This window comes from Streptomyces sp. NPDC088733 (assembly GCF_044751185.1).
Lineage (GTDB): Bacteria > Actinomycetota > Actinomycetes > Streptomycetales > Streptomycetaceae > Actinacidiphila.
Map to the genome: position 1 here is coordinate 105,928 of NZ_JBIVLH010000010.1, position 109,614 is coordinate 215,541.

The 109,614-nt window shown below is 73.0% G+C and carries 107 protein-coding genes and 3 pseudogenes (1 of these 110 only partly in view); 62 read left to right on the plus strand and 48 right to left on the minus strand.

Annotation, left to right across the window (positions count from 1 at the left end):
• Nucleotides 1-67: 67 nt before the first annotated feature.
• Nucleotides 68-709, minus strand: a complete 642-nt coding sequence (locus ACIP64_RS20090) for a TetR/AcrR family transcriptional regulator (protein WP_401588363.1) — start codon at nucleotides 707-709, stop codon at nucleotides 68-70.
• 117 nt (nucleotides 710-826) lie between these two features.
• On the opposite strand from ACIP64_RS20090, the gene ACIP64_RS20095 reads away from it, so the two are divergent.
• Together ACIP64_RS20095 and ACIP64_RS20100 are read left to right on the plus strand one after the other, a co-directional pair.
• Nucleotides 827-1,678: an alpha/beta fold hydrolase gene (locus ACIP64_RS20095; RefSeq protein WP_401588366.1), complete on the plus strand. Its 852-nt coding sequence runs from the start codon at nucleotides 827-829 to the stop codon at nucleotides 1,676-1,678.
• Nucleotides 1,671-2,132: a DUF4260 domain-containing protein gene (locus ACIP64_RS20100; RefSeq protein ID WP_401588369.1), complete on the plus strand. Its 462-nt coding sequence runs from the start codon at nucleotides 1,671-1,673 to the stop codon at nucleotides 2,130-2,132. Before ACIP64_RS20095 ends, ACIP64_RS20100 begins: the two co-directional genes overlap by 8 nt.
• Nucleotides 2,133-2,362: 230 nt before the next feature.
• Here ACIP64_RS20100 and ACIP64_RS20105 read toward each other — a convergent pair whose 3' ends face one another.
• Nucleotides 2,363-4,117, minus strand: a complete 1,755-nt coding sequence (locus ACIP64_RS20105) for a hypothetical protein (RefSeq protein WP_401588371.1) — start codon at nucleotides 4,115-4,117, stop codon at nucleotides 2,363-2,365.
• Nucleotides 4,118-4,661: 544 nt separating this feature from the next.
• Between ACIP64_RS20105 and ACIP64_RS20110 the strand changes: the two genes are divergently transcribed.
• The 4 genes from ACIP64_RS20110 to ACIP64_RS20125 are packed head-to-tail and all read left to right on the plus strand — an operon-like array spanning nucleotide 4,662 to nucleotide 8,443.
• On the plus strand, nucleotides 4,662-5,330 hold the full coding sequence (locus tag ACIP64_RS20110) for a hypothetical protein (protein WP_401588374.1): 669 nt from the start codon (nucleotides 4,662-4,664) through the stop codon (nucleotides 5,328-5,330).
• Nucleotides 5,317-6,456 (plus strand): hypothetical protein, encoded by a 1,140-nt coding sequence (locus ACIP64_RS20115; RefSeq protein WP_401588377.1) that lies wholly within the window; start codon nucleotides 5,317-5,319, stop codon nucleotides 6,454-6,456. The genes ACIP64_RS20110 and ACIP64_RS20115 overlap by 14 nt, the downstream gene beginning before the upstream one ends.
• Complete coding sequence (locus ACIP64_RS20120) at nucleotides 6,453-7,226, plus strand: ABC transporter ATP-binding protein (protein ID WP_401588379.1); 774 nt, start codon at nucleotides 6,453-6,455, stop codon at nucleotides 7,224-7,226. Before ACIP64_RS20115 ends, ACIP64_RS20120 begins: the two co-directional genes overlap by 4 nt.
• On the plus strand, nucleotides 7,223-8,443 hold the full coding sequence (locus ACIP64_RS20125) for an ABC transporter permease (RefSeq protein WP_401588382.1): 1,221 nt from the start codon (nucleotides 7,223-7,225) through the stop codon (nucleotides 8,441-8,443). Before ACIP64_RS20120 ends, ACIP64_RS20125 begins: the two co-directional genes overlap by 4 nt.
• Before the next feature lie 68 nt (nucleotides 8,444-8,511).
• Here ACIP64_RS20125 and ACIP64_RS20130 read toward each other — a convergent pair whose 3' ends face one another.
• A complete protein-coding gene (locus tag ACIP64_RS20130) occupies nucleotides 8,512-9,357 on the minus strand; it encodes an alpha/beta fold hydrolase (RefSeq protein ID WP_401588385.1) in 846 nt (281 codons plus the stop codon).
• A 187-nt stretch (nucleotides 9,358-9,544) separates the two neighbouring features.
• Here ACIP64_RS20130 and ACIP64_RS20135 point away from each other — a divergent pair, with 187 nt between their 5' ends.
• Nucleotides 9,545-10,036: a MarR family winged helix-turn-helix transcriptional regulator gene (locus ACIP64_RS20135; protein ID WP_401588388.1), complete on the plus strand. Its 492-nt coding sequence runs from the start codon at nucleotides 9,545-9,547 to the stop codon at nucleotides 10,034-10,036.
• Nucleotides 10,037-10,110: 74 nt separating this feature from the next.
• Here the strand turns inward: ACIP64_RS20135 and ACIP64_RS20140 are convergent, their stop codons facing one another.
• Entirely contained in the window at nucleotides 10,111-11,376 is a 1,266-nt protein-coding gene (locus ACIP64_RS20140; RefSeq protein ID WP_401588390.1) for an ABC transporter substrate-binding protein, read from the minus strand.
• Between the two features lie 371 nt (nucleotides 11,377-11,747).
• Here ACIP64_RS20140 and ACIP64_RS20145 point away from each other — a divergent pair, with 371 nt between their 5' ends.
• The 4 genes and pseudogenes from ACIP64_RS20145 (at nucleotide 11,748) to ACIP64_RS20160 (ending at nucleotide 15,401) form a co-directional block, all read left to right on the plus strand.
• Nucleotides 11,748-12,977 (plus strand): PucR family transcriptional regulator, encoded by a 1,230-nt coding sequence (locus ACIP64_RS20145; protein ID WP_401588393.1) that lies wholly within the window; start codon nucleotides 11,748-11,750, stop codon nucleotides 12,975-12,977.
• Entirely contained in the window at nucleotides 12,974-14,197 is a 1,224-nt protein-coding gene (locus ACIP64_RS20150; protein ID WP_401588396.1) for a PucR family transcriptional regulator, read from the plus strand. The genes ACIP64_RS20145 and ACIP64_RS20150 overlap by 4 nt, the downstream gene beginning before the upstream one ends.
• 47 nt (nucleotides 14,198-14,244) lie before the next feature.
• A pseudogene (locus tag ACIP64_RS20155) lies at nucleotides 14,245-14,694 on the plus strand (TetR-like C-terminal domain-containing protein); the annotation flags it as partial.
• 131 nt (nucleotides 14,695-14,825) lie between these two features.
• Nucleotides 14,826-15,401, plus strand: coding sequence for a TerD family protein (locus ACIP64_RS20160; protein ID WP_401588398.1), 576 nt, complete (start codon nucleotides 14,826-14,828; stop codon nucleotides 15,399-15,401).
• A gap of 166 nt (nucleotides 15,402-15,567) precedes the next feature.
• Here ACIP64_RS20160 and ACIP64_RS20165 read toward each other — a convergent pair whose 3' ends face one another.
• The gene (locus tag ACIP64_RS20165; RefSeq protein WP_401588401.1) at nucleotides 15,568-16,185 is read right to left on the minus strand and encodes an FMN-dependent NADH-azoreductase; all 618 of its coding nucleotides are present in this window, start codon (nucleotides 16,183-16,185) and stop codon (nucleotides 15,568-15,570) included.
• A gap of 129 nt (nucleotides 16,186-16,314) precedes the next feature.
• Here ACIP64_RS20165 and ACIP64_RS20170 point away from each other — a divergent pair, with 129 nt between their 5' ends.
• The gene (locus tag ACIP64_RS20170; protein WP_401588404.1) at nucleotides 16,315-16,701 is read left to right on the plus strand and encodes a winged helix-turn-helix transcriptional regulator; all 387 of its coding nucleotides are present in this window, start codon (nucleotides 16,315-16,317) and stop codon (nucleotides 16,699-16,701) included.
• A gap of 80 nt (nucleotides 16,702-16,781) precedes the next feature.
• A pseudogene (locus ACIP64_RS20175) lies at nucleotides 16,782-16,873 on the plus strand (transcriptional regulator); the annotation flags it as partial.
• Between the two features lie 353 nt (nucleotides 16,874-17,226).
• On the opposite strand, the gene ACIP64_RS20180 reads toward ACIP64_RS20175, so the two are convergent.
• Nucleotides 17,227-19,752, minus strand: coding sequence for a SpoIIE family protein phosphatase (locus tag ACIP64_RS20180; RefSeq protein ID WP_401588407.1), 2,526 nt, complete (start codon nucleotides 19,750-19,752; stop codon nucleotides 17,227-17,229).
• Between the two features lie 179 nt (nucleotides 19,753-19,931).
• Here ACIP64_RS20180 and ACIP64_RS20185 point away from each other — a divergent pair, with 179 nt between their 5' ends.
• The 3 genes from ACIP64_RS20185 (at nucleotide 19,932) to ACIP64_RS20195 (ending at nucleotide 22,793) form a co-directional block, all read left to right on the plus strand.
• Complete coding sequence (locus ACIP64_RS20185; protein ID WP_401588410.1) at nucleotides 19,932-21,344, plus strand: DUF2252 domain-containing protein; 1,413 nt, start codon at nucleotides 19,932-19,934, stop codon at nucleotides 21,342-21,344.
• A 258-nt stretch (nucleotides 21,345-21,602) separates the two neighbouring features.
• Nucleotides 21,603-22,412, plus strand: a complete 810-nt coding sequence (locus ACIP64_RS20190) for a hypothetical protein (protein WP_401588413.1) — start codon at nucleotides 21,603-21,605, stop codon at nucleotides 22,410-22,412.
• A gap of 48 nt (nucleotides 22,413-22,460) precedes the next feature.
• Nucleotides 22,461-22,793 (plus strand): rhodanese-like domain-containing protein, encoded by a 333-nt coding sequence (locus ACIP64_RS20195; protein ID WP_401588416.1) that lies wholly within the window; start codon nucleotides 22,461-22,463, stop codon nucleotides 22,791-22,793.
• Between the two features lie 53 nt (nucleotides 22,794-22,846).
• On the opposite strand, the gene ACIP64_RS20200 is transcribed toward ACIP64_RS20195, so the two are convergent.
• From ACIP64_RS20200 to paaA, 5 genes are read right to left on the minus strand one after another with little or no spacing between them, the layout of a single operon-like run.
• Nucleotides 22,847-23,926, minus strand: a complete 1,080-nt coding sequence (locus ACIP64_RS20200) for a 2Fe-2S iron-sulfur cluster-binding protein (RefSeq protein ID WP_401588418.1) — start codon at nucleotides 23,924-23,926, stop codon at nucleotides 22,847-22,849.
• A complete protein-coding gene (paaD, locus tag ACIP64_RS20205) occupies nucleotides 23,927-24,430 on the minus strand; it encodes a 1,2-phenylacetyl-CoA epoxidase subunit PaaD (RefSeq protein WP_401588421.1) in 504 nt (167 codons plus the stop codon).
• The gene (gene paaC / locus ACIP64_RS20210; RefSeq protein ID WP_401588423.1) at nucleotides 24,424-25,140 is read right to left on the minus strand and encodes a 1,2-phenylacetyl-CoA epoxidase subunit PaaC; all 717 of its coding nucleotides are present in this window, start codon (nucleotides 25,138-25,140) and stop codon (nucleotides 24,424-24,426) included. Before paaC ends, paaD begins: the two co-directional genes overlap by 7 nt.
• A complete protein-coding gene (gene paaB / locus ACIP64_RS20215; RefSeq protein WP_360904658.1) occupies nucleotides 25,137-25,430 on the minus strand; it encodes a 1,2-phenylacetyl-CoA epoxidase subunit PaaB in 294 nt (97 codons plus the stop codon). The genes paaC and paaB overlap by 4 nt, the downstream gene beginning before the upstream one ends.
• A complete protein-coding gene (gene paaA / locus ACIP64_RS20220) occupies nucleotides 25,427-26,431 on the minus strand; it encodes a 1,2-phenylacetyl-CoA epoxidase subunit PaaA (RefSeq protein ID WP_401588426.1) in 1,005 nt (334 codons plus the stop codon). Before paaA ends, paaB begins: the two co-directional genes overlap by 4 nt.
• 298 nt (nucleotides 26,432-26,729) lie before the next feature.
• Between paaA and ACIP64_RS20225 the strand changes: the two genes are divergently transcribed.
• Nucleotides 26,730-27,410, plus strand: a complete 681-nt coding sequence (locus ACIP64_RS20225) for a DUF5819 family protein (RefSeq protein WP_401588429.1) — start codon at nucleotides 26,730-26,732, stop codon at nucleotides 27,408-27,410.
• Nucleotides 27,407-28,753: an HTTM domain-containing protein gene (locus ACIP64_RS20230; RefSeq protein WP_401588431.1), complete on the plus strand. Its 1,347-nt coding sequence runs from the start codon at nucleotides 27,407-27,409 to the stop codon at nucleotides 28,751-28,753. Before ACIP64_RS20225 ends, ACIP64_RS20230 begins: the two co-directional genes overlap by 4 nt.
• Here ACIP64_RS20230 and ACIP64_RS20235 read toward each other — a convergent pair.
• Genes ACIP64_RS20235 through ACIP64_RS20245 form a run of 3 tightly spaced genes read right to left on the minus strand, consistent with a single transcriptional unit; the run spans nucleotide 28,734 to nucleotide 30,976 of the window.
• Complete coding sequence (locus tag ACIP64_RS20235; protein ID WP_401588434.1) at nucleotides 28,734-29,519, minus strand: TrmH family RNA methyltransferase; 786 nt, start codon at nucleotides 29,517-29,519, stop codon at nucleotides 28,734-28,736. The two genes, ACIP64_RS20230 and ACIP64_RS20235, sit on opposite strands and share 20 nt — an antisense overlap.
• Before the next feature lie 22 nt (nucleotides 29,520-29,541).
• Entirely contained in the window at nucleotides 29,542-30,459 is a 918-nt protein-coding gene (locus ACIP64_RS20240) for a pyridoxamine 5'-phosphate oxidase family protein (protein WP_401588437.1), read from the minus strand.
• A gap of 55 nt (nucleotides 30,460-30,514) precedes the next feature.
• Nucleotides 30,515-30,976: a VOC family protein gene (locus tag ACIP64_RS20245; RefSeq protein WP_401588439.1), complete on the minus strand. Its 462-nt coding sequence runs from the start codon at nucleotides 30,974-30,976 to the stop codon at nucleotides 30,515-30,517.
• Nucleotides 30,977-31,101: 125 nt separating this feature from the next.
• On the opposite strand from ACIP64_RS20245, the gene ACIP64_RS20250 reads away from it, so the two are divergent.
• Nucleotides 31,102-31,668: a CGNR zinc finger domain-containing protein gene (locus ACIP64_RS20250; RefSeq protein ID WP_401588442.1), complete on the plus strand. Its 567-nt coding sequence runs from the start codon at nucleotides 31,102-31,104 to the stop codon at nucleotides 31,666-31,668.
• 42 nt (nucleotides 31,669-31,710) lie between these two features.
• Here ACIP64_RS20250 and paaN read toward each other — a convergent pair whose 3' ends face one another.
• Nucleotides 31,711-33,387: a phenylacetic acid degradation protein PaaN gene (gene paaN / locus ACIP64_RS20255; protein ID WP_401588444.1), complete on the minus strand. Its 1,677-nt coding sequence runs from the start codon at nucleotides 33,385-33,387 to the stop codon at nucleotides 31,711-31,713.
• A 134-nt stretch (nucleotides 33,388-33,521) separates the two neighbouring features.
• On the opposite strand from paaN, the gene ACIP64_RS20260 reads away from it, so the two are divergent.
• From ACIP64_RS20260 to ACIP64_RS20270, 3 genes are read left to right on the plus strand one after another with little or no spacing between them, the layout of a single operon-like run.
• Nucleotides 33,522-35,057 carry a 3-hydroxyacyl-CoA dehydrogenase gene (locus ACIP64_RS20260; RefSeq protein ID WP_401588446.1) on the plus strand — a complete coding sequence of 512 codons (1,536 nt, stop codon included), beginning with the start codon at nucleotides 33,522-33,524 and terminating at the stop codon, nucleotides 35,055-35,057.
• Nucleotides 35,058-35,059: 2 nt separating this feature from the next.
• The gene (locus ACIP64_RS20265; RefSeq protein ID WP_401588449.1) at nucleotides 35,060-35,704 is read left to right on the plus strand and encodes a TetR/AcrR family transcriptional regulator; all 645 of its coding nucleotides are present in this window, start codon (nucleotides 35,060-35,062) and stop codon (nucleotides 35,702-35,704) included.
• A 32-nt stretch (nucleotides 35,705-35,736) separates the two neighbouring features.
• The gene (locus tag ACIP64_RS20270) at nucleotides 35,737-36,498 is read left to right on the plus strand and encodes an alpha/beta hydrolase family protein (RefSeq protein ID WP_401588452.1); all 762 of its coding nucleotides are present in this window, start codon (nucleotides 35,737-35,739) and stop codon (nucleotides 36,496-36,498) included.
• Here ACIP64_RS20270 and ACIP64_RS20275 read toward each other — a convergent pair.
• A complete protein-coding gene (locus ACIP64_RS20275) occupies nucleotides 36,495-37,037 on the minus strand; it encodes an Lrp/AsnC family transcriptional regulator (RefSeq protein ID WP_360904689.1) in 543 nt (180 codons plus the stop codon). The genes ACIP64_RS20270 and ACIP64_RS20275 overlap by 4 nt on opposite strands.
• Nucleotides 37,038-37,188: 151 nt before the next feature.
• Between ACIP64_RS20275 and pdhA (ACIP64_RS20280) the strand changes: the two genes are divergently transcribed.
• The 9 genes from pdhA (ACIP64_RS20280) (at nucleotide 37,189) to ACIP64_RS20320 (ending at nucleotide 46,278) form a co-directional block, all read left to right on the plus strand.
• On the plus strand, nucleotides 37,189-38,289 hold the full coding sequence (gene pdhA, locus ACIP64_RS20280) for a pyruvate dehydrogenase (acetyl-transferring) E1 component subunit alpha (RefSeq protein WP_401588455.1): 1,101 nt from the start codon (nucleotides 37,189-37,191) through the stop codon (nucleotides 38,287-38,289).
• Complete coding sequence (locus ACIP64_RS20285; protein WP_401588457.1) at nucleotides 38,286-39,308, plus strand: alpha-ketoacid dehydrogenase subunit beta; 1,023 nt, start codon at nucleotides 38,286-38,288, stop codon at nucleotides 39,306-39,308. The genes pdhA (ACIP64_RS20280) and ACIP64_RS20285 overlap by 4 nt, the downstream gene beginning before the upstream one ends.
• Nucleotides 39,308-40,645 (plus strand): dihydrolipoamide acetyltransferase family protein, encoded by a 1,338-nt coding sequence (locus tag ACIP64_RS20290; protein ID WP_401588460.1) that lies wholly within the window; start codon nucleotides 39,308-39,310, stop codon nucleotides 40,643-40,645. The genes ACIP64_RS20285 and ACIP64_RS20290 overlap by 1 nt, the downstream gene beginning before the upstream one ends.
• Nucleotides 40,646-40,673: 28 nt before the next feature.
• Complete coding sequence (locus ACIP64_RS20295; RefSeq protein ID WP_401588463.1) at nucleotides 40,674-41,603, plus strand: NTP transferase domain-containing protein; 930 nt, start codon at nucleotides 40,674-40,676, stop codon at nucleotides 41,601-41,603.
• A complete protein-coding gene (locus ACIP64_RS20300; protein ID WP_401588465.1) occupies nucleotides 41,600-43,072 on the plus strand; it encodes a molybdopterin-binding protein in 1,473 nt (490 codons plus the stop codon). Before ACIP64_RS20295 ends, ACIP64_RS20300 begins: the two co-directional genes overlap by 4 nt.
• Before the next feature lie 116 nt (nucleotides 43,073-43,188).
• Nucleotides 43,189-44,202, plus strand: coding sequence for a potassium channel family protein (locus ACIP64_RS20305; protein ID WP_401588861.1), 1,014 nt, complete (start codon nucleotides 43,189-43,191; stop codon nucleotides 44,200-44,202).
• A gap of 10 nt (nucleotides 44,203-44,212) precedes the next feature.
• A complete protein-coding gene (locus ACIP64_RS20310) occupies nucleotides 44,213-45,184 on the plus strand; it encodes an NAD(P)H-quinone oxidoreductase (RefSeq protein ID WP_401588467.1) in 972 nt (323 codons plus the stop codon).
• Between the two features lie 51 nt (nucleotides 45,185-45,235).
• A complete protein-coding gene (locus ACIP64_RS20315; protein ID WP_401588470.1) occupies nucleotides 45,236-45,592 on the plus strand; it encodes a hypothetical protein in 357 nt (118 codons plus the stop codon).
• A gap of 125 nt (nucleotides 45,593-45,717) precedes the next feature.
• Nucleotides 45,718-46,278, plus strand: coding sequence for a bacterial proteasome activator family protein (locus ACIP64_RS20320; RefSeq protein WP_401588473.1), 561 nt, complete (start codon nucleotides 45,718-45,720; stop codon nucleotides 46,276-46,278).
• 95 nt (nucleotides 46,279-46,373) lie between these two features.
• Here ACIP64_RS20320 and ACIP64_RS20325 read toward each other — a convergent pair whose 3' ends face one another.
• Nucleotides 46,374-48,149, minus strand: a complete 1,776-nt coding sequence (locus ACIP64_RS20325; protein ID WP_401588475.1) for a protein kinase — start codon at nucleotides 48,147-48,149, stop codon at nucleotides 46,374-46,376.
• Between the two features lie 233 nt (nucleotides 48,150-48,382).
• Here ACIP64_RS20325 and ACIP64_RS20330 point away from each other — a divergent pair, with 233 nt between their 5' ends.
• On the plus strand, nucleotides 48,383-50,008 hold the full coding sequence (locus ACIP64_RS20330) for a protein kinase (RefSeq protein WP_401588477.1): 1,626 nt from the start codon (nucleotides 48,383-48,385) through the stop codon (nucleotides 50,006-50,008).
• Here the strand turns inward: ACIP64_RS20330 and ACIP64_RS20335 are convergent.
• From ACIP64_RS20335 to ACIP64_RS20345, 3 genes are all read right to left on the minus strand, one after another.
• Nucleotides 49,998-51,053 (minus strand): phosphotransferase, encoded by a 1,056-nt coding sequence (locus ACIP64_RS20335; protein WP_401588863.1) that lies wholly within the window; start codon nucleotides 51,051-51,053, stop codon nucleotides 49,998-50,000. The two genes, ACIP64_RS20330 and ACIP64_RS20335, sit on opposite strands and share 11 nt — an antisense overlap.
• Entirely contained in the window at nucleotides 51,047-51,415 is a 369-nt protein-coding gene (locus tag ACIP64_RS20340) for a pyridoxamine 5'-phosphate oxidase family protein (protein ID WP_401588479.1), read from the minus strand. Before ACIP64_RS20340 ends, ACIP64_RS20335 begins: the two co-directional genes overlap by 7 nt.
• A 73-nt stretch (nucleotides 51,416-51,488) precedes the next feature.
• Nucleotides 51,489-52,316 carry a carbon-nitrogen family hydrolase gene (locus ACIP64_RS20345; RefSeq protein ID WP_401588866.1) on the minus strand — a complete coding sequence of 276 codons (828 nt, stop codon included), beginning with the start codon at nucleotides 52,314-52,316 and terminating at the stop codon, nucleotides 51,489-51,491.
• 131 nt (nucleotides 52,317-52,447) lie between these two features.
• Between ACIP64_RS20345 and ACIP64_RS20350 the strand changes: the two genes are divergently transcribed.
• Complete coding sequence (locus ACIP64_RS20350; protein ID WP_401588482.1) at nucleotides 52,448-53,278, plus strand: maleylpyruvate isomerase family mycothiol-dependent enzyme; 831 nt, start codon at nucleotides 52,448-52,450, stop codon at nucleotides 53,276-53,278.
• A 15-nt stretch (nucleotides 53,279-53,293) separates the two neighbouring features.
• Here ACIP64_RS20350 and ACIP64_RS20355 read toward each other — a convergent pair whose 3' ends face one another.
• The 3 genes from ACIP64_RS20355 to ACIP64_RS20365 form a co-directional block, all read right to left on the minus strand.
• Complete coding sequence (locus tag ACIP64_RS20355; protein ID WP_401588484.1) at nucleotides 53,294-54,598, minus strand: nitrate/nitrite transporter; 1,305 nt, start codon at nucleotides 54,596-54,598, stop codon at nucleotides 53,294-53,296.
• Nucleotides 54,598-55,275, minus strand: coding sequence for a GntR family transcriptional regulator (locus ACIP64_RS20360; protein WP_360904729.1), 678 nt, complete (start codon nucleotides 55,273-55,275; stop codon nucleotides 54,598-54,600). The genes ACIP64_RS20355 and ACIP64_RS20360 overlap by 1 nt, the downstream gene beginning before the upstream one ends.
• Nucleotides 55,276-55,353: 78 nt before the next feature.
• The gene (locus ACIP64_RS20365) at nucleotides 55,354-56,100 is read right to left on the minus strand and encodes a response regulator (RefSeq protein ID WP_401588487.1); all 747 of its coding nucleotides are present in this window, start codon (nucleotides 56,098-56,100) and stop codon (nucleotides 55,354-55,356) included.
• A gap of 310 nt (nucleotides 56,101-56,410) precedes the next feature.
• Here ACIP64_RS20365 and pdhA (ACIP64_RS20370) point away from each other — a divergent pair, with 310 nt between their 5' ends.
• The 6 genes from pdhA (ACIP64_RS20370) (at nucleotide 56,411) to ACIP64_RS20395 (ending at nucleotide 62,705) form a co-directional block, all read left to right on the plus strand.
• Entirely contained in the window at nucleotides 56,411-57,553 is a 1,143-nt protein-coding gene (gene pdhA / locus ACIP64_RS20370) for a pyruvate dehydrogenase (acetyl-transferring) E1 component subunit alpha (RefSeq protein ID WP_401588490.1), read from the plus strand.
• 1 nt (nucleotide 57,554) lies between these two features.
• A complete protein-coding gene (locus tag ACIP64_RS20375) occupies nucleotides 57,555-58,529 on the plus strand; it encodes an alpha-ketoacid dehydrogenase subunit beta (protein WP_401588493.1) in 975 nt (324 codons plus the stop codon).
• Nucleotides 58,530-58,581: 52 nt separating this feature from the next.
• A complete protein-coding gene (locus tag ACIP64_RS20380; protein ID WP_401588868.1) occupies nucleotides 58,582-59,991 on the plus strand; it encodes a dihydrolipoamide acetyltransferase family protein in 1,410 nt (469 codons plus the stop codon).
• Nucleotides 59,992-60,095: 104 nt separating this feature from the next.
• Nucleotides 60,096-60,290 carry a hypothetical protein gene (locus tag ACIP64_RS20385; RefSeq protein ID WP_360904741.1) on the plus strand — a complete coding sequence of 65 codons (195 nt, stop codon included), beginning with the start codon at nucleotides 60,096-60,098 and terminating at the stop codon, nucleotides 60,288-60,290.
• A 40-nt stretch (nucleotides 60,291-60,330) separates the two neighbouring features.
• Nucleotides 60,331-60,858 (plus strand): DUF4240 domain-containing protein, encoded by a 528-nt coding sequence (locus tag ACIP64_RS20390; protein WP_401588496.1) that lies wholly within the window; start codon nucleotides 60,331-60,333, stop codon nucleotides 60,856-60,858.
• Nucleotides 60,859-60,887: 29 nt separating this feature from the next.
• Nucleotides 60,888-62,705: an NHL domain-containing thioredoxin family protein gene (locus tag ACIP64_RS20395; protein ID WP_401588498.1), complete on the plus strand. Its 1,818-nt coding sequence runs from the start codon at nucleotides 60,888-60,890 to the stop codon at nucleotides 62,703-62,705.
• Between the two features lie 16 nt (nucleotides 62,706-62,721).
• Here the strand turns inward: ACIP64_RS20395 and ACIP64_RS20400 are convergent, their stop codons facing one another.
• The 4 genes from ACIP64_RS20400 to ACIP64_RS20415 all read right to left on the minus strand — a co-directional run bounded on the left by ACIP64_RS20400 (nucleotide 62,722) and on the right by ACIP64_RS20415 (nucleotide 67,431).
• On the minus strand, nucleotides 62,722-62,943 hold the full coding sequence (locus ACIP64_RS20400; RefSeq protein WP_401588501.1) for a hypothetical protein: 222 nt from the start codon (nucleotides 62,941-62,943) through the stop codon (nucleotides 62,722-62,724).
• Nucleotides 62,944-63,029: 86 nt separating this feature from the next.
• On the minus strand, nucleotides 63,030-64,319 hold the full coding sequence (locus ACIP64_RS20405) for a M18 family aminopeptidase (RefSeq protein WP_401588504.1): 1,290 nt from the start codon (nucleotides 64,317-64,319) through the stop codon (nucleotides 63,030-63,032).
• A gap of 96 nt (nucleotides 64,320-64,415) precedes the next feature.
• Nucleotides 64,416-66,245: an acyl-CoA dehydrogenase gene (locus ACIP64_RS20410; RefSeq protein ID WP_401588507.1), complete on the minus strand. Its 1,830-nt coding sequence runs from the start codon at nucleotides 66,243-66,245 to the stop codon at nucleotides 64,416-64,418.
• Nucleotides 66,246-66,354: 109 nt separating this feature from the next.
• Nucleotides 66,355-67,431, minus strand: a complete 1,077-nt coding sequence (locus ACIP64_RS20415) for an AI-2E family transporter (RefSeq protein ID WP_401588509.1) — start codon at nucleotides 67,429-67,431, stop codon at nucleotides 66,355-66,357.
• 135 nt (nucleotides 67,432-67,566) lie between these two features.
• On the opposite strand from ACIP64_RS20415, the gene metG reads away from it, so the two are divergent.
• From metG to ACIP64_RS20435, 4 genes are all read left to right on the plus strand, one after another.
• Entirely contained in the window at nucleotides 67,567-69,294 is a 1,728-nt protein-coding gene (gene metG, locus ACIP64_RS20420; protein WP_401588512.1) for a methionine--tRNA ligase, read from the plus strand.
• A complete protein-coding gene (locus ACIP64_RS20425; protein ID WP_401588514.1) occupies nucleotides 69,294-69,854 on the plus strand; it encodes a hypothetical protein in 561 nt (186 codons plus the stop codon). Before metG ends, ACIP64_RS20425 begins: the two co-directional genes overlap by 1 nt.
• A gap of 67 nt (nucleotides 69,855-69,921) precedes the next feature.
• On the plus strand, nucleotides 69,922-70,188 hold the full coding sequence (locus tag ACIP64_RS20430) for a hypothetical protein (RefSeq protein ID WP_401588517.1): 267 nt from the start codon (nucleotides 69,922-69,924) through the stop codon (nucleotides 70,186-70,188).
• Entirely contained in the window at nucleotides 70,185-70,580 is a 396-nt protein-coding gene (locus ACIP64_RS20435; RefSeq protein WP_401588520.1) for a type II toxin-antitoxin system VapC family toxin, read from the plus strand. Before ACIP64_RS20430 ends, ACIP64_RS20435 begins: the two co-directional genes overlap by 4 nt.
• A gap of 94 nt (nucleotides 70,581-70,674) precedes the next feature.
• Here ACIP64_RS20435 and aspS read toward each other — a convergent pair whose 3' ends face one another.
• On the minus strand, nucleotides 70,675-72,453 hold the full coding sequence (aspS, locus tag ACIP64_RS20440; RefSeq protein WP_401588522.1) for an aspartate--tRNA ligase: 1,779 nt from the start codon (nucleotides 72,451-72,453) through the stop codon (nucleotides 70,675-70,677).
• 117 nt (nucleotides 72,454-72,570) lie between these two features.
• Between aspS and ACIP64_RS20445 the strand changes: the two genes are divergently transcribed.
• The 4 genes from ACIP64_RS20445 (at nucleotide 72,571) to ACIP64_RS20460 (ending at nucleotide 76,717) form a co-directional block, all read left to right on the plus strand.
• Nucleotides 72,571-74,673 (plus strand): SpoIIE family protein phosphatase, encoded by a 2,103-nt coding sequence (locus ACIP64_RS20445; RefSeq protein WP_401588871.1) that lies wholly within the window; start codon nucleotides 72,571-72,573, stop codon nucleotides 74,671-74,673.
• 21 nt (nucleotides 74,674-74,694) lie between these two features.
• Complete coding sequence (locus tag ACIP64_RS20450) at nucleotides 74,695-75,153, plus strand: SseB family protein (protein ID WP_401588525.1); 459 nt, start codon at nucleotides 74,695-74,697, stop codon at nucleotides 75,151-75,153.
• A 134-nt stretch (nucleotides 75,154-75,287) separates the two neighbouring features.
• Nucleotides 75,288-76,241: a pirin family protein gene (locus ACIP64_RS20455; protein ID WP_401588528.1), complete on the plus strand. Its 954-nt coding sequence runs from the start codon at nucleotides 75,288-75,290 to the stop codon at nucleotides 76,239-76,241.
• Nucleotides 76,242-76,477: 236 nt separating this feature from the next.
• Complete coding sequence (locus ACIP64_RS20460) at nucleotides 76,478-76,717, plus strand: DUF397 domain-containing protein (RefSeq protein ID WP_360904782.1); 240 nt, start codon at nucleotides 76,478-76,480, stop codon at nucleotides 76,715-76,717.
• 13 nt (nucleotides 76,718-76,730) lie between these two features.
• Here the strand turns inward: ACIP64_RS20460 and ACIP64_RS20465 are convergent, their stop codons facing one another.
• Nucleotides 76,731-77,222 carry an ATP-binding protein gene (locus tag ACIP64_RS20465; protein ID WP_401588531.1) on the minus strand — a complete coding sequence of 164 codons (492 nt, stop codon included), beginning with the start codon at nucleotides 77,220-77,222 and terminating at the stop codon, nucleotides 76,731-76,733.
• Between the two features lie 193 nt (nucleotides 77,223-77,415).
• Between ACIP64_RS20465 and ACIP64_RS20470 the strand changes: the two genes are divergently transcribed.
• Both ACIP64_RS20470 and ACIP64_RS20475 read left to right on the plus strand, forming a co-directional pair.
• A complete protein-coding gene (locus tag ACIP64_RS20470) occupies nucleotides 77,416-78,285 on the plus strand; it encodes a helix-turn-helix domain-containing protein (RefSeq protein ID WP_401588534.1) in 870 nt (289 codons plus the stop codon).
• Between the two features lie 120 nt (nucleotides 78,286-78,405).
• A complete protein-coding gene (locus ACIP64_RS20475; protein WP_401588537.1) occupies nucleotides 78,406-78,792 on the plus strand; it encodes an STAS domain-containing protein in 387 nt (128 codons plus the stop codon).
• Here the strand turns inward: ACIP64_RS20475 and ACIP64_RS20480 are convergent.
• Nucleotides 78,789-79,211, minus strand: a complete 423-nt coding sequence (locus tag ACIP64_RS20480) for a CBS domain-containing protein (RefSeq protein WP_401588539.1) — start codon at nucleotides 79,209-79,211, stop codon at nucleotides 78,789-78,791. The two genes, ACIP64_RS20475 and ACIP64_RS20480, sit on opposite strands and share 4 nt — an antisense overlap.
• 121 nt (nucleotides 79,212-79,332) lie before the next feature.
• Here ACIP64_RS20480 and ACIP64_RS20485 point away from each other — a divergent pair, with 121 nt between their 5' ends.
• Complete coding sequence (locus ACIP64_RS20485) at nucleotides 79,333-79,602, plus strand: DUF1876 domain-containing protein (protein ID WP_360904798.1); 270 nt, start codon at nucleotides 79,333-79,335, stop codon at nucleotides 79,600-79,602.
• Nucleotides 79,603-79,639: 37 nt separating this feature from the next.
• Here the strand turns inward: ACIP64_RS20485 and ACIP64_RS20490 are convergent, their stop codons facing one another.
• Nucleotides 79,640-80,830: a magnesium and cobalt transport protein CorA gene (locus tag ACIP64_RS20490; RefSeq protein WP_401588543.1), complete on the minus strand. Its 1,191-nt coding sequence runs from the start codon at nucleotides 80,828-80,830 to the stop codon at nucleotides 79,640-79,642.
• Between the two features lie 35 nt (nucleotides 80,831-80,865).
• Nucleotides 80,866-81,603, minus strand: a complete 738-nt coding sequence (locus ACIP64_RS20495) for a maleylpyruvate isomerase N-terminal domain-containing protein (protein ID WP_401588546.1) — start codon at nucleotides 81,601-81,603, stop codon at nucleotides 80,866-80,868.
• Between the two features lie 200 nt (nucleotides 81,604-81,803).
• On the opposite strand from ACIP64_RS20495, the gene ACIP64_RS20500 reads away from it, so the two are divergent.
• The 3 genes from ACIP64_RS20500 (at nucleotide 81,804) to ACIP64_RS20510 (ending at nucleotide 86,741) form a co-directional block, all read left to right on the plus strand.
• Nucleotides 81,804-82,067, plus strand: coding sequence for a chaplin (locus tag ACIP64_RS20500; protein ID WP_360904804.1), 264 nt, complete (start codon nucleotides 81,804-81,806; stop codon nucleotides 82,065-82,067).
• 357 nt (nucleotides 82,068-82,424) lie between these two features.
• Nucleotides 82,425-84,947, plus strand: a complete 2,523-nt coding sequence (locus ACIP64_RS20505; RefSeq protein WP_401588550.1) for a SpoIIE family protein phosphatase — start codon at nucleotides 82,425-82,427, stop codon at nucleotides 84,945-84,947.
• Nucleotides 84,948-85,097: 150 nt separating this feature from the next.
• Nucleotides 85,098-86,741 (plus strand): glycosyl hydrolase family 18 protein, encoded by a 1,644-nt coding sequence (locus tag ACIP64_RS20510; RefSeq protein ID WP_401588552.1) that lies wholly within the window; start codon nucleotides 85,098-85,100, stop codon nucleotides 86,739-86,741.
• A 57-nt stretch (nucleotides 86,742-86,798) separates the two neighbouring features.
• Here ACIP64_RS20510 and ACIP64_RS20515 read toward each other — a convergent pair whose 3' ends face one another.
• Nucleotides 86,799-88,301, minus strand: coding sequence for a cellulose binding domain-containing protein (locus ACIP64_RS20515; RefSeq protein ID WP_401588555.1), 1,503 nt, complete (start codon nucleotides 88,299-88,301; stop codon nucleotides 86,799-86,801).
• 562 nt (nucleotides 88,302-88,863) lie between these two features.
• Entirely contained in the window at nucleotides 88,864-90,105 is a 1,242-nt protein-coding gene (locus ACIP64_RS20520) for an MFS transporter (RefSeq protein WP_401588557.1), read from the minus strand.
• A gap of 132 nt (nucleotides 90,106-90,237) precedes the next feature.
• Here ACIP64_RS20520 and ACIP64_RS20525 point away from each other — a divergent pair, with 132 nt between their 5' ends.
• Nucleotides 90,238-91,002 (plus strand): hypothetical protein, encoded by a 765-nt coding sequence (locus ACIP64_RS20525; RefSeq protein ID WP_401588559.1) that lies wholly within the window; start codon nucleotides 90,238-90,240, stop codon nucleotides 91,000-91,002.
• Between the two features lie 9 nt (nucleotides 91,003-91,011).
• On the opposite strand, the gene ACIP64_RS20530 is transcribed toward ACIP64_RS20525, so the two are convergent.
• Nucleotides 91,012-91,542: a YceI family protein gene (locus tag ACIP64_RS20530; RefSeq protein WP_401588562.1), complete on the minus strand. Its 531-nt coding sequence runs from the start codon at nucleotides 91,540-91,542 to the stop codon at nucleotides 91,012-91,014.
• Nucleotides 91,543-91,621: 79 nt separating this feature from the next.
• On the opposite strand from ACIP64_RS20530, the gene ACIP64_RS20535 reads away from it, so the two are divergent.
• Nucleotides 91,622-92,134: a MarR family winged helix-turn-helix transcriptional regulator gene (locus ACIP64_RS20535; RefSeq protein ID WP_401588565.1), complete on the plus strand. Its 513-nt coding sequence runs from the start codon at nucleotides 91,622-91,624 to the stop codon at nucleotides 92,132-92,134.
• A 10-nt stretch (nucleotides 92,135-92,144) separates the two neighbouring features.
• On the opposite strand, the gene ACIP64_RS20540 is transcribed toward ACIP64_RS20535, so the two are convergent.
• The 8 genes and pseudogenes from ACIP64_RS20540 to ACIP64_RS20575 all read right to left on the minus strand — a co-directional run bounded on the left by ACIP64_RS20540 (nucleotide 92,145) and on the right by ACIP64_RS20575 (nucleotide 100,500).
• Nucleotides 92,145-92,897, minus strand: coding sequence for an energy-coupling factor ABC transporter ATP-binding protein (locus tag ACIP64_RS20540; protein WP_401588567.1), 753 nt, complete (start codon nucleotides 92,895-92,897; stop codon nucleotides 92,145-92,147).
• Nucleotides 92,894-93,655 (minus strand): cobalt ECF transporter T component CbiQ, encoded by a 762-nt coding sequence (cbiQ, locus tag ACIP64_RS20545; RefSeq protein ID WP_401588570.1) that lies wholly within the window; start codon nucleotides 93,653-93,655, stop codon nucleotides 92,894-92,896. The genes ACIP64_RS20540 and cbiQ overlap by 4 nt, the downstream gene beginning before the upstream one ends.
• 3 nt (nucleotides 93,656-93,658) lie before the next feature.
• Nucleotides 93,659-94,674 (minus strand): annotated as a pseudogene (locus ACIP64_RS20550) (energy-coupling factor ABC transporter permease).
• A 151-nt stretch (nucleotides 94,675-94,825) separates the two neighbouring features.
• Entirely contained in the window at nucleotides 94,826-95,389 is a 564-nt protein-coding gene (locus tag ACIP64_RS20555; protein ID WP_401588573.1) for a histidine phosphatase family protein, read from the minus strand.
• A 226-nt stretch (nucleotides 95,390-95,615) separates the two neighbouring features.
• Nucleotides 95,616-96,860 carry a Tm-1-like ATP-binding domain-containing protein gene (locus ACIP64_RS20560; RefSeq protein WP_401588576.1) on the minus strand — a complete coding sequence of 415 codons (1,245 nt, stop codon included), beginning with the start codon at nucleotides 96,858-96,860 and terminating at the stop codon, nucleotides 95,616-95,618.
• A gap of 40 nt (nucleotides 96,861-96,900) precedes the next feature.
• Nucleotides 96,901-99,051, minus strand: a complete 2,151-nt coding sequence (locus ACIP64_RS20565) for a SpoIIE family protein phosphatase (protein WP_401588579.1) — start codon at nucleotides 99,049-99,051, stop codon at nucleotides 96,901-96,903.
• A 77-nt stretch (nucleotides 99,052-99,128) separates the two neighbouring features.
• On the minus strand, nucleotides 99,129-99,911 hold the full coding sequence (locus ACIP64_RS20570; RefSeq protein ID WP_401588582.1) for a DUF4118 domain-containing protein: 783 nt from the start codon (nucleotides 99,909-99,911) through the stop codon (nucleotides 99,129-99,131).
• A gap of 64 nt (nucleotides 99,912-99,975) precedes the next feature.
• Nucleotides 99,976-100,500: a universal stress protein gene (locus ACIP64_RS20575; RefSeq protein ID WP_401588585.1), complete on the minus strand. Its 525-nt coding sequence runs from the start codon at nucleotides 100,498-100,500 to the stop codon at nucleotides 99,976-99,978.
• Nucleotides 100,501-100,746: 246 nt separating this feature from the next.
• On the opposite strand from ACIP64_RS20575, the gene ACIP64_RS20580 reads away from it, so the two are divergent.
• Together ACIP64_RS20580 and lysA are read left to right on the plus strand one after the other, a co-directional pair.
• On the plus strand, nucleotides 100,747-101,118 hold the full coding sequence (locus tag ACIP64_RS20580) for an SAV_915 family protein (RefSeq protein ID WP_401588588.1): 372 nt from the start codon (nucleotides 100,747-100,749) through the stop codon (nucleotides 101,116-101,118).
• Nucleotides 101,119-101,131: 13 nt separating this feature from the next.
• Complete coding sequence (gene lysA / locus ACIP64_RS20585; protein ID WP_401588591.1) at nucleotides 101,132-102,481, plus strand: diaminopimelate decarboxylase; 1,350 nt, start codon at nucleotides 101,132-101,134, stop codon at nucleotides 102,479-102,481.
• A gap of 57 nt (nucleotides 102,482-102,538) precedes the next feature.
• On the opposite strand, the gene ACIP64_RS20590 is transcribed toward lysA, so the two are convergent.
• Genes ACIP64_RS20590 through modA form a run of 3 tightly spaced genes read right to left on the minus strand, consistent with a single transcriptional unit; the run spans nucleotide 102,539 to nucleotide 105,295 of the window.
• Nucleotides 102,539-103,603 (minus strand): ABC transporter ATP-binding protein, encoded by a 1,065-nt coding sequence (locus ACIP64_RS20590; RefSeq protein ID WP_401588874.1) that lies wholly within the window; start codon nucleotides 103,601-103,603, stop codon nucleotides 102,539-102,541.
• Nucleotides 103,585-104,424, minus strand: a complete 840-nt coding sequence (locus ACIP64_RS20595) for an ABC transporter permease (protein WP_401588593.1) — start codon at nucleotides 104,422-104,424, stop codon at nucleotides 103,585-103,587. The genes ACIP64_RS20590 and ACIP64_RS20595 overlap by 19 nt, the downstream gene beginning before the upstream one ends.
• A 13-nt stretch (nucleotides 104,425-104,437) precedes the next feature.
• Nucleotides 104,438-105,295 carry a molybdate ABC transporter substrate-binding protein gene (gene modA / locus ACIP64_RS20600; RefSeq protein WP_401588596.1) on the minus strand — a complete coding sequence of 286 codons (858 nt, stop codon included), beginning with the start codon at nucleotides 105,293-105,295 and terminating at the stop codon, nucleotides 104,438-104,440.
• 174 nt (nucleotides 105,296-105,469) lie between these two features.
• Between modA and ACIP64_RS20605 the strand changes: the two genes are divergently transcribed.
• The 4 genes from ACIP64_RS20605 (at nucleotide 105,470) to ACIP64_RS20620 (ending at nucleotide 107,768) form a co-directional block, all read left to right on the plus strand.
• Nucleotides 105,470-105,949: a molybdopterin-dependent oxidoreductase gene (locus tag ACIP64_RS20605; RefSeq protein WP_401588598.1), complete on the plus strand. Its 480-nt coding sequence runs from the start codon at nucleotides 105,470-105,472 to the stop codon at nucleotides 105,947-105,949.
• Between the two features lie 19 nt (nucleotides 105,950-105,968).
• Nucleotides 105,969-106,436, plus strand: a complete 468-nt coding sequence (locus tag ACIP64_RS20610) for a MazG nucleotide pyrophosphohydrolase domain-containing protein (RefSeq protein ID WP_401588601.1) — start codon at nucleotides 105,969-105,971, stop codon at nucleotides 106,434-106,436.
• A gap of 103 nt (nucleotides 106,437-106,539) precedes the next feature.
• Nucleotides 106,540-107,340 (plus strand): VOC family protein, encoded by an 801-nt coding sequence (locus ACIP64_RS20615; RefSeq protein ID WP_401588603.1) that lies wholly within the window; start codon nucleotides 106,540-106,542, stop codon nucleotides 107,338-107,340.
• Nucleotides 107,341-107,366: 26 nt separating this feature from the next.
• Complete coding sequence (locus ACIP64_RS20620) at nucleotides 107,367-107,768, plus strand: DUF1992 domain-containing protein (protein WP_401588606.1); 402 nt, start codon at nucleotides 107,367-107,369, stop codon at nucleotides 107,766-107,768.
• Between the two features lie 6 nt (nucleotides 107,769-107,774).
• Here ACIP64_RS20620 and ACIP64_RS20625 read toward each other — a convergent pair whose 3' ends face one another.
• On the minus strand, nucleotides 107,775-108,212 hold the full coding sequence (locus ACIP64_RS20625) for a glyoxalase superfamily protein (RefSeq protein ID WP_401588609.1): 438 nt from the start codon (nucleotides 108,210-108,212) through the stop codon (nucleotides 107,775-107,777).
• 223 nt (nucleotides 108,213-108,435) lie between these two features.
• Between ACIP64_RS20625 and ACIP64_RS20630 the strand changes: the two genes are divergently transcribed.
• Entirely contained in the window at nucleotides 108,436-109,329 is an 894-nt protein-coding gene (locus ACIP64_RS20630; protein WP_401588612.1) for a YhjD/YihY/BrkB family envelope integrity protein, read from the plus strand.
• On the opposite strand, the gene ACIP64_RS20635 is transcribed toward ACIP64_RS20630, so the two are convergent.
• Nucleotides 109,295-109,614 carry the 3' portion of a hypothetical protein gene (locus ACIP64_RS20635; protein WP_401588615.1) on the minus strand. It continues 172 nt past the right edge of the window, so 320 of the gene's 492 nt are visible here — the last part of the coding sequence; its start codon lies beyond the right edge, outside the window; it ends in the stop codon at nucleotides 109,295-109,297. The genes ACIP64_RS20630 and ACIP64_RS20635 overlap by 35 nt on opposite strands.

Here is a 109,614-nt window from a genome sequence, read left to right on the forward strand (position 1 = left end):
GCGGTGATACCCCCCGTCGGTGGTATCACCCCCGAGATCGAGTCGTTCAGCCGCTAGAGGTTCTGTCTCATCGGGGCAGGACTCCGTTGAGGATGAGGTCGACGGTTCCGGTCATCTCCGCGGTGAGGTCGAAGGGTGCCGGCTCTTCGGCGGCCCATGCGGTGAGGATGACGTAGTACGACGAGGACAGGAGCAGCCCGACCCGGTCCGCGTTGACGGCCGGGTCGATCTCGCCTTTCTGTTGTGCCCCGCTGATGATGCCGGCGAACTCGACGGCGAGCGGCGACCGCTGCCAGATGTTCGTCGAGTGCACCGACCCGAGGATCACGGCCACGCTCTCCGGCCGGGACGCGTCGCTGAGCCGGCCCATCTCGGTGAAGTACCGCACCAGGATCTCCCGGGCGGACGAGTCCGGGCCTGCGGCGTAGGCGGCTTCGATGGCCTTCTCGCGGCGGCGGACGGCCCATTCCTGCAGGAAGGCGACCTTGCGGGGGAAGTGGTTGAAGACCGTGGTCCGGGCGACGTCCGCCCGCTCGGCGATGTCCTCCATCGTCGTTCCCTCATACGTCTTCTCGACGAACAGCGCCAGGGCGACGTCGTACAACTCGGCGCGGCGCCGCTCCCGTTGACGTGCGCGGCGGTCCTGCGGAGGCGACTCGGGGGCTGCTGAAGTTCCGTTCTTCATGATCGATATCTGCTCTCTTCCCACTTGACAAGTGTACTCCAGTCCGTAACTGTACTCGAGTACAGACTTGAACCCGGAAGCAATTTTGGACCGGGAGACAATCTTGTATCCGGATTCATCTCAATGCGCCAGGAGACGACCATGATCATGTCCCTCGACCAGCAGACCCACTACCTGACCGTCGACGGCGGTCGCATCGCGTACGAGGTGGCCGGTGACGGTCCGCTGGTGGTGCTCGCCCACGGCATGGGGCAGAGCCGCGCCGCCTACCGGTTCGTCGCGCCGCAGCTGGTCGCGGCCGGATACCGGGTCGCCGCGGTGGACCTGCGCGGCTGCGGCGAGTCGGCCGCGGCGTGGCCGTCGTACTCCCGTACCGACATCGCCGGCGACCTGCTCGCCCTGATCCGTCACCTCGGCGGCCCGGCGGTGCTGATCGGTCACTCCATCGCCGGGGGCGCCGCCACCATCGCTGCCGCTCAGGAGCCCGGCCTGATCACCGCAGTCGTCGAGATCGCGCCGTTCACCCGCGCCCAAGCCATGAAGCTCGGCGACCTCGGCAACAGGTCGTACCGCCGGGGCGCCTACCGGATGGCCGGCGCGATGCTGGGCAGCGTGACGCAGTGGCTCGGCTACCTCGACCACGCCTACCCGGACCGCAAGCCCGCCGACTGGACCGACCGGCAGGCCCGCATCGCGGCCGAACTGCGAGAGCCCGGCCGGATGAAGGCACTCCAGTCGATGCTCAAGACCTCACCGGCCGACGCCGGGGCGAAGCTCGCCGATGTGCGCTGCCCGGTGCTGATCGTCGAAGGCTCCCTCGACCCCGACTGGACCGACCCGCGGGCCGAGGGCGAGGCCATCGTCGCGGCGCTGCCCGCCGGGATCGGCCGGCTCGCGATGGTCGACGGCGCCGGTCACTACCCGCACGACCAGTTTCCCGAGCAGACCGCGGCTCTGATCACCTCGTTCCTGCAGGAGAACACCCGTGCCTGAGCTCACTGACGTCCCGGCCGCAACCACCGTGGACAACCCGCACGGGCCGAACGCCGATGACCGGGACTTCCATGGCGTGGTCACCGGCCGGCCCGCGGTCTGGCTGCGCGTCGAAGGTCTTGCCGTGGCCATCGCCGCACTGGTGCTCTTCGCCACGACCGACGAAGCATGGTGGCTGGTTCCCGCACTGTTCCTCGTGCCGGACCTGTCCTGGTTCGCCTACCTCGCCGGCCCGAAAGTCGGCGCCTGGGTCTACAACCTCATGCACACCGCGCCGCTGCCTCTCGCCCTGATCGTCGCGGGCACCACGTGGGAACAGAACTCACTGATCGTGGCCGGTGCCATCGGCCTCTTCCATCTCGGCTTCGACCGCGTCCTCAAGTACGGGGTCAAGTACGACCACAGTTTCATCGTCACCCACCTCGGCATCCACGGCCCCGACAAGCACCGGTAGACCAGGGCCGACCGCGCACCGGCGGGCGACAGACGTCAACGGAGTCCAGAACTGCCCCCCTGCGGAACCGCAGGGGGGCAGTTCTGGGAGCGGCTTCCGTGTACCTCTCGCCCGTACCGGCCTGGCGACGACGGGCCATCCGCGCATCGGTGGACTCTCCGGGTCTGTCCGGGCGGAGACCGAGAACGAGTGCCTCGTCTGTGGGGAGTCGGTGCACGCCGCGGACCTGCTCAGCGTGTGACGGTGAAGTACTGCCAGGCGCCCCAAGTGTCGAGGTTTCCGGTGTCCTTGCTGCTGTGGACATATTCGGCCCGCATCCGGAACCTGCTGTTGACCGCCTTGGTCAGGCCCAGCGTCGCGGAGGCGCCGCTCTTTGTGCTGAGCGTGTGGCATGTGGTGGTGCTCTGGGTGTGCCAGGCCCCTCCGTAGTACCGCTGGGTCTGGAATCGCACGCACTGGCCGGCCTTGCCGGGGGTGACCGTGACGTTCAGCTGTGCCTTGGCGGTGTGGTGGTACAGGCGGTACGTGATGCTGCCGCTGTGGGTGTTCCCGTAGGAGCCGCTCAGGGAATCGGACACCTTCGCGTGGACCGACGCGGTCCGGGTCGCCTTGGCCGGGGCGTAGCGGTAGTCACCGGCAAAGGACGCCGTGAAGGTGGTCTTTCGGATGATCTTGTAGCCGGCGGCCAGGTTGCCGTGGCTGTCCACCGTGCCGGTTTTGATGAGCGTCCTCTTGCCGCCGTAGGGCTGGGCGTAGAGGGCAACGATGCGGCCGTTGTAGGTCGTGCCCAGGTGGGATGTGATCTTCGCGGTCGCCCCGTAGGCGTACAACGAGGCGTTGGCCGTGACGGTGAGCGCGGTGGCGGCGCGTGAGACCTGGACGCTGGTGGAGGCGGTCGACGCCTGGTGAGTGGCGTCACCCGGGTAGGTCACGGTGTAGGTGTTGATGCCTCCGACCTGCGGGACGTCGGCGATGCCGAAGGTGCCGTCCGCGGAGAGCGGTACATCGGGCAGCGCCGTGCCGCTGGGGTGGGCCTGATCGCTCTTGGTGACGTGAACGATCTCGCCGGCCGGGTAGGGGCTCGCCGACAGCTGTCCGGTGATGAGCAGTCGGGTTCCTCGGCCGCTTTTCGCCGGGCCGGTCAGGCCGAGGGTGGTGGGGCTCGCCGGCGGGAGCTGCCACGGCACCGAGAACTCGTAGCCACCCGCCGGCGAACGGTTCCCGGCCTTGTCGACCGCGATGACGCCGAGGCTGTAGGCGCCCCAGCCCAGTGCCACCGTCAGGCTGCCGTTGCCTTCGGCGTCGACCGGGACACTGTGGGCGCCGATGCCGGGCTCGCTGCCGAAGGCGTACTCGAAGTGGTCCAGGCCGCTCGCCCGGCAGTCCGGAGTGCCTGCCTCGGCGCATCCGGTGGGCAAGGGGTCGGCAGGTGCGCTGAAGAAGAACGTCGTGGGCTGCCCGTCGGCCTTCGTGGGCGTTCCGGGGCTCCCCACAGGCGGGAAGTCGGGGTTGGTGACCACCGGGGTGAGGGGCATGCCCGCGTCCACCCTGAAGTAGCAGGGCTCGGTCGGGTTCGAGTACGCCGTCCCGTCGTACGTCGACGCGTGCCAGCCGTACGTGTGCCCGTCCGCCAACGGCAGGGGTACGTACACGGATTGGGAGAGGATCGGCAGCGCGGCGACGGATCCGTCGGCCGCCTGTGATCCGTCCGCGTCCCAGGCGTGGACAACTCCCTGGTAGGACACCCCGTTCATAGTGGGCCGCGGTATGCCGATGGTGACGCTCATGCCCTGGGGGAGGGTGGGAGTGCCCTTCCAGACGGGGTTGTCGTCGCTGCCGCAGACAGTGCCGGACGGCACCGTGGGCATCGGCAGTCCCGCATCGATCGGGGTTTCGTCGGCGGCCGCTGCCGTCGGAAGCGCTGCCACGAACGCGCCGGCCATCACGAGCGCGAGCCAGCCGCGCCGGTGCGCGGTTCGATTCACGGATGTCATCCCCTCCGGGCGTCGCCGCCCGTACGACAGTGTCGAGTCCCCGCGAACAGGGAACGGTGCCGAGGGAATCGGCGGAGGGCACGACGAATACCGCAGCGGTATGCGTCTCCCCACGCACGCCTTTTTGCCGTTCCCGCGGCCGCGGTACTGGACCGCGAGGACCGGACGCTAACACCGCGTCGGATGCACTCGACGTTCCTTGATCAACTGTTTACTGCGTGCACAGACGGATGAAGCGGGTCTCCCCGGTGGCGCGAGCCGGTCTCGTTGCGTCCCTCGCATCGGTGGGCTCCCTCGCGTGGGCGATCACGATGTGATGCCCGCCACAGGAGGCCCTTCCGCGGCGGCGGTTCGTGCACCTGATGGGTCGTTCCCCGCGCGGGGCCGCCGGGCCGCCCGGGCCGCGGTCACGTGACGCACGCCACGCGGGTGGTGGCGCGGGAAGCGCGGGCCGGCGACAACCTCGTCGGGGGCCGGACGTCTGGCAAGTCGGGAGCGACAGCAGAGCCTCCCGAACCGACGACCGAGGAACGCGATGCCCCTCACCCGATCCCGCCCCGCCGGCAGGGCCTGCGGCCATGTCGCCGTACTGGCCGCCGTCACGCTGGCCGCGCTGGCCGGCCTCACCGCCTGCGGCGGCACGGCGGATCCGTCCGCCGAACGCCAGGTGGCCTCCCTGCCCGCGTCCGACGCCCCCGCGCCCCCCGCCGGCGACGCCGACGGCACCGGCACCGGCACCGGCACGGAGACCCAGGCCGGCACCGGCGACGCCGGGCCTCCGCAGATGCGGCTGGACGACACCGACGAGCGCCGCAACCGTCTCATCCGGGCCTGGGACGACTGCCTCGTCGCCCACGGCGCCCAGACCGGCGGCCCGGGACCCGCCGGCCCCGTACGGGAAGGTCAGCCCCTGAATCTCGTCGAGCCGATCCCGGACAGCGCGAAAAGACCCTGCGCCGGCAAACTGCCGCTCGGCCCAGAGGAGGAGAACCCCGCGCTCAACCCCCACTACCGGGAGAACGCCCAGGCACGCGTGCAGTGCCTGCGTGCCAAGGGGGTCATGGTGCACCTCGTGAAGGACACCAGCGTCTACCCGAACGGCCTGGGCTACACGTACGACGACGACTACGTCGAGAACGACCCCGTGGGCGAGTCCGCGATCGAGCACGCGTGTGAACTGGAAGCCTTCAGTGGCAAGAAGTGACGTCGCGCGCGGTGCGCGAAGGCGGCCCGGCCGCCGCAGGACGGTGGCCGTGGTCTCGGCCCTGGTCGCCGCGGCCGGGCTGGCCGCCGGCGGATACGCCGTCACCTCCGGGACGCACGCACGCGGCGACTCCCCGGCGCGGGCGGCCTCCGCCGCCACCGCCACGGTGGTCAGGACCGACCTGTCCGACAGCAGGACGCACCGCGGTGTCCTCGGCTTCGGACCCGGCATCACCGTCAAGGGCGCCGGCAGCGGCACGGTCACCGAGCTCCCGTCCACGGGATCCACGGTCAAGCGCGGCCGGCAGCTGTACGCGGTCGACGACCGGCCGGTGATGGTCTTCTACGGCAGCACGCCGCTGTTCCGCACCCTGGACAAGCCGACGCTGCGGGGCCGGGACGTGACCGTCGTCGCCGACAACATGGAGGCCCTCGGCTACGACATCGGTCCCCGGACGAACTCCACCGCCTCGGGGCCCTACACGGGCGGCAGCCTCGTGGACCGCACCGGCGACGTCTGGACCCCCACGCTGGCGGCCGCGGTCAAGCGGTGGCAGAAGCGGGTCGGCATGACCCCGACCGGGCGGCTGGAGGTGGGGCAGATCGTGGTGCTGCCCGGGCCGGTCCGGGTGGGGGCGGTGACGGCCCAGCTCGGGGATCCCGTCGCCGGTCCACTGATGACGGTCACCCGTACCACCAAGGCCGTCAGCGTGCCGGTCCCGGCGACCGACACCGACGGCATCACCAAGGGCGCGCATGTGACCATCACGCTCCCGGACTCCCACGAGATCCCGGGGACCGTCACCGCGATCAGCCAGTCCGTGCAGGGAGGCGGCGACTCGCCCGTGGGCGAGAACACCCCGCCCACCCTGGACGTCACCGTCGCTCCCTCGGTCCTGCCGAAGTACGACACAGCGAACGTGGAGGTCCGGTTCACCTCCGTGGCCCGCAAGCACGTCCTGGCCGTGCCCGTCGGCGCGTTGGTCGCCCTCAGCGGGGGCGGCTACGCCGTGCAGCGGACCGACGGCGGCTACCTCGCGGTGACCACGGGGCTCTACGCGAGCGGCATGGTGGAGATCAGCGGGAACGGCCTGACCGAGGGGCTGCGGGTGGTGACAGCCTCATGAGCCGGGGCCGCCGCCGGGCCGGACACGCGGTCCCCGGCACCGGTACCGACCTCGCGCGGCCGGCCGCGGCGCTCCCCCCTTCGGACCGCACCGTGCTGAGGGTCGACGGCGCGAGCAAGGTCTACGCCGGCGGGGTCCGCGCCCTGGACGACGTCTCGCTGACCATCGACCGGGGTGAACTGCTCGCCATCGTCGGCCCGTCGGGCTCGGGGAAGTCCACCCTGCTCAATCTCATGGGCACGCTCGACCTGCCCAGCAGCGGCACGGTGGAGATCGCGGGCCGGAACGCGGCCGAACTCCGCGACCGGCAGCTGTCGGTGCTGCGGGGACGGTGGCTGGGCTTCGTCTTCCAGCAGTTCCACCTCACCGACGGGCTCTCGGCGGCCGAGAACGTCGCCACCGGTCTGCTCTACGCCGGCGTGGCCCGGCGCCGGCGCAGGCCGCTCGCCGTCGAAGCACTCGGCCGGGTCGGGCTGTCGCACCGGGTGGACCATCTGCCGCACCAGCTCAGCGGGGGCGAGAAGCAGCGGGTGGCCATCGCCCGCGCCCTGGTCAACACGCCGGCGCTGGTGCTGGCCGACGAACCCACCGGCGCGCTCGACACCGCCAACGGGCAGGCGGTCCTGGACCTGCTGGTCAGACTCAACGACGAAGGCACCACCATCACCGTCATCACCCACGACCGCGACATCGCCGCCCGGCTGCCGCGGCGGGTGGAGATCCGCGACGGCCGCATCGTCCGCGACACCCGTGCGGAAGGAACCCCATGACCAGCCCACCGGAGGACCGGTACATCCGCGCGGTGCGACTGCCGCCCGGCGACTTCCTGCGCCTGGGGTTCCTGGGCATCCGCATCCGTGTCATGCGGGCGGCGCTGTCCGCGCTGGGCATCTCCATCGGCATCGCCACCGTGATCGTCGTGACGGGCATCCCGGCGTCGAGCCAGCGGCACCTGCTCGACGAGCTCAACGCTCTCGGGCCCAACCTCCTCCAGGCGCAGGCCGTTCCCCAGCCGGGGGAGGAGTCGGCGCCGCTGCCCGAGGAGGCGGTGGCGATGGCCCGCCGGGTCGGCCCCGTGACGTCGGTCAGCGAGGTGGCCAACACCCATGCGCAGGTGCGGCGTTCGGACCGGGCCCCCTCGGACGCGGGCATCGGCATCACGGTACTGGCGAGCCACGAGGACCTGTTGCGGACGATCCACGCCACGGTCCGCTCCGGACGGTTCCTCAGCCGGGACTCCGACCGCTTCCCCACCGCCGTCCTGGGCGACCAGGCCGCGGCGTGGCTCGGCATCACCCGTCTGGAACCCGGCGGGCCCGTCCCGCTGGTCTTCGTCGGCGGGCAGTCGTTCGCGGTGACCGGCATCCTCGCCCCGATGCCGCTCACCCCGGAGCTCGATCAGTCCGTGCTGGTCGGATGGGGGGCGGCCCGCACGTACCTGGGCTTCGACAACCACCCCACCGTGGTCTACGTGGAGGCGAGGGACGACGCGGTGGAGGCCGTACGCGCCGTGCTGCCCGCCACCCTCGACCCGCAGACGCCGGAACTGGTGCAGGTCAGCCGGCCCTCGGACGTCCTGGCCGCCAAGAAGGCGACCCAGAACACCTTCTCCTCGCTCTTCCTCGGACTGGCGGGGGTGGCCCTGCTGGTCGGCGGCATCGGCGTGGCCAACACGATGTTCATCTCGGTCCTGGAACGCCGCAAGGAGATCGGCCTGCGCCGGGCGCTCGGCGCCAACAAGGGCCAGATCCGGGGCCAGTTCCTCATGGAGGCGGTGATGCTGTCGGCCCTGGGCGGCATCGCGGGCACCGTGCTCGGCGCACTGGCCGCGATCGGCTACAGCCTCCACCAGGGCTGGCCGCCCGTGGTGCCGCTGCCCGTCGTCACGAGCGGCGTCGCGGGCGCCGTGGTCGTGGGCGTGCTCGCGGGGGTCTACCCCTCGGTCCGGGCCTCCCGGCTGCCCCCGACGGAGGCGCTCGCGCTCTGAGGCGCAGGGGGATCGCGGCGCGGGCCCGCACCGGGGGTCGGTTCCCGGTGCGGGCCGCACCGCGGCGGTCAGCGCTGGGTGGTCCGTGCGGCCTGCTCGATGATGCGGGTGACGGCGCCGGGCCGGGAGACCGAGACGGCGTGGGAGGCCTTGATCTCGGTGGTGTGCGAGTGGGCGCGCTCGGCCATGAAGCGCTGGGCGGCCGGCGGGATGTTCTTGTCCTCGGTGGTGATCAGGTTCCAGGAGGGGACGGTCTTCCACGCGGCCCGGGTGGCCTTCTCCTCCAGGGCCGAGGCGGCGACGGGGCGCTGGGTGGCGGCCATCAGGTCGGTGACCCGGGTGGGGACGTCGGCGGCGAACTGGTCGTGGAACTTGTCGGCCTTGATGTAGAGGTCGGTACCGGTGCTGCCGTCGGGGAGCGGGAAGGACACGGGGTTCAGGGCGTCGCCGAGGGTGCTGCCCGGGAACTTGTTGGACAGTTCGAGCGCGCTCTCGCCCTTGTCGGGGGCGAAGGCGGCTATGTAGACCAGCGCCTTGACGTTCGGGTCGCCCGCGGCGGCCTCGCTGATCACGGCGCCGCCGTACGAGTGGCCGGCCAGCACGACCGGGCCCTTGACGCTCTTGAGGAAGCCGGCCAGGTACTGCGCGTCGCTGTCCAGGCCGCGCAGCGGGTTGGCGGGTGCCACCACGGGATAGCCGTCGCGCTTCAGGCGCGCGATCACGTCGTTCCAGCTCGACGAGTCCGCGAACGCGCCGTGCACGAGCACCACCGTCGGCTTCTTCTCCTCCGCGCGGTGCTCCGGCGCGGCGTGGGCCTGCGCCGTGACGGCGAGGGAGGCGGCCGCCACTCCCGCGGCGGCGGCCACCGCGGCGGCGGACTTGCGGGTGGGGCGGACGACGGACTTCGCGTTCATGGGGATCTCCTTCGGTGGCAGGGGTGATCGTCACGGGCGTTGCCGTCCGGGGCGACGACGAGAAATCTAGCGCGCGTTTCTCTCGTGCACAAGTTAAATGGGTGCGAGTTTGTCGTGCTCGCTATGATGGTGGACGGAAGGAAGCGGACCGACGAACTCAAGGAAGCTCAGGAAAGGGGACGCCGTCATGAGCGACGACCGCCACGTGCCCGGGGCCGGCCGGCCAGCGCCGCTGCTGGACGAGCACCTCTGCTTCACCCTGTACGCGGCCTCGCGGGCCGTCACCGGTGCCTACCGGCCGCTGCTCGACCCGCTGGGACTGACCTACCCCCAGTACCTCGTCCTGGTCGCCCTCGGGGAGCACGGCACCGCGACCGTCAAGGAACTGGTCGCCGCCCTGCAACTGGACTACGGCACCGTCACCCCGCTGATCAAGCGCCTCGAAGCCAACGGCCTGCTCAAGCGGGAACGCCGGGCCGACGACGAACGCGTGGTCGAGGTCGCGCTCACCCCGCAGGGCGTCACCGTGCACCAGCACATCGCGAGCGTCCCGCCCGCCATCGGGGAGGCCATGGGGCTGACCCCCGAGGAGATCGCCACCACGCAGGAGCTCGTCCGCCGCATCACCGTCAACGTCAACCGCCACAACGCCGGCGTCCAACCGGCGGAGCCCGCCTGACCGTCGGCCCCGGACGGCTCCGTACGTGTCCCGTCCCCGGTGAAGGGGACGGGACAAGGGCGGGCCGCGGACCGTCAGAACATGGAGAGGTACTCCTCCACCGCCTTCACCTTGAAGGGCCCCTTCACGTCGACGAGGCCGCCGGGAACGTCCTTCTCCGGCTTCAGGATGTAGCTCGCGGTGGCGCTCGGCCGCCACGGGTCGGAGAAGTCCAGCGCCGGGCCCATACCGGGGTCGAAGCCGGTCAGCTTACGGTGGGCGGCGATGATGCCCTCCCGGCTGAGGTCCTTGTCGGCGCAGGCCTCCTTCAGGTCCTGGACGGCGACCGCCATCGTGTTGTGGCCGTTCTCCACGCCCTGGTCCAGCGGCTGGCCGGGGTACTGCTTCCTGTAGTCCGCCACCAGCTTCTCGATCTGGGGCGCGTGGTTGGTCAGCGCGGGGGTCGGGGCGACCAGGTGCAGCATGCTCAGCACCGCCGGGGCCGCGGGGCTCTCGAGCATCTGCGGGTGGAAGCCGGCGGCGCTGGACAGGAACGGCACCACCAGGCCCTGCGCGGCGGCGCTCCCGACCGCCGAGGCGGTCTGCTGGGGGCTCGCGGTGATCAGGACCGCCTTGACGCCGGCGTCGGCGAGGTCGTGCACCTGCGGGCTCAGGTCCTGCTGGTCCTCGGAGAGCTCCCGGGTGACCAGGTTCAGCCGCTTCTCGTGGGCGACGAACTTCGCCCCGCGCAGGGCGTTGTGCCCGTAGTCGCCCTTCAGGTAGAGGTAGCCGACCTTGTCCCCGCGCTTCAGGCCGTACGTGCCGGCCGCCCAGTCCAGGCCGTTGATCATGTCGATGTCGTAGGTGGCGCTGATGGTCTGCAGGGTGGGCTGGCCCAGGAGCGTCGAGGAGTAGCCCAGCGCCATGGTCATGACCTCGTCGGTCCCGATGTCGGCCATCAGGGCGTTGATGATGGACGAGCCGAGCAGGCCGGGCATCGCCGCGATCGACGGCTCCATCTTCATGTACTGGACGACGGCCTTGTCCACGCTGTAGCCGTGGTCGCGGACGATCAGCTTCAGCCTGCGGCCGCACACGCCGCCCGAGGCGTTCACCCCGTCCACGTACAGCCGCTCGGCCTGAAGCACCGAACGGCCCAGCGGGGCGTACGGGCCGGACAGGTCGGTGAGGACGCCCAGCTGGATGGTGCTCGGGGTGATACCGGGACCGATGGCCGTCCCGGTCCTGTCGACCGGACCGTCGTCGGGCTTCGGCGCGGCCTCCAGGGTGCCGCAGCCGGACAGCAGGGTGACGAGGGCGGCCGCGAGGGCAACGGCGGAACCGAGGGGTTTCCGGGTCACGGGGGGTGCTCCTTGAGGGGACGGGCGCCGGCGCCGACGCCGCCGGGAGAGCTCGGGACGAGCCGCTCGACCGGAGCCTCCATGGGAAGAGATCCCGCGGCGGCCGGGCGAGGGGCGGGACCGTTTCTGGTGGCGGTTCCCAACGACGGCGGTGCCCGGCTGTGCGGCGCCACCGCCGGGGGCCGGGGACCGGCGGGTCCCGCGCGGTCGACAGCGTGTTCGGCGACCTGCGGAGATCCCTGGTGACCTGCGGAGATCCCCGTCGGAATGGGTAAGGGTTGCGTCGGTTGCCTACCGGCCCCGGTCGCGCGGCGGGTAGAAACGCGTGACGCCCCCGGACCGCCGCTCCCCGGGCACCGGGAGGAGAACGGATGACCGCCCCTGCGCCGACACGCCCCGCACCCGACGCGGACGGCCTCGAGCACGCCGAACTGCTGCGGTCGGCGGCGCGCGAGGTCCGCAAGCGGGTCGTGCCGCTCGCCGACCGGATCGTCGACCGCATACGCGAACGGCACCCGGCCTACCGGGAGCCGGGGCTCGTGCCGCCCGGGTTCCGGGAGGAGGCGGGAGGCGCCGTCGCCGCGGTGCTGGACGCGCTCGCCGACCCGGCGCACACCATGGTGTCCGCCGAGTACCAGTCCTGGGTGGGCGAGCGCAGGGCCTGGCAGGACTTCCCGCTCCGTTCGATGATCGGCGCCTACCGCACCGGCGGCGACGAGCTGTGGCTGTCCCTGGTGCGCGCCGGTGAGGGCCGCGGGCCGCGCGGAACCCAGCTGATGGCCCGCGCCGCGGCGGAGGTCTGGGACCTGTTCGAACGCGACAGCCGGCTGATGGCGGACGCCCACGGCCGGGCCCGCACCGAGGCGACCCACCACCGGCAGCGCGGACGCCGCGCGCTGGAGGCGCTGCTGGCCGGGCGGGTGGGCCCGCACGACGTCGCGGAAACAGCGCGGGCACTGGACCTCCCGGAGACCGGCCGTTTCGCGGTCGCCGTCGTACGCAACACCTCGCGCCGCCCGCGGCCGGGCCCGGCGCGCAGCGGCACCCCCGCCGGGGTGCGGGTGCGCCGCGCCTTCCCGCCGGCCGGCGAGATGCTCCTGGCCGAACTGGGCGAGCTGCCGGTCGGCGCGTTCGCGTCGGCGCTCGGCGTGCCGGACGGGGCCCGGGCCGGGCTGAGCCCCCAGGTGGCGCGGCTCGCCGACGCCGGGCACGCCCGGGACCTCGCGGAACTCGCCCTGCGCACCTGCACCCGCGACGGCGAGGTGGCGCTCCTCGACCGGCGCTGGCCGGCCGCCCTGCTCGCCCGCCGTCCCGAGGTGGCGGCCGAGGTCGCCTCCGGCGTGCTGGGCGGACTGCACGCGGTCGACCCGGGCGAGCGGACCGTCCTGCTGGAGACGCTGGAGACCTGGCTGGACTCCGACGGCTCCGTCGAGCGGGCCGCGGCCGCCCTCTTCTGCCACCCCAACACCCTGCGGCGGCGGCTGCGGCGGCTCGAGCGGCTCACCGGCCGCTCGCCGTCCCGGCCGCACGACGTCGTGCACCTGGCGCTCGCCCTCGACGCCGAACGCATCGCCCCCGCCGCCGGAGGGACCCCGCGGTGAGCGTCCGCACCGAGGAGGCGGCCGTCGCGCGGGACGAGGCGGCGGCCAGCGCGCTGCTGCGGGCGGCGGCGCTGCGCATGCGGGGACGGGTGGACGAGCTGGCGGCGCGGGTCACGGCACGGCTGCGCACCGAGGTCCCCGGCTTCATGGACCACGCGGGCAACCCCGACTGCTCGCCCGAGGGCTTCGCGACGATCATCCGGATGCATCTGGACCGGCTCGTGGACTCGGGCTGCGACGTCGCCGCCGCCCTGCACATGGGCATGGTGGGACGCCGCCAGGCCGCCCTGGGGATGCCGCCGGAACTGCTGCTGCACGTACTGTCCGTGGGCGGCGCGGTCCTGTGGCAGGAACTCGTGGACACCGTCGCCGCCCACGACCCCGACCGGCTGTCCCTCATGGTCCGCGTCGCCCCGCGGATGTGGGGGTTCAGGGAACGCAACGCCGCGATCCTGGCCGAGGCCTACCGCGAGACGTCCGACGACGGCACGGCCGCGGACGGGCCGCCGGCCGCGACGCTGCTGGCCGCGCTCCTGGAGGGCCGCTCGGACGGGATGGGCGTGCGCGCCGTGGCGCAGGCCCTCGGCGTCCCCGTGGACGGGCGCTTCGCGGTGGCCGCGACCACGGCACGGACCGCCGTCCGTACGGCTGTTCCCGCCGCCGCGTCCGGCACCGGCGGGCGGCTGCTGCGGGTGCCGCGGGAGGGGGCGGGCGAGTACCTCGTCGTGCTGCTGGGGGAGCGGCAGCCGCCGACCGCGTTCACCACGTTCGCCGCGTTCCTGCGGACGGTGCCGGGGCTGCGCGCGGGGGTCGGGCCGGTCGTGACGGGCCTGTCGGAGCTGCACCGCTCCCGGGCGCTGGCCGAACTGGCGCTGCCCGCCTGCACGGCCGACGGGGAGGTGGTGCTCTGGGAGGAGCGCATCCCGGACGCCCTCGTCGCCTCGGACCGGCCGTTCGCCGGTGAGCTGGCCGACCGGGTGCTCGGTCCGCTGCGGGACCTGCCGGACGGCGAACGGGACTGCCTGCTGGGCACGTTCGCGGCCTGGATGGACTGCGGCGGATCGCCGCGCGCCGCCGCGGAGCACATGGACTGCCACCGCAACACCGTCCTCAACCGGCTGCACCGCCTCGAACTGCTCACGGGGCGGCGGCTCACCCACCCCCGGGACCTGGTGGACCTGACGCTGGCCCTGGACGCGCTCCGTACGGACGCCGCCTGAGCGGCCCGGGCGGGTGACAGGTTCTCGCTCCGCTGTGCGGGTACAGCTCGGATGGCCCCGGCGGTGCGGCGGCCGCCCGGGCGGAGCCCGGGCTCCCCGGCCTGGCGCACACCCTGCGCCACTGGGCCCTGGAGGACCCGCAGCGCTACTTCCTCGTGTACGGCACGCCCGTGCCGGGCTACCAGGCGCCCGACGACATCACCGGCATCGCCCGGGAGATCATGGCGACGCTGCTCGACGCCTGCGCGGAGCCCTCCGCCGCGGCGCCCGGCGCCTCCCCCGGCCCGGCCGGTGCGGCCCTGGACGAGCACCTTGCCGCGCACCGGGAGTGGACCGGCGGCCACCCCGCCCCGGAGGCGGGGCTGCGCCGGGCCTTGGCGGTGTGGACGCGGCTGCACGGCGTCCTCTCGCTGGAGCTCGCCGGCCACTTCACCGGGATGGGCTTCGATCCCGCGGTGCTGTTCGCGGCGGAGCTGGAGAGCGTACGGGCGCTGTGACGAGCCGCGCTGCGGCACTCAGGTGAAGCGGTGCGGCGGCGGGAACCCGCGCGCGCGGCGGCCCGTTGTACGCGATGGGCAAAGGAATCGTCAAGGGGCGCGGCCCGCGCCGGATTGAGCAGGGAGATCCCATGGGTGTCAGCCTTTCCAAGGGCGGCAATGTCTCGCTGACCAAGGAGGCCCCGGGACTGACCGCGGTCACCGTCGGTCTCGGCTGGGACGTGCGCACGACCACCGGCACGGACTTCGACCTCGACGCGAGCGCGCTGCTGGTCAACGCCGAAAGCAAGGTCGTCTCGGACAAGCACTTCATCTTCTTCAACAACCTCAAGAGCCCCGAGGGTTCGGTGGAGCACACCGGCGACAACCTCACGGGTGAGGGCGAGGGCGACGACGAGCAGGTCAAGGTGAACCTGGCGACGGTCCCCGCCGAGGTCTCCAAGATCGTCTTCCCGGTGTCGATCTACGACGCCGAGAGCCGCCAGCAGTCCTTCGGCCAGGTCCGCAACGCGTTCATCCGCGTGGTGAACCAGGCCGACAACAACGAGCTCGCCCGCTACGACCTCACCGAGGACGCCTCCACCGAGACCGCCATGGTCTTCGGCGAGCTGTACCGCAACGGCGCCGAGTGGAAGTTCCGTGCCGTCGGCCAGGGGTACGCCTCCGGCCTGCGCGGCATCGCACAGGACTTCGGCGTCAACCTCTGACGTCCCGCGCCCCCATGGGCGCACGTACGACACGCGGGCCCCGGGCCCGCGGTGACGACGGCGAAGGGCCGCGTGGCAACTGCCACGCGGCCCTTCGCGTGTCGGGGGTCCGCGGCTCGGGGGTGCCGCGGCCGTGCGGGGTGGAGCGGGTCGCGCGCCGCCGCGGTCAGGCGGCGATGCGCGAGGCGAGCTCCTTGGCCTTGGCGCCGGCCTGCTCGTGGGCGGTGGCCTTGGAGGCGTCGGAGAGGTCGACCAGGTCGGCCATCGCGGGCACGACCCGGGCCAGGGTCAGCTCCGGAACGATGAAGTGCAGTTCCTTGATGCCGAGGCCCCCGGTGAGCACCTTCTCCAGGTAGTTCGTGACGAACTCGAAGTCGGCGCGCGGCGTGCCCGGGCCGTAACCGCCGCCGCGGCTGGCGACGACGACCACCGGGGTGTCGGCCGCGGAGGGGTGCTCGCCCGCGGTGCGGCCCAGGATGATCACCTGGTCCAGCCAGGCCTTCAGGGTCGACGGAATTGTGTAGTTGTACATCGGCGCGCTGATCAGCACGGCGTCGGCGCGCTCCAGCTCGTCGGCGAGCTCGTTGCGGACCGGGTGCTCGGCGCCCGCGGTGTAGGCGGCGGCGTCGATGTGCGGCACGGGCTCGGCGGAAAGGTCCCGGTAGATCACCTCGCCGCCCGGGTGCTGGGCCTCCCACTCCTTGCGGAAGGTGGCGGCGACGTCCCGTGAGGCGGAGCTCTCGGCGGGCCAGATGGACGAGTCGATGTGCAGCAGCGTGGGCATGGAGGTGCTCACTTCCTTTTGCTTCGCTGTGAATGAAAACTTCGCAGCTATGTCTTCGTGCGCAGCTATTGCTATCACAGGAGCTTACTTTTTTGCAGCCGCTAGTGACAAGGGCGGTATCGTGGGGGCATGGCACAGGGGATCGAGCAGGCGGACCATCCGCCCGAGCAGTGCGCACGCGTGGACAGCGGCCTGACGCGCGTGTTCGGGCTTCTCGGCAAGCGCTGGACCGGCCTGGTCGTGGCGGTTCTCACACAGCGGCCGGCCTACTTCGCCGAGCTGCGCCGAGCCATCCCCGGCATCAGCGAGCGCATGCTCTCCGACCGGCTCACGGAGCTGGCCGAGGCCGGGCTTGTCGTCCGCGAAGTGGATGCCGGGCCGCCGCTGCGGGTCAGCTACCGGCTGACCGAGGCGGGCGAGGCCCTCGGTCCGGCCCTGGGCGAACTCGGCCGCTGGGCGGAGAACCACCTGCCCGGCGAGAACCCCTGCACCGAGCTCCGGCCCGACGCCCGCTGAGCCGCGCGTGCCGGGCGTCGCTGTCCGGCTTCCGGGCGGGGCGGCGGTCGTTCGAACCCAGCGGCCCTGCCGACGGCCTTGCGGCCGGGCTGGTCGTCCGCGAGGTGGATGCGGGGCCGCCGCTGCGCGGGTCAGCTACCGGCTGACCGAGGCGGGCGAGGCCATTTCGCCCGACGCGTGCCGGGCGTCGTCGCCCGGGGTGCTGCCGTTCAGGAGGGCAGTGGCAGCTCGAACCGGACGGCCTGCGGCCGTTTGCGAGGTGGATGCCGGGCCGCCGCTGCGGGTCAGCTACCGGCTGACCGAGGCGGGCGAGGCCCTCGGTGCGGCCCTTGGCGGAGAATCACCTGCCGGGTGAGAACCCCTGCACCGAGCTCCGGCCCGATGGCGGCGGCGGGCTCCTCGGCGAGCATCCCCATCAGCTGCCCCCCTCGGCGGGTTTGCGGGAGCCGGAGACCGGCCGCCTCGACATACGTGCCGCCTCCGGCACGGGCGTCACTGTCCCGGTTCCGGGCGGGGCGCTGCCGTTCAGGAGGGCAGTGGCAGCTCGAACCAGACGACCTTGCCGACGGCCTTGCGGCTGGTGCCCCAGCGCCGTGAGAGGTTGCTCACCAGGGCCAGCCCGCGGCCCTCCTCGTCGTCGGCGTCCGCACGCCGCAGCTGCGGCAGGTTGTGGTCGTCGTCGCTCACCTCGACCAGCAGCTTGCCGACCCGCATCAACCGCAGCGAGACCTCGTGCGACGCGGCCCGCAGCGCATTGGTCACCAGCTCGCTGACCAGCAGCTCCGTCAGCTCGCCGAGCCCCTCCAGCCCCCATTCGGCCAGCTGCGCGCGGGTGAGCGCCCGCGCCCTGCCGACGTCGGACGGGTCCAGCGACAGCTGCCACTCGGCGACGTCCTGCGACGGAATGCCCTGGAAGTTGGCGACCAGCAGTGCCACGTCGTCACGCCGGTCGTCGGAGTGGACGCGGCTGAGGATCTGCTCGCAGACGTCCTCCGGGGTCTGCTGCGGCTCGATGACGTTCGCGCAGAGCGCCGCCAGACCGGCGTCTATGCCCTGCCCGCGCACCTCCACCAGCCCGTCGGTGCACAGCACCAGCCAACTGCCGTCCGGGACCGGGATCTCCACCGTCTCGAAGGGCACGCCGCCCACCCCGATCGGGGCGCCCTTGGGGATCTGCAGCAGCTCGCTGCGGCCGTCGTGCCGGGCCAGCACCGGCGGGATGTGACCGGCGTTGGCCAGGGTCAGGGTGCGGTGGATCGGGTCGTAGACCGCGTACACGCAGGTCGCCAGGTGCTCGGCGCCGAGCCGGTGGGCGAGGTTGTCCAGGTGGCGCAGCAGCTGGGCGGGCGGCAGGTCGAGCGCGGCCATGGTGATCACCGAGGTCCGGAACTGGCCCATCACCGCGGCCGACAGCAGTCCGTGCCCCATCACGTCGCCCACGATCAGCGCGACCCGGCCGCCCGGCAGCTGGATGGCGTCGAACCAGTCGCCGCCGACCTGCGCCTGGCGGTCACCGGGCATGTACCGGTGGGCGATCCGCACCCCGGGCAGGCGCGGCGGCCGGGTTGGCATCATGCTGCGCTGAAGGGTGGCCGCGGCCCGCGACTCCATCCGGTGCAGCCGCGCGTTGTCCAGGTGGACGGCGCCGCGCGCGGCCACCTCGGAGGCCGTCGCGGCGTCCTTGGCGTCGAAGGGGCGACGGCCCGGGTGCCGCAGGAAGCACATCCGGCCCAGCACCGTGCCGCGCGCCGTCAGCGGCACCACGATCATCGAGCGGTCCGGCAGCAGCGGTCCGAGTCCCGGCACTCCCAGGTCCACGGCGATGTCGCGGGCGATCGCGGGGTCTATCACCGGCACGACCAGGGGCTCCCCGATGCGCGGGGTGCTGTCGGCGGGCAACGGGATCAACTCGCCCTCCGGCAGGGCGGCCGCCCACGAGCCGGGGGTCGCCGCGGTGTGCGCGACCGCCACCCGGCGGGCGATGATCGTGTCCCCCGCCCGGTCGTCCTTGGGCAGCTCGGTGTCGGAGAACAGCTGGTCCACGACGAGCACCGCCGCGAAGTCGGCGAACCGCGGCACGGTGACCGCGCACAGCTCGCGTGCCGTTGTCTCCAGGTCGAGGGTGGAACCGACCTTGGCACCCGTCTCGCGGAGCAGCGCCAGCTGCTCGTCCAGCACATGCCCGGGGGCGAGCGCCGGAGCGGGAGCGGGGGCGAGCGCCGGCGGGGCCCCGTCGGTGCGCGGGCCCGGGAGCAGCTCGCGGTAGGCCGGACGGGTCGCCCGGGCCGTGCGGCCGGTGCCGGGGTTGGCGGGCGCCGCCCGCACCGCGCCGGCCTCGTACTCCTCGGGCAGGACGGGCAGCGGCAGCGTGCCGTCCACCTCGACCGCCGGGTATCCCAGCGGAACGATCTGCTGCATGATCCGCTCCAGCCGCCCCGCACTGACCCGGGGCAGCACCGAGCCGAGCCGTGCCGCCAGATGCCCGGCGTGCCCGGGATCGGGGACCGGTGCGAGGCGCGCGGCGACACGGACGCCCCCGCGCAGCGCCGAGCTGTCGGCGGCGTACGGCAGGAGGCGGTCGCCGAGCGCGAGCCGGGGCCCGGTGTCGCGCAGCGGGCGGGCGTTGGCGGCGATCAGCAGCAGGCTGCGGCCGGCCGGCTCCATGATCCGGTACGACCACCACATCACGTCCTTGACGGCGCCGTCGCGGTCGGTGGCGGGCAGGCTGCCCGCCCACGCGGGCTCCGTGAGGTCGTCCAGCAGCTCCAGGACGTCCTGCCCGGTGGCCGTGGACCGGCCGGGCGGCCCCGGCGGGACTGCCGGTCCCGGCACCCCGGACGGCCCGGCCGGGCCCGGGGCGTGGGGCAGCAGACCGGTCGACGGGCGGCCGAACACGCCTTCCCAGCGGTGCCCGAACAGCTCCTCGGCGCCGCGGTTCCAGTACGAGATGTCCCCGTCGGGGTCGACGCACACGACGGCGAGGCGCAGCAGGGCGGACACACCCGTGGCCGCGAGCGCGGTGGTGGTGGCGGTGGCAGGGAGCCTGGTCATCTCATCCAACGTCGGGTACCTGCGGTTCGGCTGCGGTTCGGCGCGGAAGGCTGAAGGAGCAATCAGGGTCGGTTCGTTCGTGTTCAGGCAAGCATGAAACAACGGACGCGGTCCGGTAAATGGCTAGATTGCCCCCAGGAGTGACCAACCGGGCATGGCCCGAAGGGGTGGAGAGGCGCGTGGAGCAGGTGCAGCAGGCGGAGCACAGAATTCCGCACATCCCCGGGTTCGCGCGGTGGCCGCACGACGGCGCCCCCAAGGAGCAGGGCCGGGCTCTGCGCCGGCGGGTGCCGCGCGAGACGCACGCCGAACTCGCGTCCGAGGACGGCCGGCAGGGGGCCGTGGAGTCGGTGCTCGCCTCCGGCGAGGGGCGCATCCCCGGCCTGGTGCCGCTGCGGGTGGGGCGGATGGCCGCGAGCCCCTTCGCGTTCCTGCGCGGCTCGGCCGGACTCATGGCGGGCGACCTCGCCGGCACCCCGGTCACCGGCGTCGGCACCCAGATCTGCGGCGACGCCCACGCCGCCAACTTCGGCCTGTACGGCGACCACGGCGGCCGCCTGGTCATCGACATCAACGACTTCGACGAGACCGTGCACGGCCCCTGGGAATGGGACGTCAAACGGCTCGCCGTCTCCCTGGTGCTCGCCGGACGCGAGGCCGGCGCGGACGAGGACATCTGCCGCGGTGCCGCCTTCGACGCGGTCGGCGCGTACCGGCGCACCATGCGGCTGCTGGCCAAACTGCCGGTCATGGAGGGCTGGCACGCCATCGCCGACGAGGAACTGGTCACCCACGCCGACGCCCGCGACCTGGCCGGCACGCTGCGCCGGGTCGGCGAGAAGGCGCGGCGCAACACCAGCGCCAAGTTCGCCGCCCGTGCCACCGAGCCGGACGGGGGCGGCGGACGGCGCTTCGTCGACGCGCCGCCGGTGCTGCGCCGGGTGCCCGACGCGGAGGCGGCGGCCGTCGCGGGCGCGCTGTCCCTGGACGGCTACCTGGCCACGGTCGGCGAGGACCGGTGGCCGCTGCTGTCCCGCTACGCGGTGCACGACGTGGCGTTCCGGGTGGTCGGCACCGGCAGCGTGGGCACACGCTCGTACGTGGTGCTGCTCCTGGACCACCACGGGGAGCCGCTGGTGCTCCAGGTGAAGGAGGCGCGGCGGTCGGCGCTGGTGCCGCACCTGGCGCGGGCCGGCTTCGACACGCCCGCGGCCGGGCACGAGGGGCGGCGCGTGGTGATGGGGCAGAAGCGGATGCAGGTCGTCAGCGACAGTCTGCTGGGGTGGGCGGACGTGGAGGGGCGCCCGTACCAGGTGCGGCAGTTCCGCAACCGCAAGGGCAGCGTCGACCCCGCGTCGCTGCGGGCCGGGTTGATCGACGACTACGCGCGGATGACGGGGGCGCTGCTGGCCCGGGCGCACGCGCACAACGCGGACCCGCGGCTGATCGCCGCCTACTGCGGCAAGGGGGAGCAGCTGGACGAGGCGGTGGCGGCGTTCGCGGTCGCGTACGCGGACCGTACGGAGGCGGACCACGCGGAACTGCTGGCGGCGGTCCGGGCGGGGCGGATCGCGGCGGAGACGGGCATCTGAGGCGGATCCCGGGTCTGGGTGGCGAAGGGGCGCGGAGGGGCCCGCGGGGGCCTGGGGGGGGCTGGAGGGGCCTGCGCGGGCGGTCCGGGAGTGCGCCGGGGGCACGTCTTCCGCGGGGCGGCGGTGGGGCGTCCGAGTGCGCTCATGTGCGCGGGGCGCGCGCCGGAGCGCACAGGAGCGCGCCGACGGGGCACGCGGGGCGTGAGCAGGCTCACGGACCTTGTGACCGGCACCCGTTCGGCCTCGTAGGCTGGACCGGTGAAGAAAACCTCCGGCACTGAAACGACCGCCGCCTCCTCCGATCCGCAGGACCGGCTGGCGCAGGCCGTGCGGGCCGCCGAGCACGCACTGATCGAGTTCGAGATCGCGGTGGAGACCTTCCGGGTGGAGGTCGAGAACTTCTCCCGGCTGCACCATCAGAAGCTCGGGCCCATGTACGCCCGGCTCGACGAGCTCGACGCGCTGATCGCCGAGGCGGTCGCCGCCAAGAGCGGCGACCGGGACGACATCCGGCGTGCCTGGGAGGCCCGGGCCCTTGTGATGCCCATGCCGGGGGTCGAGGAACTGTTCGGGGGGCTGCTCGGCTCCGACGGCGTCCGGCCCAGCGAGGACCCCCACCCGCCGCGCCGCGTCCGGCCCGGCAAGGAGGCGCAGCGCCTCTACCGTGAGCTGGCCCGCAAGGCGCACCCCGACCTGGCGCAGGACGAGGCGGAGCAGGAGCGCCGCAGCGAGTTCATCGCCCGGGTCAACGAGGCGTACGCCTACGCCGACGAGGAGCGGCTGCGCGAGCTGGCGGCCGAGTGGGAGGCCGGGCCGGTGCCGGAAGAGCAGCAGCCCAGCGAGGGCGAGGTGCTCTACGCCCGGCTGGAGTGGCTGGCGCAGCGCAAGGAGCAGCTCGCCGCCTCGGCGGCGGAGCTGGAGGAGAGCGCGATCGCGCAGATGATGAAGCTCTCCCCGGACGATCCGGACAGTCTGTTGAACGAGATCGCCGAGAGCCTGCTCAACCAGGTCGCCAACCGCGAGGCGCGGCTCGCGGAGCTCGTCCGGTCCGAGAAGGGCCCCGAGTAGCGTCCGGGGTACCGTCGGACCGCACGCCCTATCGAAGGAGTCCTTGCCATGTTCAACGCCCAGCTGCCCGCGGTGGACCCCGTGCAGGTGCCGGCCGACGGCTATCTGCTGGACGTCCGCGAGCACGACGAGTGGAACGCGGGGCACGCCGAGCACGCGGTGCACATCCCGATGGGCGAGGTCGTGGCCCGTCTCGCGGAGCTGCCGGAGGACGGCCGTGTGCACGTGGTCTGCCGGGTCGGCGGCCGGTCGGCGCAGGTCACGCAGTACCTGGTCGCGCAGGGGATCGACGCGGTGAACGTCGACGGCGGCATGCTCGGCTGGGAGGCCGCGGGCCGCCCGCTGGTGGCGGACGGCGGCGACCAGGCGTACGTGCTCTGAGCCCTGCGGCCGGGCGGCCCCGGCCGCGGGGTCAGGCGTCGTGAGGGGGCCGGTCAGGCGTCGAAGTCCACCTCCACTGAGGAGGTGACCGGGCGCGACTGGCAGGCCAGCACGTATCCCGCCTCGATCTCCTCGGGCTCCAGGGCGAAGTTCCGGTCCATCCGCACCTCGCCGGAGACCAGCTTTGACCGGCAGGTCCCGCACACTCCGCCCTTGCAGGCGTAGGGCGCGTCCGCCCGGTTGCGGAGCACCGTCTCCAGCACCGACTCACCGCCCTGCGAGGGCCAGCTGCCGGCCCGCCCGTCGAGGGTCGCGCGCACGGTGGCGCCCTCGTGGGCACCGGCGGCCGCGGCGCTCACCGGTGCGGCGTCCACATGGAAGATCTCCTCGTGGATGCGGCCGCGGGTCACCCCGAGGCCGCGCAGCGCCCGCTCGGCGCCCTGCACCAGCCCGTAGGGGCCGCACAGGAACCAGCCGTCGATCCGCTCGACCGGCAGCAGGGACGGCAGCAGACCGGTCAGCCGCTCCTTGTCGAGCCGGCCGGACGGCAGCCCCGCCTGCTGCTCCTCGCGGGAGAGCACCGTGACCAGCTGGAAGCGGTCCGGGTAACGGTCCTTCAGGTCGGCGACCTCTTCGAGGAACATCGTGGACGCCGCGGTGCGGTCGCTGCGTATCAGGCAGAACCTGGCGTCCCGCTGACGGGCCAGCAGGGTCGAGGCGATCGACAGCACAGGGGTGATCCCGCTGCCGCCGACCACCGCCGCGAAGTGCCCCGGCCGCGGGTGCAGGACGAAGCGCCCGGCCGGGCTCATCGCCTCCAGGACGTCGCCCACCGCGAGTTCCTTGTGGGCGAAGGTCGAGAACTCGCCCTCCTCCACGAGCCGCACGCCCACCCGCAGGGTGCGCGGCGCGGCCCCGTGCGGTGCCGGGTCGCACAGTGAGTACGTCCGCCGGATCTCGCGGCCGTCGGCCGTGCGGCGCAGGGCGATGTGCTGGCCGGGCGTGTAGCGGTAGATCTCGCCCAGTTCCTCGGGCACATCGAGGGTGACGGCCACCGCGTCGTCCGTGAGCCGGTCGACCTCCGCCACCCGCAGCGGGTGGAAGGCGCCATGCGCCCCGGGGACGGGTGCCATCTACAGCTCCTTGAAGTGGTCGAACGGCTCGCGGCAGCTCTCGCAGCGGCGCAGCGCCTTGCACGAGGTGGACGAGAAGCGGTTGAGCAGGACGGTGTCGAGGGAGCCGCAGTGCGGGCAGCGCACCGCGAGCTCCAGCGGTATCGGCCCGCCGCCGGGCGCGGCCTGCCGCGGGGGAGCGATGCCGTACTCGGTGAGCTTGCGGCGGCCCTCGTCGGTGATGGCGTCGGTGGACCAGGGCGGTGAGAGCACCGTGCGGACCGACACCTCGGTCATGCCGCGCTCGCGCAGCACCTGCGTCACGTCCGCGGCCATGGTGTCCAGGGCGGGGCAGGCGGTGTAGGTCGGGGTGAGCTCGACCTCGACGCTGCCGGGGCCGGTGAGGTGGACGCCGCGGAGGATGCCCAGGTCCTGGAGGGTGAGGACGGGCAGCTCGGGGTCGGGCACGGCGCCGACGGCCGCGCGCAGCTCCGCCTCCAGCGCGCTGAGGCCCGCGGTCACCATGTCGCCCCCGGGTGTGCGCGGTGCAGGTGCTGCATCTCCGCGAGCATCCGCCCGAAGGGCTCGGTGTGGATGCCCTGCCGGCCGGCCCCGGCGGACCAGGGTGTCGTGCTGGGGCCCTCGGGGAGCGTCAGCGTGGCCCGGCCGAGGACGTCGGAGAGGGCGGCGAGCCAGGGCTCGCGCAGCTGCGGGAGGGCCACCGGCAGGCCTTCGACGGGCTGGAACATCTCGCCGGTGTAGCGCCACAAGGTGTCCAGGGCGCGCTGCATCCGTGTCCGGCTCTCCTCGGTGCCGTCGCCGAGGCGCAGGGTCCACTGGACGGCGTGGTCGCGGTGGTAGGCGACCTCCTTGACGGCCTTGCCGGCGAGCGCGGCGAGACCGGTCACCTCGGGGCCGCCCTTGGCGCGGGCCAGTTCGCCGTACATCAGCTCCTGGTACAGGGAGAAGTAGAGCTGGCGGGCGATGGTGTGGGCGAAGTCGCCGTTGGGCTGCTCGACGAGCTGGAGGTTGCGGAACTCCCGCTCCTCGCGCAGGTAGGCGAGTGCGTCCTCGTCACCGGCGAGGGACAGCAGCACGCGGGCCTGGCCGAGCAGGTCGAGGGCGATGTTGGCGAGGGCGACCTCCTCCTCCAGGACCGGGGCGTGCCCCGCCCACTCCCCCAGGCGCTGCGCGAGCACCAGCGCGTCGTCCCCCAGTGCGAGTGCGGCGTTCACAGGTGCTCCACTCCCTCGGGGATCTCGTAGAAGGTCGGGTGGCGGTACGGCTTGTCCGCGGACGGGGCGAAGAAGGGGTCCTTCTCGTCGGGCGAGGAGGCGGTGATCTGGGTGGAGGGGACCACCCAGATGGACACGCCCTCGCTGCGCCGGGTGTACAGGTCGCGGGCCTGCCGCAGCGCCATGGTGGCGTCCGGGGCGTGCAGGCTGCCGGCGTGGGTGTGGCTCAGTCCGCGTCGGCTGCGGACGAAGACCTCCCACAGCGGCCACTCCTGGGCGCTGGTCGTCATCGCTCTCCCCCTTCGGTCCCGGCCGTGCGACGGGCCGCTTGCTGCTTGGCCGCATGGGCGGCGGCCGCCTCGCGGACCCACGCGCCCTCTTCGTGGGCGGTGCGCCGCTGGCTCAGGCGCTGTTCGTTGCACGGCCCGTTGCCGCGCAGGACTTCCTGGAACTCGGTCCAGTCGATGGCTCCGTAGTCGTGGCAGCCGCGCTCCTCGTTCCACCGCAGGTCGGGGTCGGGGAGCGTGAGGCCGAGGATCTCGGCCTGGGGGACGCAGATGTCCACGAAGCGCTGCCGCAGTTCGTCGTTGGAGTGCCGCTTGATCTTCCAGATCGTGGACTGGGCGGAGTGGGCGGACTCGCCGTCGGGCGGGCCGAACATCATCAGCGAGGGCCACCACCAGCGGTCGACGGCGTCCTGGGCCATGGCGTGCTGCTCGGCGGTGCCCTTGCTGAGGGCGAGCAGCAGCTCGTACCCCTGGCGCTGGTGGAAGGACTCCTCCTTGCAGATGCGGATCATGGCGCGGGCGTACGGGCCGTAGGAGCAGCGGCACAGCGGCACCTGGTTGGTGATCGCGGCGCCGTCCACGAGCCAGCCGATGGCGCCGACGTCGGCCCAGGTCAGCGTGGGGTAGTTGAAGATCGAGGAGTAGCGCTGACGGCCGGCGTGGAGCTTGTCGAGCAGCTCGTCGCGGCTGACGCCGAGGGTCTCGGTGGCGCTGTAGAGGTACAGGCCGTGGCCGGCCTCGTCCTGGACCTTGGCCATGAGGATGGCCTTGCGCCGCAGGGAGGGCGCGCGGGTGATCCAGTTGGCCTCCGGCTGCATGCCGATGATCTCGGAGTGGGCGTGCTGTGCCATCTGCCGGACCAGCGTGGCCCGGTAGGCGTCCGGCATCCAGTCGCGAGGCTCGATCCTCGCTTCGGCGGCGACCGCCGCGTCGAATGCGGCGAGGAGTCCGGATCCCGTCTCCGTGGTCTCCGTGCTCTCCCCGGCCGCGGCCGCTGTCGTCATGCGAGGCCCCTTCCCTCCCGACCGACCGATCGTTCGGTTCAATGGTCGGGGGTGCCCGGGAGGGTGTCAAGGCCGGGCGGGGCCTGTGGAAAACCGCGAGCGAGGGGCCGCCGCACCCCCTCGTGGCGCTGCCGCGCCGGCCGCCGCGGAGCCCGCCGGCCGGTACCGAAGGCCGGGACGGCTGTACCGCCGCTGCGTGGCATGAGTACCGTTCCGTGCTGAGTGAACCGCGCGGGACGCCGGACCCGCCGGATGTACCGGACACACCGGACGCACGGGAACAGGAGCGAGAGCCACCATGGAGCCACCCGAAGGGCCCGGGGGAGCGACCGGGATATTCGCGCTGTCGCGGCCCTCCCGGATCGCGGTCGCGTTCGCGCTGGCCGCGGCGCTGGTCGGGGTGGCCGTGCACCTCCTCATGGTGTTCCTGCACGTCGCCCCGGAGAACACCCTCTCCAAGCAGCACGGCGACCTGGTCGGCGACTACGTCTACCCCGAGTTCGAGCAGAACTGGAAGCTCTTCGCGCCCAACCCGCTCCAGCAGAACATCCACGTCTGGGCGCGCGCCGAGGTCCGCAAGGCGGACGCCGGCGAGTCGACCACCGGCTGGGTCGACCTCACGGCCATGGACATCGCCGCGATCCGGCACAACATCGCCCCCAGCCACACCCAGCAGAACGAGCTGCGCCGGGCCTGGACCTTCTACAGCACCACGCACGGCGACCAGAACAAGCCGATCGGCCTGCGCGGCGACCTCAGCCGCGAGTACCTGCAAAGGATCGTGGAGCGGCGCCTCGGCCCCCGGCTCGACGGCGGCGACGTGGAACGCGTCCAGGTGCGCACCGGCACGACGGCGGTCGCCGCACCGGTCTGGAACCCCGAGAACACCGACACGCGCACCACCTTCCAGGTGCTCCCGTGGTGGATCGCGACCCCGCGGAGCCAGTCCGCCGCCGCGGGGCAGGAGGACGCGTCGTGACCGAGCCCGTGAACACTCCGGACCACTCCGTTGTCCCGGCTCCCTCGCCCGTTCCCGACCCCGCTTCCGCGCCCGTTCCCACTCCGTCCGAGGTGCCGTCGCCCTTCGCGGGCCTGGCCACCGCGGCCGACCGCGGGCTGACACGCGCCCTCGTCCGCGTCACCGGCACCGCCATCGGCCCGTACCAGAGCGCGGTCGTCCGGATCGGCATCGCGCTGACCTGGCTGCTGTTCCTGCTCCGCGAGTTCCCGCACCGCGACGAGCTCTACGGACCCGACGGCGTGTGGGGCTGGGCCCAGGCGAGCCGGCTGATCGCGGACAACCACGCCTTCACCGTCCTGATGTGGAGCGACGGTCGCGTCTGGTTCGAGTTCGTCTATGCCGCCGGCATCGCCGCGAGCGTCATGCTGCTGCTGGGCTGGCGCACCCGGACCGCCTCGCTGCTGTTCATGATCGGCGTGCTGTCGCTGCAGAACCGCAGCGTCTTCATGGGGGACGGCGGCGACAACGTCGTCCACCTGATGGCGATCTACCTGGTCTTCACCCGCTGCGGCCAGGTGTGGTCGCTCGACGCCCGCCGCCGCGCGCGCAGCGGGGACGAGCAGCAGGGCGAGGCCACCGGGATCGCCCTGTGGATCGTCCTGGGCCTGTTCCTCCTGATCGCGCAGTTGCTCGGCAGCACCGGCCTGACCTGGGCCGACGGGATGCTGCCGTGGCTCGGCTGGACCCCGTTCCTCTGGGGCGTCCTGCTGCTCCAGGCGGTGTGGTGGGCAGTGCGCCGCTATGCGCCCGGTGAGCCGCGCACGCTCCTCGACGTGTTCGCCAACATCACGCACAACGCGGCGATGCTGGTCATCGTCGTCGAGGTGTGCCTGATCTACGCCACGGCCGGCTGGTACAAGATCCAGGGCTCGCGCTGGCAGGACGGCACCGCGCTGTACTACCCGCTCCACCTGGACGACTTCAGCCCGTGGCCGGAGCTGTCGCACGCGATGGCGAGCAGCGGCCTGATGGTCATGGTGATCACGTACGGGACGGTGATCGTCCAGGTCGCCTTCCCGTTCACCCTCTTCAACCGCCGCGTGAAGAACGTGCTGCTCGCGCTGATGATCGTTGAGCACGCCTCGATCGCCGTCGTCCTCGGCCTGCCGATCTTCTCCCTGGCGATGATCGCGGCCGACGCGGTCTTCCTTCCGACGGGTTTCCTGCGCTGGGCCGGCGACCGCGCCGGCCGGCTGGTGCGCCGGGGACGCGCGGGCCGTGGCGACGCCGGCGGGCGCCCCGTGGTGCCGGCCCCCGGCCGCGGCACCGCGGAGCCCGCGGCTACGGACCTTCCGGTGTGACGGCGGCCGTGTCCGGCAGCCAGTGGAACAGGGCCATGCCGACCGTCGTCGCGAGGTTGAAGCTGGAGACCTGGGGGCGCATCGGCACGGCCAGCAGCCGGGTGGCCCGGGCCCGCAGACCGGGCGAGATCCCGTGCCGCTCCGAGCCGAAGGCCAGCAGCGCGTCGTCGGGAAGGGGTACGCGGCGGATGTCCTCGCCCTCGGGGTCCAGGACATAGAGCGGTCCGGGGGGCAGCGCGTCGGGGGCCAGCCGCTCCACCGCGGTCGCGTAGTGCAGCCCGGCCCCGGCCCGGACGACGTTCGGGTGCCAGGGGTCCAGGTCGTCGGGGCCGCCGACCGTGACGACTCCGGTGGCGCCGAAGCCCGCCGCGAGACGGATGACGGCGCCGACGTTGCCGAGATTGCGCGGGCCGTCGAGGACGACGACGGGCGCCTTGCGCGGCTGCTCGGACAGGACGCGCAGATTCGCCTCCCGGCCGGGGCGCGCGGCGAGGGCGGCGATGCCCGTCGGGTGGATCCGGGGCACGAGTTCGCGCAGGACGTCCGCGGGGACCTCGACGGCCTGGGTGTCGACGGCCGCGGCCACGTCCTCGGCCAGGTCGGCCGCCAGGGCCAGGACCGCGGCCTTGTCGGACGTGAGCACGGTGTGGATCCGGGCCCCGAAGCGCAGCGCGTGCTTCAGCGCGTGGAAGCCGTCCAGCAGGACGGCTCCAGGTGCGGCCTCCCGCCATTCCCGGGTGATCCGCCGGGTGTCGTCCGTGCTCATGGCCTCAGCCTAGGGGCAGCGCTCAGGCCTCCCGGACCGGCGGATTGGCGGGGGAGAACTCGGGGGCGCCCCAGCGCAGGGTGCTCAGGCCGGGCAGTTCGACGGCCTCGGTGACGGTGAAGTCCACGCCGCGTCCGTCCTCGCCGTCCGGGTCGCCGTCCCACGCGACGCGGGCCGTGCCGGTCAGCATGAGGACGCCGCCGGTCCGCCAGTCGGGGAAGAGCAGCCCGGTCGCGGGCCGGGTGGTGATGTTGCCCAGCGTCATGAACATGGAGTTGCCGCTGTAGTCCGGCCAGCGCAGCCGGTGGTCGTCCGTCACCGTCACGAAGCCGGGGTTGCCACCGCGATGGGAGGCGTCGGCGGCACCGTCGGGGCCGGATGTCGCGACGAAGAAGGTGTCCGCGGCGCGGATCCATTCCTGCTGGGCGGCGGTCAGCCCGCTGCCGTGCGTGGCGCGGCCGCCCGTGGCCGGGGGCAGCCCCGCGGCGGTCAGCTCGCGTCGCTGGATGTACTTGGGGCAGTTGGCGTACACCTGCTCGGTGCGGATCAGCAGGCCGTCGCCGTCCGGGCGGGCGGTGCCGTTGACCCGCATACGGCGCCGGGTCTCCGGTTCGACGGTGATCGTCCCGACCCGGGCCGGGCCCGCGAGGGCGGCGGCCAGCGGATCGTCGGGGTGCGGCCGGGCGGTGACGGCGACCGTGTGCGCGTCGGGGGAGCGCACGAAGCCGGGCGGGCCGGTGAGCAGCGAGGCCCACAGCCGTCCCCGTGCGTCGGCGGCGCCGACGACGATCATCCGGCGCTGTTCCAGGAAGGCCGCGGCGACGGCGGGGACGTCGTCACGGATGCCGCGGCCCACATGGTCGGCGCGGACCAGGACGCCGGCGCGGGTCTGCACGGCCCGCTCGCCGGGGTGGTAGGTGCCCGCCGTGTCGGTCGTCATGCCGTGGTCCTTCCTGGACAGCGGGTCGGGACGTGCGCGTGTGCGTTGCGCGCGGTTAGAAGAACCCGCAGGTGGGGGCTTCCGCGTGCGGTGCGGGGGCGGTGTCGGCGCCGGAGGCGGTGAAGATCTCCAGCCGGATGCCGTCCGGGTCGGCGAAGAAGATGCCGCCGGACGGGGCGCCCTCGCCGTGCGGGACCACGCCGTCGTGGGCGAACGAGGCGCCGAGCTCGCGCAGCACGTCCTCGGCGGCCCGGACCTCCTCGACCGAGTCGACCTGGAAGGACAGGTGGTGCAGGCCCGGCCGGGATGCGGCGAAGTCGCCCTCGCTCTGCTGCCACAGGGTCAGGACCAGGGCGCCGCCCAGCGAAAGGAACGCCCAGCGGCGGTCCCCGTCGGCGCCCTCGGCGGCATCGAAGCCGAAGACCCGCTGGTAGAAGGCGAGGGAGCGGTCGAGGTCCGTGACGTTGAGGCCGACGTGGCCCGTCTGCAGGGAGGTGGGTGCGGCGGCTGTGGTCATGGGGGCGGTGACTCCCTCGGTCGTGGTCGCCCGGCTCGTCCGGGTTAACCGTTCTCTACGAACGTAAGGGTTAGCCTGGAGACGGTCAACCGGTATCAACCCCTAAGGGGGTTAGAGTGGGGGGCATGTCGTCGCCCGTGATCGACCCGCGTCCGCTGCCCGGGGAACCCCTTTCGCTGGACCTCCTCAACACGCGGTGGATGACCGGTGACGGGCCGCGGGACCTGCTGGCCGAGCCCGACGGCCTGACGGTCTGGCTGGCGGCGAACAAGCTGGCGGGGCACTGCCCGCAGGATGCGGCGGCACGGGAGGCGCTGCTCGCCGCCCGGGAGGCACTCGCGGTGGCGGTGCGCGATCCCGGGGCGCCGTCGCGGGAGGCACTGGACGGGCTGAACGCGGTACTCGCCCACGGGCGGGTCCGGCGCCTCATCGGGCCCGACGGACGCCCGGCGGAGGAAGTCGAGACCGACCTGCCGGCCTGGCGGGCACCGTGGATCGCCGTCAACGACTACCTGGAGCTGCTGGCCGCCGATCCGGGGCGGATCCGGGCCTGCGCCCACGACCGCTGCGTCCTGCACTTCTTCGACACCTCGCAGAACCGCCGGCGCCGCTGGTGCTCGATGGCGGTGTGCGGCAACCGCGCGAAGGCGTCGCGGCACCACGCGCGCACAAAGGAGCCCCGTCCGGAGTGACAGGGCTCCTCCGGACGGGGCAGTGGTGCGGGCGCTCGCGGATCAGGCGGGGCGGCGGACCTCGATGACCCGGAAGCGGTTCGCGACGAAGGCGCCGTCGCACAGCGCGGCATTGGCGGCGGGGTTGCCGCCCGAGCCGTGGAAGTCGGAGAAGGCGGCCGTCTGGTTGACGTACACCCCGCCGGTCAGGTTGAGGGAGAGCTGGGCGGCCTCCTCCAGGCAGACCTCCTCGACCTTCCCCTCCACCTCGGGGGAGGTCGTGTAGGCGCCGACCGTCATGGCGCCCTTCTCGCGGACGGTGCGCCGCAGGAGCTCCAGCGCGTCGTCCGTGGAGTCCATGGCCACGGCGAAGGACACCGGCCCGAAGCACTCCGACATGTAGGCGGCCTCGTCGTCCGGCTTGGCGCCGTCCAGCTTGACCATCAGCGGGGTGCGGACCACGGCGCCGGGGAACTCGGGGTGGGCGACCTCGCGCGAGGCGAGGGCGACCTCGCCGAGAGAGGCGGCGGCCTCCAGCCGGGCCTTCACATCGGGGTTGACCAGGGCGCCGAGCAGGGCGTTGGCGCGGGCGTCGTCGCCGAGCAGACCGCTCACGGCCGCCGCGAGGTCGGCCGTCACCTCGTCGAAGCTCTTGTGGCCGGCGTCGGTCGGCACGCCGTCGCGGGGGATGAGGAAGTTCTGCGGGGTGGTGCACATCTGGCCGCTGTAGAGCGACAGGGAGAAGGCCAGGTTGGACAGCAGGCCCTTGTAGTCGTCCGTGGAGTCGATCAGGACGGTGTTGACGCCGGCCTTCTCGGTGTAGACCTGCGCCTGGCGGGCGTTGGCCTCCAGCCAGTCGCCGAAGGCGGTGGAGCCGGTGTAGTCGATGATGCGGATCTCCGGCCGCAGGGCGAGGGTCTTGGCCAGGCCCTCGCCGGGGCGCTCGGCCGCCAGGCACACCAGGTTCGGGTCGAAGCCGGTCTCGGCGAGCACCTCGCGCGCGATGCGCACGGTCAGCGCGAGCGGCAGCACGGCCCGCGGGTGCGGCTTGACCAGCACGGGGTTGCCGGTCGCCAGGGAGGCGAACAGGCCCGGGTAGCCGTTCCATGTCGGGAAGGTGTTGCAGCCGATCACCAGCGCGACGCCGCGCGGCACCGCCGTGAAGGCCTTGCGCAGGACCAGCGGGTCCCGCTTGCCCTGCGGCTTGGTCCACTCGGCCGCGCCCGGGGTGCGCACCTGCTCCGCGTAGGCGTACGCGACGGCCTCCAGACCGCGGTCCTGGGCGTGCGGGCCGCCGGCCTGGAAGGCCATCATGAAGGCCTGGCCGGAGGTGTGCATGACGGCGTGGGCCATCTCCGTGGTGCGCGCGTTGATCCGCGCCAGGATCTCCAGGCACACCAGGGCGCGCGTCTCGGGGCCCGCCTCGCGCCAGGCCGGCATGGCGGCCCGCATCGCGGGGAGCAGCACGTCCACGTCGGGGTGCGGGTACTCGGTGCCGAGCTCGATCCCGTACGGGGAGAGCTCACCGCCGGTCCAGCCGTCGGTGCCGGGCTGCCCCAGGTCGAAGCGGGTGCCGTGGAGCGCGTCGAACGCGGCCTTGCCGGTCTCCGCGTCGGCGTATGCCTTGGGGTGCTCGGGGTACGGAGACCAGTACTCGCGAGTACGGATTGCCTCGAGGGCCTTGTCGAGCGTCTCGCGATGCTTTTCGATCAGCGGGACAGCGGTGAGAACGGCAGCCATGGGGGCCAACTCCTCGTCGAGCTGGTGCTACGGGTGGGCAGGGTGCTGGCAACACGGCTAGATTAACCGAATGTTCGGTCGGGACAAGGGGGCCTGCCGAACCTGTGGACAAGTGGCGAGGAGCAGAGGCGACGATGAGCGCTCTTGACCGATCCAGCACGATCGCCGTTGTCGGCACGGGCACCATGGGCCAGGGAATCGCGCAGGTGGCGCTGGTCGCGGGGCACTCGGTGCTGCTGCACGACACCGGCCCGGGCCGTGCCGAGCAGGCCGAGCGGGCCGTCGCGGAGCGGCTGGACCGGCTGGTCGAGAAGGGCCGCATGACCCCCGGGGAGCGCGACGCGGCATGCGGCCGGCTGGCCGCCGCGCCGGCGATCGAGGACCTGGCAGGAGCGTCGCTGGTCGTCGAGGCGATCCTGGAGGAGCTCGGCGCCAAGCAGCAGCTCTTCACCGCGCTGGAGAGCGTGGTCGCGGAGGACTGCCTGCTGGCCACCAACACCTCCTCCCTGTCGGTCACCGCCGTGGGCGGCGCGCTGCGCCGGCCGGGCCGCCTGGTGGGGCTGCACTTCTTCAACCCCGCCCCGCTGCTCCCCCTGGTGGAGGTGGTGTCCGGCGCCGCCACCGACGAGGCGGCCGCGCAGACCGCGTACGACACGGCCGCCGCCTGGGGCAAGACTCCGGTGCGCTGCACCGACACCCCCGGTTTCATCGTCAACCGCGTCGCGCGCCCCTTCTACGCCGAGGCGTTCCGCCTGTACGAGGAGCGGGTCGCGGACCCGGCCACCATCGACGCGGTGCTGCGGGAGAGCGGCGGCTTCCGCATGGGGCCGTTCGAACTGACCGACCTGATCGGCCAGGACGTGAACGAGGCGGTCACGCGGTCGGTGTGGGACTCCTTCTTCCAGGACCCGAAGTTCACCCCGTCCCTCGCGCAGCGCCGCCTGGTGGAGTCCGGGTGGCTGGGGCGCAAGGCGGGGCACGGCTGGTACGACCACGCGCCGGGCGCGACGCCGCCCCTGCCGCACACGGCCGGGCCCGAGGACCCGCCCTCCAAGGTGACCGCGCACGTGAGCCCGTCCGGTCCGGCGGGCCGGCTGCCCGGGATGATCGCCGAGGCGGGCATCGAGGTGGTGGCCGGCGACGTCTCCGACGCCTCCGACGCCTACCTGGAGCTGCCCGGCGGCGGGCGGCTCTACCTGGCCAACGGCATCCAGGCCACGCCGGACCACCTGGAGGACGACGACGCCGGCGACTGGGTGCAGTTCGACCTGGCGCTGGACTACCGTGCCGCCACCCGTATCGCCGTCGCACCCGCCGACACGGCTCGTCCGGAGACGGTGCGGGCCGCGATCGGGCTGTTCCAGGCGCTGGGCAAGGAGGTCAGCGTCATCGACGACGCACCGGGCATGATCGTCAGCCGTACCGTGGCGATGCTCGTGGACTTCGCCGCCGACGCGGTCGCGCGCGGTGTCGCCTCGCCGCAGGACATCGACGCCGCGATGCGGCTGGGCGTGAACTACCCGCGCGGGCCGCTGGCGTGGGGCGACGAGCTGGGCCCGGCGTGGGTCGTCGAGGTGCTGCGCGGTCTGCACGAGGCCTGTCCCACCGGCCGTTACGCGCCGTCCCGCCTGCTGAACCGGCGCGCGGCGGCCAAGGGGGGACTGCTCTAATCATGACCATGGCACCGCGCGACACCTCCGCCCCGAAGCGGGACACCTACACTCCGGACTCGCTGCTCGCCGTCGCCGTGCAGGTCTTCAACGAGCGCGGCTACGACGGCACGTCCATGGAGCATCTGTCGCAGGCCGCGGGCATCTCCAAGTCCTCCATCTACCACCATGTGCGGGGCAAGGAGGAACTGCTGCAGCGGGCCGTCGGGCGCGCCCTGGACGGCCTGTTCGGCATCCTGGAGGAGCCGGCGGCGCGGCGCGGGCGCGCCGTCGAGCGCCTGGAGTACGTCACGCGGCGCACCACCGAGGTGCTGATGACGGAGTTGCCCTACGTCACGCTGCTGCTGCGGGTGCGCGGCAACACCAAGACCGAGCGCTGGGCCATGGAGCGCCGCAGGGAGTTCGACCACCGGGTCGCCGATCTGCTGAAGTCCGCGGTGTCGGAGGGCGATCTGCGGGTGGACGTGGCGCCGAGGCTCGCCACCAGGCTGCTCTTCGGGATGATCAACTCCCTTGTCGAGTGGTACCGGCCGCATGTGCCGGGCGCCGGGAACGCGGGGCCGGCGGCGGAGGCGGCGGAGCAGGAGGACGCGGCGGTCGTGGACGCCGTGGTGCGCCTGGCGTTCGACGGGCTGCGGATATCTTGACGTTGGTCTAGTCCAACCCTCACGCTCGGCGCATGCTGCCCTTGACGGTCCGTGCCCGTGTACGCGCCCCGCTGGCCACCGCCGTGCTGCTGCTTCTCGCGGGCTGCGGGGGCACGGGAAACGGGAAGGCCGCCGCCGGGGCAACGCCGCCGGAGGACTTCGGGTGTCTCACCGAGGCACAGGCCAAGTCCGGGACCACCTCCTACGACGACACCGAGGGCAACCCGGTGGACGCCTGGCTCGGCGGCAAGGGCGCCGCGGCCGTGCTGCTGATGCACCAGTCGGACGGCGACCTGTGCCAGTGGATGCCGCAGGCGGAACTGCTGGCCGGGGACGGCTACCGCGTGCTGGTCGTCGACTCCAACGGCAGCGAGGTGCCCGAGGTCGTCGCCGGCGTGGCCCTGCTGCGCGCCAAGGGCGCCCGGCATGTGCTGCTCATGGGCGCGTCCAAGGGCGGCACGGGCGTCCTCGCGGGGGCCGTGGAGGTGAACCCGCCGGTCGACGCCGTGGTCTCGCTGTCCGCCCCCGAGTACTACGGGGTGACGGACGCCGCTTCCGCGGTCCCCCGTCTGACGGCGCCGGTGCTCTACATGGCCGCGGCCGGCGACACCGAGTTCGCCGAGGCCGGCAAGGCCCTGCACAAGGCGACGACGAAGGCCCCCGAGAACCGGCTGGAGATCGTCGGCGGCCCCATGCACGGGGTGGGCATGCTCACCGACGACGCCAACTGGGCCACCGTGACGGACTTCCTGGCGAAGTACGCGGGCGGCTCCGGCGGGGGCGGCGCCGGCTAATCGGTCAGTACCCGGTCGGTCTCCTCGAAGACCAGCAGAGTGCGGCTGCTGAGCACCTCCGGCACCGCCTGGATCCGGGTGAGCACCAGCTCCCGCAGGCTGCGGTTGTCCGGCGTGTGCACGAGCATCAGCACATCGAAGTCCCCGCTGACCAGGGCGATGTGCGCCACCCCCGGCAGCTCCAGCAGCTTCTCGCGCACGGTGCGCCAGGAGTTCTGCACGATCTTCAAGGTGATGTACGCGGACGCGCCCTGACCTGCCCGTTCGTGGTCGACGCGGGCGGTGAAGCCGCGGATGACGCCGTCCTCGATGAGCCGGTTGATGCGGGCGTACGCGTTCGCCCGTGACACGTGGACCCGCTCGGCGACCGACCGTATCGACGCCCGGCCGTCCTCCTGGAGGTAGCGCAGGATCGTGCGGTCGATCGCGTCCAGCGGCCGGACCGCCGCGGCGGGGTCGGCCGCCGCCGCGGGCTGGGCCTCGGGGGAGCTCCCCCGAGAAATTTGGGAATCCGTCACGCCCCCGAGCCTCCCTACCATGGACGTACTGGCTCCATCTCAGGCTGTGCAGAACCGTTTGTCCACAGGCGGAACACACCTGTAGCCAAACTGCCTCCGGCGACCGAACAATCGGTAGGGGGAGCGATACCCGCTGCCCCGATTCGAACACGCCCACGAGGAGGTGCTCGCGATGACCGTCCTGGACCAGCCTGTCTGGCACCCCCGCACCGATCCGGCGCCGCTGCTGCCCGATGCCGAGCCGTACCGGCTGCTCGGCACCCCTGCGGCCGGCGCCCTCGATGCCGGACTTCTGACCTCGATGTACGGACAGCTGGTGCGCGGCCGCCGGTACAACCGGCAGGCCACCGCGCTGACCAAGCAGGGCCGGCTCGCCGTGTACCCCTCCAGCACCGGCCAGGAGGCCTGCGAGATCGCCGCCGCGCTCGCCCTGGAGCCGCGGGACTGGCTGTTCCCCAGCTATCGCGACACCCTCGCCGCCGTCGCCCGCGGCGTCGACCCCGTCGAGGCGCTGACGCTGCTGCGCGGCGACTGGCACACCGGCTACGACCCGCACGAGCACCGCGTCGCCCCCCTCAGCACCCCGCTCGCCACCCAGCTCCCGCACGCCGTCGGCCTCGCGCACGCCGCCCGCCTCAAGGGCGACGACGTCGTGGCGCTCGCCATGGTCGGCGACGGCGGCACCAGTGAGGGCGACTTCCACGAGGCGCTGAACTTCGCCGCCGTCTGGCGCGCGCCCGTGGTCTTCCTCGTGCAGAACAACGGCTTCGCCATCTCGGTGCCCCTCGCCAAGCAGACGGCCGCGCCCTCGCTGGCGCACAAGGCCGTCGGATACGGCATGCCCGGCCGCCTTGTGGACGGAAACGACATCGCGGCCGTGCACTCGGTACTGGCCGAGGCCGTCGCCCGCGCCCGCGAGGGCGGCGGACCCACCTTGGTGGAGGCCGTCACCTACCGCATCGACGCCCACACCAACGCCGACGACGCCACCCGCTACCGCGAGGACGCCGAGGTCGAGGCCTGGCGCGAGCACGACCCGATCGCCGTGATGGAGCGCGCGCTGCGCTCCCGCGACCTGCTCGACGAGGCGCTGACCGCGCAGGCCGAGAAGGACGCCGAGGCCATGGCGGCCGATCTGCGCGAGCGTATGAACCAGGACCCGGTCCTGGACCCGATGGATCTGTTCGCCCACGTCTACGCCGAGCCGACCCCGCAGCTGCGGGAGCAGGCCGCGATGCTGCAGGCCGAGCTGGAGGCCGAGGCCCAGTCATGAGCACCACGACCACGACCCCGGTCGCCGCCGCGCGCAAGCCCGCGACCATGGCGCAGGCCCTCAACCGGGCCCTGCGCGACGCCCTCGCCGCCGACCCGGCCGTCCATCTCTTCGGCGAGGACATCGGCACCCTCGGCGGCGTCTTCCGCATCACCGACGGCCTCGCCGCGGAATTCGGCGACACCCGGTGCACCGACACCCCGCTCGCCGAGGCCGGCATCCTCGGCACCGCCGTCGGCATGGCGATGTACGGCATGCGCCCCGTCGTCGAGATGCAGTTCGACGCATTTGCCTACCCCGCGTTCGAGCAGCTGGTCAGCCATGTCGCCCGGATGCGCAACCGCACGCGCGGCACGATGCCGCTGCCCATCACCATCCGTGTGCCCTTCGGCGGTGGCATCGGCGGCGTGGAGCACCACAGCGACTCCTCCGAGGCGTACTACACCCACACCCCGGGCCTGCACGTCGTCACCCCGGCCACCGTCGCCGACGCCTACGGCCTGCTGCGTGCGTCGATAGCCTCCGACGACCCGGTGATCTTCCTGGAGCCCAAGCGGCTGTACTGGTCGAAGGCCGACTGGTCGGCGGAGGCACCGGAGCAGGTGGCGCCGATCGGCACGGCGGTGGTCCGGCGTCCCGGCCGCTCGGCGACGCTGATCACCTACGGCCCCTCGGTGCCGGTCTGCATGGAGGCCGCGGAGGCCGCCGTGCACGAGGGCTGGGACCTGGAGGTCGTGGACCTGCGCAGCCTGGTGCCCTTCGACGACGAGACGGTGGTGGCGTCGGTGCGGCGCACCGGGCGCGCGGTCGTCGTCCAGGAGGCCTCCGGCTTCGGCGGCATCGGCGCGGAGATCGCCGCCCGGGTCACCGAGCGCTGCTTCCACTACCTGGAGGCCCCGGTCCTGCGGGTCGCCGGGTTCGACATCCCGTATCCGCCGCCGATGCTGGAGCGGCACCACCTGCCCGGTGTCGACCGCATCCTCGACACCGTCGGCCGGCTGCAGTGGGAAGGGGCGTGATGGCCGTCGTCCGCGAGTTCCTGCTGCCCGATCTCGGCGAGGGCCTGACCGAGGCCGAGATCGTGCGGTGGATGGTGCGGGTCGGTGACGTCGTCGCCATCGACCAGCCGGTCGTCGAGGTCGAGACGGCCAAGGCCGTGGTGGAGGTGCCGTGCCCCTACGGGGGGGTCGTCACCGCCCGCTTCGGCGAGGAGGGCCAGACCCTCGACGTCGGGCGCCCGCTGATCACCGTCGCGGTGGAGTCCCGGTCCCCGGAGGACGCGGGTCCGGCGGGCGCCGGCGGTGCCGCGCCCGGCGGGGACTCCGGTTCCGGGAACGTCCTGGTCGGCTACGGGACGAGCGGTCCCGCGGCGCGGCGCCGGCGGGTCCGCCAGGTGCTCGCGACGGCGGCCGCCCCCGCGGTTGTCACCGCGCCCGCGCCTGCGCCCGCGCCCGCGCCTGCTCCCGCCCCGCGCCTTGTGGCCGACGACCGCTCGGCCGGGCCGGTGGCGGTCATCTCGCCGCTGGTGCGGCGCATCGCCCGCGAGCACGGGCTCGACCTGCGCGCGCTGAAGGGGACCGGCCCCGACGGGCTGATCCTGCGTGCGGACGTCGAGCGCGCCGTCGCGGTGCCCGCGGCGGAGACCGCGCCCGCGGCGCCGGCCGCCGAGGGCACCCGCGTACCGCTCAAGGGCATCCGCGGAGCCGTCGCCGAGAAGCTCAGCCGCAGCCGCCGGGAGATCCCGGACGCCACGTGCTGGGTGGACGCCGACGCCACCGAACTGCTCGCGGCGCGGGCCGCGATGAACGCGGCGGGCGGTCCGAAGGTGTCCGTACTTGCCCTGCTCGCGCGTATCTGCACCGCGGCGCTCGCCCGCCACCCCGACCTCAACGCCACGGTGGACACCGAGCGCGGCGAGATCGTCCGGCTGCCCGCCGTGCACCTGGGCTTCGCCGCCCAGACCGACCGGGGCCTGGTCGTCCCCGTCGTACGGGACGCGCAGGCACGCACCACGGACGAGCTCTCGGCGGAGATCGTCCGGCTCACCGAGGCCGCGCGGGCCGGCCGGCTGACCCCGGCCGAACTGACCGGCGGCACCTTCACGCTCAACAACTACGGCGTCTTCGGCGTCGACGGCTCCACGCCGATCATCAACCACCCTGAGGCCGCGATGCTGGGAGTCGGCCGGATAGCACCCAAGCCATGGGTGCACCAAGGGGAGCTGGCGGTGCGTCAGGTCGTGCAGCTGTCCTTCACCTTCGACCACCGGGTCTGCGACGGCGGCACCGCCGGCGGGTTCCTGCGCTACGTGGCCGACTGCGTGGAGCAGCCGGCGGTCCTGCTGCGGGGGGTGTGAGCACGGCTCACTGGGCGATACTCCGGGCATGACTTCGCAGCCGGGCGCGGCCGTGCCCCCAGACGAGCCCTTCGACGCCGTCGTCCTCGCCGGTGGCGCCGCGCGGCGCCTCGGCGGGGCCGACAAGCCCGGACTGCCGGTCGCGGGGCGGGCGTTGATCAACCGGGTCCTGGACGCGTGCGCCGGCGCGGGTACGACGGTCGTCGTCGGCCCGCGCCGCGCCACCGCCCGCCCGGTCGTCTGGGCCCGTGAGGAACCGCCCGGCGGCGGCCCGCTGCCCGCCCTCGCGGCGGGACTGCGCGCGGGCGTGACCGCCGACGTCGTCGTCGTGCTCGCCGCCGACCTGCCCTTCCTGTCCCCCGCGACGGTAAGGGCGCTGCTCACGGAGCTGGCGGCCCCGGAGTCCGGCCACGACCAGGGGGATCCGGACGGCGCCGCGGCCCCCGACGGCGTCGTCCTCACCGACCCGGACGGCCGCGACCAGCCGCTGGCGGCGGCCTACCGCACGGAGTCGCTGCGCCGTGAGATCGCGCTGCTCGCCTCGGAGCACGGCGGTCTGTCCGGTCTGCCGCTGCGCCTGCTCACCGCGGAACTGCGGCTGCGGCGGCTGGCCGACCCCACGGGCCGGGCCTCCTTCGACTGCGACACCTGGGACGACCTCTCCACAGCGAGGGCCCGGATCAGGGAGCATGGGACCGTGCTGGACGAATGGATTGCCACGGTCAAGGCGGAACTCGGCATCGACCTCGACGTCGACACCAAAGTGCTGCTGGATCTCGCGCGCGACGCCGCGCACGGGGTGGCGCGCCCCGCGGCGCCCCTCACCACCTTCCTGGTCGGCTACGCGGCCGCCGCGGCCGGCGGCGGCGAGCAGGCCGTAGCCGAGGCCGCCCGGCGGGCGGCCGAACTGGCCGAGCGCTGGGCGAAGGAGGCGGACGCCGGGGAAGCGGAGGCATGAGCGTTCCCGGCGCACCCGACGAGACCCGCAGGCGAGGCGCACGGGACACCCCGACCGGACCGGACACCCCGACCGGACCGGACAGCGCGCCGCCGGTCGACCTCGCGGCCGCCGAGGCGGCGGTCGACGACGAGCTGGACCAGGCCCTCGCTCTCGCCAACGCGCGTCGCGGCCGCCCCCACCGGCACGCCCCGGCGACCCCGCGCCCGGAAGGCACCGCCCCCGTGCCCCACGCCCACCAGGACACCGACATCCCGCATCCGCCGCACCAGCCGCGTCCCGGTCACGTTCACCGCGACACCCCCTGGCCCGAGGCCCGCCGCATCGCCGCCGCGGCCGGTTCGCCCCTGCGGCGGGTGCTCAAGCCGCTCGCGCAGGCCCTCGGCTGCGCGCTCGCCGAGCCGTTGACGGCCCTGACCGACCTGCCGTCCTTCGACACCTCCGCGATGGACGGCTGGGCCGTCGCGGGACCGGGCCCCTGGCGGCCCGAGGGCCGGGTGCTGGCCGGTGAACGCGCCCTGGCCGCACTGCCGGACGGCCACGCGACCGGCATCGCCACCGGCGCGCTGCTCCCGGCCGGGACGACCGCCGTGCTGCGCAGCGAGTACAGCCGGGTCGGCGCGGACGGCCTGCTGCACGCCATCCGGGGCGGCCCCGGACCCGGGCAGGACGTGCGCCCGCGCGGCCAGGAGTGCCGCAGCGGCGACGAGTTGCTGGCCACCGGCGCCCTCGTCACGCCCGCGGTGCTGGGCCTGGCCGCCGCGGCGGGTTACGACGAACTGCCGGTGACGGTTCGCCCGGCGGTCGAGATCCTGGTCATCGGCGACGAGTTGCTGGACCGCGGCCTGCCCGGTTCCGGCCGGGTGCGGGACGCGCTCGGCCCGTTCCTGCCCGCCTGGCTCACCGCGCTGGGCGCCGATGTCGTCGCGTACCGCCGCCTGAAGGACGACGCCGGCCTGCTGCGGGAGGCGGTCACCGCTTCCGGCGCCGATCTGGTGGTCACCACCGGCGGTACGGCGGGCGGCCCGGTCGACTTCCTGCACCCGGTGCTCGCGGGTATCGGCGCGCGGCTGCTCGTGGACGGGGTCGCCGTCCGGCCGGGCCACCCCATGGTGCTCGCCGGACTTCCCGGCGGGGGCGGCCACTTGGTGGGCCTCCCGGGCAATCCGCTGGCGGCCGTCTCCGGGGTGCTCACGCTGGTCGTTCCCCTGATGCGCGCGCTCGCGGGCCGGCCCGCGCCGGTGCCGTCCGCGGTCCGCCTCACCGGCGACGTCCCCGGCCACCCCACCGACACCCGCCTGGTGCCGGTGGTCCTGGACGAGGAGTTGCAGGCCGTGCCGCTGCGCTTCAGCGGGCCGGCCATGCTGCGCGGCATCGCCACCGCCGACGGGATGGCCGTGATCCCGCCGGGCGGGGCCGCCAAGGGCGACACCACGGCCGTGCTGGAGACCGGCTGGGGCCGCCTGTGACGCCGGGCCGGGGCGACCCCGACGGCTCGGCCGGGCCGGGCGGTTCGGGCCGCTCGCCGTTCCGGCAGGCACTGTCGGCGGGCCAGGGCGGCCATGACGGGGCGCCGTTCCTCCGGCTGCCGCACAGCGCCGCCCGCAGTCCGCTGCGGCAGGTCGCCACGCGCCTGGTGTACGCGCTGGCCTGCCTGTTCGCCACCGTGGGCATCGTCTATGCCGACCGGGGCGGCTACCACGACAACGCGGGCGGCCCGATGTCGTTCCTGGACTGCCTCTACTACGCCACCGTGACCCTCTCGACCACCGGCTACGGCGACATCGTCCCCTACAGCGCGGGCGCCCGGCTGACCAATGTGCTGCTGGTGACGCCGCTGCGCGTGCTCTTCCTGATCATCCTGGTCGGCACCACTCTCGAAGTGCTCACCGAACGCACCCGTGAGCAGTACCGCCAACAGCGCTGGAGGTCCTCGGTGCGCGACCACACCGTGATCGTCGGATACGGCACCAAGGGCCGGTCCGCCGCCAGGACATTGACCGGTCACGGCGTGCCCGCCAAGAACATCGTGGTCGTCGATCCCGAACCCAAGGCGGTGGACGCCGCCGTGGCCGCCGGTTTCGTCGGCGTGGCGGGCGACGGCACCCGCAACGGCGTCCTGATGCGGGCGGAGATCCAGCGCGCCAAGGAGCTCATCATCGCCGCGCAGCGCGACGACACCGCCGTCCTGGTCGCCTTGACGGCACGTCAGCTCAATCCGCGGATCACCATCGTCGCCTCGGTCCGCGAGGAGGAGAACGCCCCGCTGCTGCGCCAGTCGGGTGCGGACGCGGTCGTCACGAGTTCCGGTGCGGCGGGGCGGCTGCTCGGGATGTCGATGCTCAGCCCCAGCGCGGGCGAGGTGATGGAGGAGCTGATCACCTACGGCAGCGGCCTGGACCTCATCGAGCGTCCTGTGACCAAGGCCGAGGCCGGGCGCTCCCCGCGGGAGATCGGCGACCTGGTGGTGGCCGTCAAGCGCGGCCACCGCCTCCTCGACCACGACGACGCCGAGGCGGCCGTGCTCCGGCTGACCGACCGGGTCATCGTTATCCACAGGGTGGACCGGCGGGACCCGATTCCGCCCGTGCAGCGGTAGCGTCGGCTCCATGCATGCGATCACGATCCCCGAACCCGGCGGTCCGGAAGCGCTTGTCTGGGCCGAGGTCCCCGATCCCGTACCCGCCGAGGGCGAGGTGCTGGTCGAGGTGGCCGCCAGCGCCGTCAACCGCGCGGACCTGCTGCAACGGCAGGGCTTCTACGACCCGCCGCCCGGCGCGTCCCCCTACCCCGGCCTGGAGTGCTCCGGCCGGGTCGCCGCGCTCGGCCCCGGCGTCACCGGCTGGGCCGTGGGCGACGAGGTCTGCGCCCTGCTGGCCGGCGGCGGTTACGCGCAGAAGGTCGCCGTGCCGGTCGGGCAGCTGCTGCCCGTCCCCAAGGGAGTGTCGCTCGTGGACGCGGCGGCCCTGCCGGAGGTCGTGTGCACGGTGTGGTCGAACGTCTTCATGGTGGCGCACCTGCGCCCGGGCGAGACGCTGCTCGTGCACGGCGGTTCCAGCGGTATCGGCACCATGGCGATCCAGCTGGCCAAGGCCGTGGGCGCGAAGGTCGCCGTCACGGCCGGCAGCGCGGAGAAGCTGGAGCGCTGCCGCGAGCTCGGGGCGGACCTCGGGATCGACTACCACGACCAGGACTTCGCGGCGGCGGTACGGGACGTGTTCGGCGGCGCGGACGTCATCCTCGACATCATCGGCGCCAAGTACCTGGACCGGAACATCGACGCCCTCGCGGTGAACGGCCGGCTGGCCGTCATCGGCATGCAGGGCGGCGTCAAGGCCGAACTCAACCTCGGCAAGCTGCTCTCCAAGCGGGCCGCGATCACGGCGACCTCGCTGCGCGGGCGCCCGCTGGAGGAGAAGACGGCGATCGTCGCCGCCGTCCGCGAGCACGTGTGGCCGCTGCTGGAGGCGGGCACGGTGGCCCCGGTGGTGGACCGCACCTACCCCATGGAGCAGGCCCCACAGGCGCATCGCGTGGTCGAGGAGAGCTCCCACGTGGGCAAGGTCCTTCTGACGGTCTAGGCGTCCGGGCCACGGGGTGCCCGGCCCCGTGGCCCGTGTGACGCTGGGCGCATGGACTGGCGACGTGCGGTGGCGGCCGCCTCCGCGCTCGTGGCCGGGTTCGGCGTCACCGGGGCCGCGTCACCGGGGCCCGGGCCGGGCTCCTCGCCGACGGCCGGGCTGGCCGGGAGCGTGCCCGGCGAGGGGCGGCGGCATCCCGGCCGCCCGGAGGGGCCGCCGTCTCCGCCGTCCGGGCAGCCGGTGTCGCAGGGGCCGCGGCAGGTCTTCGACGACGGGGAGTCCTCGGGCCCCGAGGCCGTGCCGAGCCCTTCGGGGCGGGTGCTGGAGGTGCTGCCACTGGGCGCCGGGCTGCTCCTGATCGGCCTGGGCCTGGGCTTCCTCGGGTGGCGGCTGCGACGCGGCGGCTGAGGAACGCCGCCTGGACGCCGCACGGCCCGGGGGCGTCCCGGCGGCTTTGTGGCGTCGCGCTGGGGTAACGCCCGCTTTCAGGGGGCAGAAAACCTTCGCAAGCGCCGGTGCGCGACAATGGCGGCATGGAGATGCCGATGAACGAACGGTCGCAGGAGAGCCCGCAGGTCCTGGTCGTCGGCCCGGACGGAATGGCCCTCGGCGGCGGACACGCCGGACGCGCCGGAGAAGGCGACGAGCAGCGCGAGGTCCCCGTGACGGAGATGGTCGAACAGCCCGCGAAGGTCATGCGGATCGGCAGCATGATCAAGCAGCTTCTGGAGGAGGTCAAGGCGGCGCCGCTGGACGAGGCCAGCCGGGTCCGCCTGAAGGAGATCCACCACAGCTCCGTCAAGGAGCTGGAGGCGGGGCTGGCCCCCGAGCTGGTCGAGGAGCTGGAGCGGCTGTCGCTGCCCTTCGCCGAGGACGGCGTGCCGAGCGACGCCGAGCTGCGGATCGCGCAGGCGCAGCTGGTGGGCTGGCTGGAGGGCCTCTTCCACGGCATCCAGACGGCGCTGTTCGCGCAGCAGATGGCGGCCCGCGCGCAGCTGGAGCAGATGCGCCGCGCGCTGCCGCCCGGCGCGGTCCACGAGGGCGACGAGGACGGGCACCTGCCCGGCGGCGCCCGCTCGGGCCCGTATCTGTAGGACCACCTCCGTACCGGTAGGTACAGGGCGGCGGGGGCCGGGGGCGGCCCTCCCCGCGCCGGCCCGGTCTGCCGGCGCGCGTGCGGCCGGCGGGCTCAGCCGCTCTCGCCGGTGGAGACCCAGATGGTGACGGTGTCCCCGGGCCGGAGCGGGTCGTAGCGCTTGGGCTGCTGGTCGATGACCGCGCCCTTGCCGTAGACCTGCTCGTTGCGGTACTTGATCTCGTACTTCCAGCCCGCCTCCGTCATGCAGGCCTTCACCGAGTCCACGTACTTGGTGAAGAAGTCCGGCATGATCACCGAGTTGTCGTCCTGGTAGTCCTTGGTGGCGTCGGTGCACCGCGCGGCGTCGATGGTCCGGCTCTGGTCGGCCTGACTGACGCCCGGCGCGGGCTGGTTGTCACCGGACGACCCCGACGACTCCGACGACTCCGAGGACCGGGACGAGTCCTGCCCGCGGGAGCCGTTCGTCGCGGGGGCGCTCGTCCGGGACCGGTCGGTGGGTGTGAGGCCGTCGGCGCCGGTGGTGGTCCCGCTGCCGTTGTCCTTGAGCGACAGGGCGATGACCACGACCACGACGATCGCGATGACCGCGACCGTGGCGCCGATGGCGACCACCGCCGTCGACACCCCGCCGCCGCGCCGGCCGCCCCCGGGGGGCTGGTTCTGCATGGTGTACGGGGTGGTGGAGTGCTGGGCGGGGTACTGCTGCCCGCCGTTGTGCGGATAGCCGTACGCGGGCCGGGAGCCCGGCGGCGGGGTCTGCGCGGCCTGGCCCCAGCCGCCCTGCTGCTGGACGGGCTGGACGGGCTGCGCCGGCTGGTACGGATTCGGCGGGGTCGAGGAGTGCGGCGGGTACCCCTGCTGCACGGGGGTCTGAGGGCCCCGCGGATCGCTCTGGACCGGCGGGAAGACCGCCTGCGAGACCGCCTCGCCGCGGCCGCGGGCCCGCGGCCCCTCGCCTATGATCAGCGGCGTTGTGCCGGCGCCCCGCTCGGGCGCGGCCACGCGGTCGGTCTCGGCCTTCATCGCGTCGGCGGTCGGGAAGCGCTCGGCCGGGTTCTTCCGCAGGGCGCGGGCGACGAGCGCGTCGACGCCGGGCCGTACCGCGCGGTTGAGCCCGGAGGGGGCCGGCGGCGGCTCCTGGACGTGCTGGTAGGCGATGGACAGCGGGGAGTCCCCGTCGAACGGCAGCCGCCCGGTGAGCAGCTCGAAGAGCATGCAGCCCACGGAGTACAGGTCGGAGCGCTCGTCCACGCCGCGGCCGAGGGCCTGCTCGGGGGACAGGTACTGCGGGGTGCCGACCACCATGCCGGTCTGCGTCATCGACGTGACGCCGGACTGCATCGCGCGGGCGATGCCGAAGTCCATCACCTTGACGACGCCGCGGCGGGTCAGCATCACGTTGCCCGGCTTGATGTCGCGGTGCACCAAGCCCACGCCGTGGCTCTCCGAGAGTGCCGCCAGCACGTCGGAGACGATCTTCAGGGCCTTCTCCGTCGGCATCGCGCCGTACTGCGCGATGTCCTCGTCGAGCACCGTGCGCAGCGGTTTTCCCTCGACGTACTCCATGACGATGTACGGGACCACGGCGCCGTCGACGACGTCCTCGCCGGAGTCGAAGACCGAGACGATGTTGGTGTGGTTGAGCTTCGCGACGGCCTGGGCCTCGCGCCGGAACCGCTCCCGGAAGGACTGCTCGCGGCCGAGGTCGGTGTGCAGGGTCTTGACGGCCACGGGCCGGTCGAGCACGGTGTCATGGGCCAGGTGCACCGAGGCCATGCCGCCCTGCCCCAGCAGGTCGCGCAGCACGTAGCGGCCACCGCCGACCGAACGCCCCGCATGCGTGCCCTGCGCGCCGTCCCCGCCCATACGTACCCGTCCCCCTGAACGTTCCCCCTGAGCGCACCAGGCGCACAAGAATCTTGTCCCGACCCTGAGCGCCCAGTCTGCCCGACCCCCTACTCAGGTCAAGTTCGTTGACCCGTTCGTCACCGGATGCGTATGAATCCCTTCACAAGTGGCTCAGCCACACGACCGCCGCCGAACGCGGTAGCGTGGTCCGCCGGAGGACCCTGTACGGCGACGATCGACGGCGAGGACTGATGGCACAGACGACAGCCGCCGGCGGCACTGACGAGCCCTCTGCCGGTGGTGCGGGTGTGCCCGACGCACCGGACCAGTGGGGCACCTCGGGGCTGGTGGGTGACGGCCGTTACCGGCTGACCCGGCGGCTGGGCCGCGGTGGCATGGCGGAGGTCTTCGCCGCCGAGGACGTGCGGCTCGGGCGGACGGTGGCGGTGAAGCTGCTGCGCCCGGACCTGGCGGAGGACCCGGTCTCCAAAGCCCGTTTCACGCGCGAGGCCCAGTCCGTGGCGGGGCTCAACCACCATGCGGTGGTGGCGGTCTACGACACGGGCGAGGACGTCACGCCGGGCGGCACCGTCCCGTACATCGTCATGGAGCTGGTCGAGGGCAGAACCATCCGCGACCTGCTGGTCGGTTCGGACGAACCGCCGCCGGTGGACCAGGCGCTGATCATCGTCTCGGGCGTGCTGGAGGCGCTGGCCTACAGCCACGCGCACGGCATCGTGCACCGGGACATCAAGCCCGCGAACGTCATCATCACCAACACCGGCGCGGTGAAGGTGATGGACTTCGGCATCGCGCGGGCGCTGCACGGCGCCTCGACCACGATGACCCAGACCGGCATGGTCATGGGCACCCCGCAGTACCTGTCGCCGGAGCAGGCCCTCGGCAAGACCGTCGACGCGCGCTCCGACCTGTACGCGACGGGCTGCCTGCTGTACGAACTCCTCGCGCTGCGACCGCCGTTCACCGGCGAGACGCCGCTGTCGGTGGTCTACCAGCACGTGCAGGACGAGGCGCGTCCGCCGTCGCAGGCCAGCGACCGGGTGCCGCCGGAGCTGGACGGCCTGGTGCTGCACGCGCTGGCCAAGCACCCCGACGACCGTTTCCAGACCGCCGAGGAGATGCGCGGCGTCGTCCAGTACGCGCTGGGCATGATGAACGAGCGCGGCGGTCACACGGGCACCTGGGACACCGGTTTCGTGCCGGCGCACAACGGCGGTTCCACGTCGGCGATGGGCATGCCGGGCCAGTACGCCCAGCCGCACCCGGAGCACACCACCGCCGAGTTCCAGCCCCCGCTGCTGCTCGGCCCGCCCGGGGGCGACGGCGGCGACCACTCCTACGGCGACCCGCGTCCGCCCGGCGGGGGCGACGGCAACCGCTGGGTGAAGCCCGCCCTGTTCGTGGTGGCGGCGGTGCTCGCGGTCGCGCTCGGCATCTACTTCGCGGTCAACCACGCGGGGGGCGGCGCCAAGCCGCCGGCCGACGAGGTGACGCCGACGCAGACGCAGACCACGCAGCAGTCCTCGCAGCCGACCGAGGACACCACGCACGGCAGTACGCAGGAGACCACCGGCACGATCTCCGGCCGGCCGTCGGAGAGTTCGACCCCGTCGCTCTCCTCGACGCCCTCGTGGTCGCCCTCGGCGAGTCAGCCGACCACGGCCAAACCGACCACGAGCGTGCCGACCACCCCGGCCACCTCCGCGCCGCCCAGCGCGTCGCCCCCGGACACCGGGACGACCGAGGGCGGCAGCGGCGAGACGTCCGGCAACGGCGGCAGTGCGGGAGCCGGCGGCCCGGGCGGCGACGGCGGCAACACGGCCGCGGGTGCCGACGCCGGGGGCGTCACTCCGTGAAGGCGTCCATGACGGCCTCGTACGCCCCGGTCCACCAGACGACCAGGGCGGACGAGGCCGGGAAGAGCGGGTCGGCGCGCCGGTCGTCGCGCAGGTAGCGCCAGCTCAGCATCCAGAAGTCGTTGAGCCGTTCCCACCACACGCGGTGCACGGCGGCGGCGAGTTCGGCCTCCGGGACGGCGGCGGCGCGGCGGTAGGCGCGCGCGTAGGCACGGATCTTGTCCAGTTCCAGGGTGCCGCCGGGCGTCACGAAGAAGATGGCGGCGGCCCGTACGGCCTCCTCGGCGCGCGGCTGCACGCCGAGCCGGTCCCAGTCGACGATGGCGACGGGTTCGTCCTCGCGGTAGAGCAGGTTCAGCGGGTGGAAGTCGCCGTGCACCCAGCCGGTGACGGGTTCCGCCGCGTCGGGTTCCGGGGGGCGCCGGTGGGCGTGCCGGTCGAGCATCGCGCGCCGCTCCACCAGCCGGTACTCGGCGAGTTCGTCGAAGGCCTCACGCGGTGCCTGGTCGCGCACCCGCCGCAGCAGCGTCCCGATGAGGGCGTAGGTGTCCTGCGGGTCGGCGCCCGCGTGGCCGCCGGCCGGGCGGCCGGGCTCCTCGCCGGGGGCGGGCTGCACCTGGGCGAGCAGGGTGTGGACGAGGCCGAGCAGGGCGCCGAGGCGCCGGGACTCGGCGGTGGTCAGTTCGCTGCCCTCGCGGTGCCGGCCCTCGACCCAGGGGTAGAGGGCGAAGCGGCGCCCGTCGAGTTCGGCGACGGTGCGGCCGTCGGAGTCGGGCAGCGGCGGGGCGACGGGCAGGCCGAGGGCACCGAGGCGCTGGGTGGCGCGGTGCTGGCGGGCGATGACCGCGGAGTCGGCGGTGGCGGGCTCGACGTACAGCTTGAGGAAGAAGCTGCCGCGGGTGGTCGCCAGCCGGAATCCCTTGTTGAGCAGGCCTTGGGCCACGGGTTCGCAGGACAGCGGATCGCCGGCGTCGGCGTATCGGCGCAGCAGGGCGTGCAGGGTCCCGCCGGAGGGCGGCGCCGTCGCCGTACTCCCGATCACCAGGCAGATGCTAGATCATTTCGGTGGTGGACTCGCGGGTCGAGGCGTACGTACACATAGCCCGGTGACGGGGTTGTATCGTTTCGGGGTTCTGTGCCGAAAAGCGCACGCTGCTCCTCCGAGGGCTCGAAGGCCCGTGCCGTCCCGAGGAACTGCACCGCCCATCCGGCCTCGACGTCGTCGGCCTGGTAGGCGACGACGGTGCCGTCGACGCCCCAGGCGTGGCGGGTGCGGATCAGCACGGCGCCGTCGTGGACGACGTGCCGTGCGACGGCGATGTACGGCAGTGCCCGGCGGGTCAACGCCAACCGGCCGTACCGGGCCTTTCCCAGCAAGGCCAGCGCGGCGTGCCCCTCGAACTCCATGGCTCCACCTTGCCGGGGCGGCGGGACGTGGTTGCAGAGCACTCCGCCCCCAGCCCCCGGGGCCGATGGTCCCTTACCGGTCGGAATCGGGCGAGGTCGTGACCGTCATGCCGGGAACGCCGGGAATGCCGAGCACGCGATCCCGCAGCACCGGGAAGTCGGCGCGGGTCTTCGCGACGAGGCCGGGGTCGAGGTCGACGGTGAGCACCTCCTCGGCGGGGCCCGCCTCGGCGAGGACCACGCCCCAGGGGTCGACGACCAGGCTGTGCCCGGCGAGCTCGACGCCGGCGTGCGTCCCGGCGGTCCCGCAGGCCAGGACGAAGGCCTGGGACTCCACGGCCCGGGCGCGGGCGAGCAGGGTCCAGTGCTCGCGGCGCCGGGCGGGCCAGCCGGCGGGGAGGACGACGAGTTCCGCGCCCGCGTCGACCAGCAGCCGGAACTGCTCGGGGAAGCGCAGGTCGTAGCAGGTGGCGAGGCCCACGCCGACGCCCTGGACCCGGGTGGTCACGATCCGGTCGCCGCCGCTCATGAGGACGGCCTCGCCGCGGTCGAAGCCGAAGCGGTGGATCTTGCGGTAGCTCGCCCGCAGTTCGCCGTCCGGGGAGAAGAGCAGGGAGGTGTTGTACAGGGAGCCGTCGGCCGCCCGTTCGACGACGGAGCCCGCGTGCAGCCAGACGCCCGCGTCGAGCGCGGCGGCGCTCATGACCTGGGCGGTGGGTCCGTCGAGGGGTTCCGCCTCGGCCTCGAAGAGGTCGGCGGCGAAGGCGCCGACCGGCCAGAGCTCGGGCAGCACGACGAGGTCGGACCCGGCCCGGTCCCGTACGAGCGCGGCGGCGCGTTCGCGCCGGGCGTGCACCGGTTCCGCCGGGTCGACGTCCATCTGGATCAGGGAAACGCGCACCGTACCACCGCCCATGAGTCGGGACATCCTGCCGGGCCTACGATCGTCACACGAAAGCACTCCCGTGGTGTCACTGCGCAGCGTAATTTAAGGCGCACACCACGACCGCGCACCGACCGTCGAGGGGTCCCGTGACCGGCACCGTCCACAGCCAGCTCCAGCCGTACATCGACGCCTGGACCCACTCCATAGAATCCATAGCCGAGTTGGTCCGCCCCGTTCCGGCGGGCGCATGGAACCGGCCGACCGAGTGCCCTTACTGGTCCGTCCGTGACGTTGTGTCACACGTGATCGGTTTTGAATGCGAACTGCTCGGCGATCCGCGCCCGATCCACACACTTCCGAGCGATCTGCGTCACATGACCTCGGAGTACGCCCGCTATGTGGAGGTGCCGGTCGACAAGCGGCGCCACCACACCCCGCCCGAGGTGTTCGGCGAGCTCGACTACACGATCATCCGCCGGGCCCGCCAGCTGCGGAACGAGACCCGCGCCCCGCAGGACACCGTCCGCGGCCCGATGGGCAAGGAGATGACCCTCGAAGGGCTGCTGAAGTGGCGGGTCTTCGACGTCTGGGTGCACGAGCAGGACTTGCGCCGCGCGCTGGGCGAGCCGGGCAACCTCGACTCCCCCGCCGCGGTCCTCGCCCGCGACTGGATCCTGGCCGAACTGCCGAAGGCCGTCGCCGAGCGGGCGGGCGCGCCGGCCGGCTCCGCGGTCGTCTTCGACGTCCACGGGGAGCAGGAGTTCATGCGCACCGTCCGGGTCGGCGCCGACGGCAAGGGCTCGATCGACGGCAGCGTCTCCCTGGGGCCCGCGGTGACGATGACCATGGACTGGGAGACCTTCGTCCGGCTGACCTGCGGCCGCACCCGGGCCAAGGCGGTCGAGGACCGGATGAAGATCGAGGGCGACCAGACGCTGGCCGAGGCGATCCTGGCCCACATCGCGATCACGCAGTGAGCCGGGAGGGGGCGTTCATGTCCCGGCCGGGACGTGGACGCTCTCGACGCGGCTGACCGCGATCCGCTGCCGCTCCAGCCGCGCCGCGCGGCCGCGCAACCGCAGGATCTGGACGGTGCCGGCCGCCTGGAGGACGAAGACGCTGCTCCAGGCGATCCGGTAGTCGCCGCCGCTCGCGTCCAGCAGGATGCCGATGGCCAGCAGCGCGGCCATCGAGGCGGTGAAGCCGCCGATGTTGACGATGCCGGAGGCCGTGCCGAGACGCTCCGGGGGGTTGGCCGGGCGGGCGAAGTCGAAGCCGATCATCGACGCCGGCCCGCAGGTCCCCAGGACGACGCAGAGCAGCACCAGCAGCCACAGCGGGGCGTGCTCGGACGGCCACACCAGGACCGCCGCCCACATCACGGCGGTGGCGCCGACGACGCCCAGGGTGAGCGGCATCCGGGCGCCGTGGTGGCGGCCGATGATCTGGCCGAAGAGCATGCCGAAGACCATGTTGGCGACGACGACCACCGTCAGCAGGGTGCCGGCCGCCTCGCGGGACAGCCCCTGCGCCTCGACGAGGTAGGGCAGCCCCCACAGCAGCAGGAACACCATGCCGGAGAACTGCGTGGTGAAGTGCGTCCACATCCCGAGCCGGGTGCCCGGCTCCCGCCAGGCCGCGGCGATCTGCCGCTTCACGTAGCCGCGCCCGTGGTGCTCGGCGGGGGCGGGCTCGAAGCCCTCGGGGTGGTCCTTCATGAACAGCAGGACGAGGACGAGGACGAGCGCGCCGCCCAGGGCCGTGCCGACGAAGGTCGGCGTCCAGCCGGCGGAGTGCAGCAGCCGTGCCAGCAGCACGGTGCTGAGCAGGTTGCCCGCGACGCCGAACAGCGCCGCGCCCTGCGCGATCATCGGCCCCCTGCGGGCCGGGAACCACCGCGAGCCCAGCCGCAGCACGCTCACGAACGTCATGGCGTCGCCGCAGCCCAGCACCGCGCGGGCGGCGAGCGCCATGCCGTAACCGTGCGACAGGGCGAAGCCGAGCTGGCCCGCGGTGAAGAGCACGACGCCGATGGTCAGCACCCGCTTGGTGCCGAGCCGGTCGACCATCAGGCCGACGGGTATCTGCATCCCGGCGTAGACCAGCACCTGCAGGATCGAGAACGTGGACAGCGCGGACGCGCCTATGTGGAAGCGGTCGGCGGCGTCGATGCCGGCGACGCCGAGGCTGGTGCGGTGCACGACCGCGACCATGTAGACGAGGGTGCCGATGCCCCAGACCCCGACCGCCCTGGCGCCACCGGGCGGTTCACCGGTGGTGGTGACTGTCGATCCCATTACTCCCCCCGGGCCAAGTGGTTCACCCAGCTGACGTGGCGTTCGACCAGAGCGGCGGCCGCGCCGGCGTCCCCGGCGCGCAACGCGTCGAGGATCTCGGTGTGTTCGGTGATGTTCTTGGCGATGCGGCCGGGGTCGGCGTGCATGGTCGCCACCCCCATCCGCAGCTGACGGTCCCTCAACTGGTCGTACAGATGGGACATGATGCGGTTGCCGGCGGCACGCACGATTTCGGCGTGAAAGCTGCGGTCCGCCATGGCGAAGGCGGCGAGGTCGCCGGTGGCCGCGTGGCCGCGCTGCTCGTCCAGCAGCTCCTCCAGCCGGGACAGCAGCGGCGCGGGGACGGGTTCCAATTTCAGCACCGCGTGCCGCTCCACCAGCAGCCGGGTCTCCACGACGTCGGCGATCTCCTGTGCGGAGACCGGCAGCACCAGCGCGCCCTTCTTCGGGTACAGCTTCAGCAGCCCCTCGGCCTCCAGGCGCAGCAGCGCCTCCCGCACGGGGGTCCGCGACACGCCCACGGCCTCGGCGAGCTCGCCCTCGCTGAGGAGGGTGCCGCCCTCGTAGCTGCGGTCCAGGACGGCCCGCTTGACGTGGGTGTAGACCCGCTCGGCGGCGGGTGGCTGCTTGGGAGCGGGTTCGGCGGGCGCGGCGGTTGCGGCAGGGCTGTTGCTCATGATGCGCACATCATAGATACAACAGGTATGCGGCAGTAGCTCACGTCCGCGATACGGACGGGCACGCGGGGTGCCCCGTCAGTTTTTGGACGGTCCTGCCGGTCCGGAGGGCCCTGCCGGTCCTGACGTTCCCGGCGGCCCGGGGTCCTGGGGGCGGTCCGGGCGTTCGGGCCGCTCGGGGTGCAGCCGGGCGACGTAGGCCGCGGCCTGGGTGCGGCGCTGCATGCCGAGCTTGGCCAGCAGCGAGGAGACGTAGTTCTTGACCGTCTTCTCGGCCAGGTGCAGCCGCTCGCCTATCTGCCGGTTGGTGAGCCCCTCGCCGATCAGGTCCAGGATGCGCTTCTCCTGGTCGGTGAGGTCGGCCAGCCGGTCCTCCGCGCGCTCGGCGCCGCCCCCGCGCAGCCGCTCCATCACCCGGGCGGTCGCCGCGGGGTCCAGCAGCGACCTCCCGGCGGCGACGTCCCGCACGGCCCCCACCAGGTCGCTGGCGCGGATGTCCTTGAGCACGTAGCCGGCCGCGCCCGCCATGATCGCGTCGAAGAGCGCCTCGTCGTCCGCGTACGAGGTGAGCATCAGGCACTTGGTCTCCGGCTGCCGGGACCGGACCTCCCGGCAGACCTCCACGCCGCTGCCGTCGGGCAGCCGGACGTCCAGAAGGGCCACGTCGGGCCGGACCGCGGGCAGCCGCGCCAGTGCCTCGGCGGCCGTGCCGGCCTCGCCGACGACCTCGATGCCGGGCTCCGCGGAGAGCAATTCGTGCACTCCCCGCCGGACGACTTCGTGATCGTCGAGCAGGAATACCGCGATTGTCGACTTTTCGGGCACAACTTCAGCGTTGCACACCCGACCACGGCCGACCTCTTACGCAGATTCGATCCGCGGGATACCGTGCCGTTGTCCCGGTGGCCTGCGAGAACGTTCATTTACTAGGAAATCCAACCAAAACCGCAGGTAGAACCCTCTTCGCGCGAAAGCGGGAGGTGTGGGTAACGTTCACTTCGCAGGGCTGCCTGCCGGGGTCCATCAACACTTCCGGCTCGGCCGTGCCGCACACACCCCGTGCGCCGCGACGAGACGGTAGGAGCCGCACTGGCCGCCGGCGGATCCCGGGGGCCGGACAGACGGAGGAGCAAGCGTGAGCGTGAAAAGCACTGCCGCGAAGCCCCGTACGCCCCGTACGGGCACCCGCGGTGGCGCGAAGCGCCGTGAGGCCGAGCCGGAGCTGGTACAGCTCCTGACTCCCGAGGGCGATCGCGTCGAGCACAGTGAGTACTCCATCGACCTGAGCCCCGAAGAGCTGCGCGGTCTGTACCGGGACATGGTCCTGACCCGCCGGTTCGACGCGGAGGCCACGGCCCTGCAGCGGCAGGGCGAGCTCGGTCTGTGGGCCTCGCTGCTCGGCCAGGAGGCCGCGCAGATCGGCTCGGGCCGGGCGACCCGGCAGGACGACTACGTCTTCCCCACCTACCGCGAGCACGGCGTCGCCTGGTGCCGCGGGGTGGACCCGGTCAATCTGCTGGGCATGTTCCGCGGGGTCAACCACGGCGGCTGGGACCCCAACGAGAACAACTTCCACCTGTACACGATCGTCATCGGCTCCCAGACGCTGCACGCCACCGGCTACGCGATGGGCGTCGCCAAGGACGGCGCGGACTCCGCCGTCATCGCCTACTTCGGCGACGGTGCCTCCAGCCAGGGCGACGTCGCGGAGGCCTTCACCTTCGCCGCCGTCTACAACGCCCCCGTGGTGTTCTTCTGCCAGAACAACCAGTGGGCGATCTCCGAGCCCACCGAGAAGCAGAGCCGCGTCCCGATCTACCAGCGCGCCGCCGGCTTCGGCTTCCCAGGCGTGCGCGTGGACGGCAACGACGTCCTCGCGGTGCTCGCGGTCACCCGCGCCGCCCTGGAGCACGCCCGCTCCGGCCAGGGCCCGATGCTGGTCGAGGCCTTCACGTACCGCATGGGCGCCCACACCACCTCCGACGACCCCACCCGCTACCGCCTCGACGAGGAGCGCGAGCAGTGGGAGAGCAAGGACCCGATCCTGCGGCTGCGGGCCTACCTGGAGAAGGAGGGCATCGCCGACGAGGCCTTCCTCGCCGGGATCGAGGAGGAGAGCCTGGCGCTGGGCAAGCGGGTCCGCGAGGCCGTGCGCGCCATGCCCGACCCCGACCCGATGTCGATCTTCGAGAACGTCTACGCCGACGGACACGCGCTGGTCGACGAGGAGCGCGCCCAGTTCGCCGAGTACCTCGCCGCCTTCGAGGAGGGCCACTGACATGGCAACGATGACCATCGCCAAGGCCCTCAACGAGGCGCTGCGCAAGGCCCTGGACACCGACCCCAAGGTCGTCCTCATGGGCGAGGACATCGGCAAGCTCGGCGGTGTCTTCCGGATCACCGACGGCCTGCAGAAGGACTTCGGCGAGGAGCGGGTCATCGACACCCCGCTCGCCGAGTCCGGCATCGTCGGCACCGCGATCGGCCTGGCCCTGCGCGGCTACCGCCCGGTCGTGGAGATCCAGTTCGACGGTTTCGTGTACCCCGCGTACGACCAGATCGTCACCCAGCTCGCCAAGATGCACGCGCGCGCCCTGGGCAAGATCAAGCTGCCGGTCGTCATCCGCATCCCCTTCGGCGGCGGCATCGGCGCCGTGGAGCACCACAGCGAGTCGCCCGAGGCGTACTTCGCGCACACCGCCGGACTCAAGGTCGTCACTCCCTCGACCCCGCAGGACGCCTACTGGATGCTCCAGCAGGCGATCGAGTCCGACGACCCGGTGATCTTCCAGGAGCCCAAGCGCCGTTACTGGGACAAGGGCGAGGTCGACACCGAGTCCATCCCCGCGCCGCTGCACAAGGCCCGTACCGTCCTGGAGGGCACCGACCTCACGCTGGTCGCCTACGGCCCCATGGTGAAGGTCTGCCTGGAGGCCGCCGCGGCGGCCGCCGAGGAGGGCCGTAGCCTGGAGGTGGTGGACCTCCGGTCCCTGTCGCCGATGGACTTCGACGCGATCCAGGCCTCGGTCGAGAAGACCCGCCGCCTGGTCGTCGTGCACGAGGCCCCCGTCCAGCTGGGCACCGGCGCGGAGATCGCGGCCAGGATCACCGAGCGGTGCTTCTACCACCTCGAGGCACCCGTGCTGCGGGTCGGCGGCTTCCACGCGCCGTACCCGCCGGCCCGGGTCGAGGAGGAGTACCTGCCGGGCCTGGACCGTGTACTCGACGCGGTCGACCGCGCGCTGGCGTACTGAGGAGAGGGTTGTGACGACAGTGGCAGCACCGCAGCGCTTCCGCGAGTTCAAGATGCCGGACGTCGGCGAGGGACTCACGGAAGCGGAGATCCTCAAGTGGTACGTCAAGCCCGGTGACACCGTCACCGACGGCCAGGTGGTCTGCGAGGTCGAGACCGCCAAGGCCGCCGTCGAACTGCCGATCCCCTTCGACGGGATCGTGCACGAACTGCGCTTCCCCGAGGGCGAGACGGTCGACGTCGGCACCGTGATCATCTCGGTGGACACCGGCCAGGGCGAGGCGGAGGAGGCTCCGGCCGCCGCCCCCGCGCAGGCCGCCGCCCCCGAGCCCGTCGAGCCCGAGCAGAAGCGCCAGCCCGTACTGGTCGGCTACGGCGTGGCCGTCTCCTCGACCAAGCGCCGTCCGCGCAAGCAGGCCGCCGTACCGGCGCAGGGTGCCGCCGGCGCGATCCAGGCCGAGCTCAACGGGCACGCCCCGGCCGCCGTCCCGGCCGAGCCCGTGGCTCCGGCGGCGCCCGCCGCCCCCGCCGCGGGGTTCGCGCCGACCGAGGCGCGTCCGCTGGCCAAGCCGCCGGTGCGCAAGCTCGCCAAGAACCTCGGGGTGGACCTGGCGGGGATCACGCCGACCGGTCCCCAGGGCACCATCACCCGCGAGGACGTCCAGAACGCAGTCGCACCGGCCGCTCCCGCGGCACCGGCGGCCCTGGCCGCCCCGACGGCCGTCCAGACCGCCCCCGCTGCGGCAGCGACGACGACGGCGCCGCTGGAGACCCGCGTCCCGATCAAGGGCGTCCGCAAGGCCACGGCCGCCGCGATGGTGGCCAGCGCCTTCACCGCGCCGCACGTGACGGAGTTCGTCACCTTCGACATCACCCGCACCATGCGGCTGGTGCAGGAGCTCAAGACCGACCCGGCTTTCACCGGCCTCAAGGTCGGCCCGCTCCTGCTCGTCGCCAAGGCCCTGCTCGTGGCGATCCGGCGCAACCCGGAGATCAACGCCGCCTGGGACGAGGCGAACCAGGAGATCGTCCACAAGGGATACGTCAACCTCGGCATCGCCGCGGCCACCCCGCGCGGCCTGATCGTCCCCAACATCAAGGACGCCCAGGCCAAGACGCTGCCCGAACTGGCCGCCTCCCTCGGCGACCTGGTCGCCACGGCGCGCGAGGGCAAGACCTCGCCGGCCGACATGCAGGGCGGCACGGTCACCATCACCAACGTCGGTGTCTTCGGCATCGACACCGGCACGCCCATCCTCAACCCCGGGGAGTCCGCGATCCTCGCCTTCGGCGCGGTCAAGGACATGCCCTGGGTCCACAAGGGCAAGGTCAAGCCCCGCCAAGTCACCACGCTCGCGCTCTCCTTCGACCACCGCCTGGTGGACGGCGAGCTCGGCTCCAAGGTCCTCGCCGACGTCGCGGCGGTCCTGGAGTACCCCAAGCGCCTGATGACCTGGGCCTGATCACCCCCGTCACACCATCGAGAAGGGCCCGGACGTGTGTGCGTCCGGGCCCTTCTTGCGCGTGTCGCCCCCCACGGGGGCCGTATCTGTGACGTCATACGGCCATGGCGGTATCCATCTCGATGATCCTGCTGCTGGCAGTCCTCACGCTGGTGCTCCTGCGCGCCAAGTCGCTGAAGATCTCCCACGCCCTGCTCTGCATGCTCCTCGGCTTCTGCCTCGCGAGTTCCAGCCTGGCCCCCACCATTCACTCCGGCCTCATCGCCACCACCGACGTCGTGGGCGACCTACGCCCCTGAGCCGCCGCTCTGTCGGACCGCTCCGGCACACTGCGCCGGTATGGACACCCGACAGTTCTGGCGGCTCATCGACGACGCCCGCGCCCGAGTCCCCGACCCCGCGGACCCCGAGGTGGTCGCCGCCCGCGCTTCCGGCCTGCTCGCGGAGCAGCCCCCGGAGCGGATCGTCGCCGTCCAGCAGGCCCTGTGGGACCTCATGGCGGCCTCCTACCGAGCGCCCCTGTGGGCCGCCGCTTATCTGATCAACGGCGGCTGCTCCGACGACGGCTTCGACTTCCGCGGCTGGCTGATCACCCAGGGCCGCGAGGTCTTCGGCCGCGCCGTCTCCGACCCCGACTCCCTCGCCGGCCTCCCCGCCGTCCGCGCCGCGTGTGCCGCTACCGGCCCGGACCTCGAGGGCGAGGCGACCCTCGGCATCGCCTGGGACGCCTACCGTGCGGCGACCGGTGAGGACCTCCCCGACGACGCGTTCACCATCCGCTACCCGGATCTCGACCCCGCCTGGCGCTTCGACTTCGGTGACACGGCCGAGGTGGCCCGCCACCTGCCCGCGCTGGCGGCGCTCTGACCACCTCGCGCGGGTGGCATCCTTGCAGCATGAACGACGCCGCTCCCACCCCCCGCCGTGCCCGTGTCCGTGCCCCCGAGCTGATCGGCAAGGGCGGCTGGCTGAATACCGGCGGGAAGCAGCTGAACCTCTCCGACCTGCGCGGATCCATTGTTCTTCTCGATTTTTGGACGTTCTGCTGCATTAACTGCCTGCACGTCCTGGACGAGCTGCGCGAGCTGGAGGAGAAGCACCGCGACACCGTCGTGATCGTCGGCGTGCACTCGCCGAAGTTCGTGCACGAGGCGGAGCACCAGGCGGTCGTGGACGCCGTGGAGCGGTACGGGGTGCACCACCCCGTGCTGGACGACCCCGAGCTGGCGACGTGGAAGCAGTACGCCGTGCGGGCCTGGCCCACGCTCACGGTGATCGACCCCGAGGGCTACATCGTCGCCCAGCACTCCGGGGAGGGCCACGCGCACGCGCTGGAGGCGCTGGTCACGGAGCTGGAGGAGGAGCACGCGGCGAAGGGCACGCTGCGGCGCGGGGACGGGCCGTACGTGCCGCCGGAGCCGGTGGCGACGCATCTGCGGTTCCCGGGGAAGGCGCTGCGGCTGCCGTCGGGGAATCTGCTGGTGTCGGACACCACGCGGCACCAGCTGGTGGAGCTCGCGCCGGACACCGAGACCGTGGTGCGCCGGATCGGGGAGCCGGGCGACTTCAACGAGCCGCAGGGCCTGGCGCTGCTGCCGGACGGCAGGGTGGTCGTCGCGGACACCGTGAACCACCGGCTGCGCGCGTTCGACCCGGCCAGTGGCGCCCTGGAGACGGTGGCCGGGACGGGCAGGCAGTGGTGGCAGGGGTCGGCGACGTCGGGTGCGGCGCTGGAGGTGGACCTGTCCTCGCCGTGGGACGTGGCCTGGTGGGACGGCAAGGTGTGGATCGCGATGGCCGGTGTCCACCAGCTGTGGACGTACGACCCGCAGGACGGCACGGTGCGGGTCGCGGCCGGTACGACCAATGAGGGCCTGGTGGACGGCGCGGCGGACGAGGCGTGGTTCGCGCAGCCGTCCGGACTGGCGGCGGCCGGGGACCGGCTGTGGGTCGCCGACTCCGAGACCAGCGCGCTGCGCTGGGTGGAGCGGGCGGAGAGCAATGACGGCGCCGGCGACGGCTACGCGGTGCGCACGGCCGTCGGCACGGGACTGTTCGACTTCGGCCACCGTGACGGCCCGGCGGAGCAGGCGCTGCTCCAGCACCCGCTGGGTGTGACGGCGCTGCCCGACGGCTCGGTCGCGGTCAGCGACACGTACAACCACGCCCTGCGCCGGTTCGACCCGGCCTCGGGCGAGGTGACCACGCTGGCGACCGATCTGCGCGAGCCCTCCGGGGCCGTGCTGGACGGCGACGAGGTGGTGGTCGTGGAGTCGGCGCAGCACCGCCTGACGCGGCTGCGGCTGCCGGAGGAGGCCGTGCGGGTGGAGGCCGCGGCGCACCGTACGCAGCGTCCCGCCACGGAGGTGGCGCCGGGGGCGCTGCGGCTGGACGTGGTGTTCTCCGCGCCGGCCGGCCAGAAGCTGGACGAGCGCTACGGGCCGTCGACCCGGCTGCTGGTGAGCTCGACGCCGCCCGGGCTGCTGCTGGAGGGCGAGGGGAAGGGAACGGACCTGTTCCGGGACCTCGTGCTCAACGCCGAGGTGCCGGAGGGGGTGTTGCACGTGTCGGCGATGGCCGCCTCGTGCGACGACGACCCGGACAACGAGTTCCCGGCCTGCCATGTGCACCAGCAGGACTGGGGTGTCCCCGTGCGGCTGAGCGGCGACGGGGACACCCGTCTGGCCCTGGTGCTGGCGGGCATGGACGCCTGAGGCGCCGTCATGCCGGTCAGATGCGCGGGTAGTGGCGGTCCCGTTCCTCGATGACCGGCATCGGCTCCACGACGCGGCGCCGCCGGAAGATGCTGACGTACGCGGCCACGCCGATGACGCCGACCGCCATCATGATGAGGCCGACCAGGTCCAGGTTGACCCCGGCCATGTGCCAGTCGGTCGCGAAGGTGAGGATGGCCCCCACCGCGATCAGGCCGATGCAACCGCCGATGCCCATGATGTCCGCCTCCGAACTGGTTTGGCTCCAGGAGCTGTAGAGCTTCGCCTACCCGGGGGCGGACATCTCATGACCGCGGCGTGCGGTCAGTCCCCGAGGAAGGACTTGAGCGCGCTCGCGAGCAGGAACGGGTCGTCGGCGCCGCACAGTTCGCGTGCGGAGTGCATCGACAGGATCGGCACGCCGATGTCCACGGTCGCGATGCCGTGCCGGGCCGCGGTGATGGGGCCGATGGTCGTGCCGCAGGGCAGGGCGTTGTTGGACACGAAGAACTGCCACGGCACCCCCGCGCGGTCGCAGGCGGCGGCGAAGACGCCGCGGCCGGTGCCGTCGGTGGCGTAGCGCTGGTTGACGTTGACCTTGAGGATCGGACCGCCGTTGGGCATCGGCCGGTGCGTCGGGTCGTGCTTCTCGGTGTAGTTGGGGTGGACGGCGTGGCCGGTGTCGGCGGAGACGCACACCGTGCCGGCGAAGGCCCGCGCCCGGTCCTCGTAGCCGCCGCCGCGGGCGAAGACGGACCGCTCCAGGACGGTGCCGAGCAGCGGGCCGCCGGCGCCGGTGTCGGACTCGCTGCCGGTCTCCTCGTGGTCGAAGGCGGCCAGCACCGGGATGTACGGCAGGCCGGGCCCGGCGGCCGCGGCCAGGGCGGCGGTGCCGGCGTGGACGGAGAGCAGGTTGTCCAGCCGGCCGGCGGCCAGGAACTCGCGGTCGCGGCCGAGGTAGGCGGGCGGCTGGACGTCGTGGGTCATCAGGTCCCAGCCGACGATGTCGGCGGCGGCGACGCCGGTCTCCTCGGCGAGGAAGGCCATCAGCGCGCCCTCGTCGGGCTCGCCGAGGCCCCAGACCGGCTGCATGTGCCGCTGCTTGTCGAGCTTGAGCCCGCTCTCGTTGACGCCGCGGTCCAGGTGGACGGCGAGCTGCGGCACCCGCAGCAGTGCGCGGTCGATGTGGACCAGGGGCGTGCTGCCGTCGCGGAGCACCAGGCGGCCGGACAGCCCGAGGTCGCGGTCGAGCCAGGTGTTGAGCAGGGCGCCGCCGTAGATCTCCACGGCGATCTGGCGCCAGCCCAGGGCGCCGGAGTCGGGCCGGGGCTTGACGCGCAGGTTGGTGGAGTCGGTGTGCGCCCCGACGATCCGGAAGGGGGTCGCGGGGTCCGCGCCCTCGGGCACGTACCAGGCGACGATCGCCCCGCCCCTCAGCACGTACCTGCCGCCGGCCTCGGCGTTCCAGGCCTCGGTCTCGGAGACCTGGCGGAAGCCCGCCTTCTCCAGGCGCTCGGCGGCACTGGCGACCGCGTGGTACGGCGACGGGCTGGCCGCGATGAAGGCGGCGAGGTCATCGGTGTGGCTGCGGTCGAAGTGGGGCTGAGGGTTCATGGTTCAAGGATAGGGACGCACGGCGGCCCGCTCCTCGTCGCAGGAGCGGGCTGCCGTAGCCGCTGTCGGTCCCGGCCGGAACCGGTCAAACCATGATCAGAAGGCCTCTTCGGGCAGGTCCATCACGTCGAGGGTGACGCTCTCGGCGGCGGAGCGCGCCACGGAGACCTGCGGCAGGATCTCGGCGGCGAAGTGCCGGGCCGCCGCGATCTTGCCGGTGTAGAAGGGGACGTCCTTGGCGGAGGCGCCGGCGGCCAGCTTCCCGGCCGCCACCGCGGCGCCCTTGAGCAGCAGGTAGCCGACGACCACGTCGCCCGAGGCGAGCAGCAGGCGGGTGGTGTTGAGGCCGACCTTGTAGATGGACTTGACGTCCTTCTCGGTGGCGGCGAGGTCGGTCAGCATCTGGCCGACGATCGCCTCCAGGTCCACGGCGGCCTTGGCGAGGTGCTCGCGGGCGGCCGCCAGTTCCTGGCCGCCGGTGCCCTCGGCGAGGAACTTCTTGATCTCCTCGGAGAGGGTGGTCAGGGCCGCGCCCTGGTTGCGGACGATCTTCCGGAAGAAGTAGTCCTGGCCCTGGATCGCCGTGGTGCCCTCGTAGAGGGTGTCGATCTTGGCGTCGCGGATGTACTGCTCGATCGGGTACTCCTGCAGGAAGCCGGAGCCGCCGAAGATCTGCAGGGACTGCGCCAGCTGCTCGTAGCCCTTCTCGGAGCCGTAGCCCTTGACGATGGGCAGCAGAAGGTCGTTGAACGCCTCCAGCTCCGCGGTGTCCTCGCCGGTGACCTCGGCCGCGGCGATCGCGTCCTGGATGGAGGCGGTGAACAGCACCAGGGCGCGCATGCCCTCGGCGTAGGCCTTCTGCGTCAGCAGGGAGCGGCGCACGTCGGGGTGGTGGGTGATGGTGACCTTGGGGGCGGCCTTGTCCATGAACTGCGCCAGGTCGGGGCCCTGCACGCGCTCCTTGGCGTACTCCAGGGCGTTGAGGTAGCCGGTGGAGAGCGTGGAGATCGCCTTCGTGCCGACCATCATGCGGGCGAACTCGATGATGCGGAACATCTGGCGGATGCCGTCGTGCTTGTCGCCGATCAGCCAGCCCTTGGCGGGGTGCTTGTCGCCGAAGGTCATCTCGCAGGTGTTGGACGCCTTGAGGCCCATCTTGTGCTCGACGTTGGTGGCGTAGACGCCGTTGCGCTCGCCCAGCTCGCCGGTCTCGAAGTCGAAGAGGTACTTCGGGACGAGGAAGAGGGACAGGCCCTTGGTGCCGGCGCCGGCGCCCTCGGGGCGGGCGAGGACGTAGTGGAGGATGTTCTCCTCCATGTCGTGCTCACCGGAAGTGATGAAGCGCTTGACGCCCTCGATGTGCCAGGTGCCGTCCTCCTGGGGGACGGCCTTGGCGCGGCCGGCGCCGACGTCCGAGCCGGCGTCCGGCTCGGTGAGGACCATGGTGGAGCCCCAGGTCTTCTCGACGGCGATCGCGGCGATCTTCTTCTGGACCTCGTTGCCCTCCTCGAAGAGGATGCGGGCGAAGGCCGGGCCGGAGGAGTACATCCACAGGGCCGGGTTCGCGCCGAGGACCAGTTCCGCGTACGACCAGATCAGGGACGGCGGGGCGGTGGTGCCGCCGATCTCCTCGGGCAGGCCCAGCCGCCAGTACTCGGCGGCCATGAAGGCCTTGTAGCTCTTCTTGAAGGTGTCCGGGACCGGCGCCGTGTTCGTCTTGGGGTCGAAGACCGGCGGGGTGCGGTCGGCGTCGGCGAAGGAGTCGGCCAGCTCGTTCTCCGCGAGGCGCGTGATCTCACCGAGGATGTCCCTGGCGGTCTCGACGTCCATCTCGGCGAACGGGCCGGTGCCGTAGATCGTGTCGCGCCCGAGGACCTCGAAGAGGTTGAACTCGATGTCGCGAAGGTTTGACTTGTAGTGGCCCATGGCGACGGCTCCGTCGGGGATCGGTCGGACGGCGGGATGCTCGCAGTCCTCGCAGCTTTATCACTTACCAGTCGGTAATGATGCTACCCGTCGGTAATAAAAACAACCCCTATCCGGCCGGATGTGACGCGGGCCCTTCGACTTCTGGAGGAACACCCCCGTCGCGGCGCCTCAGTTCGTCCACGGCTCCAAAGGCCGCGGCCGCGATCGGCACCGCCAGCAGCATCCCGAGGATGCCGGCCAGGCTCGCCCCCGCGGTGATCGCGAGCAGCACCACGGCCGGGTGCATGTGGACGGTGCGGCTCTGGATCGTCGGCTGCAGCACGTGCCCCTCCAGCACCTGCACGGCCAGCACGACGCCCAGCGCCCACAGCGCCACCAGCCACCCCCGGTCCGCCAGCGCCACCAGGACCGCCACCGCGCCGGAGATGAACGCCCCCAGATACGGAATGTACGCCCCGACGAAGACGAGCGCGCCCAGTCCCACCGCCCCGGGAACCCGCAGGATCAGCAGCCCGACGGTGATGCACACGGCGTCGATCAGCGCGATCAGCGTCGTCCCCCGCATGAAGCCCTGCACCGCGGCGAACGTGCGATGGGCGATCCGCTCCAGCAGCGGGCCGATGCCGTGCGGGGCCAGCTCGCGCAGCAGGACCGGGAAGCGGCCGCCGTCGCGCAGGAAGAAGAAGGTCAGCAGCAGCGCCAGCACCGCGGTCGCGATGATCTGGCCCACGATGCTGATGCCCGACACCACCCCGGAGGCCGCCTTGGCGCCGTACTTGGTGACGAAGGACTTCAGGCTGTCCACGGTGTCGTCCAGGGTGGGCCCCGACAGGCCCAGCTCCGGCATCACCTTGTGCGCGACGTCCTTCAGCGCGGCCACGATCTGGTCCCCGGAGTGCATGAGGCTCTGCACCACGATGAACGCCGCGCCCGCGCCGAACACCAGCAGGGCCGCGCACGTCAGCGCCGCGGCCAGCGACCGCTGCACCCGCGCCGCCCGCAGCCACCGGTACAGCGGACCCAGCAGGGCGCTGCCCAGCAGGGCCAGCAGGACCGGCGTCACGACCGCCGCGAAGGTGACGACGAGCCAGACCACCAGCGCGCCCACTCCGGCGAGGAGCAGCACGACGGCGCACCACGCGCCCGTCCGTCGCGCGGCGGCCGGCAGGAGGGGCGCGTCCACCCGCCCACCGGATCACGGCCCCGCGATGTCCGCATGCCGGGCACGGCGAACGGGTGGCGCCACGCGGTCGGATACGCTATTGACGGTCCGTAGAGGAAATCCTCACCCACAGTAGCGACTTGGGAGCAGCCGGCAATGGCTCGACACCTCATCACCAGCGCCCTTCCGTACATCAACGGGATCAAGCACCTGGGCAACATGGTGGGGTCCATGCTCCCGGCCGACGTCTACTCCCGTTATCTGCGCCAGCGCGGCCACGAGGTCCTCTACATCTGCGCCACCGACGAGCACGGCACCCCGGCCGAGCTCGCCGCGCAGGAGGCGGGGCTGCCGGTCGCCGAGTTCTGCGCCCAGCAGCACGACGCGCAGAAGGCGGTCTACGACGGCTTCGCGCTCTCCTTCGACTACTTCGGCCGCAGCTCCTCGCAGCAGAACCGGGAGATCACCCAGGCCATCGCCCGGGAGCTCAAGGAGAACGGCTTCATCGAGGAGCGCGCCATCCGCCAGGTCTACTCCCTGGACGACGAGCGCTTCCTGCCCGACCGCTACATCGTCGGCACCTGCCCGCACTGCGGCTACGACAAGGCGCGCGGCGACCAGTGCGAGAACTGCACCCGCGTCCTGGACCCGACCGACCTCATCGAGCCGCGCTCCGCGATCAGCGGCAGCAGCCGGCTGGAGGTCCGCGAGACCAAGCACCTGTTCCTGCTCCAGTCCGAGCTCTCCCACGAGGTCGAGGCCTGGGTCGACGAGCACGGCAAGGACTGGCCGACGCTCGCCTCCTCCATCGCCCGCAAGTGGCTGACCGAGGGCCTCCAGGACCGCGCGATCACCCGCGACCTGGACTGGGGCGTGCCGGTGCCGGCCGACACCTGGCCGGACCTGGCGGCCGAGGGCAAGGTCTTCTACGTCTGGTTCGACGCGCCGATCGAGTACATCGGCGCCACCAAGGAGTGGTCGGACGCCGCCGGCGAGGACGGGACCCGCGACTGGCGCTCCTGGTGGTACGACGTCGACACCGACGTCCGCTACACCGAGTTCATGGCCAAGGACAACGTCCCCTTCCACACCGTGATGTTCCCGGCGACGCTGCTGGGCACCCGCGACAAGTGGAAGAAGGTCGACTACGTCAAGGCCTTCAACTGGCTGACCTACTACGGCGGCAAGTTCTCCACCTCGCAGCGCCGCGGCATCTTCACCGACGCCGCCCTGGAGATCCTGCCCGCCGACTACTGGCGGTACTTCCTCATCGCCAACGCGCCGGAGTCCGACGACACGTCCTTCACCTGGGAGCACTTCGCCGCCTCCGTCAACAAGGACCTCGCCGACACCCTCGGCAATTTCGTCAACCGCGTGCTGTCCTTCTCCCGCAAGCGCTTCGGCGACGAGGTGCCCGCGGGCTCCGCGGCGGGCGAGGCCGAGCAGCGCCTCGGCGCGCAGATCGCCGAACTCCTCGCCGAGTACGAGCGGCACATGGAGGACCTCCAGTTCCGCAAGGCCGCGCAGGCGCTGCGCGCCCTGTGGAGCGCCGGCAACTCCTACCTGGAGGAGAAGGCGCCCTGGCTGGAGATCAAGACAGATCCGGACGGCGCCGCCCTCACCCTGCGCACCGCCATGAACCTCATCCACCTGTACGCGGTGGTCTCCGAGCCCTTCATCCCGGCCTCCGCCGCCGCCATGCGCGGCGCGTTCGCGCTGGCGGACGACACCGCGGTCTGGGTCACCGCCGACGAGGCCCGCGCACTGTCCGCGGTCCCGGCGGGCACCGCCTTCACCGTCCCGCCGGTGCTCTTCGCCAAGATCACCGACGAGGACCTCGACGCCTACCGCGAGCGCTTCGGCGGCCAGCCGGAAGCCGCCTGATGAGCGCGCCGGCGCCCGCCCCGGGCAAGACCCCCAAGTCCCCGTTCCTGCTCCTGCTGTCGGTCGGCCTGACACTGGCGCTGCTGGTCGCGGCCGTCATCGTCACCGTCTCGCTGACGGGCGGGCACGACGCCCGCACGGGCGCCGCCCCGGACGCGGGCGGCGCCTGCCGCGGCAGCAACGTCACCCTCCACACGGTCTCCCAGCGTTTCCGGCTGAAGCTGCCGGACGACGCGAAGGACCTGCACTACCTGGCGCACTCCGGCGGCCTGTCCGGGGAGTACGACCTGGAGATGCGCTTCCGCACCACGGCGGCCGGCCTCCAGCACTTCCTCGCCGGCTCCGGCCTGCCGAAGCTCAGCGGCAACGTGGACGTCCTGCGCACCGGAGTGCCCGAGGCCGACCCCTGCCGCCAGGACGCCGAGGGCCTGCGCCACGCCAGCTACGCCGGCGACCAGGTCGCCGGTGGCGCCGACCACGGCGCCTACGTCCGCGGCGTCGCCGTCGACGACTCCGACCGCGCCCGCCCGGTCGTCGCCCTCATCGCCATGGACACCTGACCCCTCGGGGCCGTCGTCCCATGGGGCGTGCATGCACACATGCATGCACCCGTGCGACACTCTCCCCATGGTTGCTCTTCAGATCCGCGATGTGCCCGAGGACCTGCGTGACCGACTTGCGGCCATAGCGGAGGAACGAGGGCAGTCGCTTCAGGCGTACCTGCTCGACCTCGTCCGCGACGAGGTGCGGCGCAGGGACAACCTGGCCGTCCTCGAGCGGTTCTCGAGGTCCACGTACGGCACGCGGCTTTCCGGAAGCGACGTCACGGACGCGTTGCGTACGGCGCGGGCGGAACGGGACGCGGAGCTCGGAGTGCCGGGCGGCGACGAGTGATCGTCGTCGATGCGTCCGTCTTCGCCTTCTCCCTCCTGGACGACGGCGCGACCGGTGGGCGTTGCCGGAGCGCCCTGGCGGCGGACGACCGCTGGATCGCGCCGCAGCACTGGACGATCGAGGTCATGTCCGTGATCCGCGGCAATCTGCTCGGCGGCAAGATCACGGCCGACCATGCCGCGGACGCGGTGGAGGCACTCCGCGAGCTCGACCCCGTTGTCCCGTTGACCCGGGTTCTGCTGCCCCGTGTGTGGGAACTCCGGGGCGACCTCACCGCGTACGACGCGGCGTACGTGGCCGCCGCGGAGGTGTACGGCTGCCCGCTGCTCACCACCGACGGACGGATGGCCCGGGCCGCCGGGATCCGCTGCGCGGTCGAGGTCGTCGGCTGACCGGTGCGGTGCGGGCCGTCGGACGCCCGAAACGCCGAGGGGCCCGGAACCAACAGGTTCCGGGCCCCTCGGCGTCGATGCGTGCGGCGGGCCGTCAGGCCTTCTTCTCGGGCTTCACGGGGGGTAGCCGCAGCGCGAGGTGCAGCTCGCGCAGCCGGGCCTCGTCGACCTCGCTCGGGGCGCCCATCAGCAGGTCCTGGGCGTTCTGGTTGAGCGGGAAGGCGATGGTCTCGCGGATGTTGGGCTCGTCCGCGAGCAGCATGACCATGCGGTCGACGCCCGGGGCGATGCCGCCGTGCGGCGGGGCGCCGAAGTGGAAGGCGCGGAGCATGCCGCCGAACTCGTGCTCGACGGTCTCACGGGTGTAGCCGGCGATCTCGAACGCCTTGTACATGACGTCCGGTTCGTGGTTCCGGATGGCGCCGGAGGAGAGCTCGACGCCGTTGCAGACGATGTCGTACTGCCACGCAAGGATGTCCAGCGGGTCCTTGGTCTGCAGCGCCTCCAGGCCGCCCTGCGGCATGGAGAACGGGTTGTGGGAGAACTCGATCTGGCCGGTGTCCTCGTTCTTCTCGAACATCGGGAAGTCGACGATCCAGCAGAAGCGGAACACGTCCTCCTCGAACTGCCCGGCCCGCTTGGCGGCCTCGACGCGGACCGCGCTCATGATCTTGGAGACCTCGTCGAACTCGCCGGCGCCGAAGAAGACCGCGTGGCCCGGCTTGGCGTCGACGGCGGCGAGCAGTGCCTTGACGTCGTCCTCGGTGAGGAACTTGGCGATCGGGCCGGTGAGGGAGAGGTCGTCGCCGACCCGCACCCAGGCCAGGCCCTTGGCGCCCTGCTCGACGGCGTAGTCGCCGAGGCCGTCGAAGAACTTGCGCGGCTGGTCGGCGGTGTCCGGCACCGGGAGGGCGCGGACGTGCTTGCCGGCGAAGGCCTTGAAGCCGGAGTCGGCGAACAGGTCGGAGACGTCGACCAGTTCGAGCTTGGCGCGCAGGTCGGGCTTGTCGTTGCCGTACTTCACCATCGACTCGCGGAACGGGATCCGCGGGAACGGCGAGGTGACGTGGCGGCCGCCGCCGAACTCCTCGAAGAGGTCGGTCATGACCTTCTCGATGACGCCGAAGACGTCCTCCTGCTCGACGAAGCTCATCTCGACGTCGAGCTGGTAGAACTCGCCGGGCGAGCGGTCGGCGCGGCTGTCCTCGTCGCGGAAGCAGGGCGCGATCTGGAAGTAGCGGTCGAAGCCCGCGATCATCAGCAGCTGCTTGAACTGCTGCGGGGCCTGCGGGAGCGCGTAGAACTTGCCGGCGTGCACGCGGGAGGGCACCAGGAAGTCGCGCGCGCCCTCGGGGGAGGTCGCCGACAGGATCGGGGTGGCCAGCTCGTTGAAGCCGAGCGCGGTCATCTCGCGGCGCAGGAAGCTGATGACCTGGGTGCGCAGCATGATGTTGCGGTGCATGCGGGCGCGGCGCAGGTCGAGGAAGCGGTTGGTGAGCCGCATCTCCTCGTTGGCGTTGTCCTCGGGGAAGACCGGGAACGGCAGCTGGTCGGCGGCGCCGAGCACCTCCAGCTCGGTGACCTCGACCTCGACCTCGCCGGTGGGCAGATCGGGGTTGACGTTCTCCGCGGTACGGGCGAGCACGCGGCCGTCGACGCGGAGCACGGACTCCTTCGACTGGTGGCTCAGGGCCTCGTACGCGGGCGAGCCCGGTCGGGCGACGAGCTGGACCACGCCGTAGTGGTCACGGAGATCGACGAAGAGGATGCCGCCCAGATCCCGGCGATTGTGCAGCCATCCACTGAGGCGCACTTCCGCGTCTACGTCGGTGGCTCGCAGCTCACCGCAGGTGTGGGACCGGTACCGATGCATCGTTCGTCCAAGTCGTCTGAGTGCGGGGATGAGGCGCACCCAGTCTACGGGCCCGTGCACCCGCGACCCCATTCGTATCAAGGGTGCAAACAAACTTAAAATATGACAATGCTGCCTATGTGCATCGAGGACGTGCTGTCCGCGCTCGGCATCGGCGTATGGCGCTGGGACCTCACCAGCGACCTGGTGGAGCTCGACGCGGTCGGCGCGGGACTGATCGGGCTGGCACCCCGGCCGCAGAAGGTGCGCTCGGGGACGGTCCGCGCCTGCTACGACGCCTGCGACTACGTGGACATGTCGGCGGCGGTGGCCCTGGCGACGGCCGAGGGCACGCCGTCCGAGTCCCTGCTGCGGGTGGTCGGCCCGGACGGGAGCGTGGTGCGCACGGTCGCGCTGCGGACCCGCGGCGTGCACTCCGCCGGCGGGCTGCCGGCGGAGATGGTCGGCACCCTGCACGAGGTGCCCGCGGTACCCGGGGCGCCCCCGGGCGGGGTGAGCACCGCCGTGCGGGAGCCCGCCGACCGGCGGCGGGCCCGCGAGGCCTTCCTCCTGGACGCGGGCCGCGCGCTGGCCGAGGCCGACAGCACGCAGGAGGTGCTGCGGGTCGCCGCCCACCTGTCGATGCCCGGCTTCTCGCCGGACGGGCTGGCGGTCTTCTGCGTACGGGGCGACCATCTGTCGGTCATCGGGCACCACGGGCAGCAGCCCGGCACCGAGACGCCCTTCGTGGAGATGCCGCTGACCACCGACTACCCGGCGGCGGTGGCCGCCCGCACCGGCCAGGCGGTCTACCTGCCGAGCCCCGAGGCGTACGCGGCGGACTTCCCGGCGACCTGGCCGCTGGTGCGGGGCTTCGGCCGGCGCTCCTGGGCCTATCTGCCGCTGGTCGTCGCCGGGCGGTCGATCGGCGCGTGGATGGCCGCCTTCCGCGAGCCCGTCGCCTTCACCCCCGACGAGCGCTCGGTGCTGACCACCGTCGCGCGGATGCTCGCCCAGGCGCTGTCGCGGGCGCAGGTGCACGAGTCGGAGCGCGAGCTCTCCGACGGCCTGCGGCACACGATGCTGCCCACGCGCCGTCCGCACATCGACGGCATGACCGTGACCACGCGCTATGTGCCCACCGGCGGCGGACTGCAGGTCGGCGGCGACTGGTACGACGTGATCGACCTGCCCTCCGGGCGCACCGCGCTGGTCATCGGCGACGTGCAGGGCCACGACGTCCGGGCGGCCGGGCTGATGGGCCAGCTGCGGATCGCGCTGCGGGCGTACGCGGCGGAGGGGCACGGTCCCGACGCGGTGGTGTCGCGCACCTCGCGTTTCCTGGCCGGGCTGACCGGCTGCTCGCGCACCGAGGACGACCGCTTCGCGACGTGCGTGTACATGGAGGTCGACCCGGTGCGCGGCACGCTGGACGTGGTGCGGGCCGGGCACCTGGACCCGGCGGTCCGGCTGCGGGACGGCACCGTGCTGACGCGCCGGACGGCCGGCGGTCTGCCACTGGGCATCGCCCCGGACTCGGACTACCCGACCACCCGCTTCACCCTGGAGCCCGGCGAGACCGTGCTGATCTGCACCGACGGGCTGATCGAGACCGGCGGCCACGACCTGGACAGCGGCTGGGAGCGGCTGCGCCCCGTGCTGGAGTCCGGCCCCGCCGACGATCTGGAGGCGCTGGCCGACGCGATGGTCGGCGCGGTCCACGGGCCCGCCTCCCACCACACGACCGGCCCGCTCGCCGACCGCCGCCAGGACGACATCGCGCTGCTGCTCCTGCGCCGCACCGCCGGTGCGCCGGTCTGCGAGGTGCCGCTGCGCCGCAGTGTGCTCACCGTCTCCCAGACCGACCCCCGGGAGGTCGCGGCGGCCCGCGAGGAGGTCCGCGCGCTCCTGCACGACTGGACGTGTGCCGAGCAGGTCGACGCGGCGGTGCTGCTGGTCTCGGAACTGACCTCCAACGTGCTGCTGCACACGGACGAGGACGCCGCCCTCTCCGCCCAGCTGCGGGGGATGCCGGGCGGCCGGCGGCGGCTGCGGGTGGACGTGCGGGACCGCTGCGACGAGATGCCGCACCTGCGCACGCCCGGGGAGACGGCCTCGTCCGGGCGCGGGTTGCTGCTCGTCCAGGGCCTGGCGGACGCCTGGGGCGTGGATCCGCTGGGTGACGGGAAGTCGATCTGGTTCGAGCTGTACGAGGCGCCCACAGCGCCCACAGCGGGCTAGCGGCCCGATACGCTTGCCCCCGTGTACGGCTACGACCAGAACGCGATGGCGGGTGCCGCGCCCCCGATGGGCGGGGCGCCCATGGGTGGTGCGCCGATGGGCGGGGGGTACCCCGAACCGTCGCCGCCGTCGCTCGCGGACGCGGTGCGCGCGTTCACGACCGGCTCGATGTCGGCCGAGGACTTCCAGGCGGTCTTCGCCACCTCCAAGGTGTACTGCCCGCGCGGTGACAACCCGGGCTTCCTGGCGCTGCACGACACGCAGCAGCCGGTGATCCCGATGTTCTCCTCGCTCAAGCAGCTGCGCCGGTACGCGGGCAAGGAGTCCAAGTACTTCGTCATCACCGGTGCCGAGGTGCTGGACCTGCTGCCGACCGGCTACGGCTTCGTGCTGGACATGGAGGGCGAGCACCGGATGGTGTTCGACGCCAAGGCCGTGGAGCAGATGGTGGAGTTCACGATGCGCCGGATGTACGGCTGACACCTGCGACACCTGTGACACCTGGCCGCCGCCCTCGTGGGGGGCGGTAACCGGACAAACACCCTGGGAATGCTTGCGGGATGTTGCGGGTTCAACTATGTTGAACGTTGAACTAACCGAGGAGGATCCGGACCATGCCCGCAGTGACCGTCGAGAACCCGTTGACCCTGCCGCGTGTCACCGCTCCGGCGGGCGCGAACGCGCGTCGCGCGCTGCAGGTGACGACCGCCCCGAGCGGCTTCGAGGGCGAGGGCTTCCCGGTGCGCCGGGCCTTCGCCGGGATCGACTACAAGAACCTCGACCCGTTCATCATGATGGACCAGATGGGCGAGGTGGAGTACGCGCCGGGCGAGCCCAAGGGCACCCCCTGGCACCCGCACCGCGGCTTCGAGACCGTCACGTACATCATGGACGGCGCCTTCATCCACCAGGACTCGCACGGCGGCGGCGGCACCATCAGCGACGGTGACACCCAGTGGATGACGGCGGGCAGCGGCCTGCTGCACATCGAGACCCCGCCGGAGTCGCTGGTCATGAGCGGCGGTCTCTTCCACGGTCTGCAGCTGTGGGTGAACCTGCCGGCCAAGGACAAGATGATCGCGCCGAAGTACCAGGACATCCGCGGCGGCAACGTCAAGATGCTGGCCTCCGAGGACGGCGGCGCCCTCATCCGGATCATCGCGGGCGACATCGACGGCCACCAGGGCCCGGGCGCCACGCACACCCCGATCACCATGCTGCACGTGTCGGTGAACCCCGGTGCCCGGGTGACGCTGCCCTGGCGCGCGGACTTCAACGCCCTGGCGTACGGCCTGGCCGGCCGTGGCACCGCGGGCCCGGAGAACCGGCCGTTCCGAATGGGGCAGGCCGTGGTCTTCGGACGCGGTGACTCGCTCACCATCGCCGCCGACGAGACCCAGGAATCGCGCAGCCCCAACTTCGAGGTCGTGCTTCTCGGCGGCCTGCCGATCCGCGAGCCGATGATGCAGTACGGCCCGTTCGTGATGAACACCCACGCCGAACTCGCCCAGGCCTTCGAGGACTTCCAGGCGGGCCGGCTCGGCAGGATCCCCGCCGGTCAGGAGTGATCCGGCGCCGTCGCGGCGGCATTTTGCATAACGCGGCCCCGGCCGGGAATCCGATTCCCGTCCGGGGCCGTCGCATACGGTGGGGACAGTTCCGCGCGGCGGGTCGTTGCGGTCTTCGTTGGCTGGTGCATTCACCCTGAGTGACTGCACGTGCACTTGCACGTGCAGATGCACGTGACTTCGATCTCTGGCTATCATCTCCCCTGTCCTGCACGGTACTTAATCTGGAGAGAAGCATGCGCCACACGTACAACGGCATGGCCGCGTCCGATCTCTCCGGAGTGGTGTGGCAGAAGAGCCGGCACAGCAATGCCAACGGACAGTGCGTGGAACTGGCGGCGCTGCCGGGCGGTGGCGTGGCCGTCCGCAATTCACGTTTTCCGGACGGACCGGCGCTGATATACACGAAGGAAGAGATCGAATCCCTCATTCTCGGGATGAAGAACGGGGAGTTCGATCACTTTGTGGCGAACTGACCGCAGACGTCACTTAAAGTGACGCCGCGTCGGCATCCTCCGGCTCCGGCAGTGCGAACAGCGCCCAGACGACCTTGCCGGCCCCGCTCAGCGGGTGCCAGCCCCAGGTCTCGCTGAAGGACTCCACCAGGTGGAGCCCCCGGCCGGACTCCGCGACGAAGTCCGGCGCCTTGGTGACGGGCCCGTGACTGCTGGGATCGCGGACCGCGCAGACTACGCGCGTTGACCACCGCACCAGGCTGAGCCGGACGCACCCCTCCGTGGGCTCCTCGGGCAGCGCGTAGCGCAGGGCGTTGGTGACCAGTTCCGAGGCGACGAGTTCCACGCCGTCCTGAAGTGCGTCCAGATTCCATGAGCGCAGGGTGGACCGGGTGAACCGGCGCGCGTCACCGACCGCCTCATAGCGCGGCGGAAGCGGGCATGAGGTGGCGCTCGACGACGAAAGCCGCTCGGGGGCCAGCCCATTCCATAACGGCTGCAGTCCCGTCGAGCTATCGGTCCACATGCGCACCACCCGGTATCGGCACGTACGTCATCGTCCCGTACGGCCGCTGGACGATGCAAGGGGCGGATGCACGTGCATTTGCATGCTGCGATACAGGTGGGGCGGAAGTGACGATCGAGAGTGACCGATCGCGTACTCAACGCAGTGCAAAGGTGGCACACTGCTGGATGCCACGGGGAGAAGGTAGGCGGAGATGACCACAGTTCAGTCGGGAAGCGGATCCATGGTGCGCCGCATCCTCCTGGGCTCGCAGCTGCGCAGGCTGCGCGAATCCAAGGGCATCACCCGTGAGGCCGCCGGCTGGTCCATCCGTGCGTCCGAGTCGAAGATCAGCCGGATGGAGCTCGGGCGCGTGAGCTTCAAGGAGCGCGACGTGGCCGATCTGCTCACGCTCTACGGGATCTCCGACGACGCCGAGCGCTCCACGCTGCTCGGGCTGGTCCGCGAGGCCAACATCGCCGGCTGGTGGCACGGCTTCGGCGACGTCCTGCCCTCCTGGTTCCAGACGTACGTGGGCCTGGAGGAGTCGGCCGCACGCATCCGCAGCTTCGAGAGCCAGTTCGTGCACGGCCTGCTCCAGGCCGACGAGTACAGCCGCGCCGTCATCGAGCTGGGCCGTCCGGGGGCGCCGGCCGAGGAGATCGAGCGCCGGCTGGACCTGCGGCACAAGCGGCAGAAGCTGCTCACCAGTGAGAACGCCCCGGCAATCGTCGCGGTGATGGACGAGGCGGTGGTGCGGCGCAGTTTCGGGGGCGCCGAGGTCATGCGCGCCCAGTTGCGGCATCTCGTGGAGGTGTCCCACCAGCCGAATGTCACGGTGCAGCTGCTGCCGCTGGAGTTCACCGGCTATTCGGCGGGCGCGAGCGGCACCTTCACGCAGCTGACTTTCCCGGAATCGGATGTCTCCGATGTCGTCTATGTCGAGCAATTGACCGGTGCCATGTACATCGACAAGCGGGACGAAGTGGACCAGTACCACGTCGTGATGGAGAAGCTGTGCTCGGACAGCCTCTCGCCGCAGGCCACACGGGACCGGCTGAACGGCATCCTCCACGCGATGTGACCGCCCCGCGGTTTCCCCGAACGAGCGGGTATTTCACGGGTTTTCTTGCATTTCACCCGATCGAGTGAAGTGATCCTTGACATGCCGATCAGTTCATCGGCCCGGTGATCTCATGCTCCGGTGGACCGGTACCTGCGCACCTACGAACGCAACGGGTGCCTCGTGGTGGAACTCAGCGGGGAGATCGACGTCGAGGCGGCGGTGGCGATCACCCCGGTCCTCGACGAGCTCACCCAGGCTCCCGGCCCGTCCCTGGTGATCGACCTCGGCCGGGTCCGCTTCATCGACTGCTCGGGGATCTCGGTGCTGTGCCGGGCCCGCCGGCGCGTCCTCTCCCACGGCGGGGCCGTCCAGCTCGTCTGCGCCCGCCCCATGACGTTGCGCATCCTGCGCGCCACCGGGCTCATGAGCGCCTTCCGGCCGGTCGCGGACCTCGACGCGGCGCTGGCGCGCCTGCGCACCGACCCGCAGGGCCCGCCGGAGAGCGCCCCCGGTCCCGCGGTCTAGTCGGCGCAGATCGCCGTGACGAACTCGGCGACGCGCTCCTTCTCCAGGTGGCGGGCGATGTCCGCCTCGCTGATCATGCCGATCAGCCGGTGCGCGGGGTGGTCGATGACCGGGAGCCGGCGGACCCTGGCCTCCTCCATCACTTCGAGGATCCGGTCCACCTCCTCGTCGCCCTCGATGATCTCCGGCCGTCCCTGGGCGAGTTCGCCGCAGGTCACCTCGGACGGGTCGCGCCCCTCCGCGACGCACTTCAGCACGATGTCCCGGTCGGTGACGATGCCGACCAGGACGTCGTCGTCCCCGCAGATCGGCAGGGCACCGACCCCCTGCTCGCTCATGATCCGGGCCGCGTCGGCCAGGTTCTCGCGCTCACCGATGCACATGGCGCCGGGATGCATGATGTCCAGGGCCGTGGTCATGACGGCGCCTCCTCCATGGCGTAAGTCGCCTCTTCCTTGCGTCCATCGTCACCCTGGTGGAGCAGTTCCGCGAGAGGGCGCACCCTGGAAGGGACACCGGGGACCGCAGGAGGTGCACGTCATGCAGACCCTCGTCGGATGGCACATCGAGATGGACTTCCATGAGGAAGGGGCCAGGACCAAGGCCGCGGCGCTGCTCCGCCTCCCGGACGGCACGGAGGTCAGGTCGCACGGCCACGCCAACCGCCATCCCGCCGACCCCTCCCAGGACCGGGTCGGCGAGGAACTCGCCGCCGCGCGGGCGCTGAACGATCTGGCCCGGCAGCTGCTGGGGAAGGCGGCGCACGAGATCGAGGAGGTCACCCACATCTCGGCGCACCCGCGGATCTGACCGCGGACCCGGCCGCCGGCCGGTCGGCCACGGCCCGTCAGAGCCAGTCGCGCCGCTTGAACACCAGGTAGAGGCTGACGCAGACCACGCCCATCAGCACGATCGCGAAGGGGTAGCCGAGCAGCCAGTGCAGCTCGGGCATGTGGTCGAAGTTCATGCCGTAGATCGTGCCGACGAGCGTGGGCGCGAACAGGATGGCGGCCCATGAGGAGATCCTCTTGATCTCCTCGTTCTGCGCGAAGCCCGCTTCCGCCAGCGCCCGCATCTCGGCGTTCTGCTGCTGGGCGACGAGCGTGGCGTTGAGCGTCAGCAGGTCGCCGAGCGCCTGGCGGAAGCCGTCGACGCGCTCGATGGTGTGGGTGACGTGGTCGGCGACGTCGCGCAGGTAGCGCTGGAGCTCCTCGCCGGTGCCGTACTTCTCGAAGCCCGCCTGGAGCCCCTCCAGCATCGGGGTGAGCGGCCGGGTGGCGCGCTGGAACTCCAGCACCTCCTGGGAGAGCTCGTAGATCCGGCGGGAGACCTGCGGGTCCCCGCCGAAGACCTGGATCTCGCTCTCCTCCATGTCCTTCTCGACACCCGCCACGACCGGCGCGTAACCGTCGACGACCGTGTCGAGTATCGCGTAGAGCACGGCCTCGGGGCCGAGCGTGAGCAGCTCGGGGTTGCTCTCCATGCGGCGGCGCACCGCGGACAGGTCGGGCGCCGAGCCGTGCCGCACGGTCAGTACGAAGCCGGGGCCGACGAAGATGTGCAGCTCCGCGAAGTCGACCTCCTCGGGGAGGTCCAGATAGCGCGCCGCGCGCAGCACGACGAACAGGGTGTCCCCGTACCGCTCCAGCTTGGGGCGCTGGTGGGCCTGGATGGCGTCCTCCAGCGCGAGCGGGTGCAGGTCGAACTCCTTGGCCAGCGAGACCAGCTCGGCCTCGGTCGGCCGGAACAGCCCGATCCACGCCATCGCGCCCGGTTCGGCGCGCAGTTGCGCGTACGCCTCGGCGAGGGAGGACGGGGTCGCGATGCGGCGGCCGCCGCGGTAGAGGCCGGCGTCCATGACGCTGCTGACCGCCACCCCGCCGGCGTCGGGCGACTCGGGCTCCAGGGACACGTGCTCCGCGCCGGAGGGCGGCGCGGGCTGCGGCGTGGGACGGGCGTGCTTGGCCGCCCTCGCCCTCGCCCGCTCCTTCGCCGAGTTCCTCAGCGCGCGCAGGGTCCGCAGACGACGTCCTGACACGGGCCACACCCCCTCTCAAGGGACACTTGTGCAGCCTAGCCGCGAAGTTTCGCGATCCGCCGGGTGCGGGGCGGCTGGGCGAGCAGCGGGAAACGGGCGGCCATCGGGCCGAGCCGGTCCCGGTCGGTGTCGCTCAGGGGCGCCCGCCCGGTGGCGGCGCGTGCGTACCGCGTGTCGTCCCAGTCCGCCGGCACCCGGCGGCCGAGGAGGCCGTCGAGCGTGCGGCGCACCTCACCGTGGCCCGCCGCCGAAGGACCCGGAGTGCCGGTCAGGCCCACCACGAGGTCGAGGTGATGGATCGTCGCCTCCACGGCCGGCCTGCGCATCACATCGCCGGCGCTGAGCACGTGGCCCTGGGGCGCGACGGGTGCACGGGCGCTCGCGCGCCGGGCGGCGTGCGTCACCGCCGCCGCGGTCCCCGGATACAGGTCGCGCAGCTGGTCGACGCGGAGGAACAGGCCGGCGGAGACCCTGACGAATCCCCGGGTGCCGATCGCGTCCACCGCGCCGTCCCGCCGAAGGCCCTGCCAAGAGGTGACGGCATCCCGGTCCGGCGGGCGCCCGGCAGGTGTGTGCAGGGCGACCGGACCGCGCTGCGCGTCCTCGAGGCAGTGGAGGAGCAGGTCGCGCACCGACCATCCGGCACAGCCGGTCGGCAGCCACGACAGCTGGTTGTCCATCGTCGCGACCGCGGCGCTGAAGGCGCCGTAGGCCGCGTCCAGCACCTCGGCAGGAGGGGGCGGGCAACCGTCCGTGCCGGTGTCGTCGGACATGCGGCCACCCTGGCAACGGGGCGCCCCCGGGCACAAGGCCGCGGCCGTCCGGGACGCGCCGGCGCCCGTCTGCCACGCAGGACACCGGGCCGCACGCCGGGAGGGGCCGAACGGGTGACGACCGTCCCGGCGACGTATCGGCACCCGTGCGCGCCTCGTTGGACAGTTCCCATCCGTGATCACTGATTGGAACCACGCTCGTGAACCGTATCGCCAAGGCCGCCGCTCTCACCGCCGCTGCGAGTGCCGCCGTCGTCGGCAGCGCCGGTGGCGCCCTCGCTCTCGACGGCCACGGGCACGGCGGCTCCCACGCCCAGGGCAAGGCCATCGGCTCCCCCGGTGTCATCAGCGGCAACGTCATCCAGGTGCCGGTGAACATCCCGGTCAACGTGTGCGGCAACTCCGTCAACCTCATCCTGTCCCTGGTCAACCCGACCCTGGGCAACGTCTGCATCAACCGCTGAACCCGGCGGGCCGGCGCCGGGGACCCGGCGCCGGCCCGATCGTGGACACCGCGGTCCTACGGCGGCCTCCGGGCCGCCGTTCGCATGTCCGCCCGCGCCCCGCCGCGGCCGCCGTTCGAACGGCGGTCCGCACGCGGCGGGCGGCGACGGGGGCCCGCGAGTAACCTGAGTCGCGGGGGCCGCGGCAGCCGATCACCAGGGACGCGACGGACCCGACTCCGGCGCCTTCGCCGCGGGCCTGCTCCTCATCGTCCTTCCCGTCCTTCCCGATGTCCGTGATCCCATGGGCGGTCCTCGCCGAGTGGGAAGAACGGTGGACGGAGCGTAACGTTGCGGGCGGATACGGAGTGGCTGGCCATGGGGACACCCGAGGAACACGCGGTCGCCGGCGTGGCGGATGCCGTCACGCTGGTGCTCGATGCCCGGGGCCTCGTACTGGCCTGGCCGCCGGCCGCGTGTCGGCTGCTCGGACGCGCCGCCGACGAGGTCGTGGGCCGGCCCGCGCAGGATCTGCTGGCCCCGCAGGACACGACGCGGCTCCCGGAGATCCGTTCGCGCTGCCGTTCCGAGGGCGGCTGGACCGGGGCGCTGCGGCTGCTGCACGCGGACGGCTCCGTGCGGACGCTCGGTGTACGCGTGGCGGCCCTGCCCGCGGAGGCCACCGGTTCCGGGGCCCGCTGGCTGGTGCTGGCCGCGGACTCCTCGCTCACGGCGCGCTCGGACGCCTCCGGGCTGACCACGACGATGCTGGAGCGGATCGTCGGCCAGACGCCGATCGGGCTGGCGGTGGTCGACACCGAGCTGCGCTGCGTGTGGTCGAACGCGGCACTGGAGCGGTTCGGCGGCGGCCCCGCCCAGGAGCGGATCGGGCGGCGGCTCGCGGAGATCCAGCCCGGTCTGAACGCCACGGTGCTGGAGGCGCAGATGCGCCAGGTCCTGGAGACCGGCGTGCCGGTGATCGACTACGAGCACGTGGGCCGCTTTCGTACCGCCCCGCGCCGGGAGCAGGCGCACTCGATGTCCTTCGTCCGCCTGGAGGACGAGCGCGGTGTCCCGGTCGGGGTCTGCTACTCCGTGATCGACATCAGCGAGCGCTGGCGGGCCCGCCAGCGGCTGTCGCTGCTGGACCGCGCGAGCGAGCAGATCGGCCGCACGCTGGACGTCATGCACACCGCGCAGGACCTGGCGGACGTGGTGGTGCCGGACCTGGCCGACTACGTGACCGTGGAGCTGCTGGAGTCGGTCATCAAGGGCGCCGAGCCGCAGCCCGGCCCGATCGACGACCCGCTCACCACGACGCTGCGCCGCGCGGGCATGCGGGCGGCCCGGCAGGGCGAGCCGGAACCGGCCTTCGGCTTCGGGGCGGTCACCGCCTACCTGCCGGACTCACCGCCGATCCGGGCGCTGACCGACGGCCGGTCGTGGTTCACGCCCCGGCTCGACCCGCTGGGGCTGGAGTGGTCCGCGGGCGTGCCCGGGGGCCGGGCGCGGCGGTTCGGCGAACTCGGCCTGCACACCGCCATGGTGGTGCCGATCCGCGCCCGGGGGGTCACCCTCGGCGTGACCCTGTTCTTCCGGGTCCGCAGGGCCGAGCCCTTCGACGCGGAGGACCTGCGGCTGGCCGAGGAGGTGATGGCGCGCGCCGCCGTGTGCGTGGACAACGCCCGCCGCTACACGCGCGAGCGGGATGCCGCGCTGGTGCTCCAGCGCAGTCTGCTGCCGCACGTCTTCCCCCCGCAGGACGCCGTGGACGTGGCCACCTACTACCGTCCGGCCGACGAGCTGTCGGGGGTGGGCGGGGACTGGTTCGACGTCGTCCCGCTGTCCGGCGCCCGGGTCGCCCTGGTGGTCGGCGAGGTGGTCGGCCACGGTATCGACGCGGCGGCCACCATGGGGCAGTTGCGCACGGCGGTGCGGACGCTGGCCGATCTCGACCTGCCGCCCGAGGAGTTGATGGCGCACCTGGACGACCTGGTGGTGCAGGTGGCCAGGGAGCAGCGCGACGCCCTGCCGGCGGGCGGGGACGCCGGGGTGCTCGGGTCGAGCTGCCTGTACGTGACGTACGACCCGGTGAGCCGGCAGTGCGCCATGGCCAGTGCCGGGCATCTGCCGCCCGCGGTGCTGTCGCCGGGACGTGACGCGGTGCTCTTTCCGGACGTGCCGATCGGGCCCTCGCTGGGTCTGGGCGGACTGCCCTTCGAATCCGCGGAGTTGACGCTCGAGGAGGGCAGCGTGCTGGCCCTCTACACCGACGGCCTGCTCGCCTCCCCGGGCAATCCGAACGCCATGACCTTGCAGGACACCGGGCGCGACCGGCTGCGCGCGGCGCTGGAGGGCGGCGACCTCCCGCTGGACGGCCTGTGCCGCAGCGTCGTCGACGAACTCGCCCCGACACGGCCGACGGACGACGTGGCGCTGCTGCTGGCCAGGACGCACAGTCTCGACGCGGGCCGCGTCGCCTCCTGGGAGCTGGCCAGCGACCCGGCCGTGGTGGGCCGGGCCCGTGAGATGTCCACCCGGCAGCTCGACCAGTGGGGGCTGCCCGGTCTCGCGTTCACGACCGAACTCGTGGTGAGCGAGCTGGTCACCAACGCGATCCGGCACGCCTCCGGTCCCATCCGGCTGCGGCTGATCCTGCAACGGGCGCTGATCTGCGAGGTCTCGGACTCCAGCAGCACCTCGCCGCACCTGCGGCATCCCCGCACCCTGGACGAGGGCGGCCGGGGGCTCTTCCTGATCTCCCAGTTCGCCCAGCGCTGGGGGACCCGCTACACGGGCGAGGGGAAGATCATCTGGGCCGAGCAGTTCCTGGACGGCCAGGGTCCGGGCACCGGTGCCGGTACCGACGCGGGCGGGATCCCGCTGCACGAACGGGTCTGACCGACTCCATTTCCGATGGTCCAGACCTATTGACCGGCTGGTCCAGACCTTTCTACGCTCTGCGAGTGAACTGTGGTGGGCATGACATCGCGTCAACGGCCCGCCAGGCGGCAAGGTTTCCCCGTCGGCCCCCCACTCGAGGAGCACCCCTTGAGCACTGGAGACACCCCACGCACCTCACGCATCAGACGCCTGCGGGCCTCGGCGGTCGCGGGTTTCACCGCGCTGCTGCTGCCCGTCGCGGCACTGGTCGGTCTGGCCACCCCGGCGCACGCCGCGGGCACCACCGCCACGTACACCAAGACCCAGGACTGGGGAACGGGGTTCGAGGGCAAGTGGACCATCACCAACAGCGGCACCACCAGCATCAGTAGCTGGACCGTCGAGTGGGACTACCCCTCCGGAACCTCGGTGACCTCGGCGTGGGACGCCGACGTCACCAGCTCCGGCACCCACTGGACCGCCAGGAACAAGAGCTGGAACGGCACCCTGGCCCCGGGCGCCAGCGTCAGCTTCGGCTTCAACGGCGCGGGCAGCGGCAGCCCCAGCGGCTGCAAGCTCAACGGCGGCTCCTGCACCGGCGGCGGCGTCGACCCGACCCCGACACCTACCCCGACGCCCACACCCACGCCCACGCCCACCCCGACCCCCACCCCGACCCCCACCGGCCCCGCGGGGAACAAGATCCGGCTCGGCTACTTCGCCGAGTGGGGCGTCTACGGACGCAACTACCACGTCAAGAACCTGGTGACCTCCGGCTCGGCGAGCAAGCTGACCCACATCAACTACGCCTTCGGCAACGTCACCAACGGCCAGTGCGCCATCGGCGACTCCTATGCCGACTACGACAAGGCCTACACCGCGGACCAGAGCGTCGACGGCGTCGCCGACACCTGGGACACCGGCGCGCTGCGCGGCAGCTTCAACCAGCTGCGCAAGCTGAAGAAGCAGTACCCGAACATCAAGATCCTGTGGTCGTTCGGCGGCTGGACCTGGTCCGGCGGCTTCGCCCAGGCGGCCGCCAACCCGACCGCCTTCGCCAACTCCTGCTACAGCCTGGTCGAGGACCCGCGCTGGGCCGACGTCTTCGACGGCATCGACATCGACTGGGAGTACCCCAACGCCTGCGGGCTGAGCTGCGACACCAGCGGGGCCTCGTCGTTCAAGACCCTGATGTCCGCGCTGCGCACCCGCTTCGGCTCCAGCAACCTGGTCACCGCGGCCATCACCGCCGACGGCACCAACGGCGGCAAGATCGACGCCGCCGACTACGCGGGCGCCGCGCAGTACGTGAACTACTACAACGTGATGACGTACGACTACTTCGGCGCCTTCGACGCGGACGGCCCGACCGCCCCGCACTCCCCGCTCACCTCCTACAGCGGCATCCCGATCGCCGGGTTCTACTCCGACGCGGCGATCCAGAAGCTGAAGAGCAAGGGCATCCCGTCGAACAAGCTCAACCTGGGCATCGGCTTCTACGGCCGCGGCTGGACCGGTGTCACGCAGGACGCCCCCGGCGGCTCGGCGACCGGCGCCGCACCGGGCACGTACGAGGCGGGCAACGAGGACTACAAGGTCCTCAAGAACAGCTGCCCGGTCACCGGCACCGTCGCGGGCACCGCGTACGCCCACTGCGGCAGCAACTGGTGGAGCTACGACACCCCGTCCACCATCGCGGGCAAGATGACCTACGTGAAGAACCAGGGCCTCGGCGGCGCGTTCTTCTGGGAGTTCAGCGGCGACACCAGCAACGGTGAGCTGGTCACCGCGATCAACAACGGCCTGAGCTAGTCCGGCCGTTGCGAGGCCGGGAAGGCGGCACCACCGCCTTCCCGGCCTCCTCCGTCCTCAGGCCGTGCAGCGGGAGCCGTCGAGGGAGAACGACGCGGGCACGCCGTCGCCGCGGTCCCGGGCGCCGATGAAGCCGAAGGTGGCCGAACCGCCCGTGGCGAGCGAGTCGTTGTACCCCTTCCCGCGGACCGCGACCGAGGTGCCGGACTGCGAGAAGTCCGCGTCCCACATCTGCGTCACGCGCTCCCCGTCCGGGAACGTCCACTCCAGCCGCCAGTCCGACACCGGGACGCGGGTCGTGACGGTCACCGCCGCCTGGAAGCCGCTGCTCCACCGGTCGACCAGCGTGTACGCGACGGAACAGGTCGCCGGCCGGGTGGAGGCCGGGGCGTGCGAGGACCGCGCGGGCGGGGCGCTGCGCTCAGGGGTGCGGTCCGGCGCGGCGGGGATCGTGTGCTCGGCCGCGGACGGTTCGGTGTCGCCCGGGAAGGACCCGTCGTCCGCGGGGTCCTGCGACACGGTGGGCGACGGGTCGCCCGGCGCGGCGGGTCCGGGCAGGGGCGACAGATCCGGGTCGGTGCCGCCCTGCGCGGTGGGCGCGGCGGACGCGGCCCGCGGTGCGGAGTCGTCGGCGGTCACCAGGACCGTCAGCCCGACCACGGCGGCCAGCAGGCCGGCGGCGGCCACGACGGCCACCCTGCCTCCGGGGACGCGCCCGCGAAGGCCCACGCGAAGGCCCCGGTGGAGGCGTCCACGGCCGCGTCCCGCCGGGCGCCGGAGCCGGCGCGGCGGCGTGGGACCGGCGTACGGGAACGGCGGTTGCGCCCCGCCGGTGCCAGCCGCCCGGCGGCGGGCCTCCAGGTACGACGGGCCCGCCCAGCCGAGCACGCCCTCCGCCAGCGCCTGCGCCAGACCTTCGCCGTGCGGGGTCAGGCAGACCAGCGCCTTCGCACACTCCGGGCACCGGTCGAGGTGCCGGCGCAGCTCCACCGGCACGGGCTCCTGCGGGGTGCGCGCGGCCGCGTCCAGGAGAGCGGACCAGCCGGCGCACTCCGGTGTCGGGGGCTCCGCCACGTGCGCCCGCAGGCAGTGCTCGCGGAAGACCTCCCGCACGTGGTGCATCTCGTGGGGATCGGCCGCCGGACGGCACTCCACCTCCGCGTACCAGAGCGCCTCCGCTGCCCGCTCCGGCATCGCCCGCAGGCCGCGCAGCGCCAGGGGCTCCGGGCGCCGCGCCCCCGTGCGGGCCCTGCGGGCGGCGCGCTCCGCGTTCAGCCAGATCCGCAGTTCCGGCTGCAGGCTGTCGCCGTCGCCGGCGGCCGCCCAGTGCGCGGTGCTGTCCCGGACGGCCGTCAGCAGGAACGGCAGGCACGGCAGCCCCGCGCCACCGGAGCCGGACGCGTACGGGTCCTTGGCCGCCGCCAGCCCGCGGTCGAAGGCGTCGGCGGCCAGCCGGCCGCCGGACTCGGGGGTGAGGGTGCACAACTGCGCGAAGCAGAGCACTTCCCCCCAGTACTCGGACAGCAGGACGGCCTCGGGGACCGGGGCTGCGGCAGTCATGGAGCGGGGGACCACCCTTCGGCGTCGGGGGAGGCTGCGCCTTTGTGGTGCGGGGAGCCTTTCACGCTTCCTGCACAAGTAGCAAGACGCGATGTCCTTTGCCCGAAAGGGGTGTTGGCGGGTCTTCGACGGGACGCGCGGTGTCGTTCTGTGAGCGGATGAGGACGGGTGCGGCGCGGGTGCGGTGAGCTCGTCGTGGGGTTCGGGCTGTTGGCCTTGCCGTGGTGCGGTCCGTGCCGGCTGACGTGGCGGCTCGCTGTGGTCGCGCGCGGACAGCAGGTCTTCACCGCTTCGGGAGACACCGCCGTCCGGGACGGTGCGGCGGCGTTGGCCGGTCCGCTGAAAGAGCCCGGCGCGCACGTACGGCTCGGCACCGCATCCACCGCACACGAAAACGAACACATGCCCTCCGCCAGCGAATCAGCGGGCATCGTCGCAGCTCCACGGCAGACCGGCGAACGTGTTGTTCGGGCGGCGCGTGCCGTGTGGTGGGCCATCGGCGTTGCCCGGTTCCCGGGCCGGGCACAGCGCCCGCTCGGGGAGAGGGGGCCAGGCGGGCGGGTCAGGCGGTTCCGTCCGCCGGGGCGGGGGCGCGGGGGAGGGCCGCGCGGATGACGGGGAGGGTGAGGACCGCGGCCACCGCGGCGAGTTGCCAGAGGGCGCCGAAGCCGAGGACGCCGGTGGTGCCCAGCAGGACCGACAGCGGGCCGGCGGCGGCGAGTCCGACCGGGCCCAGGGCGAAGGCGCCGAAGGCGCCGTACGCGCTGACCCGGGCGACGGTCCCGGGCGGTACCTGGGACTGGGTGACGGTCGCGTAGAGGGTGCCGCAGACGGCCGAGCCGACGCCCGCGGCCAGCGCCGCGGCGCAGACCCACGGCAGCGCCCGTCCGCTCGCGAGGGCGGCCGAGGGCAGGGCCCAGCCCACGGTGGCGGCCGTGGCGACGAACAGCGGCCGGCGCGGCCGGCGGCCCAGCATGGCCGCGCCGCCGGCGACCGCGCCCGCCCCGTACGCGGCCATGACCAGGCCCCATGAGGCGGCCCCGCCGAGCCGGCGCTGGGCGACGAGGGGGCCGAGGACCAGGAACGGCGCCCACACCAGGAGGTTGAACAGGCAGACGTGGAGGGAGGTGACCCACAGCCAGGTCCGGGAGCGGAACTCCGCCCAGCCCTCGCGCAGGTCGGCGAGGAAGGACGTCACGGGCCCGGCGCTCCCGGCCGTACGGGGCAGCAGGAGCAGCGCGACGACGCTGACGGCGTAGCTGGCGGCGTCCACGGCGAACACGGTCGCCGCCCCCGCGGTCGCGGTCAGTACGCCGGCGAGCGCGGGCCCGGCCACCGACGCGGCCGAACGGGCCACTCCCAGCAGCGCGTTGCCGTCCGACAGCGCGTCGCCGCGCACGATGCGCGGCACGAGCGCGTCGAGTGCCGGGGTGAACAGGGCCTCGGCGGCGCCCCAGACGACGACCAGCGCTATGAGCGTGCCCAGGTGCGGTGCGCCGCCCAGCAGGGTCAGGGCCAGGCCGCCCTGGGTGAGGCAGCGGATGACGTCGGCGGTGAGCATCACCCGCCGGCTGCCCCAGCGGTCGCTGAGGACTCCGCCGGCGAGGAGCACCAGGACCAGCGGCAGGATCCGGGCGGTGAGGACGAGGCCGAGTTCGGTGCCGCCGCCGTGCTCCAGGACGGCGAACGCCAGCGCGACCGACGCCATCGACGAGCCGAGCAGGGAGGTGGCGTAGCCGGTGAAGAACCGGCGGAAGTCGCGTTCCCGCAGTACGGCGGGGCGGAGGCGGAGGTCGAAGGGCATGGGCGCAGCGTGCAGGGCCGGTTCTCCGACACGCCAGGCGTGCGGCCGAAATTATTGAGTCTGCTTGCATCAACTTAGGATGGGTGCACTTGCGAACGGCAGGTCATTTACTGCGGTTAGATGGGGTGGGGCATGAGCCGACCGGTGGAGTACGCCGTCGCCGTCGACCGTTATCTCTCCGCCACCGCGCTGGGCGCGGGCTCGCGCCGGGTCTACCGGATCGCCCTGGTCACCTGGGCGTGGGGCCTCGTCGGACGCGCCGCTCCCCTGGGGCGCGGGCGCCGCAACGCCGCGCCGCCCGCCGTCCCGCTGGCGCTCCTGGACACCCCGCAGGCGGCGGCGCGGCTGCGCGAGGCCTTCACCGCGCGGTCCGCCGCGGTCGGTGCCCGTACCGCCAACCGCGAACTGTCCGTCCTCGCCGCCGCGGTGACCTGGTGGCGGGCGCAGGGCTGGCTGACCGGCGACCCCCTGGAGGGTCTGCGGGCGCTGCCCCTGCCGGTGCCGCGGGAGGGGGAGGCCGGTCCGCCCGCGGAGGACCGCGCCTTGGCGGTGCTCCGGCTGCCCGCCCCGCTGCGCGAACAGGCCCTGTGGCACCTGCTGTACGACACCGGCGCGTCCATCGAGCGGGTCCTCGCCCTGGACGTCGGCGACCTGGACCTGCCGGGCCGCCGCACCCGCGAGCGCGTCGGCGGGACGCCGCTTCGCTGGGGCGGGGCGACGGGCCGGCTGCTCACGCTGCTGACGCTCGGCCGCGTCGGCGGACCGGTGTTCCGTACCGGCCGCGGCCGGCTGTCCTACCGCCGGGCCGCCGAGGTCTTCACCGCCGCCACGCGCCCGCTCGATCCGGACGGGCACGGCTGGACACTGCGGGACCTGCGCGGCTCCGGGCGGCGGTGACCCGCGGCCTCAGCCGCCGTGGGTGAAGCGGCCCGTCACCGAGATCGTCGCGGGGCCCTTGATCATGCCGAGCCGGTTCCAGGTGAGGCCGAAGTCGGCCCGGTCGACGACGGCTTCGACGGTGAGGACGACCGCGTCGGGGGCGGCGGTGTCGGCCCGGCCGGTCAGGGCGAGCGGGCGGGTGGTGCCGCGCACGGTCAGTTCGCCGTCGACCGTGAGGGCGCCGTCCGCTCCGGCGACGACCCGGTGGGCGGTGAAGACGATCGCGGGGTGGGCCGCGACGTCGAAGAACTCGGCCGACTTCAGGTGGGTGTCGCGCTGGGAGTTGCCGGTGCCGACAGAGGCGGCCTCGACGGTGAGCGTGCCGTGCGCGCTGCCGTCGGGGGCGAGTTCGCCGGTTCCGCCGACGGTGGCGAAGGCGCCCTTGACGGTGGCCGCGCCCCACATTGTCTTGTGGGTGAGCCGGACCGAGGAGCCCGCGGGGTCGAGGATCCACGTGCCCGTGCGCAGGCCGGCGGGGGTGGTGGACGAGTCGGTCATGGGGAACCGCATCCTTTGATTGCTAGCCAGATATTAAGTAGCTGGTTAGACAATAGCTGGCGTTGGTACCCTGGGCAATGTGACGACGGAGATCCACACCGGGCCGGACGGCGGGGGCGCCTGCCCCGGCGCCGCGGACCTGGAACTGCTCGCACGCTGGCACGAGGTGCAGTCGGGCTTCCGCCGCGTGACCGATCAACTGCTGGCGGATGTGGAGGCGCGCTCGGGGCTGGCCCCGTCCTCGTTCCAGGCGCTGTGGTTCCTCATGACCGCGCCGGAGCGCTCCGCGCCGATGTACCAGCTCGCGGGCACGCTCGGCTTCACGACGGCGGGCACCACCAAGGTCGCCGACCGGCTCACTGAGGCCGGCCTCATCGAGCGCCGTCCGTGCCGGAGCGACCGGCGTGTCACGCTGGCGGCGCTCACCGAACGCGGGTTGGAGGTGGCGGCGACGGCCGCCCGTACGCTCGCCGACGCGCTGCGGGAGCGCGTCGTCGCCCCCCTCGGCGGCACGGAGCGCTTCGCCGCGCTCGCGGACGCGGTCGTCGCCGTGGACCCGGAGCCGGCCGGCCGCCCTCCGTGCGGTTCCTGAACGCCGGACGTCAGACGTCGACCGCGACCGAGCGCGGGTCGAAGCCGAAGGGGAGTTCCAGGCGGTGGCGGCGCATCAGGGCGTCGTCGGAGAGCAGTTGCTGCGTGCGGCCGTCGGCCGCGATGATGCCGCCGCTGAGGACCACCGCGCGGGAGCAGAGTTCCAGGGCGTAGGGCAGGTCGTGGGTGACCATCAGCACCGTGACGTCCAGCGACCGCAGGATGTCGGCGAGTTCGCGGCGCGAGGCCGGGTCGAGGTTGGAGGAGGGCTCGTCCAGGACGAGGATCTCCGGTTCCATGGCGAGCACGGTGGCGACCGCGACCCGGCGCCGCTGGCCGAAGGACAGGTGGTGCGGCGGCCGGTCGGCGAACTCCGCCATGCCGACCCGCTCCAGCGCCTTGCGGACGCAGGCCTCCAGTTCGGGGCCGCGCAGCCCGGCCGCTGCCGGGCCGAAGGCGACGTCCTCGCGGACGGTCGGCATGAACAGCTGGTCGTCCGGGTCCTGGAAGACGATGCCGACGCGGCGGCGGATCTCGGCGAGGTGCTTGCGGTCGCCGACGGGCAGGCCCGCGACGGTGACGGTGCCCGCGCCCGCCTCCAGGATGCCGTTGAGGTGCAGGACGAGGGTGGTCTTGCCGGCGCCGTTGGGGCCGAGCAGCGCGACCCGCTCCCCGCGGCCGATGGTCAGGTCCACGCCGAACAGCGCCTGGTGGCCGTCGGGGTAGGCATAGGCGAGGCCCTTGACCTCGAGCGATGGGGTCATGCGAACCATCCCGTCAGGCAGACCAGCAGTGCGGCGGCCGGGAGCACGGCCGCGTACGACCACTGTGCGCGGGACGCCGTGACGTCGTCGATCACCGGCATGCTGCCGGCGTAGCCGCGGCTGACCATGGCCAGATGGACACGCTCGCCGCGTTCGTAGGAGCGGATGAACAGGGCGCCCGCGGACTTGGCGAGCACACCCCAGTGGCGCGGGCCGCGGGCCTCGAAGCCGCGTGAGGCGCGGGCGACGCGCATGCGGCGCATCTCGTCGGTGATGACGTCGCCGTAGCGGATCATGAAGGAGGCGATCTGCACCAGCAGCGCGGGCAGCCGCAACCGCTGGAGGCCCAGCAGGAGTTCGCGCAGTTCCGTGGTGGAGGCCAGCAGGACGGAGGCGGCGACGCCGAGGGTGCCCTTGGCGAGGATGTTCCAGGCGCCCCACAGGCCGTTGACGCTCACCGACAGCCCGAGCACCTCGGTGTGCGGGCCCTCGGCGACGAACGGCATCAGGACGGCGAAGGCGACGAACGGCACCTCGATCAGCAGCCGTCGCAGCAGGAAGCCCGCCGGTACCCGGGCCACCGCGGCCACCGTGGCCAGCAGCACGGCGTACAGGCCGAAGGCCCATACCGCGGTGCGCGGGGTGGAGACCACGACGAGGACGAAGCAGAAGACCGCGGCGATCTTGCACTGCGGGGGCAGCGCGTGCACCGGCGAGTGCCCGTGCCGGTAGAGCCGGTGTGCGTGCCCCGCGCCCATCCGTCAGGCCTCGTCCGTGCGCGGCCGGCGGCGGACGACCCAGAAGACGCCGCTGCCGAGAGCGAGGGTGGCGCCGACGCCGAGGATTCCCGCGAGGCCGCCGGACAGCCGGGCGTTGCCGACGTCCTTCGTCTGATAGTCCGCCAGCGGGGAGTCCTTCGCCGCGTGGTTCTCCGTCTTCTTGTCGATGCCGTGGTCGGCGGCGACCTTCTCCAGTCCGTCGGGGCTGGAGGACGCGTAGTAGCTGACGAACCCGGCGAGCACCAGGGCCGCGATCAGCCCGGCGATCCACAGCGGCCGTACACCGCCGCGCTTGGGGGTGGGTGTCACGGCCGCCATCAGACGGTCGCCTCCTTCAGCTCCAGCGGACGGCGCAGGTCACGGGCGCCGTGGACGAGGTCGGGACGGACGGCGATCACGGCGCCGACGGTCGCGGCGGTGATGAACGCCTCGCCGATGCCGATGAGTACATGGACGCCGACCATGGCGGTGAAGACCTTGCCGAGGGGGACGTCGGTCGTGCCGCCGAGCGCGTAGATCGCGGTGAAGGCGACGGAGGCCGCCGGTACGGAGAGCAGGGCGGCCACGAAGGCCGCGCCCGTCACCGCCCCGCGTGTGCGTGGCAGCACCTTCACCAGGCCGCGGAAGACGGCGTAGGCGACGACGACCGTCACGATCGCCATGTCGGTGATGTTCACGCCGAGCGCGGTGAGTCCGCCGTCGGCGAAGAGCACCCCTTGGATGAGCAGCACCACCGACACGCACAGCACGCCGGTGTACGGGCCCACCAGGATCGCGGCGAGCGCGCCTCCCAGGAGGTGGCCGCTGGTGCCCGCGGCGACGGGGAAGTTGAGCATCTGCACGGCGAAGATGAAGGCGGAGACGAGTCCGGCCAGGGGCGCGGTGCGCTCGTCGAGTTCACGCCGGGCACCGCGCAGGCTCACGGCGACGGCCGCCGCCGCCACGGCCCCGGTCGCCACCGACACCGGGGCGTCGATGAATCCGTCGGGTACATGCATGAGGAGTGCTCCGCTTCGGAGTCGGCCTGGTCGAACGCGCTCATCATACGGTCTTATTGCGACATCTTTGCAAGAGCCTGAGAGGCGCGAAAACGTTCCTCTTGCGTGTACCGGCCGTTGGCGGCCAAGTCCCCTTCACGGCGCCGGTCGTTCAGGCGAGCGGCCGCCCTGCCGTGAGGTTCCAGCGCCCGGACCGCCCGCTGAATTCCGTCGCCGTGAGCGGGGGGACGTCGATCCGCCAGAACGACTGCTCCGGCGTGCCCAGCGTCCTGACCGCGCAGGCCCGCACGATCTCCGGCTCCACGACGGCGACCACCCGGCCGGGCGCGGCCGCCAGCCCGTCCAGCCAGCCGCCGACCCGTGCGCACAGGTCGCGCAGCGACTCGGCGTCGTGCGGCGCGGCGTCGGGGTCGGACAGCCAGGCGGCGACCGCGTCGGGTTCCTCGGCGCTCACCTCGGCCAGCGTGCGGCCGCGCCAGCGGCCCAGTGCCCAGCCGTCGGGGGCGTCCCCGTCGGGGGCCAGGCCCAGTGCCTCGGCGGTCGCCCGGCAGCGCGCCGAGGGCGACACCAGGACCCGGCCGGCGGCGGGCAGGTGCCCGGCCACCGCGCGGGCGGTCTCCAGCGCCTTGCCGTCCGGCGGCACGTCGTCGTCGAAGCGGGCCTCCCGCAGGGCGGCCGTGACGACCGGCGAGATCAGGGTCACCCGGGTGGTCATGTGCTCTCCTTCGCTGTCCGCGAAGCTTCGCCCCGCGGGGTCCGGGCGCGGAACGGCCCTTCCGCCGGGTGCCCTTGGCCGTCGGCACGGGTGGTGGGACAGTTGCGCGGATCCGGCACGGTCGCGCCACTGTAAGCCGGGCACGGCGCCCGCGCGATCGTGCCGTCGGCGGTGCTCCCCGGGGTCCTCCGGTTCGTGGCGGCCGAGCGGGGCCCGACGCCGCTGGTCAACGCGGGGCGCGGGCCGGGTCGTTCGCGGCGATCAGCGCGTGCAGCCGGTCGGCGGCAGTGCGCCCGAAGTCCGGGTCGTTGAGGTGCGTGTCGTACGCCGCCACCTCCACCCGGCTGCCGCGCAGGCCGTCGCGCAGCGCCGTGAACAGCACCTCGTCGACGGACGGGTCGTGGTACGGCCCGCCCGGGGCGCCGAGCGTGGACAGGCCGCGCAGCGGGAGCAGCAGGGCCGCGGGACCGGTCGCGGCGCGCAGTTTCTCGGCGACCTGGCGGCCGAGCGCGGCGCACTCGGCGGCGGTGGTGCGGATGACGGTGACCGAGGGGTTGTGCACATGGACGTGGCGGGACCGGAAACGATCCGGCAGTGACGCGAGCGGACCGAACTTGACCATGTCCAGCGCCCCGGGGCTCACCACCTGCGGCACCCCGGCCCGGCCCGCCGCCCGCAGCCGGTCCGGGCCCGCGCCGAAGGTGCCGCCGACCAGGTCGTCGGCGAGTTCGCTGAGGGTCAGGTCCAGGACGCCGGAGAACATCCCCTGCGCGGCGAGGGTCTCGAGGGAGCGGCCGCCGGACCCGACGGAGTGGAAGACCAGCACCTCGTAGCCGAGGTCGGTCAGCCGCTGCCGGGCGGCGTCCACGCCCGGGGTGGTCACGCCCGCCATGCTGGCCGCCACCAGCGGCCGGTCGTCCGCGGGCGGCGGCGCGTCCGTGGCGAAGCCCGTGGCCATGGCGGCGATGGCGTCGGCCGCGTTCGCCAGGATCGGCGCCGAGACGCGGTTGACGCCCGCGATGTCGACGACGCTGTACATCATCGCGATGTCGGCCGCCCCGACGTACGGCGAGACGTCGCCCGCCGCCATCGAGGACACCATCAGCTTCGGCACGCCCAGCGGCAGGGCGCGCATCGCGCGGGTCGCGATCGACGTGCCCCCGCTGCCCCCGATGGCCAGCACACCGTGCAGCCGCCCCCGCGCGTGCAGCCGGCGCACCACCTCGGCGGCGCCCTCGGCCATCGTGGTCACGGCGATGCCCCGGTCCCCCTGGGCGCGCAGCCGTGCGATGTCGGCGCCCGCCGCGCGGGCCACCTCGGCGCGCGCGATGTCGGCGGGCACCCGGGGCTCGCCGGCGACCCCGGTGTCGATGAGGACGACGTCGACGGCGCGCCGCAGCAGGCGCTCGCGCAGCCATCCGTACTCCGCACCCTTGGTGTCCAGCGTTCCCAGCAGCGCAACCACCGGCATGGATCACAGTGTTGGGGGGATCGGCGGATGTGACAAGGCCTCATGCCGGGGGCACGCGGCGGAGCAGCAGCAGCGCCGTGTCGTCGGCCCGGTGCGCCGAGGCGCCGTCGTAGTGGACGAGGGTCTCGGCGAGCTGGTCCATCGGAACCCGCCCGGCGCCGGCGAGGGTCCGCGCGAGGCGCGCGATGGCGGCGTCCAGGTCGGTGCCGGGGCTCTCGACCAGCCCGTCGGTGTAGAGCGCGAGCACCGCCCCCGGCGGCAGCGGCACCTGGGCGGTGGGGTACTCGGCCCGCGGGTCGATGCCCAGCAGCGGCCCCGGCGGGGTGGTGAGCACCTCGGCATCTCCCTCGGGCCGGCGCAGCAGCGGCGGCGGATGTCCGGCGGTGGCCAGCCGCGCCATTCCCTCGTCGAGGTCGAGATGGACGTACAGGCAGCTGGTGAAGAGCCCCGTGTCGAGCTCGTCGAGCAGCCGGTTGGTGCGGGCGAGCACCTCGTCGGGCGAGGCGCCCGCGGTGGCGTGCGCGTGCACGGCGGTGCGGACCTGGCCCATCAGCGCGGCGGCGTTGACGTTGTGGCCCTGCACGTCGCCGATGACGGCGGCCGCGCAGGTGTCGCCGAGCCGGATCAGGTCGTAGAAGTCGCCGCCGATCTCCATGCCGCTGGTGGCCGGCAGGTAGCGGGCGGCGACCTCCAGTCCGGGCAGCGAGGGCAGCGTGTGGGGCAGCAGCCCGGCCTGCAGGCCGTGGGCGAGCTGGTGCTTGGCGTCGTAGATGCGGGCGCGGTCCAGGGCCTGCGCGGTGAGCGCGGTCAGCGAGGCCATGACGCTGCGCTCGTCACTGCGGAACGAGTGCGGCTGGTCGTAGCCGAGGAGGCAGCAGCCGACCGGGCGGCCCGAGGCGATCAGCGGCAGGAACGCCCAGGCCGACTTCCGCAGGGTGCCGGCCAGTCCCGGATAGGCCCGCAGCAACTCCTCGGGGGAGCCGTAGAAGCGGGGCACCCCGGTGCGCAGGGCACGGCTCGCAGGGGTCTGCCGCGAGCCGAGCGGGGTGCCGTCGAGCGCCGCCATGGCGTCCTCGCCGTAGCCGCGGTGGCCGATCACCCGCAGCCGGCCGCCCTCGGAGACGAAGAGCGCGAAGGCGTCCGCGCCGAAGGCGGACGGGAACATGTCGGCCACCAGCTCGACCACGTCGCGGACCCCGACCGCCTCGGCGAGCGCACCGGCGAGCTGCATCAGGTGGTAGATCGCCGTGACCCGGTCCGGGGTCCTGCGGGCCTCGTCCTGCCGGCAGTTCTTGGGCGGCCCCGGCCGCGCTTCCGGACGGTGGTCGGTGGGGGAGATCCGTACGCTCACGCCGGTCGCGTCCGGATAGAGCTGGAAGAGCATCCAGTGGTCCGGCGGGCGGCGGGCGATGAACGACGTCGGCTGCCCGGAGAGCACGGCGCCGCGGTAGCGGTCCTCGTGCACCGGGTCGTTCAGCCAGGGCAGCACCTGCCAGGGCAGCGCACCGAGCAGGACCCGGGCGGGCTCGCCGAGCAGCGGTTCGGCACGGTCGCTGACGTAGACGATCCGGCCGCTCTGGTCCAGGGCGCACGCGCCCTCGGGCAGCCGTCCGACGAAGTCGGCGGCCGCCTGCGCCTCGTCCGGCTCCGCCGTCCTGGCGCGGGGCCGTTCCAGCACCCGCGGCAGCGGGCCGGGGTGGACCGGGGCGCCGGCCGACTCCGCGCGCAGCAGGTGCTCGCACATGCGCCGGCAGGCGCGGCCGATCGCGGCGTGGTCCGCCCCCGCCGGCCGTTCGGGACGCGAACCGGGCCAGGTCAGCATCAGCGCGCCGCGCATGACGTGACCGGCGGACGGTACGGGGGCGGCGGCCAGGGCCAGGTCGTAGGGCAGGACCAGCGCGGTCTGCGGATAGCGCTCGGCCAGCTCCTCCCGCGTGCCCAGCCACACCAGGCGCCCGGTGCGGACGGCGTCCGCCACCGGTCCCGACCGGTCCAGTGTCATCCGCGCCCACGGCGTCACCAGCTCCCGCGGCGCCCCGGTCAGCACCTCCAGGCCCAGCACCCGCCCCTCGGGCAGCATCAGGAAGACCGCGCCGATGTGCGCGTTCGTGGCGCGCACGACCTCGGCGAGCGTCTCGTCCAGTTGCTCCCGTACGGGGGCGATGACCACCATGACGGGCCCACCGTTCATGCCGATCGGCTCTCTAATGGGACGATACGCCTCATTCCACCCCCCGTCCCTGCCGAGCCGCCCGGCCGGCGCCCCGGCTACGACGGGTACGCCGCCGGGGCGGGGGCCACGAGGTCGATGGCGGTGCCGACCTGGTCGGCGAGGGTGACGGCGACCAGCCGGGCCTGCGGGGAGGGCACGGCGCCGGGCGTGGGGCGGAGCATGAAGCGGCCGTGGAAGCGGCCGTTGTGGAAGACCCGCAGTTCGACCTCCGTGTCCGGCAGGCCCTGGCGGTCGGCGTCCCAGGCGCGGCGGCCCCAGAAGATCGTGCCGTCGGCCTCGAGCCGCGGCGGGTGGCCGACCAGGGTGCCGTACTCGAAGCGGCAGCCGCGCAGCTGGAGCAGGCTCACGAGCTGGTCGCCGACGTGCTGGACGACCCGGTGCGGCGAGGGCGCGGACTGGGTGAGCCGGGCGGTCTCGTGGATGCGGGAAAGGTGGTCCGCGTCCGTGGCGGCGACGGCCTCCAGCCGCCGCGTCCGGGCGGCCAGCCGGGAGACGGCCAGCCCGACCACGAGCAGCAGCACGGCGGTGGCGATGTCGCCCGGTCCCGCGATGGTGAACCGCCCGTAGGGCGGGGCGAAGAAGAAGTCGAACCATGCCGCGGCCGACAGCGCGGCGACGGCCCCGGCGGCACGGCTGCCGAGAACGGCCACCGCGACCACCGCGACCACCAGCACCAGGGCCACCAGCGGGGCGGAGAGGTCCGCCCGGAAGGGCAGCAGCACCGCGGCGGCGGCGAGCGGCAGCAGGACCGCGGCCGGCAGGGCGAGCCTGCGCGGGAACGAGAACGGGAACGGGGACGGGGACGGATGGTGGAGCACGGCCCTCACCTGATTCGGCTGGTCCGGACAGTTCCGGTGGAGCGAAGTCCCTCCTGGGGAAAGGTCACATGGGCCCGGCGGCACGCAGTGGCAGCTGCCGGGCGTTGCGGCGCCGCACGGACTCGAAGAGCTCCTGCAACGACGGGCGCGGCACGGACAGGACCGGGCAGACCGCGTCCCGTACGCACCGGTGGGCCACCGGCGGCGACAGCAGCCGGCGCAGCAGGCCGGGGCGCCCGGCGCCGACCACCAGCAGGTCGTCCTCGCGGTCGGCGATGTGCACCAGGCAGCGGGCCGCGGGGCCGCGGGCGATGAGCGCCTGGACCCCGAGGCCGGCCGGCGCGCCCCCGAAGGCGTTGTCCATCGCGGTCAGCAGCCGCAGCCGGGCCTGCTCCTGCCCGGCGTGCAGCAGCGGCGGGCACGGCCGCCGCCGGTAGGCGAAGTCGCCGCCCGGGGGCTCCCAGGCGTGCACCACGACCAGTGCCGCGCCACGGCGGCGGGCCTCGGCGGCCGCCCGGTGCAGTGCCGCGAGGCTGCCCAGCGAACCGCTGACCCCCACGACCACACGACGGTGTCCGGCGTCTTCCATACCTCCATGGAAGCGCCGCCCGCCTCCGCGCGCGGGGGCTCTTGTCGCCGCCCTGTCGCCGCCGCGGGCAGCCTTGACGCTTCCCTGACCGTGCCGCCAGCGCACCGTCAACGCTTGGCCCGCGGACGTCAACGTCGCGTCAGGGACGGGCCCGTACCCGGATGTGCCGGGCATAGCGTCATTGCTGGCCGCGGACCACGTCCGGTCCGGGCCACCGTCACGAACGAACCTCACAGGAGGATCGCCATGAGCGAGACATGGTGCGGGGACGACCCGGAACCTTCCGAACCCGTCCCGGCCGGACACCCCCACAGGGAGACGCTCTACGTCCCCGTCCGGCCGGGTCCCGCCGGGTGCGTCGCGCGCATGTTCCGCACGCCCCTGGGCGGCCGTACGGCCGTCGCCTTCACCAGTGAGGAACGCCTGGCCGCCACGCTCGGCCCCGGCCAGGAGTGGATCAGGCTCGGCGAGCCCGCGCTGCGGGCACTCGCCGAACCGCTGGGGGTCACCACCCTCACCGTGGACCCGCAGTTCGCCGCGCCCGCCGTGGGCGCCACCGCGGACTGGGACCCGCGGGCCGTGCACACCGCCGACCACCTGCCGCTGCGCATCGGCTGAGGAGCGTCCTGCCATGACCATCTCTGAGACCACCGCCTTGACCGCGCTCGCCGCCGAAGGCGTCGACACCGGGCTGTCCGTCTGGCCGGCCTCCACGCGCACCGCGCCGCACGGCGAGCTGTCGGTGGGCGGCGTCGCCCTCACCGAACTCGCCGAGCGCTTCGGCACCCCGGCGTACGTCCTCGACGAGGGCGAGGTGCGGGCCCGCTGCCGCACCTACCGCGCCGCGTTCCCCGACGCCGACGTCCTCTACGCAGCCAAGGCGTTCCTGTGCCGGGCGATGGCCCACTGGGTCGAGGAGGAGGGCCTGGGCCTGGACGTCTGCTCGGCCGGCGAACTCGAACTCGCCGTCGTCACCGGCTTCCCGCCGGAGCGCATCGTGCTGCACGGCAACGCCAAGAGCCCCGAGGACCTGGCCACCGCGCTGCGCCTGGGCGTGGGCCGCATCGTCATCGACAGCACCGGGGAGATCGCCCGGCTGGCCGCCCAGGTGCCGGCCGGGTCCCGGCAGAAGGTGCTGCTGCGCATCGTGCCCGGCATCGCCGCGGGCGGTCACGCCGCGGTGCGCACCGGCACCGACGACCAGAAGTTCGGGCTGTCCCTCGCCGACGGCTCCGCGCAGCACGCGGTGGCCCGGGTCCTGGACCAGCCGCGGCTCGAACTGGTCGGCCTGCACTGCCACCTCGGCTCGCAGATCTCCAGCGTCAAGCCGTACCTGTCCGCCGTACGGCGACTGGTCGGGCTGCTCGCCGGGATCCGCCGCCAGCACGGGGTCACGCTCCCCGAACTGGACCTCGGCGGCGGCCACGCGGTGGCGTACCGGCCCGGCGAGGCGGCGCTCGACATCACCTCGCTGGCCTCCCGGGTCCGCGCCGAGCTCACCGCGAGCTGCGCGGCGGCCGGGCTGCCGGTCCCGCGGCTGACGGTCGAGCCGGGCCGCGCCATCGCGGGCCCCGCGGGTGTGGCGCTGTACCGGGTGCTGTCGGTCAAGCGCACCGGCGGCCAGGTCTTCGTGGCCGTGGACGGCGGCATGAGCGACAACCCGCGGCCCGCCCTGTACGGGGTGCGCTACGCGCCCCGGCTGATCGGCCGGCACTCCACGGAGGAGCCCGCGCTGGTCACCGTCGTGGGCCGGCACTGCGAGGCCGGCGACGTGCTGGCCTCCGCGGTCCCGCTGCCCGGCGACATCCGGCCGGGCGACCTGCTCGGCGTGCCGGTCGCGGGCGCCTACCACCTGTCGATGGCCTCGACGTACAACATGGTCGGCCGCCCGCCGGTGGTCGCCGTGGACAACGGCCGGGCCCGGCTGCTGGTGCGCCGTGAGTCGATGGAGGACTTCCGCAGGCGCGACATCGGCCTGTGACCGACTCCGGCCGGCCCCGGCGGTGCCCGGCCGGTACCTCCCGAGGGGCCGCCCGGGTCACGCCGGATAGGCGTGCACCTGGGCGGCCTTGACGGTGGCCCAGACCTCGGCCCCCGGGTGGAGGCCGAGTTCGGCGGTCGCGGCGGTCGACAGGTCGGCGGCGAGCGGGAGTTCGCCCTCGACGTCGACACGGATGCGGTCGCCGCGGGACTCCAGACCGGCCACCTTGCCGTGCCACAGGTTGCGGGCGCTCGTACCGGCGGGCCGCTCCCGGTACAGCGTGACCGCGTCGGGCGGGAACGCCGCGAAGGCCGGGCCCGTCAAAGCGTCGGCTGTGGTGATCGCCGGTCCGCCGGGGAGCGTCACGGCGAGGCCCGCGCCCTCGCCCCGGTAGAGGTTGAGACCCACCAGGTGCGCGATGTAGTCCGTGCGGGGGCGGCGGGCGACCTCGGCCGGGGTGCCCTCCTGGACGGCGCGGCCGTCCTCGATGACGACCAGCCGGTCGGCCAGCACCATCGCGTCCAGCGGGTCGTGCGTCACCAGCACGGCCACCGCCTCGAACTCCGCCAGATGGCGCCGCAGTTGCGAGCGGACCTCCAGCCGGGTGCGGGCGTCCAGCGCGGCCAGCGGCTCGTCCAGCAGCAGCAGCCGCGGCCGGGTCGCCAGCGCACGGGCCAGGGCGACGCGCTGCGCCTGCCCCCCGGACAGCCGCCGCGGCCGGGCCGCGGCGTGCTCGGCCAGCCCCATGCGCTCCAGCCACGCGGCGGCCTCGGTGCGCGCCCGCGCCTTCGGCACGCCCCGGCAGCGCGGGCCGAAGGCCACGTTCTCCAGCGCGGACAGGTGCGGGAAGAGCAGGTAGTCCTGGAAGACCACGCCGACCGGGCGGGTCTCGGGCGGCATCCCGTCCAGTTCCGTCCCGTCCAGCAGCAGCCGTCCGCCGGTCAGCGGCGTCAGCCCGGCCAGGGCGCGCAGCGCGGTGGTCTTGCCCGCGCCGTTGGGCCCGAGCAGCGCCAGGACCTCGCCGGGGGCGGCGGTCAGGGCGACGTCCAGGCGGAACGTGCCCCGCTCGACGAGGAGTTCGGCCAGCAGGCCGTCCGTGTCGCTCACGCGGCCGCCATCCAGCGGTCGCGCAGTCCGGCGAGGACCGCGACGGAGACGGCGAGCAGGACGAGGCTCAGCGCGATGGCCGCGGCCGGGTCGCTCTGCAGGGCCAGGTAGACGGCCAGCGGCATCGTCTGGGTGCGGCCGGGGAAGTTGCCGGCGAAGGTGATGGTGGCGCCGAACTCGCCGAGCGCGCGCGCCCACGCCAGGACGGACCCGGCGGCGATGCCCGGGGCGATCAGCGGCAGTGTGACGCGGCGGAACGCGGTGAAGCGGGAGGCGCCGAGCGTGGTGGCGGCCTCCTCGTAGCGGGGGTCGGCGGCGCGCAGCGTGCCCTCCACGCTGATCACCAGGAACGGCATGGCCACGAACGCCTCGGCGACGATCACCCCGGTCGTGGTGAACGGCAGCGTGAGCCCGAACCACTGGTCCAGGTACCGGCCCACGACGCCGTTGCGGCCCAGCGCCAGCAGCAGGGCGACACCGCCGACGACCGGGGGCAGCACCAGCGGCAGCGTCACCAGCGCCCGTACCACGCGGCGCCCGGGGAACTCGGTGCGTGCCAGCAGCCAGGCCAGGGGCACGCCCAGCACGAGCGTCACCGCGGTCGCGCAGGTCGCGCAGACCAGCGACAGCCGCAGCGCCTGCCACACCCCGGGGCTGGTCAGCTGGTGCGGGAGCTCGCTCCACGGGGTGCGCACCAGCAGCCCGGCGAGCGGCAGCACCAGGAAGGCGAGGCCGACCAGCGCGGGCAGCAGCAGGGGCAGCGGCACCGGGGAACGGTGACGGCGCGGCCGGGCCTTCACGGGGCCGGCCGCGCTGCCGAGGACGTCGTCCGTCACAGGCTGTCGTCCGTCACGGGTTGAGGAAGCCCGCGGCGCTCAGCACCTTGGCGCCCTCGGGGGACTCCACCAGGGCGATGAAGGCCTTGGCGGCCTCGGCGTTGGGGGCGTCCTTGAGCAGGACGATGGGGTAGTCGTTGATGACCTTGGCGGACTCGGGGAACTCCACGCCCTCCACCTTGCCACCGGCGGCCTTCACATCGGTCTTGTAGACCAGCGAGGCGTCGACCTCCTTGAGCTCGACCTTGGTCAGCGCGCTCTTGACGTCCTGCTCGTAGGAGACCGGCGTGAGCTTCAGGCCGCCCGCGTCCAGCGCCTTCTGGGCGGCGGCGCCGCAGGGCACCTCCTTGGCGCACAGGGCGACCTTGAGGCCGGAGGCGGTGAGGTCCTTGAGGGCGTCGACCTTCTTGGGGTTGCCGGGGACGACCGCGATCTCCAGCTGGTTGCGCACGAAGGTCTCCGGCTCCCCGGAGGCGTCGTTCGCGTCGGTGACGATCTTCATCGTCTTCGGGGAGGCGGCCGCGAAGACATCGGCCGGGGCGCCCGAGGTGATGCTCGCGGCGAGCGTGTCGCTGCCGCCGAAGTTGAAGGCCACCTTCGCACCGGGGTGCGCGGCCTCGAACTGCTTGCCCAGCTCGGTGAAGGTCTCCTTGAGCGAGGCCGCGGCGAAGACCGTGACCGTGCCCGTGAGGTTGTCGGCGGGCGAGGCCGAGGTGTCGGCCGAGGACGACGAGGCCGCCGAGGGCGAGGAGGACGCAGAGGCGTCCGACGAGTCGTCGCCGGAGGAGCAGGCGCTCAGGGCCAGCAGCACCGCGGTGCCTCCGACGGCCAGCTGCACAGCCCGGGTCCGGCGGTGCACGGAACGGTTCATCACGTGGTCATTCCCCCTCGGTAAGTGGTCGCGCCAGTGATCGATGATATGCCGCAGGTGCGGCACCGGAGGTCCCTGATGCATTGCATTAGCCAGACGATTCGACAACTCATCCCGTACCTGCGTTTCTGCGGGTGGTCCGCGTGGGTACCGTTGAGCGGGAGGTGCATGCCCGTGACCGCGCCCGTTCCCGCGCCACAGCCGCAGCTCGCCGGATTCGTGCTGAGCGGCGACCTCGCCCGCCCCGCCCCGCTCACCGTGCGCGATCTGCGCGCCTGGCCCCAGCACGAGGCGCGGGTCAGCTTCGAGTGCGCGACCAGCGGGACGCAGCACCACCGCTTCGAGGGGCCGCTGCTGCACGAGGTGCTGTGCGCCGCGGGCCCCGCCTTCGACCCGGCCCGGCGCAAGGACCGGCTGCGCTTCCTCATCGTCGTCACCGGCGCCGACGGCCACCACGCCCTGCTGTCCTGGGGCGAGATCGACCCCGACTTCGGGCGGGCCGCGGTGCTGCTGGCCACCCGTATCGACGGCACACCGCTCGACGGCTCGGGCCCGCAGCTGGTGCTCCCCCAGGACCGGTGCGGGGCACGGCACATCAGCGGCATCACCGCGATCCGGGTGGACGGCGGGTACACGGGCGCCGCGGCGGCCTGATCCCCGTACGATCGGCCGGATGCACGCCTCCTCCCCCTCGTCCTCTTCCTCCGCCCCTGACGCAACACCCGCATCACCTGTCACTTCCGTCTCACCCGCCGGTCTCGTCCGCGCCTTCCACACCGCCTTCGGCCTCGACGTGCGCTCCGCCCCCGCCGAGATCTCCCCCGCGCACGCCGCCCACCGCCAGGACCTGCTGGCGGAGGAGGTGGCCGAGGTCGCGGAGGCCTCCGCCGAGGGCTCGCTGCCCCACCTCGCGCACGAGCTGGCCGACGTGGTCTACATCGCGTACGGCACGGCGCTGGTCCACGGCATCGACCTCGACGCCGTGATCGCCGAGGTGCACCGCGCCAACATGTCCAAACTGGGCCCCGACGGGCGTCCGGCGCTGCGCGCCGACGGCAAGGTCCTCAAGGGCGAGCACTACCGCGCCCCGGACGTCGCCGGGGTACTGCGTGCCCAGGGCTGGACGCCCCCCGGGGCCTAGCGCACGGGCCGCGGCGGCGGGGCGGGCGCGGCCTCCCGTGCCGCGGCCGGGCCCTGGTGTCACGCTGGGATAACCAGGGTCGGACCCCGCCGAAGGGAGCGCCATGATCACCACAGACTTCGTCCCCGGTTCGCCGTGCTGGGTGGACCTCGGGGCGCCGGACGTGGATGCCGCGGCCGCCTTCTACGGCGCGGTCTTCGGCTGGGACTTCGAGCGGTTCGCCCTGGAGGACGCCGATTTCGGCCTCTTCCGGCTGCACGGGCGGACGGTGGGCGCGGTCGGCCGGCTCACCGAGGAGGGCGCCCGCCCCGCGTGGATGATCTACTTCCGCGCCCTCGACGTCGAGGTGACCACCTGGGCCGCGATGCGGGCGGGCGCCTCGGTGCGGCGGGAGCCGCACGACGTACAGGACGCCGGCAGGCTGGCGCAGCTCACCGACCCGCTGGGCGCCGAGTTCGCCGTGTGGCAGCCGCGGGGGACCCAGGGCTTCGGCACCGCCGACCTGCCGGGCTCCCTGTGCTGGACCGAGCTGTACACGACGGACGCGGCGGCCGCGAAGGAGTTCTACGGCTCCCTCTTCGGCTGGAAGACCGACGACATGCCGCTGCCCGGCGGGAGCGGGGCCACGTACACCGTGATCACACCCGCCGGGGAGAGCCAGGAACGGATGCAGGGCGGGCTGATGGAGATGGCCCCGGAGTTCCTCACGCTGAACGACGGGCGTCCCTACTGGCACCCGGTCTTCGCCGCCGAGGACTGCGACGACGTCGTCGCCCGCGTCACCGGCAACGGCGGTGCGCTCCAGATGGGCCCCGAGGACGCCGAGGGCGTCGGCCGGCTGGCGGTCTGCCTCGACCCGTCGGGTGCGGACTTCGTCCTGCTGACCCCGGCACCTCCCGCCTGAGCGGGGTCCGGGGGAGAATCGGGGGCATGACGGAGCGCAAACCACCCGGTGTCCCGTTCGAGTCGTGGGTCGACCACCAGATCCGCGACGCCGCCGAACGCGGCGCCTTCGAGGACCTGCCCGGGGCGGGCAGGCCGCTGCCCTCGCTGGACGAGCCCTACGACGAGCTGTGGTGGATCCGGCGGAAGATGGCCCGCGAGGGCCTGAGCCCGCTGCCGCCCGCCCTCGCGCTGCGCAAGGAGGCCGAGGACGCCCTGGCCAAGGCGCGCAAAGCCCCGTCCGAACGCCTGGTCCGGGCCATCCTGGACGGCGTCAACGACAAGATCCGCGCGGCGCTGCGCATGCCGCCGCCCGGTCCGCCGCTCGGGCTGAGGCCCTTCGACGTCGACCAGGTCGTGGCCGAATGGCGGGAGCGGAATCAGCCCTGACCCGGGTCATTCCGCGGACCGGGCCCCGTCCTCCCGCCCGCGGCGCACTTCCTGGAGCACCCAGGTGTTGCCGTCGGGGTCCGCGAAGTCGGCGAAGGAGTTGTACGGGGTGCGGTCCGGGTCGGTGCCGTCCACCCAGCCGGCCGGCGTCATGTGCCGTACGGCGCTCACGGTGACACCGCGGGCGGTCAACTCCGCGTGCGCGGCCTCGATGTCGTCGACGACGAGGTGCAGTCCGCGCACCGAACCGGGCGCCGCGTCCGTGATGCCCTTGCCCACCGCGACCGAGCACCCGGACCCGGGCGGGTCGAGCTGGACGACCCGGAAGTCGTCGCCCGCCCGGTGGTCGACATGCACGGCGAAGCCGAGCTGCTCGCTGTAGAAGGCCTTGGCGCGGTCGACGTCGGTGACCGGCAGCAGCACGAGTTCCAGCCTGAGATCCATGGGGCGTCCCCTTCCGTCGGTGCTACGGATCGTGCCACGCGCGCGGACGGACCCGCGGTCACTTCGCCCATCGTGCGTGCCGGTCCGTTCCGGGGAACGGGGGGCGCCGCGGCGGGCGGCGGCGCAGGGGGCTGCGGGCCGGTGGCGACGGTGCGCCGTCCGCTCGGGCGGACCCGGAGGGTCCCCGGTTGCGGGACGGGGTGGGCTGAAAAATAGTCGGAGGATGACAGACCGGCCGCGGGGCGGGATCCGGGACGGGCTCCGTGCCGTGCGTGCCGGTCTGCCGCGCCGGGCGCGGGAGCTGCGCGGGGGTGCCGAGCGGCGGTTCCCGGTCATCACCCGGCTGGCCGCGCGGCTGCTGACCGTGAACGTCCTCGACGCCGGGACCCGGCTGGCGGCGCAGGTCTTCCTCACCGCCGTGCCGCTAATTTTTGTCGTCACCTCCCTCGCGCCCGACGACCTGCGCCGCGACATCTTCGACTCGCTGGAGGTCCTGCTGGGGCTGGACGGCGCGTCGCAGCAGCAGTTGAGCCGGCTGGCGGAGGCCGAGGCGGGCAATCTGCGGGAGACGGTCGGCGCGGTGGGCAGCCTCATGGTGCTGCTGTCCGCGACCGCGTGCAGCCGGTCGATGCAGCGGGTCTGCGAACGGGCCTGGCGGCTGCCGAAGTCCGCTGCCCGGATCGCGGTGTGGCGGTGGTTCGCCTGGGTCGTGACGATGCTGGTCGTCGTCTTCCTGCTGGGTCCCCTGCGGGACGCCTTCGGTGTCGGCGAGTGGCTGGGCGTCCCCCTGTCGCTGGCGTGCGGCATCGCCGTGTGGTGGTGGACGCAGCACCTGCTGCTCGGGGGGCGGGTCGGCTGGCGGCGGCTGTTCCCCGGTGCCGTCCTCACCGCGGCGGTCCTGGAGGTCGCGTACCTCGCCGCCCCGCTCTACGTTCCCCGGGCCCTCAACCGCAGCCTGGAGGCCTACGGTTCGCTCGGCTCGGTCTTCACGCTGCTGTCCTGCCTCATCGCCGCCTGCGTCGCGGTCGCGGTGTGCATCACCTTCGGCGCCGTCCTTTCCCCCGAGCAGCCGCCCGCGGGGGTCAGTGGCGGAGGGCGGCGTCCACGGTCGCCCTGACGGTGCCGGTGAGGTCGCGGTGGCTGCGGGCGGTGGCGTGGGCGTTGCCGTGGGCGGGGACGCCGGGGACGGTGACGACGACCGCGTCGAGCAGCTTGCCGCCGGCGTCGCGGAAGGAGACCTGCACGGTGTAAGTGGCCTGCTTCGCGCCGTTGTTGGTGGCGGTGACGGGGACGGTGGCCCGGCCCTCGCCATGGGCCGTGGCGACGGTGCCGAGGCGGATGTCGGCCTTGGCGTCGACGCCGCCCTTGACGCGGGCGAGCTCCGAGGCCGCCGCGGCGGTCG

Bases quoted from the DNA above. Each gene is read 5' to 3' on its own strand.
- ACIP64_RS20495 (WP_401588546.1), bottom strand. From the start codon at position 81,603: ATGTCCGACGACACCGGCACGGACGGTTGCCCGCCCCCTCCTGCCGAG.
- ACIP64_RS20515 (WP_401588555.1), bottom strand. From the start codon at position 88,301: ATGACTGCCGCAGCCCCGGTCCCCGAGGCCGTCCTGCTGTCCGAGTAC.
- ACIP64_RS20295 (WP_401588463.1), top strand. From the start codon at position 40,674: ATGACTTCGCAGCCGGGCGCGGCCGTGCCCCCAGACGAGCCCTTCGAC.
- ACIP64_RS20385 (WP_360904741.1), top strand. From the start codon at position 60,096: ATGGCGGTATCCATCTCGATGATCCTGCTGCTGGCAGTCCTCACGCTG.
- ACIP64_RS20245 (WP_401588439.1), bottom strand. From the start codon at position 30,976: ATGACCACAGCCGCCGCACCCACCTCCCTGCAGACGGGCCACGTCGGC.
- ACIP64_RS20505 (WP_401588550.1), top strand. From the start codon at position 82,425: ATGGGGACACCCGAGGAACACGCGGTCGCCGGCGTGGCGGATGCCGTC.
- cbiQ (WP_401588570.1), bottom strand. From the start codon at position 93,655: ATGGGCGCGGGGCACGCACACCGGCTCTACCGGCACGGGCACTCGCCG.
- ACIP64_RS20290 (WP_401588460.1), top strand. From the start codon at position 39,308: ATGGCCGTCGTCCGCGAGTTCCTGCTGCCCGATCTCGGCGAGGGCCTG.
- ACIP64_RS20315 (WP_401588470.1), top strand. From the start codon at position 45,236: ATGGACTGGCGACGTGCGGTGGCGGCCGCCTCCGCGCTCGTGGCCGGG.
- modA (WP_401588596.1), bottom strand. From the start codon at position 105,295: ATGAACCGTTCCGTGCACCGCCGGACCCGGGCTGTGCAGCTGGCCGTC.
- ACIP64_RS20625 (WP_401588609.1), bottom strand. From the start codon at position 108,212: ATGGATCTCAGGCTGGAACTCGTGCTGCTGCCGGTCACCGACGTCGAC.
- ACIP64_RS20610 (WP_401588601.1), top strand. From the start codon at position 105,969: ATGCACGCCTCCTCCCCCTCGTCCTCTTCCTCCGCCCCTGACGCAACA.
- ACIP64_RS20095 (WP_401588366.1), top strand. From the start codon at position 827: ATGATCATGTCCCTCGACCAGCAGACCCACTACCTGACCGTCGACGGC.
- ACIP64_RS20110 (WP_401588374.1), top strand. From the start codon at position 4,662: ATGCCCCTCACCCGATCCCGCCCCGCCGGCAGGGCCTGCGGCCATGTC.
- pdhA (WP_401588455.1), top strand. From the start codon at position 37,189: ATGACCGTCCTGGACCAGCCTGTCTGGCACCCCCGCACCGATCCGGCG.
- ACIP64_RS20395 (WP_401588498.1), top strand. From the start codon at position 60,888: ATGAACGACGCCGCTCCCACCCCCCGCCGTGCCCGTGTCCGTGCCCCC.
- ACIP64_RS20165 (WP_401588401.1), bottom strand. From the start codon at position 16,185: ATGCCCACGCTGCTGCACATCGACTCGTCCATCTGGCCCGCCGAGAGC.
- ACIP64_RS20615 (WP_401588603.1), top strand. From the start codon at position 106,540: ATGATCACCACAGACTTCGTCCCCGGTTCGCCGTGCTGGGTGGACCTC.
- ACIP64_RS20455 (WP_401588528.1), top strand. From the start codon at position 75,288: ATGCCCGCAGTGACCGTCGAGAACCCGTTGACCCTGCCGCGTGTCACC.
- paaD (WP_401588421.1), bottom strand. From the start codon at position 24,430: ATGGTGACCGCGGGCCTCAGCGCGCTGGAGGCGGAGCTGCGCGCGGCC.
- ACIP64_RS20195 (WP_401588416.1), top strand. From the start codon at position 22,461: ATGTTCAACGCCCAGCTGCCCGCGGTGGACCCCGTGCAGGTGCCGGCC.
- ACIP64_RS20170 (WP_401588404.1), top strand. From the start codon at position 16,315: ATGGCACAGGGGATCGAGCAGGCGGACCATCCGCCCGAGCAGTGCGCA.
- metG (WP_401588512.1), top strand. From the start codon at position 67,567: ATGGCTCGACACCTCATCACCAGCGCCCTTCCGTACATCAACGGGATC.
- ACIP64_RS20405 (WP_401588504.1), bottom strand. From the start codon at position 64,319: ATGAACCCTCAGCCCCACTTCGACCGCAGCCACACCGATGACCTCGCC.
- ACIP64_RS20390 (WP_401588496.1), top strand. From the start codon at position 60,331: ATGGACACCCGACAGTTCTGGCGGCTCATCGACGACGCCCGCGCCCGA.
- ACIP64_RS20380 (WP_401588868.1), top strand. From the start codon at position 58,582: ATGCCGGACGTCGGCGAGGGACTCACGGAAGCGGAGATCCTCAAGTGG.
- ACIP64_RS20250 (WP_401588442.1), top strand. From the start codon at position 31,102: ATGTCGTCGCCCGTGATCGACCCGCGTCCGCTGCCCGGGGAACCCCTT.
- ACIP64_RS20240 (WP_401588437.1), bottom strand. From the start codon at position 30,459: ATGACGACCGACACGGCGGGCACCTACCACCCCGGCGAGCGGGCCGTG.
- ACIP64_RS20200 (WP_401588418.1), bottom strand. From the start codon at position 23,926: ATGGCACCCGTCCCCGGGGCGCATGGCGCCTTCCACCCGCTGCGGGTG.
- ACIP64_RS20565 (WP_401588579.1), bottom strand. From the start codon at position 99,051: ATGAACGGTGGGCCCGTCATGGTGGTCATCGCCCCCGTACGGGAGCAA.
- ACIP64_RS20580 (WP_401588588.1), top strand. From the start codon at position 100,747: ATGAGCGAGACATGGTGCGGGGACGACCCGGAACCTTCCGAACCCGTC.
- ACIP64_RS20120 (WP_401588379.1), top strand. From the start codon at position 6,453: ATGAGCCGGGGCCGCCGCCGGGCCGGACACGCGGTCCCCGGCACCGGT.
- ACIP64_RS20410 (WP_401588507.1), bottom strand. From the start codon at position 66,245: ATGGGCCACTACAAGTCAAACCTTCGCGACATCGAGTTCAACCTCTTC.
- ACIP64_RS20320 (WP_401588473.1), top strand. From the start codon at position 45,718: ATGGAGATGCCGATGAACGAACGGTCGCAGGAGAGCCCGCAGGTCCTG.
- ACIP64_RS20375 (WP_401588493.1), top strand. From the start codon at position 57,555: ATGGCAACGATGACCATCGCCAAGGCCCTCAACGAGGCGCTGCGCAAG.
- ACIP64_RS20430 (WP_401588517.1), top strand. From the start codon at position 69,922: ATGGTTGCTCTTCAGATCCGCGATGTGCCCGAGGACCTGCGTGACCGA.
- ACIP64_RS20530 (WP_401588562.1), bottom strand. From the start codon at position 91,542: ATGACCGACTCGTCCACCACCCCCGCCGGCCTGCGCACGGGCACGTGG.
- ACIP64_RS20520 (WP_401588557.1), bottom strand. From the start codon at position 90,105: ATGCCCTTCGACCTCCGCCTCCGCCCCGCCGTACTGCGGGAACGCGAC.
- ACIP64_RS20575 (WP_401588585.1), bottom strand. From the start codon at position 100,500: ATGGAAGACGCCGGACACCGTCGTGTGGTCGTGGGGGTCAGCGGTTCG.
- ACIP64_RS20285 (WP_401588457.1), top strand. From the start codon at position 38,286: ATGAGCACCACGACCACGACCCCGGTCGCCGCCGCGCGCAAGCCCGCG.
- ACIP64_RS20630 (WP_401588612.1), top strand. From the start codon at position 108,436: ATGACAGACCGGCCGCGGGGCGGGATCCGGGACGGGCTCCGTGCCGTG.
- paaN (WP_401588444.1), bottom strand. From the start codon at position 33,387: ATGGCTGCCGTTCTCACCGCTGTCCCGCTGATCGAAAAGCATCGCGAG.
- ACIP64_RS20145 (WP_401588393.1), top strand. From the start codon at position 11,748: ATGACCGCCCCTGCGCCGACACGCCCCGCACCCGACGCGGACGGCCTC.
- ACIP64_RS20560 (WP_401588576.1), bottom strand. From the start codon at position 96,860: ATGCCGGTGGTTGCGCTGCTGGGAACGCTGGACACCAAGGGTGCGGAG.
- ACIP64_RS20460 (WP_360904782.1), top strand. From the start codon at position 76,478: ATGCGCCACACGTACAACGGCATGGCCGCGTCCGATCTCTCCGGAGTG.
- ACIP64_RS20180 (WP_401588407.1), bottom strand. From the start codon at position 19,752: ATGACCAGGCTCCCTGCCACCGCCACCACCACCGCGCTCGCGGCCACG.
- ACIP64_RS20260 (WP_401588446.1), top strand. From the start codon at position 33,522: ATGAGCGCTCTTGACCGATCCAGCACGATCGCCGTTGTCGGCACGGGC.
- ACIP64_RS20275 (WP_360904689.1), bottom strand. From the start codon at position 37,037: ATGGTAGGGAGGCTCGGGGGCGTGACGGATTCCCAAATTTCTCGGGGG.
- ACIP64_RS20130 (WP_401588385.1), bottom strand. From the start codon at position 9,357: ATGAACGCGAAGTCCGTCGTCCGCCCCACCCGCAAGTCCGCCGCCGCG.
- ACIP64_RS20125 (WP_401588382.1), top strand. From the start codon at position 7,223: ATGACCAGCCCACCGGAGGACCGGTACATCCGCGCGGTGCGACTGCCG.
- ACIP64_RS20445 (WP_401588871.1), top strand. From the start codon at position 72,571: ATGTGCATCGAGGACGTGCTGTCCGCGCTCGGCATCGGCGTATGGCGC.
- ACIP64_RS20300 (WP_401588465.1), top strand. From the start codon at position 41,600: ATGAGCGTTCCCGGCGCACCCGACGAGACCCGCAGGCGAGGCGCACGG.
- ACIP64_RS20555 (WP_401588573.1), bottom strand. From the start codon at position 95,389: ATGACCACCCGGGTGACCCTGATCTCGCCGGTCGTCACGGCCGCCCTG.
- ACIP64_RS20310 (WP_401588467.1), top strand. From the start codon at position 44,213: ATGCATGCGATCACGATCCCCGAACCCGGCGGTCCGGAAGCGCTTGTC.
- ACIP64_RS20425 (WP_401588514.1), top strand. From the start codon at position 69,294: ATGAGCGCGCCGGCGCCCGCCCCGGGCAAGACCCCCAAGTCCCCGTTC.
- ACIP64_RS20160 (WP_401588398.1), top strand. From the start codon at position 14,826: ATGGGTGTCAGCCTTTCCAAGGGCGGCAATGTCTCGCTGACCAAGGAG.
- lysA (WP_401588591.1), top strand. From the start codon at position 101,132: ATGACCATCTCTGAGACCACCGCCTTGACCGCGCTCGCCGCCGAAGGC.
- ACIP64_RS20480 (WP_401588539.1), bottom strand. From the start codon at position 79,211: ATGACCACGGCCCTGGACATCATGCATCCCGGCGCCATGTGCATCGGT.
- paaB (WP_360904658.1), bottom strand. From the start codon at position 25,430: ATGACGACCAGCGCCCAGGAGTGGCCGCTGTGGGAGGTCTTCGTCCGC.
- paaA (WP_401588426.1), bottom strand. From the start codon at position 26,431: ATGACGACAGCGGCCGCGGCCGGGGAGAGCACGGAGACCACGGAGACG.
- ACIP64_RS20265 (WP_401588449.1), top strand. From the start codon at position 35,060: ATGACCATGGCACCGCGCGACACCTCCGCCCCGAAGCGGGACACCTAC.
- ACIP64_RS20620 (WP_401588606.1), top strand. From the start codon at position 107,367: ATGACGGAGCGCAAACCACCCGGTGTCCCGTTCGAGTCGTGGGTCGAC.
- ACIP64_RS20360 (WP_360904729.1), bottom strand. From the start codon at position 55,275: ATGAGCAACAGCCCTGCCGCAACCGCCGCGCCCGCCGAACCCGCTCCC.
- ACIP64_RS20465 (WP_401588531.1), bottom strand. From the start codon at position 77,222: ATGTGGACCGATAGCTCGACGGGACTGCAGCCGTTATGGAATGGGCTG.
- aspS (WP_401588522.1), bottom strand. From the start codon at position 72,453: ATGCATCGGTACCGGTCCCACACCTGCGGTGAGCTGCGAGCCACCGAC.
- ACIP64_RS20225 (WP_401588429.1), top strand. From the start codon at position 26,730: ATGGAGCCACCCGAAGGGCCCGGGGGAGCGACCGGGATATTCGCGCTG.
- ACIP64_RS20235 (WP_401588434.1), bottom strand. From the start codon at position 29,519: ATGAGCACGGACGACACCCGGCGGATCACCCGGGAATGGCGGGAGGCC.
- ACIP64_RS20270 (WP_401588452.1), top strand. From the start codon at position 35,737: ATGCTGCCCTTGACGGTCCGTGCCCGTGTACGCGCCCCGCTGGCCACC.
- ACIP64_RS20135 (WP_401588388.1), top strand. From the start codon at position 9,545: ATGAGCGACGACCGCCACGTGCCCGGGGCCGGCCGGCCAGCGCCGCTG.
- ACIP64_RS20355 (WP_401588484.1), bottom strand. From the start codon at position 54,598: ATGGGATCGACAGTCACCACCACCGGTGAACCGCCCGGTGGCGCCAGG.
- ACIP64_RS20525 (WP_401588559.1), top strand. From the start codon at position 90,238: ATGAGCCGACCGGTGGAGTACGCCGTCGCCGTCGACCGTTATCTCTCC.
- ACIP64_RS20470 (WP_401588534.1), top strand. From the start codon at position 77,416: ATGACCACAGTTCAGTCGGGAAGCGGATCCATGGTGCGCCGCATCCTC.
- ACIP64_RS20340 (WP_401588479.1), bottom strand. From the start codon at position 51,415: ATGGAGTTCGAGGGGCACGCCGCGCTGGCCTTGCTGGGAAAGGCCCGG.
- ACIP64_RS20400 (WP_401588501.1), bottom strand. From the start codon at position 62,943: ATGGGCATCGGCGGTTGCATCGGCCTGATCGCGGTGGGGGCCATCCTC.
- ACIP64_RS20325 (WP_401588475.1), bottom strand. From the start codon at position 48,149: ATGGGCGGGGACGGCGCGCAGGGCACGCATGCGGGGCGTTCGGTCGGC.
- ACIP64_RS20485 (WP_360904798.1), top strand. From the start codon at position 79,333: ATGCAGACCCTCGTCGGATGGCACATCGAGATGGACTTCCATGAGGAA.
- ACIP64_RS20540 (WP_401588567.1), bottom strand. From the start codon at position 92,897: ATGACCCCATCGCTCGAGGTCAAGGGCCTCGCCTATGCCTACCCCGAC.
- ACIP64_RS20330 (WP_401588477.1), top strand. From the start codon at position 48,383: ATGGCACAGACGACAGCCGCCGGCGGCACTGACGAGCCCTCTGCCGGT.